The sequence below is a fragment of the Pseudomonas sp. FSL W5-0299 genome, assembly GCF_005930655.1.
GTDB classification, from domain to species: domain Bacteria; phylum Pseudomonadota; class Gammaproteobacteria; order Pseudomonadales; family Pseudomonadaceae; genus Aquipseudomonas; species Aquipseudomonas mandelii.
Genome location: NZ_RXHX01000025.1, coordinates 1 through 97,899 on the forward strand (window position 1 = coordinate 1; position 97,899 = coordinate 97,899).

Sequence of the window (97,899 nt, forward strand, 5' to 3'; positions counted from 1 at the left end):
GAGCTGGAGATCGGAAAGCCCCTTTACGGTGGGATTCAGAGCTTACGTTGGTTTTTGGTTCCATTGCTCCCCAAACCCCGTCAATGCGATTGCACCGGGTGAGATCGAGACGTCGATCCTGTCTGCCGGGACCGAACTGATCGTCGATCAGCAGATCCCCATGCACCGCTTGGGCAAGCCGGAAGAAGTCGCATCCCTGGTGCATTTCCTCTGCACCCGAGGCGCGTCGTACATCAACGGTTCGGAGATTCATGTCAACGGTGGTCAGCACGTCTGAAATAATCTGGAAATCCCGGCCGGAAACTTCCATCATTCGGGCCGGGCATCCGCCGCAGATGAGCGATCAATGAGCAACCCCTACCCTATTCAAACCCTCAATCACTCTTACCTGGGCAGTGGCATCTACGAGTTGCTGCGCGAGGCACTGATCACCGGGCGTTTCCAGCCCGATGACCGCCTGCGCATCCGCGACCTGGCCGAACAACTGGGCACCAGCGTCACACCGGTGCGCGACGCGATCCTGCAACTGGCCAAGGAACAGGCGCTGATCCTCAAGACCCCGCGTGACATCCGCGTACCCATCCTCACCGCCGCGCAATACGGCGAGATCCGCAGCATCCGCCTGGCGCTTGAAGGCCTGGCTGCGGAGACGGCCGCCGCGCTGGTGACCGACAGCGAACTCGCAGACCTGCAAGCCTGCATCGAAAACAACATCGCCGCGATCAACGCCCAGGACTTGCAAGCCGCTCTCAAGTGCAATCAGCAATTTCACTACGCGCTGACCACCATCGCGCGCATGCCGGTGCTGGCGGGTTTGCTCGATAGCCTGTGGATGCGCACCGGCCCACTGATCGCCCGTGCCTATGGCAACTTCAACGAGCGCATGGCCATCGACCATCACTGGGAAGTGCTCGACGCACTCAAGCGCCGCGATGGCGCGGCGGCACGGGCGGCCATCTGCCGTGACATTCTCGATGGCAACGAGAAGATGCTCGAGTACATCGAGATGGCGCAGGCGGACTGATTGGCAGTCAATTCGACTGTTGACGAAACATAGATGACCAGTTAGTTTATTAAAACTTTCTCATCACTGGATGTCTCTGTCATGGCTCGCCCGGTCAACCTCGAAGTCAGATCCCGTTTGCTGTCGATTGGCCGCCAGGTGGTTCACAACCGTGGCTTCAACGGCTGCGGCGTCCAGGACATCACCGCCGCTGCCGAGATTCCCAAGGGCTCTTTCTACAACTACTTCGCCAGCAAGGAAGACTTCGCGGCAGAGATCCTCGAGGAATACTGGACCTCGATCGAAACCCGCCACGGGCCGATCTTCTACGACGCCCGGGTCAAGCCGCTGGAGCGCATCGGCCAGTTCTTCCAGGCCCTGGTGCTCGAGCACGGCGAGCATGAATACAGCCTGGGTTGCCTGATTGGCAACCTGTCCCTGGAAATGTCCAATGGCAGCGAACAAACCCGCAAGCGTCTGGCCGATGTGCTGGCGCGCTGGGAAGGTTTGCTCGCGAGCTGCCTGCGTGAAGCGCAGCAGCGCCGCGAACTCTCTGAAACTCACGACGCCGAAGCGCTGGCCAGTGTCATCGTCGAAGGCTGGGAAGGTGCGGTCATGCGCGGCAAGGTCCTGCGCGACGGTGCACCTCTGCAGCGTTTCGTATCGATGGTCTTGCCTCGGCTATTGGAGTGAGTTTTTTTTCCTCATTAATAAGACGACTGGTCATTTATATAAAGCAACATTCACGTCTCATCCACGCAAGCACCCAAGAGGTAAATCGTCATGAGCCATCTGTACGCCGACCCCGCCGAACCCGCACTGCCTGCCACTGGTTTCAAGCTCGACCTGAGCAAAGCCGCCCTGGTGGTCATCGACCCACAGAACGACTTCCTCAGCCCTGCCGGCGCCAGTTGGGCGGTGTTCGGTGAGAGCATCGTCGAGAACAACACCGTCGAAAACCTGGAAAAACTGTTCAAGGCCTTCAAGGCTCACGACCTGCCCGTGGCCGTGTCGCCACACTATTACTACCCGCACGACCACGACTGGCATTTTGGCGGTCCGCTGGAAAAGGTCATGCACAGCATCTGCATGTTCGATCGCAAGGGACCGAACACCCTGGAAAACTTCGAAGGCTCCGGCGCCGATTTCCTCGAGATCTACAAGCCGTACATTCTCGACGGCGAGACCATCATCGCCTCGCCGCACAAGGTCTACGGCCCGGAAACCAACGACCTGGCGCTGCAATTGCGCAAGAAAGGCGTGTCGCAGATCATCCTCGCCGGCATGGCGGCCAACCTTTGCGTGGAATCACACCTGCGCGAACTGCTCGAACAGGGCTTTGAAATAGTCGTGGTACGCGACGCCACCGCCGGCCCGCGCCTGCCGGATGGCGACGGCTACCTGGCGGCCATCATCAATTACCGCTTCCTCGCCCACGGGCTGTGGACCACCGAAGAGACTATCGCGCAACTGCAACCGGCTTGATCGTGCCCGAGCGGCCGGGCATCGCGCCCCCCCGCTCTTTCTCGAGAACCCCCGATGAAAATCCCCGCCCGTTATGAGCATTTCGTTTTCGGCGTCGTTCAATCCGGCCTGACCTGCGCGGTCGCGGCCGCCATCGCCACCACACCCCATGCGCTCGACCTGGCCTTTGCCGGCCGCTGGTTGAACGCGTGGGCGCTGTCGTGGGTATCGATGTTGCCGGTGGTGGTGCTGGCGGCGCCGATGATTCGGCGCGTGGTGAGGCGGATGACGGTGGGCTGAATGACTTGGCTATGACTCACCCAACACACCGCCATCGCGAGCATGCTCGCTCCTACCGGGGGCTTCGGGGCTGCTCGCGACAGGCGCGCAAGCCCGCACCCGACGCACGAAATACTGTGCCCGTTCGCATTTTCGCAATAAACCACTTTTCATCCGCGCATTTGTAGCCGCTTCGTTCACGGACAAGCCGGTACATTAGACCTCCATGGTCCCGCAGAGCGACCGACAACAAAACCTACAGCTCGCCCAAGAAAATCTGCCAACCATTCGGAGTCTTTCCATGAGCACATTGCGCACTACAGCTTTCCAACTCGCGAGTCTGGCCCTGTTCATCGGTAGCGCCACCCAGGCCATGGCCGAGGACATCACGTTCGTATCCCAGGGCGGTGCTTATCAGGAAGCCCAGAGCAAGGCGATCCTGGAGCCTGCGGCGAAAAAGCTCGGTCTGACGCTCAAACAGGACAGCTCGCCCAAGGCCTACCCGATCATCAAGACCCAGGTCGAGAGCGGCAAGGTCACCTGGGACGTGGTGGACCTGCCCACTGGCGACTGCATCCGTGGCGAAGCCGAAGGGCTGTTCGAGAAGCTCGACCTTGCGCTGATTCCCAATGCCGCGCAAATACCCGACAGCCTCAAGGACGAATACAGCGTCGGCTACATCAGCTACTCCACGGTGCTGGCGTATCGCACGGACGCGTTCAAAGGCGCGGACGTACCCAAGACCTGGGCCGACTTCTGGGACACCAAAAAATACCCGGGCCAGCGCTCCCTACGTAACCTGCCACGTCCAACCCTGGAAATCGCGCTGCTGGCCGATGGCGTGCCGATGGACAAGCTCTATCCGCTGGACGTCGATCGCGCCTTCCGCAAGCTTGAGCAGATCAAGCCCGACATCGCCACCTGGTGGACGTCCGGCGGGCAGTCGGCGCAGCTGATCAGCGACGGCGAAGTGGACATGATCCAGGCCTGGAACGGCCGTATCACCGCCGTACAGGCCGCCGGCGCACCCGTGGCATTCGACTACAACCAGGGTGTGCTGGAAACCAACTCGTTGTGCGTCCTCAAAGGCTCGCCGCACAAGGTGGCCGCCATGAAATTCGTCAACGAGGCCATCGATGCCAAACTGCAAGCGGCGTTGCCGATGATCATCGACTACGGCCCGCTCAACCCCGAAGCCTTCAAGACCGGGGTAATCCCGGCCGAGCGCGAGGCCAAGCTGCCTTCCGCACCCGGCAACATCTCGCGCCAGGCCCTGCTCTCGGCGCAATGGTGGGCCTCCGAAGCCGGGGTCAAGGCCGAAGAACGCTGGTTGTCCTTCGTCCAGAAAAAATAGCCATCGGCCGTTGCTGCGCCGCAGGCCAGAGGCCTCGGCGCAGGACATGCCGTCTGCCCCCGCGATTTCGACATAAAGCGCTTGCGCACCGGTCAATTGCGTCCACTTCATTCGTTGGCATCCCGGTACATTAGGCCTGAGGGTCCCGCAGAGTGACCTGTGCAGACAACTCGCGCTCGCCTCAAGTACCTGCCCACCATTGGGAGTTCTTCACATGACATTACCCGAGCACCGCACCCTGCTGTCCGCCAGGACGACTGCCACCGCCAGCGCTACCCGTCAGTGCTGGATACCCTCCAGCACTGCGCAGTGACGAGAGGTCATCATGTCCAACGCCTATCTCGCCAAATCCATGCCCGACTCCAGCGACCAGCAGCACCAGCCGCCCATGACCAGCGAAGACGCCCTGGCCCGTGAAGAACGCAAGGAGCACACCTCCATGCTGTTGCTGCTCACCCCGGCGCTGGTCATGGTCGTGGTGCTGTTGATCATGCCGCTGTGCTGGCTGGCCTTTCAGTCGGTCCAGACCGAGGAAGGGTTTTCCCTGGCCAACTACATCCGGATTTTCCAGGAAAGCATTTACTGGGACACCTTCGCCCTGACCTTCAAGATCAGTTTCCTGGTGACGATCCTGTCGATCGTCATGGGCTTCCCCATTGCCTACGCCGCTTCGCGCCTGCAGGGTTTCTGGGCCAACCTGATTCTGATCTGCGTGATCCTGCCGTTCTGGACCAGCGTGCTGGTGCGGGCCTATGCCTGGCTGGTGCTCCTGCAACGCCGCGGACTGGTCAATCAGACGCTGATGGACCTTGGCATCATCGACCAACCCCTGACGCTGATGCACAACACCACTGGCACGGTAATCGGCACCCTGCACGTCATGCTGCCCTTTATGGTCCTGCCGCTGTATTCGGTGATGAAAAAAATCCCCCAGGACCTCATGCAAGCGTCCGAGAGCCTTGGCGCCAAACCCTTCTACACCTTCCGCCGGGTCTTCCTGCCGATGGCAGCGCCGGGGGTCATGGCCGGTTCCATCCTGGTGTTCGTCATCTGCCTAGGCTTCTTCATCACCCCGGAACTGCTCGGCGGTGGCCGCACGATCCTGGTGTCGATGCTGGTGCAACGCAACGTCGAGCTCTATCACGCCTGGGGCGCAGCCAGCGCAGTCGGCCTGGTGCTGCTGTTTGTGGTGTTCCTGATCTTCTGGGGCATCAATCGCTTCATCCCCATCGAACGCATCCTGGGAGCGCGCTAAATGAACCTGCTTGCCAACCTGCGTCACCTTCGCCTGTCCCACGTGCTGTTCACGGTGCTGGTCGCGGCGATCCTGCTGTACCTGATCATCCCGGTGCTGATCGTGGTACCCATGTCGTTCTCCGAGGCGCGCTTCCTGCAATTCCCTCCCAAGCAATGGTCCTTCCACTGGTACGAGGCGTTCTTCAACAGCGTGGAGTGGATGTCGGCGGCGCGGGTCAGTCTGATCACGGCATTTTTCACCATGGCCATCAGCCTGCCGATTGGTATGGCGGCCGCCTACGCCATCAACAACTCCAGCCTGAAGGTGGTGCGTACGCTGCAGATCATCCTGCTGCTGCCGATGATGGTGCCCATCATCCTGATCGCCGCCGGCGTGTTCTTCGTTTACGCCCGGGTCGGCCTGATCAGCACGCTGACCGGCCTGGTGCTGGCGCACATCATGCTCGCCTTGCCCTACGTGATCATCGCGCTGCTGGCCGGTCTGCGTAACTTCGACATGTCCCAGGAAATGGTGGCGCGCAGCCTGGGCATGAACCGCTTTCGCGCCTTCATGGCCGTGACCCTGCCGCAGATCAAGCCCAGTGTGGTCTCGGCGACACTGTTCGCCTTCATCACCTCGCTGGATGAAACTGTGGTGGCGCTGTTCATCTCCGGCGGCGACAACCAGACTCTGACCAAGCGCATGTTCACGGCGCTGCGCGACGAGATCGATCCGACCATTGCCGCTATCAGTTCGATCCTGATCCTGGCGTCGCTGATCCTGGTGGTGATTGCCGGTCGCAACAAACAATAACCAACAACGCACTCCCCCTCTGCAAACACACTTGCCCGCCATTGCGGGCAAGTGTGTTTTTGCGTCCTGACCACGCACGCCCATGCCGACGTGCAGCCCAGCACAGCCTGCCGTCACACGGCTTAATTCAGCATCTATCACCCGTGTCCAGGCCCATCTCGGGGGAACCGCAGAATTCGGAAAAAATCGTACGCTAAGCTAACGGTGTTCTCGTGACAGCTCTTTGACTAGGCTTTCTAAGGCCATTCTGATAGCCCTGACTTCCTGAAAAGCCATGGCTAAAATTTGTGCGGCTAAAAGGGATAACCGATGGTAAAGTAAGTTATCCCTGTCGAGATACTGAAAAGCGTTATCCTCGTTTTTCCCAAAACTGTTTTGCCAGTTCGCTCAGAGCGCTAGTTAACTGAGCGACAGATTTCGCACTTTGCAAATTATTCTGCCCGGTCTGTACATTGGTATCAGCAGCATCGCGTATATTGATAATACTGCGGTTTATGTCTTCACTTACTGCTCCCTGCTGCTCGACCGCAGTCGCTATTTGCGCGTTCATGTCGGTAATTTCGTTAACGCGTTGGCCAATTCCATCAAGAGCTGTAGCTGCTTCCTCTGCGTGAGCTACACTCGTGTGCGCTTGCCGACTACTTTGCTCCATGACTGTAACAGCGGATTGCGCTCGCTCTTGTAGAGCGCTGATCATGCTTTGAATATCCGTTGTCGATTGCTGTGTGCGAGCAGCAAGACTGCGAACCTCATCGGCGACAACAGCAAAACCACGCCCCTGCTCACCAGCACGCGCGGCCTCAATTGCTGCGTTGAGTGCCAACAAATTCGTTTGCTCGGCGATTCCTCGTATAACGTCAAGAACTTTTGATATCTCGTTACTTTGACCTTCAAGCTCATGAATAACCTGAGCGGCTTGCCTAATTTCACCTTCAAGGGCAGTGATTGACTGGCTTGTGTGGGCTACCAGACGCTGGCCAGATGCCGTCTCAGTGTCTGCTCTTCCGGCCGCATCTGCAGCATGCTGTGCATTGCTCGCAACCTCTTGAATGCTTGCCGCCATTTGGTTTACTGCCGTTGCTATTTGATCTGTCTCTGCCTGCTGCTCAACTGTAAGTACATTGCTTGACTCAATATCCTTTAGTAGGCCTCGGGTGTGTTCGCTAAGCCGATTTGATGCATCACCTATGCGACCTACTATGGCGCCTGTTTCAGCTTGCATCATTCGTAAAGCAAACTCTATTTGGCCAAACTCATCGGTGCGCCCAGTGTAGAGGGATTGACTTAATGGGTTATTGGAAATATTCCTGGCTCTTTCAACCAGTCTTCCAAGAGGAGAGAGAATAGCCAAAACACTAACAGAGCTTAAGCTTCCTGACATTAAAGTGGGCGGTTACAGGAGCTGAGTGCAACACGGTTATTGAATTGAAGCTGGAGCATCATGCCGCATAGCCATAGCTTCCTGCATCACCTCGTCCATAACCTCGATCGGACACTTGAAGTCGAAGCGCTTACGGGGGCGCATGTTCAGTTGCAGTGCGATGGCATCCAGTTCCTCCTGGCTATGCACCGACAAGTCCGTGCCTTTGGGCAGGTACTGGCGGATCAGGCCATTGATGTTTTCGTTACTGCCGCGCTGCCAAGGGCTGTGCGGGTCGCAGAAGTAAATCGCCACCCCGGTCTGCTGGGTGATTTCAGCATGCCGCGCCATTTCTCGGCCCTGGTCGTAGGTCATGCTCTTGCGCATCGCCAGCGGCATGCCATTGAGCGCTGCACTGAAGCCTTCCATCGCCGAGGTCGCCGTCGCGTCGTTCATCTTCACCAGCATCAGGTAGCCACTGGTGCGCTCCACCAGCGTACCTACAGACGAGGCGTTGGCCTTGCCCTTGATCAGGTCGCCTTCCCAATGCCCTGGCATCAGTCGGTCTTCGATCTCCGGCGGACGTACATGAATACTGACCCTCTCAGGGATCTGACCGCGCCGATCCACGCCGCCAGAGCGCGGCCTGCGCATCGTCTTGCTTTGGCGCAGGCAGATGATCAGCTCTTTACGCAGCTCGCCGACTGGCAAGGCATAGATCGCGTTATAGATCGTCTCGCGACAGACGTAGGCATCTCTGAGGCTGGGAATATTCATGCTGCGCAGCTTGCCGGCAATCTGCTCGGGAGACAAACGCTCACGCAGCATATGCGCCACCAATTCGAAGCGCTCGCTACCCGGCAACAGCTTTTGCTTCGGTCGACACACCTGACGGCGGGCCTGCATCTGCTGCTGGGCCACGCGGGCCGAGTAGCCGCCACAGGCATCTCGATTGCGGCGCAGCTCCCGGCTGATGGTCGAAGGGGATCGGTTGATCAAGCAGGCAATCCCGCGCAGGCTGAAACCTTGGGCATGACCGATTTGAATGGTGGCGCGCTCTTCAACGCTGAGTTCGGAATAAGACATAGGGACAGCACCGTACCGGAAAGGTCAGGTGTTGCACTCAGTTTTCGCCGCCGCCCCCTTATTATCACTGCGAGGTGAATAGCTTTTCTGCCAATTGATTATGCCAATGCGATTCTCTTCGCCGAAGATTTCGTCCATGAGCATGCCAAGTCTAAATAGTTCCCTATGATCAATACAGATAGCCATAACCCCGCCTGGGGTTAGCATCTCACGCATCATCCAGATTCTGGGTGTCATGAAGCGCAACCATTTGCTGTGCTTGGACCCATCATCTTTAGGAACTACATCGCCGAGATCTGGATCGTTTGGATCCTTGTCCCACTTGTCGTTATAGCGGAAGTCCTCGCCGGTGTTGTACGGCGGGTCTGTTACTACAAGATCAACTTGACCACGATATTTATAGAGCGTGACCATCGCAGAAAGGTTTTCACCGTCCCAGATCTCATTCTCTGACTGGGCGGTTTCCTCTCCAAAGGATACTTTCTTGATAATACGATGCAGCTTCGGCTTGACCTGGCGGATGATCTGCCAGGGAGCAGCCCGCCCGGTGTAACTCATAACGATGCCATTCTTGCCAGCATCGGCAAGCGCCGCATCATGCTCCTGCAGCATACGGACCAAGGCGGCCCTCGGCAGTTGTTCGTAATCCATGCTTGCCCCTTGAATTCGTGCGGCGGCACCGAAAAGCTGAAAATTCTAGTACCGCTCGTGGATGCTTCACCATCCCTAGGGTGGCGAGTGTACTTGTGAACGTATTGATTTGGCTGTTAAACCGTTGAAAAAGACGGATCAACTGAGTTCCAAACGGGCTGCGTACTGGCTGGCAGATGCGAATCCGGCGCACGCCGCTCCCTTCTGGGCTCAAGCCCGCGAAGCGGGCATAAAGAACCCGGCCGAGGCCGGGATCCTTATGGGCTTATGGGCCGGCGTATTGGTCTGCCCAGTCCAAAGCCGGTGCCACGGGAGCTTGCACCTCCTGAGGCCAGGTTTTGGAGCCCACTGCAAATCGCCCGTAACCCATTAAAAGATAGCTGGGCATCCGACGAAAAGAGCACCAAGGCACCATTACCCTTGAGCTACAGCGCCGCTACGGGGCACCAGTTTGATTTCAACGCGGCGATTTTGGGCGCGACCCTCGGCGGTGTCGTTGGGGGCAATGGGCGAGCTGGAGCCTGCACCAAAGGTTTGCAGGCGCGAAGGATCGACGCCATTGCTGCGCAAAGAGAAAAAGGGGACTGATTTATGTGCGCCAGGCAAAGCTTGGTCGCCTGGGAATGACGGCGCAAGCCGTCACGAAATGGCGTAAGAAACCCAGCGGGTATGACCCCCGCCCGGTAAAGGTTAGCCACCGACCGGAAGCGAGTCTTGCGTGGTGACCGGGTAACCGGCGCTGCGAAGCGTAGACAGCAGAAAAGGGGATTTATTTTCCCTACTCTAAAACGGCCGCTGTTGGCCGATTGCTGCCTGTCGTGGACGACCGTTTAACTTCAAAGCCTGACTGGATTGCAAACTGCTGACACGCGTAGATTCTGTTTTCGACTCGTTTAATGCCGTCGATGCCAGGCCATAAACAGAGAGGAAACAACCGCTCGAAAATTCGAGCCATAGACTCTAGAGCCAGTGGGTAGTCGGAGTCATGTTCCTGCAACCATCAAATCCAGATTCTGCACCGCCGCTCCAGCGGCTCCCTTCCCAAGATTGTCAAACACCGCAGCCAACAAAACCTGCCCCGTCTCATCATTTTCACACACCACCAATCGCAAACTATCAGTCCCGTTAAGCGCCTGAGGATCAAGGCACGTCAACCCTTTGGCCTCCTGCATCGACATCACCTGTACATGGTCCGCATCGACGTAGTGCTGCATAAGACACGCATGCAACCGCACCGCATCCACGCCCGGCGCCAACAAGCGAAGTTGCAACGGTATGGTCAGCACGATCCCCTGCCGAAAAGCCCCATAAGCCGGCACAAACATCGGCCGCTCCATCAGACCGCTTTGCTGCTGAATCTCCGGAATATGTTTGTGTGCCAGCCCCAGACCATAAACCTGAAACGCGGGCGCCTGTGATGCGCCCTCTCCCTCATGCTCTTGCACGCCAACGCGCCCTTTTCCGGAATAGCCCGACACAGCATGAATGTTCGTCGGATAGTCCCTGGGCAGCAACCCGGCCTCCAGCAATGGGCGCAGCAGCCCTATCGCCCCCGTGGGATAGCAACCGGGATTGCTGACCCGCCGTGCCGTGGCGATGCGTTGGGCCTGCTGCGAGTTCATCTCCGCGAAACCATAGGTCCAGTCTGGATGGGTGCGGTGCGCCGAACTCGCATCGATCACCCGAACGGCGGGGTTTTCGATGCTCGCTACAGCGTCGCGTGCGGCTTGGTCGGGCAAGCAGAGAATCGCGATGTCGCAGGCGTTGATGATTTCGGCGCGACGTTGCGGATCCTTGCGATGTTCGGGGCTGAGCGTGATAAGCCGCAGATCGGTCCGGTCGCGTAGACGTTGATGGATTTGCAACCCGGTGGTGCCTTGGTCGCCGTCGATGAATATAAGAGGACTTGCCATGGAATGCTCTCGGACATAGGAAATCAGGAGTTCCAATCTTCAGTGAGGGGCTAAGATAGGAAAAGTTGAATTTCTAAACGATGAAATTCAGCTTTTCTGAACAAGGAGTGACTCATGCGCGAAATCAGCCTGGACCGTCTGCGCACGTTGGTGGCCATTGCCGACCTGGGTTCGTTTGCCGAGGCGGCCCGTGTGCTGCACCTCGCGCCACCCACGGTCAGTTTGCATATTGCCGACCTGGAGTCGCGGGTTGGCGGAAAGCTGTTGTCGCGCACACGTGGGCGCATTCAGCCTTCGGCGATTGGAGAAACGCTGGTGGAGCGCGCGCGGCGCCTGTTGGCGGATGCGGAGCAGGCGCTTGAGGACGTGGAGCGTCAGGTGCAGGGCTTGGCCGGGCGTGTGCGGCTGGGTGCCTCCACAGGGGCCATCGCACAGTTGATGCCGCAAGCTTTGGAGACGTTGGGCCAACGCCATCCCGCTATCGATGTGCAGGTCGCGGTGCTCACGTCGCAGGAAACTTTGAAGAAGCTTGCCGAGGGCTCTTTGGAGATCGGTCTGGTCGCGCTGCCACAGACCCCGGTGAAGGAATTGCGGATCGAGCCATGGCGGCGGGACCCGGTCATGGCCTTCTTGCCGGCTCGCTGGGAATGCCCGGATGTTGTGACCCCCGGTTGGCTGGCCGCCCAGCCATTAATTCTGAATGACAAAACTACTCGGCTTTCGCGCTTGACCTCGGAGTGGTTCGCCAGTGATGGACGGCAGCCCACGCCGCGTATTCAACTGAACTACAACGATGCGATCAAAAGCCTAGTGGCGGCCGGTTATGGTGCGACGTTGTTGCCGCATGAAGCCTCCACGCCATTGCCCGATACCAGGATCGTCATGCGGCCATTACAGCCCTTATTGTGGCGTCAACTTGGTATTGCCCACCGTGGTGGGGACGTCGAGCGGCCTACGCAACATGTGCTGGATGTGTTGTGGGGGTTGAGTGCGGGCTAGGGCGATGTTGTCAGAGAAAGGACCGCTTTCGACCCGGTCATACGGTGATTGAGGTCCCAGGCGTCAGCTACCGCACCTGAAGCCGTCGTTCATCGCTCCAAAGCCGGTGCCTGTCTCCGTTCGCCCAGGCCAGGGTGTCGTAGTACTTGTGCAGCAGCTCGGTAATGGCGGCGGTGTCGTCGGTCATGGGGTTTCCTTGGGGTTGGCGGTGAGGACTGCCTGGACGCGTGCTTGCAGCGCGGGCAGCACGTCTTGTTGGAACCAGGGGTTGCGCACCAGCCAGCGATTGTTGCGCGGGCTAGGGTGAGGCAGGGGGAACGCTTGCGGCCAGTGCTCGCGCCAGGCTTCGACCACCCGGGTGAGCGGCGTCTTGCCAGTACCGAGGTGGTAGTCCATGGCGTAGCTGCCCAGCACGATGACCAGCGACAGGCGCTCGAAACGCTGCATGAAGGCTTCGCGCCAGGCGGGGGGCGCACTCCGGGCGTAGCGGCAGGTCACCGCTTTTGCCGGTGCCCGGATAACAGAAGCCCATGGGCAGAATGGCGATGCGGGTAGGGTCGTAGAAGGTGTCGCGGTCCACGCCCAGCCAGGCGCGCAGACGCGCGCCGCTGGCGTCGTCGAAGGGCACGCCTGAGGCATGGACCCGGGCCCCCGGTGCTTGGCCGGCGATGAGGATGGGCGCACTCGGGTGAAACTGGAAGACCGGCTGCACGCCGTGTGGCAGATGCGGTGCGCAGCGCGTGCAGGCGCGGACGTCGGTCAGAAAGGCGTCGAGTGTCGGCATGGCGCGCTTCCGGAAAGGGTGGCTCGCGCAGGACGGAGGTGCCATCCTGCGCGAAGCGTAACCCGGCAGCAAGTCAGTGCTGGGTCAGTGTCGGATAGCCCTGGATGAATACGCGGTCGGTCTTGGCCGCCGGCACATGGCAGCCCATGCAGTCGGCTTCGTAGCTGACGGCGACATTCTTGGCGGGGGCGTCGGCCTTGAACAGCGCCCAGCCCCAGCCGTCGCCCCACAAGGGGTTGCTGGCGAAACGGCCTTTGGCGTCCTTGACCATCACGAACCACACGGCCGCATCGGAACCCCAGACCACAGGGTTGCCAGTGGTCATGGCGCTGGTTTCGAGCTTGCGGATCTCTTTCACCAGCGTGGCGCCGTCCAAGAACTTGCCGGTCTTGCGGTAGTGCTCGGCCGAGGCCTTTTCGGTGTACACATCGTGCAAGCCGCGAGAGGCGGATTTTTCGTCCAACACCGCATATGAGCCCAGGTGGACGAAGTTTGTGCGGAAGTCTGTGGGGCGGCTGATGCCGCCCTGGCTGTCCACATAGGGCGAAAAGTCGCCGGCCGTGACGGCCAGTGGCAGGACGAGGGCGCTGGCGAGCAGAGCGCCGGTGAGTGCGATTTTCATCGTGTTCTCCTTATATGCCTATGGAGATCAGACGGCGACCACGGGGAAATCCACCGTGGTGTCGGCGATGTGGTTGGTGTAGTTGGTGAGCGTGTTCAGCGCGACGTTGGCGATCACTTCCAGTATCAGGCCGTCGTCGAGCCCCGCGCGGCGGTAGTTGGCCATGGCGTCGGCCGACACCACGCCGCGTTGCTCGACCAGCGCGCGGGCAAAGCCGGCGATTGCATCGTCAAGTGCGTTGGCCGCCTGGCCGGTGCGGGCCGCGGCGATGGCCTCTGCCGACAGTCCGGCACCTTTGCCGATCAGGGTGTGTGCGCTCAGGCAATACTGGCAGCGATTGGCTTGACCGGCAGCGAGCGCAACGATCTCGCGCTGGGAGGCATTCAGGCGGCCGGTGCCCAGCGTTTCGGACAAGCCGAGGTAGCCATTGAGCGCCGCCGGCGCGTGGGCCAGCGTGGCGAACAGGTTCGGCACCATGCCAAGCTTGGCTTTGACGGCCTTGAGTGTGGCAGCGGTAGCGGCGTCAGCGGTGTCGATGGTCAGGGGGGCGATTTGGGTCATGTCTATCTCCGTAGTGGGTGAGGTGCAAGAGCACGTGGGCATGATCGCCCTTTGTTTGGTACGATATGGCACGTAAAGTATCAAATACGTAACCTATCGTCTTATATGGAGAGTGGAATGGCGGATCGACTGGCCGGCTTGCTCCGGCACTACTCGCTTTCGGCGCGCGTTTTTCACAGCGGCGCCTTCTGTGGGCAGCATCATTACGCGGCGCCGCATGGCTATATCCATCTGGTGCGGCGCGGCCCGATTACGGCGCGTTCGCCCGTGCATGAAGATCTGCTGGTTACCGAGCCGAGCCTGCTGTTTTATCCGCGCGTGGCGTCGCATCGTTTTGTCGCCGCCCCCGGCGATACCGCTGAGCGGTTGTGTGCGGAGGTCGACCTGGGCGCTTCGACGGGCAATCCGTTGGCCATGGCCTTGCCGTCGATGCTGCTGATTCCGTTGGCGGACTTGCCCGGCCTCGGGCCGACGCTAGAGTTGCTGTTTGCCGAAGCCGAGCGCGACCAGTGCGGTCGGCAGGCCGCCATCGACCGCTTGTGCGAGTTGCTACTGATCCAGTTGCTGCGTTATCTGATGGATGGGCGGCTTGGCGCCACCGGACTGCTGGCGGGCCTGGCCGACCCGAAACTCGCGCGCGCCATAACCGCCATGCACGATGCGCCGCAGACCGCGTGGTCGCTCGAGGCGCTGGCGGCGAAGGCGGGCATGTCACGCGCGCGCTTCGCCGCCGCGTTCAAGGACGCGGTGGGCGTCACGCCGGGCGACTATCTGGCCGACTGGCGGATGAACGTCAGTTGCACCCTGCTCAAGCAGGGGCGGCCGGTGGCGGTGGTGGCCGACCGCGTCGGCTACGGCAGCCCGAACGCTCTGGCGCGCGCCTTCCGCGTGCGCATGGGCTGCGCCCCGCGCGACTGGCTGGCGCAGCAGCGCGGTGACGCGGCGCTCAGCGGTTCGTGAGTTTGAGTTCGATTCGCCGGTTCTTGGCGTAGGCGGCGCCGGTGTTGCGCTCGTCGAGCGGGTGAAATTCGCATCACGCCGGAACAACTGGCGGAACTCCAGGTGGCGATCCGTCAACGGCTGGTCAGTCTGTTCGTGCGGCGCGGCCGGCTGGACAAGGCTGAGTCAGTGGCGCAGGTAGCTGGATGACGCTGTCCCGCCCTGAGCCGACGCTCACAGGCGGGGATTTCCAGTGTCGTCATTGTCGGCTATTGGCCGGCAGCAGCCCGTCGTTGCCTGATGGATCCAACCCCTCCGCTGCTATAGTGCAGTCGGCTTCTGACGTTCAGTGCAGCCGTCTTCTGAAAACGACAGGTTGAACGCCAAAGAGGGGGCGGGAGCGCTGCAACCGGAGCAGCGTCAGAGCCTCCAGAATCGCCCACACAACGCGGAAGCTGTCAGTCAGGGGGCAAGCCTACCTTGGCACCAGAAACGCGCCCAGGAGGCCGCAGGGGGCGATTTTGGCCGCTGCAACTGTCCAACCTTGGCCGGGCCTCGCCGGGCCGAGTGGGGCGGCCTTCGACCAGGGCGGGCCGGCGACCGTCCGTCGGGCATGGAGGGGACGATAGAGAAAACGGACAAAATCGTACGCTAAGCGTGCGGCCTGTCAGGTTGAGGCCCTAGAGGTTGCAGGCGAGTCGTCAGAAAATGCTGGAATCGGCCCTATTCTGACACTGCCCAAGGTTCCGGCCTGACGCCCAGTTAGGGCATGCCTCAATCTGACGGCGGCGAACCGCAAGCGTTCAGTTCGGCGCTCGTTTCGGTCGCGTTGCTTGCCCGCGCCTGGAAGCGTTGATAACACTCCAGCCCGCAGAAGCGCTCGACGTACTCCGCACCTTCCGGTGTGAAGGCGGCGTCGAGCGGGATTTCCTTGCAGCACACGCAGCAACTGGTGGCAGTCGGATCATTTGCATTCATGGTGGCACCCCTCCATTGACTGACAAAGGCGGCGAATGCCGCCGCCGGCACTGGCTTGGCGAACAGGAAGCCTTGCCCCGTATCGCACTCCGCTTGCCGCAACAGCGCGAGACTGGTCGGCGTTTCCACGCCCTCGGCCACCACGTCCATTCCCAGCCCGTGCGCAAGCTGAATCACGGTGTGCACGATGGTCCGGTCGCGGTGGTCGTCGGCGAGTCCGGCGACGAAGGACTGGTCGATCTTGAGCTTAGTAATCGGGCAGCACTTCAGGTGTTGCAGACAGGAATACCCCGTCCCGAAGTCATCGGCAGCGAAGCGCACACCGATCTGTCGCAAGGCTTCCAGGGCTGGGAAGATCGCCGGATTGCCGAACGCGACCGATTCGGTCAGCTCAATTTCCAGATACTCGGCAGGCAACTCGGCGTCAGCCAGCACGCCCTTTACCCACCCGTCGAAATCCGGTCCTACCTGGCTCGCCGAAACATTGACGGCGAGCCGGAACGGTTGCCATGCCAGCATCCGCCATTCGCGCATCTGGCGGCAGGCGGTGCCCAGCACCCAAGCGCCGATTTCAGGCATCAAGCCGGACGATTCGACCACGGGCAGGAACTGGCCCGGCGGCAAAAGTCCGAGCTGCGGATGACGCCAGCGCAACAGGGCTTCCGCACCGACAATCTGGTCACTGCGCAAATCGACAATCGGCTGGTAGTGCAGCTCAAACTGCCCGCGCACAACCGCCTGCGCCAATTCGGTCGCCGTCCATCTGGCGGGCAGTGATGTGCTCACGATCTTTCCTTGAAGACCCGCAACAGCCGCGTCACGGACAGGACAAACAAGCCGGTCAGCGTGATGGCTGCAATACCCCAATGCTCCCCGATGAACGCGCCGGCCGTCGTCCCCGCGAGCACCACAGCGAGAATCGGCAAATGGCAGGGACAGGTGAGCACGGCCAACGCGCCCCACAGGTAGCCGGTGAACGGCTTGTGTGTCTCGGTCGGCAAGCGCTCGGGGCTGTTCATGGCAGACTCTCCGCATGCTGTACCAGCTCGGTCGGCATGGTGGCCAACTGCACCTCCAGATCGGCCAATGCTTCGCGCCGACGTTCGACGAACTGGCGCAGCACGGCAAGCTGCGCGGCCGCTTCGTCGCCGTCCGCGGTATCCAACGCCCGGCACAGCCGCGCCAGCGCGTCGAGACCGATACCCGCTTCGAAAGCAGCCCGCACGAAGCACAGCCGTTGCAAGGCCGCATCGTCGAACAGGCCGTAGCCGCCAGGGGTGCACGCCACCGGCCGCAGCAGTCCGCGCAGCAGGTAGTCGCGCACGATGTGCACGCTCACCCCGGCATTAAGGGCCAGCCGGGACACCGTGTAGGCGTTCATCGAACACCTCCTTTTTCTCACCCGGCGCAGCAGGAAAGCTGCTTCACATCCTTGTTAAAGGTCTGCGCCGCGAGCTTCAGTCCCTCGACCATCGTCAGATAGGGGAACAACTGGTCGGCCAGTTCCTGCACGGTCATCCGGTTACGGATGGCGAGTACCGCCGTCTGGATCAGTTCGCCGGCTTCCGGCGCGACCGCCTGTACGCCGATGAGCCGTCCACTACCTTCCTCGATGACCAGCTTGATGAAGCCGCGTGTGTCGAAGTTGGCGAGCGCACGCGGCACGTTGTCCAAGGTCAAGGTGCGACTGTCGGTCTCGATCCCGTCGTGCTGGGCCTCTGCCTCGCTGTAGCCCACGGTGGCGACTTGCGGATCGGTGAACACCACGGCAGGCATGGCGGCAAGGTTAAGCGCCGCGTCACCGCCCGTCATGTTGATCGCCGCACGGGTGCCGGCCGCTGCCGCCACATAGACGAACTGAGGCTGGTCGGTGCAGTCGCCGGCCGCGTAGATGTCCGGCGTGCTGGTCCGCATGCCGACGTCGATGACGATAGCGCCTTGCAGGTTGAGCGCGACACCTGCCGCGTCCAGCGCCAGGCTGCGCGTGTTGGGCGAGCGACCGGTGGCGACCAGCAGTTTGTCGGCGCGCAGCTCGCCGTGCGCCGTGGTGAGCACGAATTCGCCGCCCTCGTGCGCGACCTGGCTGGCCTGGGTGTGCTCCAGCACCTCGATCCCTTCGGCGCGGAACGCCGCCGTGATTGCCTCACCGATGGCCGGGTCTTCGCGGAAGAACAGGGTGCTGCGTGCAAGAATCGTTACTTTGCTGCCCAGTCGGGCGAACGCCTGCGCCAGTTCCAGCGCTACCACCGACGAACCAATCACGGCCAGCCGCTCAGGAATGGTGTCGCTGACCAGTGCTTCGGTGGAAGTCCAGTACGGCGTGTCCTTCAGGCCGGGAATCGGCGGCACGGCCGGACTCGCGCCGGTGGCAATCAGGCAACGGTCGAACGCCAGCACACGTTCGCCACCACCGTTGAGTTGCACGGTCAGGCTGTGCGCGTCCTTGAAACGGGCTTCGCCGTGCAGCACGGAGATGGCGGGATTGTCATCCAGGATGCCTTCGTATTTGGCGTGGCGCAGTTCGTCGACGCGCGCCTGCTGCTGGGCCAGCAACCGCTCGCGCAAGATCGTCGGCGGTGTGGGCGGCATGCCGCCATCGAACGGGCTTTCTCGGCGCAAGTGGGCGATGTGCGCGGCGCGGATCATGATCTTGGACGGCACGCAGCCGACATTGACGCAGGTGCCGCCGATGGTGCCGCGCTCGATCAAGGTGACGTGCGCGCCTTGCTCGACGGCTTTCAGCGCCGCCGCCATCGCCGCGCCACCGCTGCCGATAACGGCAATATGCAATCCGCCACCGTCACCACCAGCCTTGTCGCCGCTACCTAGCCATTCGCGCATCTTTCCGAGCAAGCCACCGCCCACCGGAGGCACGGGCGCGTCGGCGAGCGTGGCCCGATAACCGAGTCCGGCCACGGCGGCAGTCAACGCGTCCGGCGATATGCCGGCCTCGACGGCGAGTTTGGCGCTGCCCTTCGTATAGGAGACATCCGCCGACTGCACGCCGGGAACTTTCTCCAGGGCTTCCTTGACGTGCGTCGCACACGAGTCACAGGTCATGCCGGTGATTTTGAGGGTGGTCATTCATCGTTCCTTTTCTGTGTTGGCCGCTGGCTCACGCAGTCAGTCGTGTTTCGCGGGGAGTTCGCAGCCATCCGGGCCGCAGCGGCGATTTACCGGCGAAACCAAGTCCCAGATCGACACGCCGATCATCAGGGCTAGGCCGGTGTATACGAGGCGTGCTGTCCACCAGTTGCCAAGCAGCCAGACGGTTCCGGCGAACACGATGGCTGGCCCGATCATGCCGAGCAGGCTGCGGTGCCATTGCCGATGACTCAGCCAGCCCAGTGCATTCGCCAGCAAAGCCACGACGGCGAACAGCGGTAACAGCGTGGAGATAAACAACCCTTCGTATTCCTGTAGAAAGCTCAGCCCGATGGCCGCGCCCAAGCTGGCGAGGGCCGGGAAGCAGGCGGCGCAGCCCATCGCTGAAACAACGCTGCCGAGCGCGCCAGCCTTGTCGGCAATGCGTGTGATCATCCCCATGATCGCCCTAGGCTCTGGTTCAGTGGCTCACTGCTTGACGCTGGAGGGATAGCCCGCGTCTCTGGTTGCCTTGGTCAGCTTCTGCACGCTGGTCTTGGCATCATCGAAGGTGACCACCGCTTCGCGTGTCTCGAAGGTCACGTCAACTTTGCTGACGCCTTCGACCTTGGAAATCGCCTTCTTGACGGTAATCGGACAGGCAGAGCAGGTCATGCCCGGTACGGACAGTGTGACGGTCTGGGTAGCGGCCCACACGGGGGCAACAACGGCGGCGAGGGCGAGGGAGGCAAACAGTTTCTTCATGGTGAACTCCGATCAGTAGAAAAATGGCATGACATAGGGAAATCCGAGCGCGACCAGAACCAGCACGGCCACGACCCAGAAAATGAGCTTGTAAGTCGCTCGCACTTGGGGAATCGCGCAGACCTCACCCGGTCTACAGGCTTGCGCAGGGCGGTAGATGCGCCGCCAGGCGAAGAACAAGGCTACCAACGCTGCGCCGATGAAAATCGGGCGATAGGGCTCCAGCACGGTCAGGTTGCCGATCCATGCCCCGCTGAATCCCAAGGCGACCAAGACCAGCGGCCCGAGGCAGCAGGTCGAGGCGAGGATGGCGGCCAGTCCGCCAGCGAAGAGCGCGCCGCGCCCGTTTTGTGGTTCAGACATGCGCTTGTCCTTTCGAATTTGAATTGGATAGCGTAACCTTACTTCCGTACTCATGTACGGAGTCAAGTGATATGGAAAACAATTTGGAGAGCCTGACCATTGGCGCTTTTGCCAAGGCGGCCGGGGTCAACGTGGAGACGATCCGGTTCTATCAGCGCAAGGGCCTGCTGCCGGAACCGGACAAGCCTTACGGCAGCATTCGCCGCTATGGCGCGGCGGATGTGACGCGGGTGCGATTCGTGAAATCGGCCCAGCGGCTGGGCTTCAGCCTGGATGAAATCGCCGAGCTGTTGCGGCTCGATGATGGCACCCACTGCGAGGAAGCCAGCAGCCTGGCCGAGCACAAGCTTCAGGACGTGCGCGAAAAGATGGCCGACCTGGCGCGCATGGAAACCGTGCTGTCTGAACTGGTGTGCGCCTGCCATGCGCGGAAGGGGAATGTTTCCTGCCCGCTGATCGCGTCGCTACAGGGCGGAACAAGCCTGGCAGGGTCGGCTATGCCTTAGCGTGCTTTATTTTCCGTTTTCTGAGACGACCCCTATTTCAAAAACCAGCCATCCATGAAATCCCTTTCCGCGGCAATCATCGAACACAGCAGGCTTCTTCCTGAAGGAGGCATCCTTGCACCAAACGAATTCCTTCACTTGGCTGACCGTGCTTCGGTGGACCAAGCATTCTCTCGATTAGCCAAGGGCGGGGAGTTAATGCGGATTTCACGCGGCCTCTATGTGGCGCCGGTCACCGGGCGCTTCGGCAAACGCGCGCCGGCGACGGAGAAGGTTATCAGTGCGATAGCTTCGAAAAGCCATCAGGTAATCGCGTTAAGCGGTGCCCGCGCAGCGAACCTTCTAGGGCTAACGCAACAGGTGTCGATTAGGGAGGTATTTGTTACCGGCGGACGGCCGAGAACCCTGCAGCTAGGCAAGGCTCAGGTGAGAATCGAGCATGCGCCGCATTGGCAAATCGCCCTCGGAACAACCATTGCTGGCGACGCTGTACGTGCGCTTGCCTGGCTGGGGAAACCCCACGCCCCAGAGGCAGTCGCCAAGCTGCGCACGTGCCTGTCGAGTAACGATTGGCAGATTTTGATATCGCATAGATCAAACCTTCCTCAATGGATGGCTGAAGCGATTGGGCGCGAAGCAGTCTTTGCTGAGCAGGGCTTCTGATGCTCGTTTAAATACAATAATTTAGAGAACGAATGTCCTAATTTTGCCTTATCTCGGCAAGACTCAGTTACGTCCTGAAAAGTCTTTATAAAACATGCGGATAGGAGGGAAGTGAGTGAATTTTCCCTTTATCTCGGCATGACCCCTTCTAGGGCTGACGCAGCAGGTGTCGATTAAGGAAGTATTTATCACCAGCGGACGGCCGAGAACCCTGCAATTAGGCAAAATTCAGGTGAGAATCGAACATGCGCCACAGTGGCAGGTCGCCCTCGGAGCGACCATTGCTGGCGACGCTGTACGTGCACTTGCCTGGTTGGGCAAACCCCACGCCCAAGAGGCAGTCGCGAAGCTGCGCACGTGCCTGTCGAATAGCGATTGGCAGGTCTTGAAATCGCATAGATCCAAGCTTCCTCCATGGATGGCTGAAGCGATTGGGCGCGAAGCAGTCTTTGCTGAGAAGGGATTCTAATATTCGTTTAAATACAATAATTTAGAGAACGAATGTCCTAATTTTTGCCTTATCTCGGCATGACCCCTAAAAGTCTTCAACCGCGCCCTGCTCAAACAGTTCTACGGCATTGCCCACTGGGACATTCCTGCCGACTATCTATGCCCGCCGATCCCCGGCCGCGCAGACTACCTGCACTACATCGCCGACTTGCTCGGGAAAAGTAACGCAGGGGTTATTCCTCGTGGCGCACAGGTGAATGCGCTAGACGTGGGTGTTGGCGCCAATTGTATTTATCCGCTAATTGGCCATCGCGAATACGACTGGCACTTCGTTGGCAGTGATATCGCCAGCAGCGCAATTGCCTCAGCCGGTGCGATTCTCAACGCCAATCCGGGGCTCGTTGAAGCCATCGAGCTACGCCAGCAAAACGACAGCACGCATATTTTTCAGGGCGTTATCCGCGCCGAAGATCGCTTTGATATCACCCTGTGCAACCCGCCGTTTCATGCCTCCGCTGAGGAAGCCACGCAAGGCAGCACCCGCAAATGGCGTAACCTTGGCAAGCTCGACCCCAAACGCAAATTGCCGGTACTCAACTTCGGCGGCCAAGCTGCTGAGCTTTGGTGCAAGGGCGGCGAGGCGGCGTTTGTTAGCCGTTTAATCAGCGAAAGCGCTGAACACGCCCAACAGGTGTTTTGGTTCAGTAGTTTGATCTCCAAAGCCGGCAACCTCGGCGGCGTTTACAGTGCCCTGAACAAAGCTGGCGCATTGGAAGTACGCACCGTTGAAATGGCTCAAGGGCAAAAACAAAGCCGTTTTGTCGCTTGGACATTCCTCACCCCAGAACAGCAACAAGCCTGGCGCCAAGAACGCTGGAGCTAAGCCAGCCCCAGAGTTAGCCACGCGCCAAAGACTCACTGAGCGTAATAACGCAGCATTCACAGAGTCAAAACACGTGTACACAGGCGGCGCGCGTGCGCACCATGGCTGACCGACACTTAGCGAGGCGAACAATATGGATTTTTTACGCACCCCAGATCGACACTTCGAAAACCTTCCCGGCTACGCATTCGAGCCCAACTACCTGATGGTGGATGACAGCGAAGGCGGTGAGTTACGCATGCATTATTTGGATCAAGGTCCAGCCGCTGGCGCAGTGGTTTTATTGCTGCACGGTGAGCCATCGTGGAGCTACTTGTACCGCACAATGATCCCCACACTAGTTGCTGCAGGCCATCGCGTTATTGCCCCAGACCTCATCGGTTTTGGTCGCTCAGACAAACCCAGTAAACGTACCGACTACACCTATCAGCGCCACGTTGACTGGGCGCAATCGCTGCTCGACCAGCTAAAACTGAGTGACGTGACCTTGGTTTGCCAAGACTGGGGCGGCTTGATTGGCTTGCGTTTAGTCGCAGAAAACCCAGCCCTATTTGCTCGCGTGGTTGCCGCCAACACCATGCTCCCAACCGGTGATCACAACCCAGGGGAGGCCTTCAAAAGCTGGCAGCAATACTCACAACAAGTACCAGAGTTCCCCACTGGAGCGATCATCAACCGCGCCACCACCACAGAGCTATCGCAAGCGGTGCTAGACGCCTACGACGCGCCCTTCCCTGACGAAAGCTACAAAGAAGGTGCACGGCAATTTCCCTTGTTGGTGCCCACCACGCCTAACGACCCTGCCGCCGATAAAAACCGCGCAGCATGGGCAGTACTGATGAAGTGGAACAAACCCTTTTTGACCGCGTTCAGTGATTCAGACCCGATCACCAAAGGCGGCGACAAGGTGCTGCAAAAGCTGATACCGGGCACACACGGCCAAGCGCATACCACCATCGTCAATGGCGGGCACTTTCTGCAAGAGGATCAGGGCGAAAAGCTGGCAGAGGTTGTGGTGATGTTTATCGCGGCGAACCCTTGATGTGCCGAGAACTGTACCGAAGACTCAGCGCTTAACGGCAAACTAGCCAGTGCATGCCTCCAGTAATCCTTGCAAAGCATCTGTCTCGATCTCACTCGCCGAGACAGGTGCCTCGCAAAGGACTATACCGCGAAGCGTTTATCCAGCCCGCTGTAGCCCATGCCAATTGCCTTATGCACTTTTAACTGCACCGGGATGCGCTCTTTGAGCGCTTCAACATGACTGATGACGCCGATCATCTTGCCGCTGGCATTCAGGCTGTCGAGTGCATCCAGCGCCACCTCAAGTGTTTCAGCGTCGAGGGTGCCGAAGCCTTCATCGAGGAACAGCGAGTCGATACTGGTTTTGTGGCTGACCAAATCCGACAAAGCCAACGCCAGCGCAAGGCTGACTAAAAAGCTTTCACCACCAGACAAGGTTTTGGTGTCCCGCGCAACATCCGCCTGCCACGTATCGACCACCTCAAGCTCCAGCTCACCCAGAGACTTGCGCGCCAACTGATAGCGTCCATGCAAGCGTTCAAGCTGCTGATTAGCTAAGTAGACCAAGTGATCGAGTGTTAATCCTTGGGCGAACTTGCGAAATTTAGCGCCATCCGCCGAGCCGATCAGGCTGTTGAGTTGCTGCCAAGCATCGTAATTGGATTGTTGCGCACGGATCTGCGCAAACAGGCTTTGTTGGCTCAGGCGCCGCGCATCATCACCTTGCAGTTGTGCACGAATCTCACCTTGGCGCTGGCTCAGGTTGCGCAACTGTGTTGCCAACTGTACAAGCTGTTGCGCCAGCGCCTCATCATCCAGATCGACCAGCACTTTCGACTGCTCAACCGACTGCAATTCAGCAAAGCGCTGCGTGCAATCGTGCGCCAAAGCCTGAGCGGCAGTGGCTGCGTTGTTTAGGCGCTGCTGAAGCTCGCGCAAGCTCGCGCGTTCAGCGTCATCCAATAACGCCGCCATAAACTGCGCCTCATCGGCAAACTGGCTAGCCGCCAAAGCGTTCTGCCAGTCGTTATTTTGCGCGGCTAACTCACGCTGCTCGTGCTCGATACGCACTTGCACCGTTTGCAGTTGCCCCCACAGCTGATCACGCTGCTGTTGCGAAGCCTGCCAACTACGCTGCAATGCTTGTAATTGCTCATGCGGGTTATCAACCGCCGGCAACTCCGCTAACGGCTCTTGCGCTTGCTCAAGCCAGTGCTGCTGCCAGGTTTGTGCGTGCTCGTGCGCCTGTTGCAGTGCATGCGTTTGCGCTTGCAACTGCGTAGCCAAACTCAGGCTTAACGCCTGTTCAGCCTGCCAGCCTTGCCATGCTTGCTGTTGTTCACGCAGCCAATCGGCAGGCGCTACAGGCATGTTCAAACCCAGCACCTGCAAACAGCTACTGAGGCGTTCCAAGCGTTCGGCATGCTTGCTGGTGAGCAACTGCAGTTGGCTAATACTGTCGTGGTGACGCTGTTGCACATGGCTCTGTTTACTGGTCAGCGTATCCAATTGAGCGCTGCATTTACTGTGCTCAAGCTCAGCCGTCATCACCCCATCGGCGGCTTGCTGGGCGACTAACTTGAGTTGGTCGAGCTGGCTCATGCGCAACTGTTGCTGCTGCATGTGCTGCTCGTGGTCGTGTTGTGCGGCCTGCAATGCGCTGGCATCCGCAATTGCCTGCCCGAGCGATTCACAGGCTTGCTGCCAGCGCTGATCCGCCTCAGCCAACCCCTGTCGTGCAGCACTAACTTGCGCTTGAGCCTGGGCTATTTGTGTTTCCACCACAGCCAGGCGCTTGTTCAGCGTCTCGCCTTGTGCCCGCACCGCATCTTGCTCAAGCTGTTTGGCCTGCAAGGCTTGCACAGTTTGCGACGGGTTAAGCGCTTGATACTCGGCAATCGCCGGGTGCTCATGCGAGCCACACAGCGGACAGGCCTCATCGGCTTGTAGGGCGGCGCGGTATTGTTCTAACTGTTGAATACGTTGCTCTTGCTCAAGCAGCTTTTGTTTGTCGGCGATCTGCTGTTTAAGGTCGACAAACTGACTGCGCAGCGCCTCACGCTGCTGATTTAACTGCGCTTGCTCGGCTTGCTGAGCTATCAGTTGCGCCTGCGCTTGAGCCTGCTGATCAACAAACTGCTGACGCTGAGTCAGCAGCATTGCCAAACGCTCCAGCTGACGCCCACGCTCGGTTAATTGCTGAGTTTGCTCACGTAAGGCTGCGTCATTATGGCCGCCAAACAATCCATCCAACTCCGCGCGCGCGGTGTTTGCCGCCAGCTCAGCTTGTTTAAGCTGAGTCGTCGCTGCGTGCAAAACCGTTTGCTGCTGGGGTAACTCAGCTGCTAGCTGAGCCAGTTGGTCATCCAGTTGTTGTTGCTTCTCACGCTCAGCGGCTTGCTCTTGCTCGCTCACCGCCAAGGAGTCGAACTGCTCTTGCCACGCGGCCAGATGCGCACCTAACTGCGCCCGCTGCGGCTGAGTGACGAGCTGCTGCGCAACAGCATCAGCGCGCTGCTGCAAATCCTCTGTAGTCGCACGTTCTGCCTGCAATGTTTGCTGACTGACTTGTTGACCTTGCCACGCCTGCTGACAGATTTGCTCCAGCGCAGCCATGTGCTGCTCACGCAACTGCTGCTCTTGAGCTTGGCTGGCTTGCAACTGATGACTGATGCGCAGTTGCTCGCGGTACAGCGGCTGCAATTGTGTGGCCGGCTCACTGGCCGCCAGCTTGTGCAATTGCGGCTGAGCCTGATTAAGCGCTTGTTGTGCCTGACTCGCTTGCTCCTGCGCTTGCTGCAATTGCGTCTGCGCCTTGGCTTTGGCATCGCGCCACAGCGTCTGTGCATTCAGGCCGCTTTGCTCAGCCGCCAAACGCTGCTCATCCACGCTGACTTGAGCATGCTCAGCGTTAAGTTGCTCACGCTGCTCGTCACTTAACAGCTCAACCCCTTCAGCTTTAGCGCGCAGGTGATCTAGCGCAGTTTTTACCTCACGAGTTTGCTCAAACACCCGCTGAGAAATTTGCCCGTAAATATCAGTGCCGGTCAGTTCTTCAAGCAACTCTGCACGCTGATTCGCATTGGCCTCAAGAAATGCCGCGAAGCCGCCTTGAGCGAGCAACATCGACTTAGTGAAACGCTCAAAATCCAGCCCGGTCAGGCGCTCGGTTTCACGCAGTTTTTCGTTGATTTTGTCAGTAACGATTTTGCCGTCGGCCATCAATGCCAACTCAACCTTGGGCGCCTGCAGTGCCCCATCAGCTTTGTCGCGGGCGCGGCGCTGGCTCCAAAACGCTCGGTACGCCACACCTTTAACTTCAAACTCAACCTCGGCCAAGCACTCAGCCGTGTGCCGCGTCATCAATTCATTGCTCCCCGCAGACACCGTACTCATACGTGGCGTGCGGTGATACAAGGCCAGGCAAATAGCATCAAGCAACGTGGTTTTACCCGCGCCGGTGGGCCCGGTAATCGCGAACAACCCGTTGTCTTTAAATGGCTCGGCAGTGAAATCAATCTTCCACTCGCCCTTGAGTGAGTTCAGATTTTTGAGGCGCAGGCTGAGGATTTTCATACAAAGGTCGCAGGCTGACATGAGCGACTATTCTGGCATTGTCGCGCGCTGCGTGCAGGACATAAGTGCGAGCGTTGAGGCTCGCACTTAATTTCAGTCAGCCACGCTGTACTGCCAAGCCGTTCAGCGTGGGGCAACCGCAACCGCTGGGTTGCGGCTGGTGGCTCACTTAATAAAAGTGGCGCCGCGGGTGTTTACAAATACTGAGTAAATAGAATGGCTGCTGGCCATGAACAGGCGGTTACCTTGAACGCCGCCAAAGCATAGGTTGGCGCAACGTTCCGGCAACGAAATATGGCCAATCGCCTTGCCTTGAGCATTGAACACACGCACACCATCAAGCTCCTCTGGTTTACCCTGTGGCGAGCCATTGCTGCCCCAACCACACCAGAGATTACCGGCCTCATCGCACTTAATGCCATCGAGCGCGCCATACGCAGTCGCCTCGATATGCTTGTTGCGATTACCCAGCGTGCCGTCTTCATTAACCGCGTACGCCCAGACCAAACGATTCGGCTTGGCGCGACCTTCAACGATGTACAGGGTCTTTTCATCTGGCGAGAAACACAGACCATTAGGCCCGGCGAGATCTTCGATCACGCGCGTGACTTTGGGGTTTGGGGAGCAATGGAACCAAAAACCAACGTAAGCTCTGAATCCCACCGTAAAGGGGCTTTCCGATCTCCAGCTCACCCGCCAGGCATTACTCTCTGATCAGTGCCTCGATGATCGGGCAGATCGTTCCGCCGTCTCCCGCATCACATTGCTGCACCAGTTCGCCTAACAGTTGCTGCATGACGACCAAGTCGGCCATCTTCTGCTCGATCAACGCGAGCTTGCGTGCAGCCCGTGCTCGCGTTTCGGCACAGGCGCACGACTCATCCAGCGTCAGCAGTCCACCGACTTCCGAGAGCGTGAAACCCAGCGCCTGAGCCCGCTTGATGAAACGCAGTCGCTTCACCATGTCCACCGGATAGCGCCGATGGCCACCCAAGGGTTTGGCTGGTTCATCCAGCAGCCCGCGTCGCTGGTAGTAGCGGATCGTCTCGACGTTCACCCCGGCGGCGTCTGCCAGCTTGCCAATGGTCAGCTCTGTGGCCATCACTTTCTCCTTGATTCCGTACTTTGGTACGGAGTTTAGAATAGCACCTAGGCAATCAGGCTCAGGAGATGGGAATGGGGATGCAACTCACCGGGAAAGGCTCGCTGGTCGCGAGTTCGCTGACCGCCATCGGTGCGTCGGTGTGCTGTGTCGGGCCACTGGTGCTGTTGGCACTCGGTGTCGGCGGTACGTGGGTGGGCGCTCTGACCATGATGGAGCCACTACGCCCCCTCTTCATCGGGTTGACTCTACTGTTCCTGGGATTGGCATTCCGCAAGCTCTACCTGGTGCCACAGGTTTGTACGCCAGGTACACCCTGCGCCGATCCGCGCACGCTCGTGCGACAGCGACTCGTGTTCTGGATCGTCAGCGTGCTGCTGCTCGGCCTATTGGCCGTGCCGTGGCTCGCCCCGCTGTTCTACTGAAGGAGATTAACCATGCGCAAACTGCTGATCGCCGTGCTTTTCGCCTTGCCCTTCGTGGCGCTGGCGGCTCCCCCGAAAACCGTCACGCTCGACGTGCAGAACATGACGTGCGGACTCTGTCCGATCACGGTCAAGAAGTCGCTGGAGAAGGTGTCCGGCGTGAGTGACGTCCAGGTCAATTTCGACCAGAAGACGGCGACCGTCACCTACGATCCCGATAAGGCCCAGCCCGAGGCACTGACTGAGGCGACCGCGAACGCGGGATACCCCTCCACAGTGCAGAAGTGAGGTCACGATGAGCGCCATTGTCCTTGAGTCCGTGCTGACTTGCCCGCGCTGCGGCTTCGCCAAGCCGGAAACCATGCCCACGGACGCCTGCCAGTTCTATTACGAGTGCAGCAACTGCAAGGCGCTGCTGCGCCCCAACCCAGGGGATTGCTGCGTTTTCTGTTCGTTCGGCTCGGTGAAGTGCCCGCCGATCCAGCAGCAGCTTGGGTGTTGCTCATAGCGTTTAGGGGGATCACAGGTCGTCGTCTGGATTACGCAGTGGCCGCAGCTCGCCGCGCGCAACTTCTTCCGGTACCGCAAAGGAATACCGCCCGAGCATGTTGATGTGCTCGTAGATCAGCGGCGATAGCCGGGCCAAATCCTCTTCCAGCACTGGATAGCCGTGCTGCTTGAGCCGTTCCACGGCCGCCGTCATGTAGAGGGTGTTCCACAGCACGATGATGTTCACCACCAGGCCCAGAGCACCGAGCTGGTCTTCCTGGCCTTCGCGGTAGCGCTGGCGGAGCTCGCCGCGTTTGCCGTGGAACACGGCGCGGGCCAGGCTGTGCCGGCCTTCGCCTCGGTTCAACTGGGTCAGGGTGGCGCGGCGCTTGGACTCGTCGTCGATATAGGTCAACGTGTGCAGAGTCTTTTCGATCCGCCCGAATTCGGCCAGCGCCTGGGCCAGCCGGGTGGGTCTATCTCCCGTTTGCAGCGTGCGCATGATGCCAGTCGCCGGCACCCGGCCGAGTTTGAGCGAGCCGGCCAGGCGCAGCAGGTCGTCCCAGTGCTCGGCGATCAGGTCGAGTTTGACCGACTGGCGGGCCAGCCCGTTGAGCTTGCCGTAGTCCGCGTCCGGGCGCGTGCGCCAGAAGCGGGTACCGCCGACATCGGCCAGCCGCGGACTGAAGTGGTAGCCAAGTAGGCGGAAGAGCCCGAACACCACATCGCTGTAGGCCCCGGTGTCGGTCATGATTTGCGTCGGCTGCAACTCGGTCTGCTGTTCCAGCACGACCGCCAGCAACACCAGGCTGTCGCGCAGCGTGCCGGGCACGGTGATGGCGTTGAGGCCGGAGAATTGGTCGGAAATCAGGTTGTACCAGGTGACACCCCGGCCGGTGCCGAAATACTTCGGATTGGGGCCGGCATGCACGGTGCGCACCGGTACGACGAAGCGCATGCCATCGGCGGAGGCGACCTCGCCGCCACCCCAGACTTGGGCCAGTTCCAGTTGGCTTTGCGCTCCGACCAGGATGGCGTTAGCCGCTGACAGGGTGTCGTCGCGGATATAATTCTGGCTGACCCAGGACAGCCGGTCACGGCGCAGCGCCGGGTTGTCGGTGCGGATCAAGGGCTCCAGGCCGGTGTTGCAGGCCCCGCCCAACAGCACCGCGCAGAGGCTGGTGACCAGGTTGTCGGCGCGTGCATTGCGTTCGGAGACATGGGTGAAGGCCTCGGAAAAGCCAGTGCGGGCGGCGATTTCCAAGAGGATTTCCGGCAGATCGACACGCGGCATCAGGTCAGACACGGCCGCCCGCAGTTGCAGCAACGAGCAGGGCTCGTCCAGCTTGTCCAGCGCCCCGAGCGACAGTTCGGTCTTGCCCTCGGTGTTCTCGCTCAGTTGAATCGCCGGGTTGTCGGGCAGGCGCGCGGCTACTGCCAGCCAGGTTGCATCCAGCTCGACGGACAAGGCGTCCAGGGTGGTTTTGGCGTCGATGGTCAGGCCCAGTGACCGGCAGATGATCGGTCGCGCCGCCAGCCATTCGGCACCGTCGAGCAGGCCAAGGCGCGGGTCGGCATAGCGCCAACTGGGCGAGACGAAGACATCGCGGCGGCGCAGGGCCGTGCGCAGCGCATCGAGCGTGCAGAACACATAGGCACCCATGTCGAGGGAGCCATCTTCGCGGGTGATGTGCTTCTGCCAAGCCTTGGCCACGATCTCCTGCGGCGCGTCATCCTCTGGCTTCCGGCGCGGCAGGTTCAGTTGCAGCCACTCCAGACTAGCCGCCACGCCCTTGCCGGCCGGGCTGAAGCCGAAGCGGATGTGCTTGAGCAGGTCGGGCAGGAAGCGGCGCACGCTGCGGTAGCGCGCTTCCAATGCAAGAAAATAGACGTCATCTACCGGGCGGATCAGCGCGTTGACCTCTTCCAGGGCCTTTTCCAGGGTGGTCCTCGGCAGGTCGTTGAACAGCCGGGCGCGCACGTTGTCATCGCTGATCGAGCTGTCCAGCACGACCTTGCACGCGGCGGCGAGCGTCGCGGCCGACCGATCCAGGTCTTTCAGGCTGCGCATGCGGGCTTTCTTGTCGGCCTTCTCCGCGTTGCTGAACAGGTCGCGCAGCAAGGCCTCCAGGACTTCCAGTGCGTCGTCGTGCGCAGTCGCCTCCAGGCAGAGTGCGAAGGCCACCAGTGTCGCCATCCGCCGCGACGCCGGCAGCCGATTAATCGCGGTGACCTTGGCCGTGTTGGCGAAGCGGGCCAGGGCGGCGATACGGCTGGGAGGGATGTGCGCCGCCGCCGGCAAGGTGATGCCGATGCCGCGCACGTCATCGAGCCGGCGCAGTGCCCGAATCAACGCGGGGCCACTGACCATGACCGGGCCGGAGCGCAATTGATCCAGCCGGGAGCTGCGGTTGCCTTCGGCCACCGTCAGCAAGTCTTGCAGTTGCAATCGCTGTTCCTCAGTCACGCTGCGGCCCAGCGTAAACCAGAGGCGTTCTTCGACCCGACTGCGCAACTGGGCGATAAAGCGCTCTAGTTGAGACACACCAGGCAGGAGGACTTTCTGTGTGAACAGCCACGAGGTGGCTCGCTCAAACAGCACTCCCGGCCGGTCGGTGCCCGTCCAGCAGAGGGCATACAGCCAGCGGCTCAAGCGAAAGCCGATGCCCGGATCGGTGAAATGACGATAGCCAAAGCGGTTCTGAATATCGGTGGCATGTATCCAGCGGCGATGATCGCTATAGCGCTGGAGGCAGTCGGGGTCTGGAATCGCCAGTTGTCGGCAAAGCACCTGCAGGACTTCCACCGGCACGGCGGCGGGCTTGTCCGGCAGAACGCCAACGAAGCGGACGGTGGTCAGCAGAACGGCATAACCCAGACGGTTATGGTTACCCCGCAGCACCTGGATGGCTTCACGGTCTTCATCGCTCAGGTGGAAGTAACGTTCCAGCTCTTCACGGCTGGGCGAATCAACATAGCGGCCAAAACCGTCGCGTTGCTCTTGAGTCAGAAAACCGACCGGCATTGATCACAGCACCTCGACGCAGAACACGGCGGGCGTGACGATCCGCGTGCGTTCGATGTGCCCGCGTTGCAGCAGGCCGGCGCGGCGATCACCGGTTACCAGGTAGTCCGCATCGCCCGCCAAGGCCATGGCCAGCAAAAACGAGTCATCCGGATCATCGGCTTCGACCTCGATGGTCAGGCGCTCCAGTACCACAGCCCGTTGCAGGTTATTGATCATGGCGCCCACCTTGGCGGGCTGTAGGATGGCCTGAAGCTTGGGATAGCGGCTGGCTCGACGAATTTCATCGAGTTGCATCCGCGAGGTCACCACCTCGAAACGCGCCGCCCGCCAGGCACGGTAGATCGCATCGGGCGCGCCATGTGGCGAGATCAGGGCGCTGAACAGGATGTTGGTATCCAACACGACCCGCATCAGCGCTTACGTGCCCAGTCGAGCGCTTCGTCAACCGCGTTGGTCAATTCTGCCTCACTCAGATGGGCGTTAGCGGCCTTGGCCTGCTCAGCGCTCAGCTCCAGGATGTGTGCCCGTACCGCTTCTTCGATGAAGCGCGACAGGTCGCCCTTACGGCCGCCGCCCTGGCTGGCCAGAAACATCCGAAGCGACTGGTCGGTGTCGGCCGAGACGGCGACATTCCAGCGAATGGTATTCATAGCGTTCTCCGCTAATAGGTGTTTGTGTGTTTATACGCCAATCACAAAGGGCGATGCAATGGTTCGACAAAACGAACGTATATGTGACAGGTACGACATGCTGATAGGCTACATGCGGGTATCGAAGGCGGACGGCTCCCAGGCTACCGATTTGCAGCGCGACGCGCTGATTGCCGCCGGGGTCGATCCAGTACATCTTTACGAGGACCAGGCATCCGGCATGCGCGAGGATCGGCCCGGCTTGACGAGCTGCCTGAAGGCGTTGCGAACTGGCGACACACTGGTCGTGTGGAAACTGGATCGGCTCGGACGCGACCTGCGACATCTCATCAACACCGTGCACGACCTGACTGGGCGCGGCATCGGCTTGAAGGTATTAACCGGGCACGGCGCGGCCATCGACACCACGACCGCCGCCGGCAAGCTGGTCTTTGGCATCTTCGCCGCCCTGGCCGAGTTCGAGCGCGAGTTGATCGCGGAGCGCACGATTGCCGGCCTAGCCTCGGCCCGCGCGCGCGGGCGGAAAGGCGGCCGGCCGTTCAAGATGACCGCCGCCAAGCTGCGGCTGGCGATGGCGGCAATGGGTCAGCCAGAGACCAAGGTCGGCGACCTGTGCCAGGAACTTGGCGTCACGCGGCAGACCCTGTATCGGCATGTTTCACCCAAGGGTGAGCTACGTCCAGATGGCGAGAAGCTACTCAGCCGAATTTGATGCCGGCATGAGGCAACGTAGCGACAGCGTGGTTTGTCTCAATGGGAAGCGCTCATGATCGATCTTTGAAGGCCCGCAGCAGTCGTGTCACAGACAGGACGAACAAACCGGTCAGCGTGAGGGCTGCGATACCCCAGTACTCTCCGATGAACGCGCCGGCCGTCGTGCCGGCCAGCACAATGGCGAGAATCGGCAAATGGCAGGGACAGGTGAGCACGGCCAGCGCGCCCCACAGGTAGCCGGTGATCGGTTTGTGCGTCTCGGACGGCAAGCGCTCGGGGCTGTTCATGGCAGACTCTCCGCGTGCTGTGCCGGCTCGGTCGGCATGGTGGCCAACTGCACCTCCAGATCGGCCAACGCTTCGCGCCGACGCTCGACGAACTGGCGCAGAACGGCAAGCTGCGCGGCCGCTTCATCGCCGTCCGCAGCATCCAGCGCCCGGCACAGCCGCGCCAGCGCGTCCAGGCCGATGCCCGCCTCGAAGGCCGCCCGCACGAAGCACAGCCGTTGCAAGGCGGCATCATCGAACAGGCCATAGCCGCCCGGGGTGCACGCCACCGGACGCAGAAATCCGCGCAGCAGGTAGTCGCGCACGATATGCACGCTCACCCCGGCATCAAGGGCCAGCCGGGACACGGTGTAGGCGCTCATTGAAAACCTCCTTTTTTTATCCAGCGCAGCAGGAAAGCTGCTTCACGTCCTTGTTGAAGGTCTGCGCCGCAAGCTTCAACCCCTCGACCATTGTCAGGTAGGGGAACAACTGGTCGGCCAGTTCCTGCACCGTCATGCGGTTGCGGATGGCGAGCACCGCCGTCTGGATCAGTTCGCCCGCTTCCGGGGCCACCGCCTGCACGCCGATGAGCCGTCCGCTACCTTCCTCGATGACCAGCTTGATGAAGCCGCGTGTGTCGAAGTTGGCAAGCGCTCGCGGAACGTTGTCGAGTGTCAGCGTGCGACTGTCGGTCTCGATGCCATCGTGGTGCGCTTCCGCCTCGCTGTAGCCCACGGTGGCGACTTGCGGGTCGGTGAACACCACTGCCGGCATCGCGGTCAGATTGAGGGCTGCGTCGCCGCCGGTCATGTTGATCGCGGCACGGGTGCCGGCGGCCGCTGCCACGTAGACGAACTGCGGCTGGTCGGTGCAGTCGCCGGCCGCGTAGATGTTCGGGTTGCTCGTGCGCATGCCTTGGTCGATAACGATGGCCCCTTGCGCATTGACAGTGACCCCCGCCGCGTCCAGCGCGAGGCTGCGCGTATTCGGTGCCCGACCGGTGGCAACCAGCAACTTGTCAGCGCGCAATTCACCGTGTCCGGTGGTCAGCACGAATTCGCCGTTCACATGGGCGACCTGGCTGGCTTGCGTGTGCTCCAGCACCTCGATGCCCTCGGCGCGGAAAGCGGCTGTCACGGCCTCGCCGATGGCCGGGTCTTCCCGGAAGAACAAGGTGCTGCGTGCCAGGATCGTGACCTGGCTGCCGAGCCGGGCAAAGGCTTGCGCCAGTTCCAACGCCACCACCGACGAACCGATCACGGCCAGGCGTGCGGGAATGGTGTCGCTGACAAGCGCTTCGGTGGAAGTCCAGTAGGGTGACTCTTTCAGGCCCGGAATCGGCGGCACGGCCGGACTGGCACCGGTGGCGACCAGGCAGCGGTCGAACGTTACCTCGCGCTCGCCACCCTCGTTCAAACGGACGACCAGGCTCTGGTCGTCCTTGAAACGCGCTTCACCGTGCAAAACGGTGATGGCTGGATTGCCGTCCAGGATGCCTTCGTATTTGGCGTGCCGCAGTTCATCGACACGGGCCTGCTGCTGGGCCAGCAGTTTGCTGCGGTCAATCGCAGGCACAGTTGCCGCAATACCGCCGTCGAACGGACTTTCCCGGCGCAGATGGGCAATATGGGCAGCGCGGATCATGATCTTGGACGGCACACAGCCGATATTGACGCAGGTGCCGCCGATGGTGCCGCGTTCGATCAGCGTGACCGTCGCGCCTTGCTCGACGGCCTTCAGCGCCGCCGCCATCGCGGCCCCGCCGCTGCCAATGATGGCGATATGCAAACCGGCGCCCTCAAGTGCATCACGGATTTTTGGTTCATCTTTGAAATCACCAACCCGGATCGAGCCTTGATAACCCAATGCGGCGATGGCGGCCAGCAGTTGGTTGTGGCTCACGGCGGTGTCTGCCATGACTTGCGCGCGGCTTTCTGGATAGGACACCACAGCGGCATTCACGCCGGGAATCTTTTCCAAAGCATCTTTGACATGGGTGGCGCAGGATGTGCAGGTCATGCCATTCACGGTGATTTCGGTCATTTTTTTACTCCATTGAATTTCGGGGTGCAGCAGGCATCGGCTTGGCGTTTTCGTTGGATGGCGTAGATGGTCAAGCCGATGAAAATCGCCAGCGCAGGCAGCAGCACATAGTCCAGATAGCCGGTCAGCGCGGACAAGCCGACCACACCGAGCAAAATGACCAGAACAGGGGTGAAGCAACACAGCGCCACGAGGGTTGTGCCAATGATGCTGACCCGCAGCAGTGTCTTCGGGTCTTTCATGATCAGTTCTTGACTGATGATGGGTAGCCCGCATCCTCGGTAGCCTTGGTCAGTTTCTGCACGCTGGTCTTGGCATCATCGAAGGTGACCACCGCTTCGCGCGTCTCGAAGGTCACGTCAACTTTACTGACGCCATCGACCTTGGAAATCGCCTTCTTGACAGTGATCGGACAGGCCGAGCAGGTCATGCCCGGTACGGACAGCGTAACGGTCTGGGTGGCGGCCCACACGGGGGCAACAACGGCAGCGAGGGCAAGGGCGGAAAGCAGCTTTTTCATGGTGAACTCCTGTGATCAATAGAAAAATGGCACGACGTAGGGAAATCCGAGCGCGACCAAAACCAGCACGGCCACGCCCCAGAAAATGAGCTTGTAAGTAGCTCGCACTTGGGGAATCGCGCAAACCTCACCCGGTTTGCAGGCGGCTGACGGCCGGTAGATGCGCCGCCAGGCGAAGAACAACGCCACCAGCGCCACGCCGATAAAGATGGGGCGATAGGGTTCCAACACCGTCAAGTTGCCGATCCAAGCGCCGCTGAACCCCAAGGCGATCAGAACCAGCGGCCCGAGGCAGCAAGCCGAGGCGAGGATGGCGGCCAGCCCGCCAGTGAAGAGCGCGCCGCGCCCGTTTTGAGGTTCAGACATACGTTTGTCCTTTCGAATCTGAATTGGATAGCTTAAGCTTACTTCCGTAGTTATGTACGGAGTCAAGCGATATGGAAAACAATTTGGAGAACCTGACCATTGGCGTTTTCGCCAGGACGGCCGGGGTCAATGTGGAGACCATCCGGTTCTATCAGCGCAAGGGCTTGCTCCCGGAACCGGACAAGCCTTACGGCAGCATTCGCCGCTATGGCGAGACGGATGTAACGCGGGTGCGCTTCGTGAAATCAGCCCAGCGGTTGGGCTTCAGCCTGGATGAGATCGCCGAGCTGCTGCGGCTGGAGGATGGCACCCATTGCGAGGAAGCCAGCAGCCTGGCCGAGCACAAGCTCAAGGACGTGCGCGAGAGGATGGCTGACCTGGCGCGCATGGAGGCCGTGCTGTCTGATTTGGTGTGCGCCTGCCATGCGCGGAAGGGGAACGTTTCCTGCCCGCTGATTGCGTCACTGCAAGGGAAGAAAGAACCGCGCAGTGCGGACGCGGTGTAGCCCGAGGGAACTACGCCTTAGCGTGCTTTATTTTCCGTTTTCTGAGGCGACTCCAACGTCAGAAAAGACCGTGCGGTCGACTTTTGATATTTCGTGCTGTCGCCTTCTGAAAGTGACACGCGCCGCTTCGTCAGAATAGAGTCTGCTTTCCCATTTTTTGACACATGCCCGCGAAGGTTATAGATTTCAGCCTGACAGAAACGGGGTTTGAGGCGCAACGGAACAGAAAGTGCACTTAAGCCGCCTTCAACCAAGGAGACATCGTGCAGGGGCACCGCATCGGCTACGTCCGGGTCAGCAGCTTCGACCAGAACCCGGAACGCCAACTGGAACAGACCCAGGTGAGCAAGGTGTTCACCGACAAGGCATCCGGCAAGGACACCCAGCGCCCCCAGCTCGAAGCGCTGCTGAGCTTCGTCCGCGAGGGCGACACGGTGGTGGTGCACAGCATGGATCGCCTGGCCCGCAACCTCGACGACCTGCGCCGCCTGGTGCAGAAGCTGACCCAGCGCGGCGTGCGAATCGAGTTCTTGAAGGAGGGGCTGGTATTCACCGGCGAGGACTCGCCGATGGCCAACCTGATGCTGTCGGTAATGGGGGCCTTCGCTGAGTTCGAGCGCGCTCTGATCCGTGAGCGGCAGCGCGAGGGTATCGCCCTGGCCAAGCAGCGCGGCGCGTACCGGGGCCGCAAGAAGGCCCTGTCCGACGAGCAGACTGTTACCCTGCGGCAGCGGGCGGCGGCAGGTGAGCCCAAGGCGCAGCTCGCCCGCGAGTTCAACATCAGCCGCGAAACTCTCTACCAGTACCTCCGCACGGACGACTGACACATGCCGCGTCGCTTGATCCTCTCGGCCACGGAGCGGGACACCCTGCTCGCGCTGCCGGAAAGCCAGGATGACCTGATCCGCTACTACACCTTCAACGATTCCGACCTGTCACTGATCCGCCAGCGGCGCGGCGACGCCAACCGTCTGGGCTTTGCGGTGCAACTCTGCCTGCTGCGCTACCCCGGCTATGCGTTGGGCACTGACAGCGAGCTGCCCGAACCGGTCATCCTGTGGGTGGCCAAGCAAGTCCAGACCGATCCGGCGAGTTGGACGAAGTACGGCGAGCGCGATGTGACCCGTCGCGAGCACGCCCAGGAACTGCGCACCTACCTTCAACTGGCCCCGTTCGGCCTGTCCGACTTCCGCGCCCTGGTGCGCGAGCTGACCGAACTGGCCCAGCAGACCGACAAGGGCTTGCTGCTGGCCGGCCAGGCGCTGGAGAGCCTGCGGCAGAAGCGACGCATCCTGCCGGCGTTGAGCGTGATCGACCGGGCTTGCTCGGAGGCCATTGCACGGGCCAATCGGCGGGTCTACCGCGCCCTGGTCGAACCTCTCACCGACTCGCATCGGGCCAAGCTGGACGAGTTGCTTAAGCTCAAGGCCGGCAGCAGCATCACCTGGTTGACCTGGCTGCGCCAGGCACCGCTGAAACCCAACTCCCGCCACATGCTTGAGCACATCGAACGGCTGAAGACATTTCAGCTGGTGGACTTGCCCGAAGGCCTTGGCCGGCACATCCACCAGAACCGCCTGCTCAAGCTGGCCCGCGAGGGTGGGCAGATGACGCCCAAAGACCTTGGCAAGTTCGAGCCGCAGCGACGTTATGCGACCCTGGCCGCCGTGGTACTGGAGAGCACTGCAACCGTGATTGATGAGCTGGTGGATCTGCACGACCGCATCCTGGTCAAGCTGTTCAGCGGCGCGAAACACAAGCATCAGCAGCAGTTCCAGAAGCAGGGCAAGGCGATCAATGACAAAGTGCGCCTGTACTCCAAGATCGGCCAGGCGCTGCTGGAGGCAAAGGAAAGCGGCAGCGATCCCTACGCCGCCATCGAGGCGGTGATTCCCTGGGACGAGTTCACCGAGAGCGTCAGTGAGGCCGAGCTGCTGGCCCGGCCGGAGGGCTTCGACCACCTGCACCTGGTCGGCGAGAACTTCGCCACCCTGCGCCGCTACACGCCGGCCCTGCTGGAGGTACTGGAGCTGCGCGCCGCCCCGGCCGCACAAGGCGTGCTGGCAGCCGTGCAGACCCTGCGCGAGATGAACGCCGACAACCTGCGCAAGGTGCCGGCCGATGCCCCCACCGCCTTCATCAAGCCGCGCTGGAAGCCGCTGGTGATCACCCCGGAAGGCCTCGACCGGCGCTTCTACGAAATCTGCGCGCTGTCCGAGCTGAAGAACGCCCTGCGCTCCGGCGACATCTGGGTCAAGGGCTCGCGGCAGTTCCGCGACTTCGACGACTACCTGTTGCCGGCCGAGAAGTTCGCCGCGCTCAAGCGGGAACAGGCCCTGCCGCTGGCGATCAACCCGAACAGCGACCAGTACCTGGAAGAGCGCTTGCAGCTGCTGGACGAGCAGTTGGCCACTGTCGCCCGCCTGGCCAAGGACAACGAGCTGCCCGATGCCATCCTCACCGAGTCCGGCCTGAAAATCACCCCGCTGGATGCGGCGGTGCCGGATCGGGCGCAGGCGCTGATCGACCAGACCAGTCAGTTACTGCCGCGCATCAAGATCACCGAACTGCTGATGGACGTGGACGATTGGACGGGCTTCAGCCGCCACTTCACCCACTTGAAGAACGGGGCCGAGGCCAAAGACCGGACGTTGCTGCTGTCCGCGATCCTCGGTGATGCAATCAACCTCGGACTGACCAAGATGGCCGAGTCGAGCCCCGGCCTGACCTACGCCAAGCTGTCCTGGCTACAAGCCTGGCATATCCGCGATGAAACCTATTCGGCGGCCTTGGCCGAGCTGGTCAATCACCAGTACCGCCATGCCTTCGCTGCCCATTGGGGCGACGGCACCACCTCATCCTCCGATGGCCAGCGCTTCCGCGCTGGCGGCCGGGGTGAGAGCACCGGGCACGTCAACCCGAAGTACGGCAGCGAGCCAGGACGGCTGTTCTACACCCACATCTCCGACCAATACGCGCCGTTCAGCACACGCGTGGTGAATGTCGGCGTCCGAGATTCCACCTATGTGCTCGACGGCCTGCTGTATCACGAGTCCGACCTGCGGATCGAGGAGCACTACACCGACACGGCCGGTTTCACCGATCACGTCTTCGCCCTGATGCACCTGCTGGGCTTCCGCTTCGCGCCACGCATCCGCGACCTCGGCGAAACCAAACTGTACGTGCCGCAGGGCGTGCAGGCCTACCCGACGCTGCGCCCGCTGATCGGTGGCACCCTGAACATCAAGCACGTGCGCGCTCATTGGGACGACATCCTGCGCCTGGCCAGCTCGATCAAGCAGGGCACCGTTACCGCCTCGCTGATGCTGCGCAAGCTCGGCAGCTATCTGCGTCAGAACGGCCTGGCTGTCGCCCTGCGCGAACTGGGCCGGATCGAACGCACGCTGTTCATCCTGGACTGGCTGCAAAGTGTTGAACTGCGCCGCCGCGTGCATGCCGGCCTGAACAAAGGTGAGGCGCGCAACTCGCTGGCCAGGGCGGTGTTCTTCAACCGCCTTGGGGAAATCAGGGATCGGAGCTTTGAGCAGCAGCGCTACCGGGCCAGCGGCCTCAACCTGGTGACGGCGGCTATCGTGCTGTGGAACACGGTGTACCTGGAACGCGCCACCCAGGGGTTGGTCGAGGCCGGCAAGCCGGTGGACGGCGAGCTGCTGCAATTCCTGTCGCCGCTGGGCTGGGAGCACATCAACCTAACCGGCGATTACGTCTGGCGGCAGAGCCGCAGACTGGAAGACGGGAAGTTTCGGCCCCTACGGATGCCCGGAAAACCTTAGCGTACGATTTTTTCCGAATTCTGCGGGCTCCCCCAGAAGCGCATCCTCGATGCCTGGCAGGCATTTGCCGACGAGCCCGGCTTTGCCCGCGTGGCTACTCTGGATGACCTCGCCGGCAACGGTTTCAACCTGTCCATTCCGCTCTACGTGAAGCGTCAGAGCAGCAGCGCCTCGGCAGGCCAGCAGGCACAGAGCCTGCAGGAAGCCTGGGCAAGCTGGCAGGATAGCGGCCGGGCGTTCTGGCAGCAGATGGACGAACTGGTGGAAACGCTGGACGGGCTGATCGAGCCGGAGAGAACCGATGCGTAGCGCCGTCGAACTGCTGGACGAGCTCAATGCGGTGGACGAGTCCGCGCGTATCGAGGCCAAGCGTGCCAGCGACATCGGCAAGTCGGTCATGGAGACGGTGATCGCCTTCGCCAATGAGCCCGGTCTGGACGGCGGCTACCTGCTGCTGGGCGTGGACTGGGCGGTCAACGACAAGGGCGATACCGTATACCGGCCTGTGGGTTTCCCCGACCCGGACAAGGTTCAGCGCGATCTCGCCAGTCAGTGTGCCAGCATGCTCAACGTCACGCTGCGGCCAGAGATGCAGTTGGAGCAGGTGGAAGGCAAGACGCTGCTGGTGGTGTATGTGCCCGAGGCTGACGTCACTCACAAACCCGTCTACAAAAAAGCCACGGGCCTACCAGGCGGCGCTTACCGCCGCATCGGCTCAAGCGACCAGCGCTGCGTCGATGAAGACCTCTGGGTTGGGGGCTACCTGCGATATCGATGGCTGCGGTGGAGGCGAGGCCGGGCAAAGTCTTGGTGCAGGTTTGGCGGGTGCCTACTCGCTGGGGGATTTTGCTGCTGAGCCGAGCTATCAGGTCAGTTTTTCTCAGCACTATCGGCAGTTGTTGTTGGCTTGCCTCTGATGGTCGGTAAGCAGTTAGCCCCAACTAGGGTGAGGCTGCCCGAAGTCTGACCGAGCCAACACAGGCCAGTCACCAGCCTTTCACCAATTCCGCGCCGAGCGGCCCAATGCGCTCTCGGGGCGTTCAGCTATTCGCGAAAGGCATCTCTTGGCCGATAGCTGGTCCGCTTTGTGCCCAGAGTGTGTAAAAACGCACCGGTAAACCCTTGCTATGATTTCCGAGAATCTCAGCGTATGGGACGCCCATGAAACGGTTTATCCAGGGTGAACACCGAGGTCAAAGCACCTTACTTCCCGAAAGCCTCGACGACTACGTCAGCGATACCAATCCGGTTCGGGTGGTTGACGTTTTCGTCGATGAACTCGACCTAGCCACGCTAGGTTTTGATGGCGTCATTCCAGCCGAAACCGGAAGACCGGCTTACCACCCTTCGATCCTGCTGAAGATCTATATCTACGGCTATCTAAACCGCATTCAATCGAGCCGGCGTCTTGAGCGAGAAGCTCAGCGCAACGTCGAACTCATGTGGTTAACCGGGCGATTGATGCCCGATTTCAAGACCATCGCCAACTTCCGAAAAGATAACAGCAAGGCCATTCGCGGCGTCTGCCGCCAGTTCGTTTTGCTCTGCCAGCAGTTGGGGTTGTTTGGCGAAAACTTGGTTGCCATCGACGGCAGCAAATTCAAGGCAGTGAACAACCGTGACCGCAATTTCACCAGCGCCAAACTGAAGCGGCGTATGGAAGAAATCGAGGCGAGCATCAGCCGTTATTTGGCTGTGCTCGATGCGGCTGATCGACAGATTCCTAGCGCCTCCGCGCCAGACACTGCCAGCCTGGAAGATAAGATTGCCAAGCTAAAAGCGCATATGAAAGAGCTTCAAGGGATCGAAACTCAGCTCAACGATTCCCCTGATAAACAGGTTTCGCTGACCGACCCGGATGCCCGTTCGATGATGACGCGCGGCAGCGGTATCGTCGGCTACAACGTGCAGACGGCTGTCGATACGCAGCACCACCTGATCGTTGCTCACGAGGTCACCAACAGCGGTTCAGACCGCGACCAACTCAGTTCAATGGCGAAGCAGGCTCGTGAAGCCATCGGCGCAGAAACGCTGTCCGTGGTGGCTGACCGAGGCTACTTCAAGGGTGAAGAGATCCTTGCCTGTCACGACGCAAACATCACGGCCTACGTGCCTAAGCCAATGACTTCAAGCGCCAAGGCTGATGGCCGATTCAATAAAGATGCCTTCGTGTATGACCCGACGAAAAACGAATACACCTGCCCGGCGGGAGAGGCACTGATCTGGCGATTCTCCAGCGTTGAGAAAGGCATGAATATGCACTGTTACTGGAGTTCTAAGTGCCAGAGTTGTGCGCTGAAAACCCAGTGCACACCAAGCACAAATCGTCGAGTAAGGCGCTGGGAGCATGAAGCAGTGCTGGAGGAAATGCAGCGCCGGTTGAACCAAGCACCAGAGATGATGCGGGTTCGAAAACGGACTGTTGAGCATCCCTTCGGTACGCTCAAGCAATGGATGGGCGCAACGCACTTCCTGACCCGAAAGCTGAACGGGGTGAGTGCGGAGATGAGCTTGAATGTGCTCGCCTACAACTTGAAACGGGTGATGAAAATCATCGGCACCGAAGGCCTGTTGAAGGCGATGACGGCGTAAAAGCCCCAGCTTTTGCTGCTCCAAGAGGTGCCAAAGCGCTTCATAAACGCTCTGACGCGCTATTGGCGCTGATCGCGGCTATTTGCTTGGGAAACCGCCTCGCCCAGGAACACTGGGCTGAGGCACCCAAGATGCGAAAGTGTTTTTACACACTCTGTGCCACAAGCGGACGTTAAGTCGGTGAGTTATCTGTCTTGGCAAATCGGTTTGGGCCTAAGCCCTCGCTACACAGGAAATGGCGGCAACAACCTGGCCAGCAATAAAAAGCCGCCTTGCGGCGGCTCTATCCCTAAAGCAGTCATGCCCAAACTGGACGGTCAAAGGGAGGATTTCACTAAACAGGCTCTACTTATCGCTCCAGGGTTACCGGGGCCTGCGGGGCAATGTTCACCTTGAGTTCAAAGATGTCCGGCCGGGCATAATGGCCGACGACATCAAAGTCCAAGTTGGCTTGGCTAAGCAGATCCATATTGAGGTCTGCATAGATTTCTGTCTCGCAGTCGAACACCGGCCCTGCCAGTACTTCTCCGAGCGGACTTACAACCATGCTGCCCCCTCGCATCACGTAATCGTCCTCGTTGAACTCCAGGCCGAATGCATCGCGGTGCTGTTGTGGGTATTCACCAAGACGGATTGCCTGGCAGGCTGACAACACATAAACACGCCCTTCAAGAGCAATGTGCACCATGGAGCTGGCCCAGGACGGACGGTCATCTGCTGTCGGGGCGCAGTAGATCTGAACACCCTGGGCATACATGGCCTGGCGTAGTGCTGGCATGTAGTTCTCCCAGCAAATCACGCTCCCCAGGACGCCAAAATCAGTTTCTACAGGCTCGATTGTCGAGCCATCACCGAAGCCCCAAATTAGTCGTTCCTGGCCGGTGGGCATCAGCTTGCGGTGGTAACCGGCAATACCCCGGCCTGGGGCGATGGTGACCGCGGTGCAGTAAAGGGTGCGACCGAAGCGCTCGATTACACCAATCACAGTGGTAACCCCTGTGTGCTCGACACTTTCAGCAAGCAATGCCAGTTCCGGCCCATCCAGCGTCACAGCCCCATCGACATAGCGTTGGTACAGCTCACGCCCGCTGATGCTGCGATTACCCACTACGCTACCGAAAGCTATCCCCTTGGGATATCCGCCAATGAACGCTTCAGGGAATACGGCCAGCCTTGCACCTTGATCTGCTACGCGCCGCAGAATTGTGGAAGCCTTTTCAACGCTGGCTGCAGGATCATAAGGAACAGAGGCGGCCTGGATGACTGCAATTTTGGTCATGAAAAACTCCTGAGGGCAGTAAGAACCTAGAAACGTGTGATGTCGTTGTCGCGGGTTTCCGGCAAGGTCTTCCACAGCACGATGAGGCATGCCAGCGAGACGGCTGCTAGATAGGCGGCAGGGATGTTCGCGTCGCCAGTCTGGCTAATCAGGGCGGCGGCAATGAAGGGGCCTGGGCCTGCGAGTGTCGCCAGGGCCAGGTTGTGACCGAGCGCTGCTCCCGTGGAGCGGATGGACGCTGGAAAGACTTCAACCAGCAGCACCACATCCATCACCGCAGTTACAGCCACAAGTAGTCCCAGAACGATCAATCCTGCGAGGATTGCCACTGGGTTGCCGGTGTTGAGCAGCAGGAAGATTGGATAGGCCAGTACAGAGAGTGCGGCAGCAGCACTGAGCAGCAGCTTGCGTCGCCCGATGCTGTCGCTGAGCCGGCCGATCAGTGGATTGGCAATGACATAGACAACCAGCGCGATGCTGCACAGCCATAGTGCATTGCTTCGTGGTAGCCCAACGGTAGTGACCAGGTGGTTATTGGCGTAGGTGATGAAGTAGTAGAGCGAGACGCCGAACAGCGCTGAGAAGGCGAAAGTAGTGATGAAGGCGCGACGGTGTACAGACTTGCTCGGTGCTTCGAACTGTTGTGAATCGCGTTGACGTACCAGCTCTTCATACACGGGGGTATCACCCAGCTTCCGGCGGATGAAGATGGCGATACCGGTCATCACGATGGAGGCAACGAATGGGATCCGCCAGCCCCAGGACGCCAGTTGCTGGTCATCGAGTGTTGAGGTGAGGCTCGCGGCGGTGAACGTACCAAACAAGAAGGCCAAGCCAGCCGTTCCAGTGATAACGCTGGCTGCCGTCGCGCGGCGGTTGGACGGAGCACTCTCTACGATGTAGATACCTGCGCTAGACCATTCGCCCCCTACCATCATGCCTTGCACGAAACGCATGACGATCAGCAAGACAGGTGCAGCGATACCGATTGCCTCATAGGTGGGCAAAAGTCCGATGATCGTGGTGCACACACCCATACCGAAGACAGTGATGATAAGCACCGCGCGGCGACCGAGGCGGTCACCGATGGGCCCCAGAATCAATGCTCCAAATGGTCGCGATACGAAGCCTACGGCGAACACTGCCAGCGACGACAGCAGCGATACACCTGGGGCGCTAGAGGGGAAGAACAACATACCGATCACGGCAGCGAAGTAGCCGTAGATGGCGAAGTCGAACCACTCCATGAAGTTGCCGATACCCACCGCGATTGCACGCTTGCGAATGTCTGACTGCTCACCCTTGGTATGGATACTGCATGGATTTACTTTTTTATTAATTGCGTCCACGGTGCTCCCCAGCTTTTCTTAGGTGTGTATGGGCAGCAGACTATGAATCCTCTCGGCCGCAGAGCAAACGATTAGAAAATATGAGCCGGATTAGTGTACGTAATATCTCGAGAATTGATCTGAACCTGCTGCTGACGTTCCACTGCCTGATGACCGAGCGCAGTGCCACCCGAGCCTCGGCCATGCTGCATGTGACCCAGGGGGCAGTTAGCTCGGCGTTGCGTCGTTTGCGTGAGCATTTCGGAGATGAGCTCTTTATCCGCACCGCTTCCGGAATGCAGCCAACCCGTAGGGCGATGGAGCTGGCGCCGAAGATCGCCGAGGCCCTTACGTCTATCTCAGGCGTGCTTGGGGCAGAGCCGGATTTCTCCGCACACGACTCGAGCTACATTTTCAACATCGGTCTGTCCGATGATATTGAGGCCTATCTCGCTCCGCGGATCGTTAACGCCGCAGCGGATCAGGGGCTGGGAGTGAGCTTTTCGTTCCATCAGAGCAACAGCTCACTGTGGAAACAGTCGCTACAAGATCCGGACATGGATCTAGTGATTTGCAGCGAGCCGAAAGACTTCAGCAGCGGGTATTCATCCAAGGTGCTGTTTTCCTCGTCATACTCCTGCTTGTACCTGCCTGGCGCAGACAACGCAGGCACACCTATCGGCCTGGAGGAGTACTTCGAGGCAAGCCATGTGCGAGTTTCCTATGACGGCCGCCGCGGCTTTATCGACGACATGTTCGAAGCGGCGGGCTATTCGAGGCGTGTTATAGCCTCATTCACCCACTTCAGTGGCGCGCTCACCACGTTGATCAGCAGCGGCGCGATAGCCACAATTCCCACGTTCGCCGCCGAGAGCTATTCGGCCATGACTCGGCTAAGTATTTGTCCGGCGCCGATTCCGGTTCCATCATTTCGATGCTTCATGGTTTGGGACATTGCCAAGAACAGTAAGCCTCAGCACGAATGGCTGCGGCTATTCATCGGGCAGCTGACACAGAAGCTTGCTTAGACTTGGTCGCAGGTAGCCAGGAGTTACGGGAAAAAGGGGGCGGATTTATTGGAATCATCGACCGCTTCTGACCGATTTGTGCCGGTCGTCAAGGACCGCTTCGGATCACTCTCAACCGGATCGCGGGCCAGCTGATTTGCTAAAAACCCGCGCCAAACTCAACGAAGGATTTCGCATGATCCGTTTTTTTTGGGCTATGTCTGAGTTAACTGTTGCATATCCCTATACCCCAACGCCTCTTTCAAGCAAATCAATGGGTTGAGCTGTGTTTTGTAGCGCTCAAGCAGGCGGCGCCAGCCCAGATAGTTCGTTAGGTACTTGGTGGCCACACCATGAAAAGGAATCATCCAGCTCTTGAGTCGGCTGTCGTAGGCATTCACGTTCTGGATGTGGAAAGCACCATCAACCCGTCGATTCTGGCTCGGGTTAATCGGTCGGTGAGTGATGCCTTCAACCTTGGCGAAATGGGCGTAGACACCTGCGCTGTCAGTACAGAGAATCGCATCCGCGTCTATCAGCGGGCGTAGCCGCTCCCCTATGTGCTGTGCATCCAGCTTTTCCAACTTGAAGTCTGCCTGCTGACCACTGCGATCTCTTACCACCAGCACAGGAATTTGCTCGGCAGACAGTCCGCGTCGTTGGGCGCTGCCACCGCGCCGACGAGGCGGTCGAGGCAGTTCGCGTTGCCCTTTGAAGGACTCCAGGAAGAAGGTTTCATCTGCTTCAACAATGCCTGACGCGTGCTGGGCCTGGTGATCGGCAATCCGAGAAAGAAACCTATGTCGCCACAGGAAAGCTGTGTTTTTGCTGACGCCACAATGGGGTTGTACGCCGGAATCCCAGAAATTTCCGTCAGCCCAGCTCCAGTCCCGCCACGAGCGCATCCAGGTCGATGAACTTGCCGTCAGTCTGGAAGGTGTAATGCCCGTTCAGCAGGATGTGCCGCCAGGCCGCTGGCGACATCTGCGTGATCAACGCCAGCGCCTTGGCATTGCCAGCTGCCTCGTACTTCGTCAGCAGCAGGGACAGGATCGCCGAGTTGTAGAAGATGATCGCGTTGCCGATCAGCCTGGCGCACTGGTTGCTGATCTCGATTTCGATGTCGGTGCGGCCGGTCAATTCCTTCTTCCCACCGACTTGGGCGATGGTCGAGCGTAGCTGGTGATAGGACTCAATGCGGTTCTGCGAGCGGTGAACATTACGCTCCAGTTGCGGGTCGCGCAGGTAGCGCAGTGTGTAGATACTGCGGATGAGCTTGTCGAACTCGAAGATTGCGCGCCGCGTCGGGTTCGGCGCCGTATAGGTGCACAGCTTGCGGATCAGCGTGCCCTGCGTCATTTCCTTCAGGCCCAGTGTGGCGACGATTCGGTCGATGTTCGCCTTCTCACCGACGATGAGTTGCCGGTCGATCTGGCCAGCCGGCCGGATCAGGCATTTCTCGTACAATGCCAGATCATCGGCGCAATACAGCTCCTGCAACTGGTCGTCGAGGTCGGTGAAGCGCGGCTCGAAACGAAGTCCGAACCAGTGCAGGATGGCGAAGTTGGCCTTGTTGATGCTGTGCATGTCGCCGGTGATCGCGCTCGGCACGATGTCCGACGTGTTGCGGTACCAGATGTCGAACACGTGGTGAGCCTCGTACTCGTGTGCGCCTATCAGGTAGCCGTTCAACGGCACGTGATTGCACAGCAGCGTGTAGGCGACGACGCCCTTGCCGCGGCCGAAATATTTGCGCGAGTAGCGCGCCTTCACAGTTGGTCGCTCGACGCCGAATTTCTGCCCATCAACGGCACCGTACAACGAATCGAGGTCGAACGAGTAATGCGGGAAGATCGGCAGTGCGGCGATGGCGTTGCTGATGCAATCGTTGGCCACATGTAGCGTCGCCTGGCGCAGGTACTGCTGGTAGGTACTCTCCAGGACGTGGTACGGGATGTCGCTGGTACGTGCCATAACCTGGTTGCCGTGGTTCATGGCTTGGGCAATGATCACCGCCATCAGACTGTCGGCGTCGGCTACCTTCTTCGCATAGCGTGGCTGCAATGGTGTCAGCGCCGACAGGAACTGGCACTGGCCGTTGACGAAGCGAAACACGTCGGCGACATCGCAGTATGGCAGTTGCTCGTAGAGAGCTTGCTCGCGCGCCTTCTGGTTCTCCCCCTTGGGCTTGCGCCAGGTCAGTCTCTGCGTGTCCTTGTCGTATTCCAGGTGCGTCAGCTTGCCCTGTTTCAGCTCGCGATTGAACGCCACCCATTGCGCACGCAACTCGGTCGCCAGTGCATCGAGCTGGGCACTGACCGGCTGCCGCAGGAAGGGGATGTCCATCTGCGCGAGCACGGCGGCTTTCTCGTCCATCGAAACCAACTCGTCGGACAAATGCCGGTGCTGCAAGCTATCGTCAATGTAGAGCTCGCCCGCCTGGAAGCGTTTCCTGACCTGACGGTAAAGCCAGAATTCGTAACGATCGGCATGCAGGCCTGTCGGCGTGCCTTCGGCATCGAACATCAGCAGGTACGGACGCAAGCGTTTCGGCAGCGTTGCCGCCGGACATTCGTCGAGTGGCCGTTGTGATAGGCGCTGCTGCTTGGCGAACACGCTCTTGGCCCAAGTCAGCGCCGCGAGCCATGGGTTATCGGGGGCCGTGCCGGCGAAGTCGAGCGCGACGTACAGCGGCCGTAGATGGCGTCGAATGCGTTCGGCCAGGCCGTCCACCGCCTGCCAGTGCAGCGCCAGTTTGTTCAGTGGCTTGACGCTCATGCGCTGCGCCGTGTTTTGCAGCAATTCCCTGGACATGATTTTGTAGGCGCGTTGGCGCACCTCGCCGAACGGCGTCGGATCGGCCACGCTGTCGTCCACGTACAGCGACAGCAGGCGGCCAACCTGCGGCGTTTCCTGATGGCGTCGCAGCTGTTCGGCGACAAAGGACTGTTTCGCACCCGTGCGGCTCTCGTCCTCAAGTTTTTTCATGTGGAAGGCCATCGCGTCGACCAGGTTGTCGGTGAGCTGCCGGTAACGTACCCAGGCATAGCACAGCAGGTAGAGCCGGGTCTGCTCCGCCTTCAGGTGGCGCAGGTCATGGACGGTATAGAAGTTCGCCAGGCTCGCGTAGTACAGCAGGTTCTGCTGCGAGATGCCGAGCTTGGGCAGCAGCGCCTTGGCGATCCCGTGCAAGGACTTCAGCGTGGCGCGCTTCTCGCGCTCCCCTGCCATCTGACGCCAGCCGAAATCTTTAGCGTCCTGCTTGAGCGCTGCCAGTTGAGACAGGGTGTCGTCACGCACCAGGAGCTGGCCCAGCGCAGCTTTGGCCGATTCGTCCAACACTTCTGCCAGCAAGCCGCCCAAGCGCCTGCGTTCGGTGGACAGGGCTTCACTGACCAGCTCTTGTAAGGTGGTGTGGCCGGGCCGGATGATTTTGTGCTCGCTGAGCCAAACGATCAGTTCGGCGGCCACGAATCCTGGCATTACGTCGCGCCGCACGATCTGTTCAGCCTGCTGTGCCAGTTGCGGCAGGAAGCTAGCCGCCCACGACCGGTAGCCGAACAGTTCGGCGATCTGACCCCTCTGGCTGTAGTGCTCATGCTTGGTGATCGCCTTGCGTTCGAACGCTTCGCCGTGGAAATAGCGACTCAGCACGAAGGCGCAATCGTCCTCGACCTCATGCCAATCGAAGCGGAAGAAAGCATGCTTGGCCTTGAAGTAGCCGATCTGCAAGACGCAATAGACTTGGGCCTGCAGGCTAGGCCGGCTGCTGGCGAACGCCAGTTCAGATTCGGCCAACGCCAGGTATTCCAGCCGCTGAGCATCGTCGAAGTCCGGTAGGCCGTACAAGGCTTCCTGCTCTGCGTCAGAAAAGACGGTGAGTAGCTTATTCTTGTTGCTCATCGACCGTCCTTCCCGCACCACGCCAACCTGCTCGCGTCAATGTTTCGATCAACGTAGTGCGCTTGACATTGAAGTTGCGGCACACCGCCGCCTTAGACATGCCGCCATCGAGCGCGGCGACGATGGCGTCCAGCTTCTCACCAGTGATCGCCTGCGGCCGGCCGCCGATCCGGCCGCGTTTGCGTGCGGCGGCCAAGCCCGCGACGACGCGCTCCTGAATCAAGGCGCGCTCGTACTGCGCGAGCGCACCGAACACCTGGAACAGGAATTCGCCCGAGGGCGTCGTAGTGTCCAGGTTCTCTGTCAGCGAGCGGAACGCCACCCGCTTGTCCTTGAGCGAAGTCACAATGGCGAGCAGGTGCGACAGCGAGCGACCGAGCCGGTCGAGTTTCCACACCACCAGCACATCGCCGGCTCGAACGAACTCAAGCGCCCGCGCCAAGCCGGCACGGTCATCCTTCGCGCCAGAGGCACGATCCTCAAACAGGTGACGCGGATCGACGCCGGCGGCGAGCAGCGCGTCGCGCTGCAAGTCCGTGCTCTGGCGGTCGGAGTCCGACGACACGCGCATGTAGCCAACCAACATAGGCGGATAACCATCAAAAACAGGTTTCCGCATAATAGTGAATAGCGATAGAGTTTTCCGTACATTTTTGAGGGGGTGTTGCACAGGTAGCACAGCGGCGGCTGACAGCCTGTCGCAAAACAAATGTTTTACGACACCTCCTTGAGGTTGCCGCGTTTACATCATTACCTGAACAGGTATAAAATTCCGTCATGACAAACAAAGAAAAACCGCTCGAATGGATCGCGAGCAGCCACAAGGATTTGATGGCGTTGCCGTCCGACGTGCGTCGCCGTTTCGGTTACGCGCTCTCGTTGGCGCAGATAGGCGATCAGGATGACGCAGCAAAGGTGCTCAAGGGGTTCGGTGGTACCGGCGTGCTGGAGGTCGTCGAAGACGATGCCGGCGGCACCTATCGAGCGGTATACACGGTCAAGTTTGCGGAAGCGGTGTTCGTCCTGCACTGCTTCCAGAAGAAGAGCAAGAGCGGAATCGCCACGCCAAAGGCCGACATGGACATCATCCGCGCTCGGCTGAAGGTGGCCGAGGTATTGGCACAGGAGCTACGAAATGCAAAAACGAATCATTGAAGGCGTCGAGGTTCAGCGCAGCTCGGGCAACGTCTTTGCCGACCTTGGACTGCCTGACGCTGAAAAGCTCAAGATCAAGACCGGCCTGGTGGTCGAGATCAGGAGGGCCATGCGCGCCCTTGGGCTGACTCAACAAGCGGCGGCCAAACGCATGGGCATCCCGCAACCGAAGGTGTCGGGCATGATGCGCGGCGACTTCACCAATCTATCCGAACGCAAGCTGATGGATTGTCTGAATCGCCTCGGCTACGACATCGAAATCAAGGTACGGCCAGCAGCCGAGCCGATCGGGCATCTAACGCTCGCAACCGCTTAATCGGAGCTCTCCTGATGGCAGCCCGCATCACCGACGACGAATGGGACGAACTGACTCCCGAGAATTTCGATACCACGGCACTGCTGCGTGCAGTCGATGCCGTGGACGTGCTGCGCGGCGATTTGAATGACAGCGCAGACGGCGCACCTCCGCAACTGCGCACCGACCTGTTGAAGCTGCATCAACTGGCAATGGCCGCGTTCAACGAGGGATCACGCAGCCGAGTGGCTGAGCTATTTGATCTCGCCGTGGATCTTCAGGATCAGGTTGATCATCTGATGACCTCGCTGGAACAAGTGCAAGAAACCCTGTCCCGGTTGACGGCGCTCTACCCAGAAAGCCTGTCCTGAATGTTCTTGGAGACAACCACATCATGAGCCGCAGCCGCCGCAAAACGCCCATCGTTGGGCACACGACCTGCCGTAGCGAGCGCGAGGACAAGAAACTCTGGCATCAGCGCTGGCGAACCCACGAGCGCACCGCGCTGGCCAGCGCGTCGCCGGAAGCTCTATGCGCCCATCTGCCTCTACTGGAAAACCAGGTCAGCAACGTCTGGTCGATGGGTAAGGATGGCCGCTCCTACTGGCCCATCAAGCGCCAGGCCGCCACGGCGGATCGCATTGCCAACCACAAGGGACGCAATCCGCAAGAGCGCGCCTCCCTGAAAAAGCGTCTGCTGCGCAAGTGGATGAGCAAATGAACCTGTCCACCATCGAGGCGCTGGCTATCGCTTGGGCGCGAATCGCTGAAGAAGCAGAACTCCCAGCCGGCTACGAGGGCACGGCGACGCCAGAGGCGCATCGGGCCTGCGAGGTGATCCAGGAGCGGATTCGAGAGCACGTCGTCGCCACCAATGACATGCGGCTGTTCGGCCTGCTGCACCTGCTTGGGCAGGCGTCGCTGCGCATGGAGCAAGCGCTGTGGCCGGAAGAATATGCGCGGATGACCCGCGAGGTCGAGGAAGCTCTCCGAGAGGCCGACGACCCCAACGCCAAGTCGTACACCCACGAAGAAGTCATGCAGGCGATGCAGGAACGCATCGACCGAGCGCGAGACAAAGCCATGTTGATCGGCTGACGGAAATTTCGGCGGTTCCGGCTGATCCAAGAATCTTGGCGTGACCTTACCTCCGCTCTACCGCTGGGTGCCAGCCTCGGCGCACGCCTAACCACCCAACTCAGAAAGGAAAATAAGTTGGTAAAACGCATTCCCGTATCCGAGCTTCGTCTCGGCATGTACATCCACAAGCTCGCCGGCTCTTGGGTTCGACACCCATTCTGGCGCGGCAGCTTCCTGCTGACCGAGCCTCAGGATCTCTCTGCCATTCGAGAATGTGGCGTCGGGGAGGTCTGGGTCGACTTGGCCAAAAGCCAAGTCGACCCAGAGAGCCCAGAGAGCCCAGAGAGCCCAGAGCCCAGAGCCCAGAGCCCAGAGCCCAGAGCCCAGAGAATTGTCGGAGGAGCAATCTCTGCCGTCTAGTCCACTAAGCAAGAAAAGTGACGGCGCAACCTCAATGGAGAGCGAAATGTGTTATGCACGGAAACTCTGTCTTGCGGCCAAGTCCCAAGTCATGGACATGTTCCAGGAAGCCCGGCTTGGCAAGGCCGTCGACCCAAGCACGACGTTGCCGCTGGTCGGAGAAATCGCTGCCTCGGTGCTGCGCCAACCTCATGCCCTCATCAGCGTCGCACGCATCAAAACGCACGACGATTACACCTACCTGCACTCGGTTGCCGTCTGCGCCCTGATGCTATCGCTGGCCCGGCATCTCGATCTAGACGAGGAGCAAACGCGCCTGGCTGGCATCGGCGGACTGATGCACGACCTAGGCAAGGCCGCGATGCCGCTGGAAGTGCTTAACAAACCAGGCAAGCTCACCGATGCCGAGTTCGCCATCATGAAGCGCCACCCTGTGGAGGGCGCAAAGATGCTGCGCGCAGGCGGGGCCGAGCCCGGGGTGGTGGACATTGCCCTGCACCATCACGAGAAGATCGACGGAACCGGCTACCCGGATCGCTTGGCCGGTGACGCCATTTCACTCCTGGCCCGCATGGGCGCAATCTGCGACGTCTATGATGCCGTGACGTCGGAGCGAGCCTACAAAAAGCCGTGGGACCCGTCCGCGGCGATGCGGCAGATGGCCAAGTGGGAGGGCCATTTCGACAAACGCATCTTCCACGCCTTCGTCAAGGCCGTGGGCATCTACCCCGTCGGCTCCTTGGTTCGCCTGTCCTCTCAGCGTCTGGCCGTTGTCGTTGAGCCGGGAATGGAATCACTGCTGACTCCCAAGGTTCGCGTGTTCTTCTCGCTACGCTCGAGAGAGCCGATCCCGATGCAGACCATCGACCTGGCGGCCACGAGTTGCAAGGACAGTATCACTGGCCCCGAAGACCCGACGCTCTGGAACTTCAAGAACCTCGACGACTTGTGGATGGAATAGCCCCCACAAAACGACGGCCCCGTGAGGGAGCCGTTGAACATCGTCGAGCGATGCCCGTCCAGGGAGGGATGGCCGAGCTCGATTCTCCAGAAGGTAGCTGGTGACACGAGTGTTGAGCCCACCCAACTAGGGTGACGGAAATTTCTGGGGTTCCGGCTTACATCCCCTTATCCGGTCAGTGCTTGCCAGCTTGGGCTACCAGCTCAAGGAGGCAGTGCTCAACGGAAACGATTTCGGCGCTCTTGAGCGACGCAATCGCCTGGTGGTTGTCGCGACCAGCAAAGGGCTTCCTGACCTGTTCGACTTTACCCAGCTTCGGCCGGTTAGGGAGAAAGAGGGAAGCATCAGTGAGGTGCTGGAGGATATCCCGCTCGATTCTGAGCGTTGGAAACCATTCGACTACCTGGCTGCGAAAGAAGCCCGAGACAAGGCGGCAGGCAAAGGGTTCGCCCGGCAACTGCTGACTGGTACCGAAGGGCATTGCGGAACTATCGGTCGGTCATACGCGAAGTGCAGAAGCACTGAACCGTTCCTGGTTCATCCGGTTGATCCGTCGCTTTCACGGTTGTTCACGCCGGTAGAGCATGCGCGGCTGAAGGGAATCCCAGAGGAAATTATCTCTGGACTTCCCGACACCACCGCTCATGAAGTGCTTGGCCAATCGGTGATCTACCCCGTGTTCGAGTCCGTTGGGGTCGAACTGGGTGTGGCGCTGAACGGCGCAGTAAACCCGGATATCGGGCAATTAAGGTCTGCTGGGGTTGTTTCGGTTTGCCAGCAGATTTGTGGTGGTGGGAACTGCGGTACTGGTGCGGTCTGCCAGGAAGGGGTCAACCCAAGCACAGAAATGCCGGCAGTGCTGTTCAGGGCCCCTAACCAGGGGCAAGGGCAGCTGGACCTGGTAGCAGCGTAACCAATAACCCAAGCGGGGAGAAATCCCCGCTTGGGGCTCTCTCCGTTTCAAAAGGAGAGAGCAATGAGCGCAATTCTTGAAGCGGCCCGCATTCAAGGCAGCCAACAGATATGCCGAAAGGCCTGGGTCAGCCGGGGCAGCATGAAGGTCCATCTCTGGGAGCTATCCGAGGGCGGGGTCATCTTGCTGCGTCATGACCAGGGGAAAGGGTTCATTCAGCCGGTACTGCTGGACGAACCGCTAGAGGTGGTCGTTGATCGCTTCCGCAACAAAGTAGGCAATCGGGTGTTCTCACCCAATGGCGCATGAAGAACAACAGGCCGGGTACTCCTATGGAGTCCCGGCCTTTTTGTTTCTAAACAGGCTTGAACAGAGTGATGGTTTTGGTAAAATCGCGCGCACAGAGACTCACATTTCAAAGTGAAGGCCTCTAAAGAATCCCTCCAGCGTAGCGACCGCTGCGCTCAAGAACCTTAGTGTCGAGCATGTGCTCTTCACCAAGCGTCTGAACCATGTATGTGGTCAGACACCCTCACTCTCGTATGAGATTGAGACCCAAAGCCAAGCCGGGCTTCATACGGTCCAAATAGCAGACAAAGAACTCAAAGGCTCGTCCTTCGTGCGCTTATGCCTGCAACAAAACCCGCAGCGGGGAAACTACCCCGCCAGGGTGTTTCTCCGTCTGCACACTTTTGCTAACGGAGAAACACAAAATGAAAGCTCTCATAATCGCTATCGCAGTTGTAGTTGGTGGTATTCAGCTCGGTTTCACCGCGTTCGATGCTGCCGTTGCATCTGCCGAGCAGTCTCAAGTCGCTCAGAGCATCAAAGCGCGTCAAGCACTTTGATCAAATCAACCCCAAGGGGAACTTCCCCTTGGGGTTGTTCTCTTTCGGCGAGGAGACATAAATGCTTTTCAATAATGCAATCGACGCTATTCGTGGCGCTGAATTCTTTGCTGAAAAATCGAAGCTCGCCTACGCAATCTATGCGGCAGACAACGGCTTTACTGTAATACAACTAACTTTAGCCAATGGCTCGGAGTTAGAAATAATTAAACCCTGATGGGAGTTTCCCATCAGGGGCACTTCTATCTATAAATAGGAGTGCGTTATGTTCAAAAGAAAAATATTAGTTTGGTTAAGGGATGCCCTAATCGGTCTCGGCTGCAGTGTTTTAGCAACCGGATTTATCGGAATCATCACACCTGGTACCGCGCCGTTCGCTATCGCGTTCTGCTTGGTAGTCGGTTTGATACTGCCGGTTCTCGGTTTGGTGGTATCCTTTTTCTATGACTGAATCGTCCCGCAAGGAGACAAAAATGGAATCGTCGATTTCTCTCGTGATTGCGATTGGCTCTGTGCTTCTGGCACTGGGCGTCGTAGCTCTCGTCGGGTACCGCATTGCGGATCGCCTCGACAAAAAGCTAAACACTGAAATCAAGCACCATTAACCAGCTCAAGCTGGACGAATAAAGAGCCCTAGCTTAGGCCTGGGCTTGTTGTGGTAGCCCCTCGTGGGTGATCCACCAGAGCTTCCTCAATGAGGCGGCTCCGGGGATCACCCACCAGGAGAGCTGACCATGACTGAAGTACACGCTATTTTTTGCCGCGAACTCGACGAGCTGATGCTGGAGTCTGGCCGCACTATCAAAGTGCCTCCCCAGATCGCTCGCACCGTGAGCCCACGCTTCCTTGACACTCGTTACGTGAGGTCGTGGGCTGTAATGTGCAACCTGATCCCAGCCGGTGGCGAGGTATCGGTCCTGCAGGCAGCCTAATGAGAGCAGCAGACGAAAGCCCCGGCATGCGCCTAGAAACGCGGCCGGGGTTTTTTCGTTTCTGGCCCACGAGTGGCATTGCACTACTCAGCAAAGCGCCGCCGCGCGGCACGAGCCCCAAGCGATGTTTTTCCATACCGCTCTCGAAGCTATCAGGACAGCAGAATTCTTTGCCCTGAAATCTAAGCGGCCCTATGCCGCCTACACCGAGAATGCTGGCTTTGGTGGTCGGGCCAGCAAGACTATTCAGGTCGCATTCCGTCCAGATATAGCGCCACTCGAACCCACCCCGTCCCTACCATTCACTCATCATTGCTTAGAGTGGATGCCATGCGCTTTCTACGAACACCAAGCCTCGCTCGCGCCATCTGCACCGCCCTGGTTGGGCTGCAGATCAACACCCTCGCTTATCCTGCCTACGCAGACTCAGTAGCCAGCAGCCAGGCTGCAGGACGCTCGTTGACGCAGCAATCACTGCAGGCCTTTCCCGTCACGCAGCCCATGACTAGCCTGGAGCAGTTGTATCCGGACATGAATTCAGGGGATACCAATGAATTGCAGTCTGTATTCGGAAAGGACACGAAGATTATTGATGTTGGCACTAAAGCTAACACGCGGCTTCAAACCGAGAACTCGATGGATGGCGAAGCATATCGGGTGCTCACAGATAGTTCAGCTCGCATAAGCCCCGATCTGTCGAAAGACCCCATGTTTAACCAGGCGGATCAGGTCAGAAGCAATGATTACATGGCTGATTTCAAAGAGACCTTTGCTGATTGCTCAAGAACAGAAGTCTTCGAGCAAAAGAAGAAAAAGGCTCATGTTGCCAAGTACAAAACATGCGAACGTCTGACCGATTTGACCGGCTCGTATACGTTTAAGCACGACTATGCAATTGGCATCGTCGAGTATGTTGACGGTCAGCCAAACTTTCAATCATGTGGGACCGGATGTTTATATGTTTGGGTTGGTACAGTTGGTGATAACTACTGGGGTGGCCACTGTAAGATTTACGAAGAGTACACAAGGTTTAAAATTATAAATCCACAGGCTGTGATAAAGGCCGAGATTGAATATGCGAAGTTCGATGACTACTTCGAGATTCATATGGATAACCAATTGGCTTGGTCGCACACGCCTGGAGTATTCCCACCAGAAACAGCTGGTTCATGCGAGCGCGGTACGAGCTGGCAAGTAAATCCTGCGAAAGACGTTACCTCGGCATTCAAAGAGTCAGGGAAGGTCGTGACCTTCAAAACACGCACATCTGTCTCGGGTGGTGGCGAAGGGTACGCAAGAATCAAGATTACTTACGACCCAGCCAAGGCAGTAACAGATAACGGCTGGGGGCCTGAAGAGCACCTTCCGTTTTTCGATCAGGTCAACGATGGCTTCTGTTCCAACGTAAGCGTTACATGCACGGAGAACCCAGACACGGATGGTGACGGTTGCGCGACGGTGAGTGGTGTCACTGTCTGTGAAGACGCATTAAAGCCAAGCCCTCAAAACTCTATCCCGCGCTTTTGTAAAGCTGTCTCGGCGAGCGCTGATTGCTCATTCTACAAGGGGCCGATGAAGTGCTACAAAGACCCCCAAGGGGTTGAGCATTGCCCACAGAACAATGGCGGAAACCTCGATTCTTGTAGCACACTCGAAAATAACAAGAGTTGTGGATTCGTCTCTCAGAAATGTATTAAGGGCGCTGGTGGTAATAATGGCTGCTACGCATACGAGGAGGTATGGGACTGCGGGTATGACACCGAGTACGAAACCATTGTAAATACCGGCGCTACAGTGGACTGTCCAGGTGGTGCCAGGTGCATGGGTAGTGAGTGCTTTGATACATCTAATGTAAAAAGTGGTGACTTCGCTTATGCGGTAGCCATGCTGCAAGTTGCACAGTTCGCTGAACACGACATGGACTGCGGCGGGGACGGCACGGATGTGAACCAAGCAAATGATTGCAAAGTCTTCAAGGGCGATGCAATGGAGTGCAAAAAGGCATTGGGAGGGTATGTCGACTGCTGCGAAGCTCCAGAAAGTGTAAGCATTATTGATTACGTCAACCTGACCATGAATAGCCTTAAAATGGCTAGTTCACTTGAGGCGCTTAACCGAACCGGAAGCCTCTTTTCTCCGGGGTACTGGGCTGCTGGTACGAATGCTGCGATTTCAGGGGCAACGGCTGTTGTCGAAGGCCAGTGGGGCACCGTTGTCGACGCTGCAACTGGTGCATTTAAAAAGACCCTTCAAGGCACAATTGAACAAACCGCTATCAGTAAGCTCCAAACCTGGCTGATGCAGCAAGCATATAACGCTATGGTGGAGATGGGCGCTACGACTGCTGCAAATGCTGTATTTGCTACAGGCTCGAATGGTGCGGTAACTGGTCTATCCGCAAATGCTGCAGCGGTCTTAAACTTTATTGGCTGGGTGTATATGGTCTATGTGATTGTAGACTTGCTCATCAATATTATTTGGGAGTGCGAGCAGAAAGAATTTGAGCTTGGTGCCAAGAAAGAGACACGACAATGTACATTTGTAGGTAGTTACTGTGCCTCAGATTCCGCCTTAGGTTGTGTTGAGAAACGGGAGTCATACTGTTGTTACGGTTCGGTTGTAGGCCGAATTATTCAAGAATCAGCCCACGAACAGTTAGGGTTGAGTTATGGCGAGATTGAAAAGCCAACCTGCGAAGGTCTAACGCCGGATATGTTGTCCAAGATGGACTGGGATAAGGTGGATCTTTCGGAATGGATTGGGATGCTGAATATGGCTGGCCATTTACCAACAGCGAATACGGTTTCGATTGAAGATTTGACGGGCTCTGGAAGCGGGCTCGGTGAGTTCTCAGAGGGTGAAGCCAGAAAGAACACCCTTGATCGAAACCTTGAGCGTCTTGATGGTTTTGACGTAGATGCGGTTAAGAAGAAAGCTGAAGAAAACTTGAGGTAGAACGCAAGTGATAAGAAAAGGCCCCGCATAGCGGGGCCTTTTTTATTTCAGAAAGAATAGTGGTCTTCCCTGTGAAAATACTGCTGGTGGAATATCACCGGTTCTAAGTTTCTGGCCTGGGTAGTAAATATAAAACCAACTTGGAAGGTTTTTGGAAAGAGAGAGCATAGAGCCCCATAGGTCTAGATTACTTTTGTCGGCATCTAAGACCATCTGATCATTACGGATAAAAACGGGTCCAAATGAGCTTCCTTGACCTACAAAGTCAGGGTTTTGCTTAACTGCATCGGTGAATGGAATAGGCTTGTCAGCGAGGCTGTCGCCTAACGACGCATACGAAAATCCATGCGCGTAGGGATACTTCCCGGTCTGCATTTTCACCGCTGACAGCTGGCCCGGATACGTTTTGATTCTTGCCTTCTCAAGTTCTTGCATGGCAATACTTGCTGCTTGCTCTGGCGTACTGGCCAACTCCACTGGCACCCATGCGGCGATCTGTGTTGTACCCGCTGGATCTGCGTTCCCGCTGATTAAGAATAAACCTGAGCTGATAGCGAACGCAGATGCGCCTGCGCTCGCAGACGATGGAGCAACTGAACCAGCGAGCGCCATACCCATGTCCGCTATGGTGTTCAGATTCCCGCTAGGAACTGAGGATGCAGCAATATCCTTGAAAGCAATAATACCGAAACCGTCAATCAGGATTGTCTGTGCCTCTGACCACTGACTTCTCGGCGGTAGCTCCGCCATCATTTTCGAGACTAATTGCTTGCGGTTTTCAAGAACCTTCTCGCTTGGGCCGTTAGTAGCGCAACCGGCCATAAGCAGCATAGCTGTAACGGCAGCCACTGTTCTTGCTGCATAGTTAATGTTCACCTAAAGCCTCCTTCGCCTTTTCGGCCTCAATTCGTAAGTAAATTTCTTCTCGGTATACCTTCACATCATTTGGAGCGGAAATGGCAAGTTTGACTTGCCCGCCTCCGATTGAAGTAACTGTGACCTTGATGTCATCACTAATCTGAATGGATTCACCAGTAGACCGACTAATGTGGAGTGACATTATGATTTCCTTCACGCCGTTTGTGCGGAAGATTGGTTGTACTTCTGGTCGTTGCGGATCATCTGCTCATCCCTTGGGCACCCTGATTTATTCAGGAACTCATCGAGCTGGCGAAACGAGGTGAGGCGGGGGGTGGTGGTCATGGCTGCATCTCCCTGATGCGTTGTGTGATGGTTCTAGTTGACCATCGCTGCCAAGAAACCCAAGAAGTGCCTACCGGGTCGGCGGCCCAACCAGGGAAGGCGGGACCGGCCCGAGTCGATCCACAAGATCCGGCAGGGTGCCGGTGATAGGTGACAGGTTAAACACCAGTCGTCCTTGATATACCACGGCGAAGTTTTCACCCTCGGTTCGGGTCAGTGCAGCTTCGTTGACGATCAAGGCCGTGGCCACGTCCCGCCAAGAATTGGCGCTGCGAATGGCCCTGAACATTTCGTCCAGGGCCTTGGCAGGTTGAATGGGCTGCCTGGCTGCACGAGGGCGGGTAGCCAATGCTGCAGGAGCCCATTGCATTAGCCGGCCTCCGCTTCTGCAGCAGCGGGCTTCGACTCGCTTTCCTGGCTGGGGGCTTCGGTTCGCATCTTCACCAACTGTTCGATGGCTTCCATGAACGCTTGTGGCGGCTGAGCACCTTTGACCAGCAGGCGGTTGCCGGTCTGGTTGTCGATCACGAATGTAGCCGGCGTACCTGTGACGCCCAGCTTGATGCCTTTCTCGATCTGCTTTTCAACGAGGGGCTTGTACTTGCCGCTGGCCAGGCACTCGGTAAAGGCTTTCTCCTCGGTACCGACCAGGCGTGCAAGCAGGGTGATGTCTTCTACTCCTTGACCGTTCATTTGGCTCATCTCGAACCACTTTCCAGTGAACGCCCAGAACGCCTGGTTACCGGCGATTTCGCCTACGCATTCAGCTGCCTCTGCGCCTTTGGTGGCCATAGGGTCATGAAACTGCAGCGGGAAGTGCTGCCACTCCCAGTTGATCTTGCCCCCTGCTTGGTCGACAAGGGTTTTGGGGGTTTCATGCAGGCGGCGGCAGAACCCACATTCCAGGTCGCTGAACTCGACGAGGGAGAATTCAGCCTGTGGGCTACCGAAGATGTGGCGACCGTCGATGCTGGCGGTGTGCGCGTTGGCCCAAGGCTTGAGATTGTCTGCCACTTGCGAGGAGATTTTATCCGCCTCGATCTTGGCCAGTGCCTCGGTGACGGCTGCCGGCAGTCGCTCGGTAACTGCTTTATCGACGCTTTCGCTGATCATGTATTTGGTGATTTTGCTGCCGATATGGACAGAAACCCCGACCGCGATGGCGGAAAAGACCAGGCCGAGCCCAAGTACGGTAACCAGCGGTGTGCCTTTGGTATTCGACATTTTGAGTCCTTACTTAACTGAGTATGGTTTGGGCTGCAGGTGCAGCGGGATATCTTTCGGGGTTCCGTTGACCAGGATCAGCCACTCCTCGTAGGAGAGGCGCTGGCTACCGGCGCACAGCTTCTTTCGCACCTTGAGGTATTCGTCGACAGGCGCGTTAGCCTCGGCGCGGGCCAATGCAATGCCCCCGGTCGTGCTCAGGGTGCTGATCGGCGCGGCGAAGACTTGTGCGGATTCAGAGCTGTTGCAGTTGCTGGCGAGGATGCCCTGTGGCACTGCGATGGTCGCTGGAGCGGCAGTGGGCTGCTTGGGCTGAAGTTCGGGGTACAGCTTGCCGTACCGGTTACTGATCTGGTCTTCTGAAGACAGTACATGCTGGTAAGTTGGCTTGCGGAGAGCTGCACCGCCACGTCCTTCGTGACCCCAGCTGGTGTGGTGCTCACGCATATCTGGGGCGAATTCTGTGAATTCCAGCTCGATGCCGGTGAACTCGGCTTTCTCGGGTTCTGTCGGCTTGCTGGAGCAGCCGGCAAGCGTGGCCAGGGTAATGGCCAACGCGAGTGGGGCATACGTTCGGATCATGTCGCGTCCTCGATTGGGGTTGGCTTCATTTTCCGGGTATGGCGGTTCGCGTTGTGGCCATAACTGGACGGATTCCGTCCAGATTGAGCTGCGCGCAAATTTGCGAGGTTCGCAGGTGTTGAACTGGTTCGTCGGCTAGTGCAGACTTTCCTTGCGCTCACCGAGCGCTAAGAAAGCCCTCTCTTGTGCAGGGTTACCCTCCGGGCAAATCGCCCACCGCGCTGAACCAGCGCCATTCAAGAATTCTCGTACTCAATCAGTCGGCATGTGCCTACTGATTTAGTCCTGTAGCTCGTCTACGGGGTCGGCTTGTTGGCCGTCTCATAAATACAACTAAGCAACATCAAAAAATATAACCCTATGGGGCTGCTACTTTGCCCCCTAGGGGAAAGTGCCGCCCCAAATATCTTCGTATGGAGAATTATTATGGCTCGCGGTATCAACAAAGTAATTCTGATCGGCACTTGTGGCCAAGATCCGGAAGTCCGTTACACAGGCAATGGTGGCGCGGTCGCAAACGTCAGTCTTGCAACCTCCGAAAGTTGGAAAGATTCAACTGGTGCAAAGCAAGAAAAAACCGAGTGGCACAAAGTTGTCTTCTTCGGGAAGATTGCAGAAATCGTAGGTGATTATGTCCGCAAGGGCAGTACTATCTACATTGAAGGCAAACTTCAAACCCGTGAATGGGAGAAGGACGGCATTAAGCGCTACTCCACGGAAGTGGTGGTTGATCAGCGCGGAACCCTCCAACTCCTGGGCGGCAAGCAGGGCGAGCAAGGTGCTTCACGGCCTAGCCAAGCTCCGCGCAACAGTAACAATCAAAACCAGCGTCCGGCTCAACCAGCTCAGGATAATAACCCGAGCTATGACAGCTTCGATGACGACATCCCGTTCGCGCCGATTAGCAAACTGCTACTGCAGATCATCTAATAGCGCATATCAACGGCAAATAAAACGCACCTTCGGGTGCGTTTTTTATTGAAGAAAGGAAAAAAGAATGAGCATCTTTCAAAACGCTGTTGCAATCATTGCTAAGCAAGAAAGCAAGTTCATGGAGTTGGTCAAGGCTGCGAATACCGATGTCGTTTTCAAGCAAGAGATGCTGTACGCCTCTCAAGCGATGATGAATAACGACTATCTGTGCAACACCGCGATCAATAACCCGCTAAGCCTGCGCAATGCGTTTTCTCAGGTGGCCGCTTGCGGCCTGACACTCAATCCCGCTCGGGGTCTGTGCTACCTGGTACCGCGTGACGGGCAGGTGATCTTGGATGTGTCCTACAAGGGCATGATCAAGACCGCCGTAAACGATGGTGCAATCCGCGATTGCATCGTCGAGCTGGTCTACTCGAACGACAAGTTCGTCTACAAGGGCAAGCGTCACAGCCCGGTTCATGAGTTCGACCCCTTCGATTTGAAGGAGCAGCGCGGAGAGTTTCGCGGTGTGTATGTCGAGGTCACCCTACCGGACGGTCGTGTGCATGTGGAGGCAGTTACCGCTGTCGACATCTACAAGGCGCGTGATGCAAGCGATCTGTGGAAGCGCAAGAAGAAGGGCCCTTGGCTCGACTTCGAGGATTCCATGCGGAAGAAATCTGGCATCAAAATCGCCAAGAAATACTGGCCTCAGGTCGGTGAAAAGCTGGACTCGGTTATCCATTACCTCAACACAGACGCAGGTGAGGGCTTTGTCTCTCAGGATGTTCCTGTATCTGTTGTCGAGCGCTACATGGGTCAGGTTGAACAGGTAGAACCTGCTGAACCGCTGCCAACGTCCAACGAAACTGTTCCTGATGTAGCTCCGGTAGCGGTTGCCGAACAGGCTGCTGCTCTCCAATCCCAGCCAACACCCGAAAGCGAAGCGCAAGCGCCGCTGCAGGGTACGGTTGAGACTGCTGCTGAGGTTGCTGAATCGGCTCTGCCGAAAAGGACCCTCAACAAGGTCGAGGAACTGGTCAAACGTGCCCGCAACAGCGGGGCTTGGAAAGCTGCTCACGAGTACATCGCCTCATGGCCGGTGGATGCCCGTGATTACGCGACCAAGAAGCTCAAGGCGGCTGAATATCAGCTCGCTGCTTCCGGGGAGTAATTCCCGTGAAGCACCTGACTCTTACCGGCCTTTGGGCTGGTCGTCCGTTCTGTGGCGTAAGTCGAGTCCAGGCGGCGGCATCTGGGGAGGAGTTTTTCCACCCCAATGCTCGCCTGCTGGAGCAGCCGCTCTACAGAGCAAAAATCTGCCCGGCCTGTTTATCCCTCTGGGATAACCCCGAGCAATCAACCCAACCCGAACCGGGGCATTCCCTGGTAGGGAAAGCCTTCGGCTAACAAAGAGGACAACGACATGGCCGATCTCATCGTGCTGATTCTGACCCTGCTGTTCTAATCCAACAGCGTCAAAAACCACCCTGACGGGGCAACTGCCCCTCAGGGGTTTGTTGCCTGCGTCTTTCTGAAAAGGAAAACGATATGGCAACTGCAACCCAAGGCATCAGCGTTCGACTGGTAAACGATCCATCCCCGGAAAGCCCGCGCATGTGGGACAACCTGGGCACGATGGTTTGTGCTCATCGCCGCTACAACTTGGGCGATGAATCCGGCCGCAGTGATGCGCTGTCCATCATTCGTGAGCACTTGCCTGACAAGCAGCTGCGAGAGATGGATTTCGACGAAAGCCATGTGCCTGACATCGAACGAGCGCTGGAGGTGACAGGTCAAGTGGTGATGCTGCCGCTCTACCTTTACCAGCACAGCGGCATGGCCATGAAGACTTCGCCATTCAGCTGTCAGTGGGACAGTGGAAAGGTGGGGTTCATCTTCGTCAGCAAGGCGAAGTTGACCCAAGAGTACGGCTGGAAGCGGATTACCGCTGATCGCCGCAACAAGATCCATACGTTGCTGGAAGGGGAGGTCGAGGATTACGACACCTACCTGCGCGGCGATGTGTGGGGCTTTGAAGTGGTACAGGAAAGCCAAGTGGTGGATTCGTGCTGGGGTTTCTTCGGCTCAGATCCATTGACTAACGGGGTGCTTGGTCACCTCTCCGGCCCAGCCAGGGAACTGGTTGAGTCCGGTCGCTTTGAGCGGGCCTACGCCTAATCCATCAAAAACCCTGTGGGGCATATCCCCACAGGGGATTGCTCTTTTTCAGGGACGAAAAGGAGAAATGAAAATGCGTACTTACATCCTGGCGATGTTCAACAAGCAGACCAAAAAGTACACCCGCTATCAGTGCCAAGCCTTCACATTCAAGGAGGCTGTAGCCAAAGCCCAACAAGCCCTCGACGGCTTTCCTGGGCTGGTCGACAACGGCAAGGGGGTGGGAAATGCGTCCCTCCACGCTTGATGGTCTGCGCAAGCAGCTTTCGGATTGGCGGGAGCAACAAGCGGAGGGGGGGCCTTTGGCCTTCTTTGCGCAGGAAGTCATCGACGGTTTGGAGGAAAAATTATCCCTCCTGCTTTCACTGATCGACGCCTTTCAGGTGAGCCCTATGGGCTTCACCCTCAAAGACCCGTCGCAAGACTCGTGGGGGATCATTCTCCCCGATGCCTCGCAGCCGGGGCGGTACCGCTGGCAGGGTTTTCGTGCAGATGGCTTTACTGGCCACTGCACGTTTGACACCCCTGAGCTGTGCCTGGGCGACATGGTGGATTTCGGTCTGAAGGTTCCCGATCAAGGGGCTTTGGATCGCAATGCCACCACCCAGACATGGCAGCGGGGCATGGAGATGCTGGCTGTTGTTCAAGCCTGCAACTCAGGCCTTATCAGCTGGGACGAAAGCTGCCGCAGGCGCGAGGAAATTTCCTCGCGCTATCAGCAGGCCGCGTAACCGCAAAATCAAAACTTAAACCCCAAGGGGCACAACTGCCCCTCTGGGGTTTTTGTGCCTTTCGGGCCATCGCTTGGGTTTTCGGACCCGCGTGATGGACTACCAGAAAGGAGAAAATGATGCTGAAACTGAACCGTTGCGTGGCTCGATACCACGAGGCTGTAGCTGCACGTCAGGTGCTGGCTGCATCTGAATTCGCAAAGCAGTGCTCCACGAAAGTGTACCTGTCGCGATTTCAAGCCTACTTGGATCTGAGCAACTATCCCCAGTCTGAGCTACTGGTCGACCTCTCCGAGGAAGACAAAGCAGCGCTCAAGGTATGGGGGCGGGACTACCAGCAGCAGCTGGACAGCTACCGTGCGAAATGTGTCGAGTTGGATCGGGAACGCCACGAGGCGCTGTGTGCAGGCCTCAAGGTGTTGGGTGAGATTGCCGGCAAGGCATTCCACCAAACATCAGGCCCGCTCGACGGTCGCATCAACGCGCTTCTGGCGCGAGCTGACCGACTGCGTAAAGAACTGCTCGATGGCATTGGGTATGTGTGCGTGTGGGACGATAAAAGCCAGTTCGCTGGCCCGTTCTTCAAGCACTCTGGCCTCAACCGCCGCTCGATGCAGGAAGACATGAAAGCTGCCACGGAAGTCCGCCAAGGGCTTCGCAGTGTCAGCGCCGCCGATTACGCCCGTCTGGGTTTCGTTGGGGAGGTGTGCGATGAAAGTCGTTGATCTCGAACAGCGTACCGATGACTGGCAGGTGTGGCGTCGCGACGGCGTAAGTGCTACCAGTTGCGCAATTATCATGGGTGCAAACCCTGATAAAACGAAGCTGCAGCTCTGGCGTGAGCTGGTTGGCCTGGATACTCCTCCAGACCTGTCGGTTATCCCGCAAGTGCGCCGTGGCAAGAAATTCGAGCCGATTGCACTGCAAGCGTTTGAAGACAAGTACGGCCAGCTTGGTTTACCGATCTGCGCTGAGTCAGACGAATACCCGTTCATTCGGGCATCGTTTGACGGGCTGCTTGCGGATGGTTCGCCGGTCGAGATCAAGAACCTCGCCGAAACGAACCATCTTCAGGTGCTGGAACTGCGGGAGAAAAGTCCTGCGTACCAGCTCTACAGGTGGCAAGTGATGCACCAGATGATCGTTTGCGGCGCGCAGCGAGGCTACCTGTGGTTCTGGTCGCCGAAGCATGAGCCGCTGTGTCTGGTCGTTGATCGTGACGACATCCTGTTCCACCGTATTGTCGATGACGAGCGATCGTTCTGGCAGATGGTGGAGGAGGGCACGCCTCCAGCAGCAGACCCCATGCGGGACAATCTGCCGATGGAGATGTGTGATGAGCAAGCCTGGAAGGAGTTGGCAGAGAAGCGCAGGAAAATCGAGGTGGATATCCTCGCTGCCAAAGCGCGACTCAAGGAGCTGAATGACATCAGCTCTGACCTGGAATCCCAGCTCAAGGGGATGATGGGCCAATACCTGCGGGCAGATGCCTATGGCGTTCGCATCACGCAGTATGCTGTTGATGGTGGTACCGACTGGCAAGCGCTTGCACTGGACGCGATGGGGGACAACATCCCTGCCGCGCTCTTGGACAAGCACCAGAAAGAAGGCCGGGTTTCGACTCGGGTGACCGTAGATACCAACTTCCAAGAGCAAGTAAATAAGCCAAAGCCGATGCCGCGAGTGCGCAAGCCGGCCAAGGCGGATCAGGAGCCCCTGCCAATGGCAGCCGGATTCTGGTTCTAAGTACCCTAAACCCGGCTTCGGCCGGGTTTTTTTATTCTGGAAGGAAACCGTCCTGATAAAGACCCAATCGGAGGACCTGGGCCTCCATCATCTGCGGCAGTTATTCGGAAGAGATCCGCCATGCCTGTCGCATTACTCAAACGCCTATTCGGCCTGGGCGCGTCCAATGCAAAACTCAAATCGCAGTACCCTCACCCAGCCGAGGAACTGCTTCCTGCGCATCTGATAAGAGACTTGCGCGAGGGTACATGGCGTCAGCTGAAATACCCGCCATTCCAGGAAGGCTTCCCGGCACGCAAAAGCGGCCGCGACCTCATGATGGTTCTGCACCCTGAGCTTGTTACCCGCCTGCGAGCCAGCCTGGGCCTATCGGACACCGACTTCGACCGCCTGGTTGAGCCGATCCTGATCAATTTCGCAGAGCTGGTGCATCTGCTGCCGGCTTCGGAGAAGCACCACCATAGCGGGCCAGGTGGCCTTATTCGCCACTGCCTTGAGGTAGCCAACTATGCCCTTGATGGCTGCCTGACAACTTCCTTCGATTCAACCGAAACGCCCTCGCGCAAGAGTGCGCGCAGCCTTCGCTGGCGAGTTGCCGGCCTGGCTGCGGGTCTGCTGCATGACGCTGGTAAAGCGCTGACGGACATGAGGGTTGTCGACTTTAAAGGCGACCTTACCTGGACCTATGCCGAGGGCACCATCGTTGAGTGGGCCACGAAGCATGACATTCATCGCTACTTCATCTACTGGAACGATAACCGGCACGAGAACCACATTCCTGAGTCCGCTGCCCTAACGACCAAGGTTATTCCGCCCTACGTCGAGGCCTGGCTCTCCGAGTTTGGTCGCGACATCTACACCGACATGCTCAAAGCAGTGCAGGGCATTCCGTCTCGCTCAAAGCTATCCGAACTGGTTAAACGAGCTGATCAGGCTTCCGTCGAACTAGATGTAAAGCGCGGCTCAAGGAACAACGAAACTGGCGTACCCGTTGGGCGGATGGTGAGCGACTGCATGCTGCGGCTTCTGGAAAGAGGCGACTGGAAAGTTAATACGCATGGTGCCCGAGTATGGGTTGCCAAGGATGGCGTCTACATCGCTTGGAACTCTGGGGCAGAGGATATCGTGAATACCCTTGTCTCCGATGGCGTAGTTGCGATACCACGCTCTCCCGACACTTTGATCGGCATCCTTGCAGATCACGACATCGCCGAGCGGACAGACGAAGGCGATCTTTACTGGCTGGTTTCCCCGCACTTGCTCCGCAAGAACGGGCGCGGGCCTGCCCTGAAGTGCCTCAAGCTCTCGAACCCCAAGATCCTGTTTCCCCTGTCAGCTGTTCCTGAGCCGGTTTCAATCAGCCTGGGCCGCGAGGGTGACCAGGTTGACCTGGTGGTTGCCGGCGAAGTGACAACTCAGGTTGAGTTGGGCCACGCGGATGCTGATCAGCTGGCTCCAGAAGCAGCTGAAGGCAAGGGCGGGAGCAAGCCAGCGAAATCCAAGGAAAATAAATCCGCCGCACCTGCACCACCTGTATCGGCTAACCCCTCGGTGCCTTCGCTCGTCATCAAGCCCAGCGTTGACGAGGACGATCAGGACAGCCAGCAAGAGCCCACTCAAGAGGAGCAGGACCAGGAACCGGGGCCGGAGGAGCTGGACCGTGACGCGAGCATCGAGTCCATGCTCATGGCGCTCAACCCGCTGGCGGTGCAGATCGAGCATGTCGAGGCCTCAGCCGCGTCAGAGCAATCCAATGCGGAGCCAATAGCTGCTGAAGAACCCCCGCGACCGTCTACCGGCAAAGTCTCCCTGATGGACCTCCTGGGCAGTGAGCCGGGCGAGCCATCAAGGCCTTCGCCTAAACGCGCAAGCTCACTCAGCGCCATCATGGCAGCCGACACACTGAATGAGCCCAACATCGAAGCCGATGAGGCCTTGGTGCAACCAGCTGATGGTGAGCAGTTACTTGCCTCTCCTGCCGACGAGATAGTTGAAGAGCCACTTGTACTGCCGGTTGAAGTGCTGGAGAAGCTGGATCAGGAAGAAATTATCCGCCTGAAAGCGCAACCAACTATGGCGCGCAAACTCTTGGCTGCCTGCGCCGAACGGGAGCACTTGCGTGTCGTCCACAGCAAGGTCTTCATCCCCTTTGAAGAGTTCAGCCAGTTCACACCGTCCGAGGTAGACCATTTACGCAATGCGGACTGGATCTGGCAGGACTTCACCGCTGAGAACGACGAAGGCGTTATCCGCCTGCTCAACAAGAGACCGGGATTCGTCCTATGTCCTGACCTGAGTCTCATCGTTTCCAAGCTGACAGATGATTTCTCGGCCGTAGACCACATCAGCCTGATCCCAGAAACCGAGCTTGATTCCTGGCAGGAATTTGTCAGCCAAGCCCTAAAGGTTGCAGCCAGGGAAACCATCGGCAGCGTCGAGACGTTCGCCCTGACGTTCAACCAGTTCGACGACATTGCTGCTCGCTGTGGAATTAACCCCGCTGACGCCGAGCGAGCCCTGTTTGCCCTGCGCGACACCCTACGCAACGTGCGCCGCAGGCGCTTCTATATCCGTGCCAATCGCGAGGAGTACACGAAGAAATGAGCGAGTGGAACTACACCAGCTACTGGCGACCCAACTTTGAGGCAGCTGAGATCGCAGGCTGGGGCGCGGCCATGATGGCGAGCACCGCCGTCCACGTTGCTGCCGATATGCCCACGATGCCCTACCTGATCACCCTCGGTGTTCAGGCAGGCTTTGCCCTAGCAGCACTGCCACGGGCGCTTCGAGTCCACCGTGCTAAGGCTAGCCTCGAAGGTGCCAAGCAGACCTTTACCAACCTTAATGCTTTGCTCAAGCATTACGAGCTGGAGCCAGATAGCTTCTACTACGGCGAGGCGTTCTCCTGGCAGCAAAAGCATGGCCAGTTCGCCTTCGAGCTTCTGTCCAAGGACATTTCCACCATCATCGGCAAGAAGGGCAAGCGCAACGCTGAGGTGAAGGGAACTAAGTGGATTCATGGCATCGGAATGGCCGAAGAGGAGCCGTGCTACCGCCCCGCCGATCAGCGGTCTATCCATACCCTGATTTGTGGCACAACGGGTGCCGGCAAGACCCGCCTTTTCGATCTGTTGATAGCCCAATGTATCGCCCGTGGTGAGGCGGTAATCGTAATCGACCCGAAGGGCGACCAGGGCCTGGCCGAAACCTGCCGCAAAACCTGCGAACACATCGGCAAGCCCCATCGATTCGCCTACTTCCACCCGGCCCACCCGGAAAAATCTGTCCGGCTTTCCTTGACCAAGAACTACGGTCGCGCCACGGAAATTGCATCGCGCGTCGCTGTCCTGATGAAAAGCGAGGCTGGCGATCCCTTCCAGGCCTTCGCACAGATGGCCCTGAACAACGTGATACAGGCCATGCTGATCTGCGACATCCTCCCGACCCTGGTTGGGTTGCGCCGCACCCTGGAAGGCGACATACCGGGGCTGACCATCAACGTGGTCAAGGCCTATGGCCGGCAGGTTTTCGGTAGCGACTTTGATGGCATGTGTGACAGCGCAATTGCTGTAGCCAAAGCCAAGGATGCTGAATCCAAGGCGAAGGTATTGCGTAAGCTCTACTACAGCAATGTGGCCGTGGTTCAACCGAACACCGACCTCGAAGGGCTGCTGACCATGCTTGAGCACGAGCGTAGCCACTTCTCGAAAATGATCGCCGGCCTGCTGCCGATTTTGGTCCAGCTGACTGCTGGTGAGATGGGGCCTTTGCTTTCGCCAACGCTCGATGTCGAAGATCCGCGCCGCATGGCCGACCTGAACTCTGTAATCAGCGGCGAGCAGGTGCTGTACCTGGGCCTAGACTCGCTCTCTGACCCTATGGTCGGCTCAACCATCGGCTCTCTGGCGCTGGCTGACCTCGCCTCTACTGCCGGTGAGATTTACAACCACAAAGTCCCGAAGCCGGTGAACGTCTTTGTCGACGAGGCCGCTGAAGTGCTCAACGATCAGATGATCCAGCTGCTGAACAAGGGGCGTGGTGCTGGCATCAACCTCTATGTCGCCACCCAGACAATCGCCGACTTCAAGGCGCGAATGGGCGACGAGTCCAAAGCACTGCAGGTGCTCGCCAACGCCAACCACATCATCGCCCTGCGGGTTCTGGATACCGATACCCAAGAATTCATCGGTAACAAGATCCCCATGACTCGCTACAAGTACGTCATGCGTACCCAAGGTAATTCCAGTTCTGAGGGGGGAATCGTCCACGGCGGCAACATCGGCGAGCGCCTGATGGAAGAGGAGGGGGAGAAGTTTCCTATCGCCCTACTGGGTGAGCTTCCTGACCTCGAATTCCTTGCTGTTTTCGCGGGTGGCGACCTCCGCAAAGGGCGCCTCCCCATCCTGCAATTCAAGACTGCTGCATAGTCGGAGCCTCTATGTCCGTACCAATTACTCGTGAAATCAAACTGATCATGAACCTCGACGACCAGACCGCGAGCCTGCTTCGCACGCTCGATCTGGAGTGGGGTTGTGCCTGCCGGTTCCTCAAGCGTGTCGTGGAGGCTGGATACGATACGGCCACGATTGGCGCAGCTCTTACTGACGTGCTGCCTAGCTACAAGCGCATGTGCCGAGAGGGGGTCTCTGACTATGACCGCCTCCAGTCAGTACTCGACCATATCTATCAGATCCTCAAGCGCACAGGTAACGCCCCAACACCTGAGCAGACGGCAACCTGGTGCAAAGAGGCGCTAATCCCAGCTGAAGTATCGGAGAGGTTGATTCATGGCTGACACGATTGAGGAAAAATGGCCCAAAGGATTCGTGGGCTCGATCATATTTCTTTGCGTGCTGATACTCATGCTCGCCACGGTTGCGCCGAATAATCTCATCGACAAGGTAATGCAGAAGGAAAGAGAGTGGTCGGTCGCGATGCTCTCGACTTCGGACATGGAGACGATCATCGGACAGACCAACAAGCTGTACACCTTGCTGGTTATCGACTCGGGGCTGAAGTCAGAGGCAGCTCAAATGTTCCTGGCCCGTGGGGAGTCATCCGTCGACGCATTCGAGGAGAAAGTAGGCTGGTGGTTTACCTACCTGGAGGATAGAGGCGCAGCACTGCAGAAAATCATCTACCAGATCGTCTACCGGGTTGTGCTGGCAATCCATTGGCTCCCCTTCATGCTGGTGACGCTTGTACCTTCGGTTTTCTCGGGATGGATGCGTTGGTGTGCAAAACGATACGGCTTTGACTATGCGTCTCAGGTGGTGAACAACCATGCCGTGGTGTTCATCGTCTGGGGGCTCATCGCGGTACCAGTCAGCCTGTTACTACCGCTCCCATTGCCGCCACTTGTGGTGGCCACTGGGCTAATCGCGTTGATGCCGATAATCATCAGCCTGCTTATCAGTAACCTTCCTAAGCGCCTCTAATCTGGACGGGAGCCGTCCTGAAATGGCGACACAGGGTCTGTCCAGCCTCAGACAATGGCGGCACCGAACATACGGATTGCCGCCAATGTCTGACAAACCCATCCTTCCTACGCTGCTCATTACTGCCCTTGCAACAGCTGTGGGCGTCGGGGCGTTTTTTCACTTCAACACTGTCACCCAGTACCAGGCAGATATCGACTCCCTGAACGAACAACTTGGTGAAGCCAAGCAGGCGGTCGAAAACGCCAAGTTCATGGATGAGATGATCGGTGACCTCACCATTGTCGAACCCCAACCAGGAGAACCGGGCGGGGCTCCCGATAACTGGATCTTCGGGGCGCGCACCGCTCGATTCACGTTGATTGAGATGTCGGATACGGAGTGCCCGTACTGCCGCGAGCATTTCCCATTCGTCAAAGAGTTGGTCGAAACGTCTGGTGGCCACATAAACGCGGCACTGATGCACGTTCCCGCTCATGGCGAGCCATCTCGTAATCAGGCTATTGCTATCGAGTGCGCGGGGGAGCTGGGCGGCTCTGATGCGGCCTGGAAGTATGCAGGCCTTGTCTTCGAGAAAACTCAGTCCAACGGCAAGGGTGTTGCGCAGTCTCTCGCCTCGCTAGCGACCGAGATCGGCCTAAACAGCAAGGCCTTTTCGGCCTGCCTCGACTCTCCGGATGTGGTCGATAAGGTCAGAACCGACCTTGAGCAAGCTGTGAAACTCGGCGTCCAGCAAACCCCGTCGACCCTTGTCCTAGACAACGAAACCGGCAACTCGATGGTGCTCCAAGGATCGAGCGCCAACCGCGACACGATCCTGCAAACCATGTCCCAACTCGCCAAATCAAAGGAGGTCGCACAGTGAGCGAACCAGTCCGCATCCCGGCCCATATCGACGAGCCGCCGCACGTCCTGTTCTGGCGACTCGATGAAGTTCTGCCCATTGGCATCGGCCTGGTGGCTGGGATCTGGCTGGCCCAGCTGATCATCTGCTCGATGCTCGGCATCGTGCTGGCCCGATTCTACCGGCGCTTCTGCGACAACAGGCCTGACGGCTTTCTGCTGCACGCCATCTACTGGTACATGGGCGCAATCTCGATGAAAGCCCCGCGCACCATGCCCAATTCCTACGAAAGAGAGTTCATCTGATGCTTCTGAAAAGTATGAGCCAGTCATTCGATGGCATGCGTGGGGAGAACAAATTCCTGCGTATTGCCATTGTCGCCCTGATCGTAAGCAATCTTTTCGTGTCGTGCTCGGCAATCAACAAAGACGAGATTGTCACCGTTGTGCCGCCCACCATGACGGAGAAATCCTGGGTCAGCAAAACCGACTCATCAGCCGAGTATGTGGACGCTTGGGCCATGTACATTGCAATGCTATTGGGCAACGTCTCCCCGGAGAATGCGGGCGTTGTAAAAGAGGCCATTGGCCCAATCCTCGCTCCTGCGATCTATCAGCAGGTGATGGAGGTCCTGGACAAGCAGATTCATTCGATCCGGCAAGACCGCGTTTCTCTCAGTTTTGAGCCGCAAAAGGTGCTGCGTGACATCGAGAATAAAAACAAATTCTTTGTCACTGGCCGCTCAGTGACCCAAGGTCCAACGGGCGATAAGCGTCGAACCAACCGTACCTATGAGTTCGAGCTGGTGATCCGCGACTACAAGCCGGTGCTGAGCTGGATCAGCACGAATGTAGGCGATCCGCGTACTCAAGACGTAGTAGAGCGCGAGGCCGCCAAAGAGCAGAAAATGCGCGAGCGCGAGGAGCGGCTGAACAAAGGCTGAACCTTGAAAGCCCCGGATAATCGGGGCTTTTTTCTGCCTGCAATCTGGAAGGAATCCGTCCAGATATAGCCACATTTGAAGTGCCCGCCTTCGCAAAATGACCTCCATCAGTGAACTGAGGTCATTCCATGTCCCCCATATCCGCACACACGCTTTTTGCTCCAGCAGCCCTTGCACTTGCTATGGGCTTTTCCTCCATGCTCATGGCCAATGAGCAGGTCCAAGTTCCTGGTCTGAACATGCCTGTGGCAGCGAGCCAGGTAAGAGCTGCCGTACCTGCGCCGAAACCCGAAGCTGTGAACGAGCAACCTGAGAAAGCTGAAGCAGAGCGCAAACCCCGCCTTGTCCAGATCACACCAGGAAGTTCTGATATCCCGGCTGTACCAGCGAGCGTAGTGCGTCAGCAGCAGGCTCCTGCTGTGCCAGTGGAGACCCGCCAGGACGTTATTGTGTCGTCGGGTACCAACACGCTGATTCCGATCAGCAAGGGCCAGATCAACCGTGTGGTAACGCCCTTTGAAGACCCTCAGATCCAGACTGTAAGCGACGCCGAAATCTCCACCAGCGGCAACGTAATCTACGTCACTACCAATGCCGAACAGCCTGTGACCATGTTCGTTACTCCGAGTGACGACGAGTCGGTGGCCATCTCACTGACGCTGCTACCGCAGGCAATTCCGCCAATCCAGGCCAACCTGATTTTTGCTCAGACCGTACCTGGCGGCCAGGTCACTACCTCAGGCGCTGCATTTGCTTCCCCGTCTACCGCGTACAGCGGCCAGGCAAAGAAGTGGGAGCGCAGTCAGCCATATATGGAAACCCTTCGCGAACTGATGCGCGAGCTGGCCTTGGGCAAGCTGCCAAAGGGCTACAGCTTCGGCAACCTGATCTCCGGCGATGGCATCCCGGCCTGCATACAACCGGGGGTTGCATTCGACTTCAGCAAGTCGCAGCTGATCCTGGGCCATGACTTCCGCGTGTATGTGGCTGTTGCTGAAAACAACTCTGCTCGAACTGTTGAGTTCGATCACGGTGCCTGCACCCATCCAAACCGTGCAGCCGTCAGCAGCTGGCCACGCGAGATTCTGGAACCTGGTGACAAGACCGAGGTGTTCATCATCACCCGCATTCCGGCTGAAGTACCGGATAGCTCCAGCCGCCCAAGCCTGCTGTAAGGAAGCCGCCTGATGAATCAGATCCAGAAATCAATCTCCAACCTCTCGCCCAAGGCGAAAAGGATGTTGGCCATTGGTGGCACAGTCGCAGGGGTCAGCCTTGTACTCGGCCTTGCCATGAGCGCCGCAGGGCCTGAGGAAAAGACCCGCAAGGCGACTAAGCCTCCAGTAAACGCGGTACTGACCGACGAAGATCCGCGTGCGCTTGGCATGGACTCCGTTGTCAGCCAGCTCAAGGCACTGCAGACCCAACAAACCCGGCTTGAGCGGGTACTCGGCCAGCGGGAAAAGGACAAGAACGTCGAGGAGGCCCAGGAGAAAATCACCAGCCTGGAAGACCAGGTGAAGATGATGGAGCAAGAGCTAGCCCGCCTTGCTCGCGAGGACAAGAAAGACAGCAAAGCTGAAGAAGACCAGGCTGCTGAAGGCCAAAGCAACTCGCCGATTCCGCAGCGTGTACCTCAAGCTGTTGTGCCAAGGGCTACTGCTTCCACTGACCAGCTGGCAGATGTCTACGCCAACCAGCCACCACCGCCGCCAGAAGACCCCAAAGCGCGTAGCAGCGAGAAGAAGGAAGGCCCGAAAATCCGCACCATCCGCAAAGAAGAAAAGGTGGATGAGAACGAGAAGAAGGGCGAGATGAGTGTGACCCTGCCGTCTGGTTCGATTCTCTCTGGCGTGCTGGTCACGGGCATGGACGCGCCAACTGGCAAGCAGGCGCAAAAGGACCCATTCCCGAGTTTGATCCGTATCAAGGCTGAGGCGATTCTCCCGAACCGATTTCGCGCTGATTTCCGCGAGTGCTTCTTGATTGCTGCTGGTTGGGGCGATCTCAGTTCAGAGCGCGCTTACATGCGTGCTGAGCGCCTTTCGTGCGTTCGCAATGACGGATCGGTGCTTGAGTCTTCGCTCGATGCCTACGCCTCAGGTGAGGATGGTAAGGCTGGTATTCGCGGCCGACTGGTCAGCAAGCAAGGTCAGATTCTAGCGCGCTCTCTCATGGCTGGGTTCATGCAGGGTGTTGCCGGGGCATTCGACGTTCGGCAAGTACCCTCGATCAATATCACCCGTGGCGGTGAAGCAGATCAAGACATCCAATCGCCTGTTTATGAGCAAGCCTTCGACCAAAACGCACTACAAGCTGCAGGTGTAAGCGGTGTGGGTAGCGCTTTGGAGCGCATTGCCGACTTTTACCTAGAAATGGCTGAGAACATTTTCCCAGTAATCGAAATCGATGCCATGCGTGAAGTTGACTTCATCGTGAAGAAAGGCATGACAGTTAAATTCAACGAAACCACATTGCAAGCCACCACTGTTAATTGAGGAATCCAGATATGTACGCACGTCTTATTGCAACTGCCATGATTTTCTCAGCAATGACTGGCTGCACAAGCATTATGAACATTGGCGAGCCAGAGTATGCCTGTAAGGGTATGCCGAATGGTGCAACCTGTATGTCTGCAAAAGATGTTTACTCCGCAACAGAAGGCGAAAACTACAAATCGCAGCTTAAGAAAGAGCAAGAAGGAGCTGAAGCTGAAGCAAAAGGCGCAAAGCCTACCGAGCAGGTAACTCGTGTGCTGTACCCGGAGGGAGCCGATAACGCTCCGATCCCCATGCGCGCTCGCAACCCTCTTCCAATCCGGACTCAAGCCGTTGTCATGCGAATTGCCGTTGATCCGTGGGAAGACGAGAACGGTGACCTAAACATCCCTGGATTTATTTACACCGAAATTGAACCGCGCCGCTGGGAGATTGGTGCGAGACAACCAAATGCTGCTCCTACCCTCAGGCCGCTAAGTGTAACCGCGCAATAGCAGGTTTTATAAACTGAATAATCACTCAAATGTCTAGCATGCGAAGCTGCCATATATTGGCAGCTTCTTGGTTTGCGTGATGGAGAAATGCGGCTTGTTTCTTTTGAAGTTCTAGTTGAGAAGTTTAGAACCTTACGATTATTACTTACGTTACATTAGTCGTGGAGCTGCTATGCAAGCGATGTCTTACAGAAAAATTCAGCATAAATGCGTGTCGATGGTCGGCAGCTTGATCTTTAAAACTGCTGCGGCCGTTCTGGCGATGGCATTGCCAGGTTTAGCAATTGCGACGGGCTCACTCACCTCCAGTACAAACGTGACTGCCCATCCAGGCCAGGTAGTTACGTTGAAAGGGGTATACGCGAAGAAGACAGCGGGCTGCCTTAAGGTCGTCGGGGGCTTGTACGACCCTGCTGGACTGTTACGGCTCCAGTTCCCAGATCTAACTCAGGGGCCGGTTAACCGGCCTGCCAATTATGATAACAACGTCCCATATCTTAAGATTCTTGACTTGGCAACGCCTTGTGCTGCATTAACTGAATGGGAGGCTGAGTTCAAAGTCCCTTACGATGCATATCCAGGGACCACCAAAACTGTCCCGATCGTTTTCAATGAATATAACGCAAGTTTTGCTGAGCTTATTACAAATACATCAAACTCGCTCACCTTAACTATCCCTGCTGCGTATTCAATTCCTCCAGAAGCAATTGGAAAGACTGAAACAGCGTCATACGGCACGACAAAAGCTATTGCTCTGTCGTATATGCCGGCCAGCGCAAACGCAACCGCATACAAAATTAAATCTTTACCGGAGAAGGGTACGGTATTCATCTCAGGTGGAACGGCTAATTACACGCCTGCTCCTGGATTTTATGGGGCGGATAAATTTACATACTCGGCAGTTAACGCCTTTGGCGAGTCGACTCCGGCCGATGTGTATGTAACGGTTACGCCACCTTCATTAGATAACAGCTACCATCACATTTCATTTACTGGTAAAGATTTTGGTAAGACCGTCATCAACGGCTCGATTGATGAAAGTGTTGAAATGATCCATTCGCTTACTTCTCCTTGGGGTGCGGCCTGTACTTCAGGAGCAATTGTTGCGTGGAATGAACCATACTTAGATATTGGGTATGCTGTTTCAATCAATGGTGGCGCTTATCAGGCTGGCTCCTTTTACGTGGGTGGGTGCTCATATTTGCGAGACCACACATCCTTGATACAACTTAGTTCAGTAGCAACATATAACTTTACTACTGGGGTGTCTGTTCCAGGTCTGAAAATTGGCGACGTAATGCAGATTCGCCCCTATAAGAAAGCCTGGCGCTCTGCAAATTTTGGTGGAAATGGTGGCGGCACTATTTACGAGCTGATGAGCCCGCAAGTTCTGACAATTAATATTGTCCCGAAAAAGCCGAGAAACTCGGTTCCAGTCCTTAGTAATGGGGTTATTAACGGCGTTGAGGACCAAATCGGCTCTACATCCGTTGTGGTGACTGACGCTGACGTTGGCGACACCCATAGTTTTAGCCTGACGGCACCTCTTAGCCCGACAATTGGCACAGTTTCCTTCATTGGCAAAACAATGAGTTTCACTCCGGCTCCTGACTGGAGTGGATCGGCTGTAATCAAGTTCAAGGCAACAGACTCGAAGTCCGCCGAGTCGAATGAGGCGAGCGTGACTGTCACCTACACCCCGGTGAATGATGCGCCTACTGCCGTCACGAAGACGATCAGCACCGACGAAGACACAGCCGGTTCTGTTGCATTGGCTGTGGTTGATCCGGACATCCCGTACGGCGATACCCATAGCTACGAAATAGTGGTCGCTCCTGATAAAGGTACGGCTGTTATCACTGGATCTTCGTTGACCTATACGCCATCGGCGAACTGGAATGGCAGTACCAGCCTGACCTACAGAGTGCGGGATTCGGCGGGGGTATGGTCTGCACCTGCTTTGGTGACTATCAACGTCGCGCCGGTGAACGACTCCCCGATTGCCCAGACCAAGGCTTTCTCAACACCTGAGGACACGGCCGGAACTGTGACGCTCTCGGGCACCGATATTGACTCGCCAACACCAAGCACCTTCCAGATTGTCACGGCACCGAACGCAGCCCACGGCACCGCCACGATCAGCGGGAGCACCTTGACGTTCACACCATCCGCTAACTGGAACGGCAGCACTTCGCTTACCTACCGCGCTCAGGACAGCAGCGGGGCATGGTCGGTACCTGTAACAGTGAGTATCACCGTCACCCCGGTGAACGACCTTCCGGAAGTAAGCAACCGCACCATCTCAACAGACGAGGACATCACGGCTACCCTGACGTTGACAGTCAGTGACGTGGATTTGTCGTTTGAAGGGGACAGCCACACCTGGGAGATTGTGACAGCCCCGAACGCTGCTCATGGCTCAGCGTCGATCAGCGGTAGCACCTTGACGTTCACCCCAGTTGCCAACTGGAATGGAATGACCACGCTGACGTATCGCGCAAAGGACTCCAAGGGTGCCTACTCGGCTCCAATGACCGTGACGATTACTGTAATTTCGGTGAATGATGTTCCGGTAGCTGCTGACTTTGACCTTACAACTCCCGAAGAGACAGCAATCACAATATCCCGGCCTGGAACTGATATTGAGGACAACGATTCACTTCAGCTTGTAGTTTCTGGCTCAGTCACTAATGGCACGCTGAAAATCAATGGACCCAATGTCGAATTCACACCAGCCCTGGACTACAACGGAACATCTGTTATCAAGTTCAAGGTCATTGATACCGAAGGTGCGTGGTCGAACGAAGGCACTATCACGATCAATGTGACCGCCGTAAATGATGTGCCTACTCACACTGGCGCAACTATTAGCGCAAACGAAGGGCAACCGAGCGAACCAACCGCACCTTGGGTGACTGATGTCGATACCCCCTATGGGGATCTGCACACCTTCAGCATCGAGTCGCAGCCTGCAAACGGCACCGTAGCGCTCGTTGATGGCAAACTCATTTACACCCCGGCCGCACAATTTCATGGTGAGGATACTTTCACTATTCGCGCAACAGACGGCGAAGGTGAAAGCGTTGTTGGCACTGCGCTGGTGACAGTGAACAAATTCAACTTTGCCCCGACAGATATTATTCCTGGAGACATTTCCTTCTACGAAGGCATCGGCGTCACAGCTGTGATTACAGTTGTAGATCCAAACAACTGGGGCTCACACAACCTCGATGTAGTAACGCAACCTGGTCATGGCGATGTCACGATCAGCGGTAATGAGCTGACGTTCAAGACTGACGGCAGTACCGAGACAGCGGTAAAGCTCCGAGCAACCGATCAGGATGGACAAGCCACAGAGAAAACTATCGCCCTGAAAGTGCGTCCTGCTTCTGAGTTCTTTGATGGCCGGCAGGTGATCGAGACTGGGGTGACAAGCGCATTCCCAGCTGTCCGCAAGCAGATGAAAACTACGCAGGGCAATTTCGCCCTCCAGTTCACTGATGAGCCAGTGATCTCTGCTCTTGGCAAAGACCTTGTGGCCTACGTCACGCCCGACTCAGTGGTGGGCGTCAGCCTTGAGTCGCGCGAGCTAGCCCAGAGCCAGGGCATGCGACTTGTTCCATCCGTTCATAGCGAGACCGTCATCGAAGCGGCTATCGGCGGCCTTGATGTCGGGGTTGATGGGGAGGCAACGATCCTTCTGAGCCGTTCAGACCGCTTAGGCCCAGTCTATTCAGTTAAGGCCCACGCCTGGGCTGTTGAAGGCGGTCTGGAAGCTGACAACTGGACGATCAAGCAAGCGGCTGGACGAACCAAGGTAAACTTCTCACCTACTAACTCGGCATGCTCGATCAAAACCGGGGAATCCGCTGCACGACAGTCGAACACTCTTACCGACCCAACCTGCTGGATTCAGTGGACGCAGACGCCTGATGAATGGCGGAACCTCAGTGATTCTGCGACCCTGCGCTTGGAAGGTTCTGCAAGGTCTGTTGGGCAACAGCCGGTAAAGGCAACTGTCTATGTTTTTGACGAGGAGGGTGGTCGTCACGAACTGGTGAGTTTCACCCGCGATCTGAATGTCGAGCCCTTGGCAGGCCAGCTAACATTCGGGCTGCAACCGGCACCTGCAGAAGCGTACCAGGGCGTCGAGAACCTGAGCCTCTTGGTCAAGCATACTGGTGGGCCTGCTTGCGAACTGACCGTCAACCCAACTAAGGCCAAAAACGCTTCCAACCAGTGGCAGAATAAATCCGTGTGCCTTATTCAGTGGACACATCTGCCTGGCGGCCTAACGCAAGCCGGTAACTGGGACTATCCGCAAACTACAGGCGGAATTGACACCCTAGGCGAGCAGACTATCAACTGGGAGGCATCGATCTTCACCCCCAGCGGCGAGCAAGTTTCCATTGGCCACGGCGCGCACACGATCAACGTAGTTGAGCCACCGCTCATTACAGTAGACCTGCCAACCACGAATCAGATCGGGGATAAGCTCTACGCGGTTTCCTCCGAAGGCGGCTTTGTGGGGAACGCGACGGTCGTTGGCCTGTCCTCAGATATTCGCGTGCGTGTCGAGGTTGATGGCGTCGAGACAGAAAACCAGGTGGTGCCAAGCTACGGCCGCACACAGCGTATAAACCGCCAAATCCACGGTAAGAAGGCTTCTCTGTGGAGTCAGACTCCCTATGAGATCGAGGCGAGCTATACCAAGCTGCCTAGCCACAAGACAGCCGAAGTTGTTGAGTTGCTGGCAGTACCGGATGCGGCAATTCTGCCCATGATCCTCAACGATGAGCGCAGCATGCTCGATACCGAGTTACTGCCAGTCGAAGTGGCCATCAAGAACACACGGTATCCAGAAGACCCGTACTCGCTTGCTAGCATGGGTGACTGGGATGTGCGCCTGTACAGCATCCTGCCCAACGGCACGCGCGAGTTGATGTCTGACTGGGAGCCTGTAGATGGTAGCGGTATTGCGCGATTCGACCTGGGAGTAGGTTCGCTGACCAACCAGGCAATCAGGCTTTACGCGGAGGCCCGTGTTCGTTCGCCGGTACCAGAGTATGAGTCGATCCGCAGCTCGCCTTCTCCATTGATCATTTCGATTCTCAACGGCGATCCGCTGCTCGGGCATGTGCAGGCTCTACGAGTGATTGGTCCCGCTCCGTTGCGCAGCACCTTCTATGCAATGACTGACTCCCGCTTGGAAGCTCGCGACCTTGGAGGTGTGAGATGGGAAATGAGCGTGGACGAGGGCGCAACTTGGCAGACGATCGACAACACCGGCAAGATGCCACAACGCCTGACCAAGGTTTTCGAGAAGGGCCGTTACCTCCTACGGGCGGAGATGACAAACCGCAACAGCGGGGCCAAGTCTCTGACTCCAGAGATCGAAGTCATCGCCTTTTTGATTCCTCAGGCGCGCATCAAGGGCCCGGCCAACGTATTCATCAACGACACAGGTAATTTCACCCTGACAAACGTCGACGGCACTGCACTCGATACCACAAACCTTGTGATTGAGTGGTCTGAAGACCGGGGTAAAACCTGGGCAGCTGGCTCAGAAACCTACCAGTTGACCCGCGACAAATCTGTTCGGGTCTACCTGCAGGCTCGACTGAAGTATGCCGACTCCCCTGATGACAAGCGGGTATACAAGAACTTGCGCGCTGGGGTGGCTTTCCGCCCGGTTAGGCCGCCACGAGTGCAGATCATCGGGCCGCGCCGTCCTGAAGTTGGTGCTGAGGCAACCTGGACCGCGAACATGATGATGCCGTATCCGAAAATGGATCTGACAATGGACGGCTTTTTCATTCTCCCAGACGGCACCGAGACCAACCTAAAGGAAGTGAAGTACACCCCGACAACCGAAGACTTCTTGGACGAAGGCCGCACCATCGGCTTCAAAGCCTGGATTAACGGATACGAGGACAAGGGCGGTATGGGCTTGACCGAGTACCGGCTCATCTTTTGGTCATACGATTGGCCAGAATGGCAGTTCGTGAACAAGATGACTGCTAGGTATGCGCCGGCCGATCTGACCATGCAGGTTCGCTCTATGGGCACCTTCCGGGAGTTTGAAGGGCTGCAGATGGAGTGGGAAATACCGCCCTACGATGAAGTTGCCATTATCAAGGATGACTACGAGCCAACCCGAATCCTGAAGATAAACGAACCCGGTAATTTCCAGTTCGGCGTCCACATCACGGACAGTCGCGGGAACTACTCATTTATTGAGCAGGAACTTGAGTTCTTGGAGCCCCTTCCCTGGTTGGTTCAGTTGAGCTGGAGTGGTGATAATGAGTTCAACCGTGCGCCGCTTGGCGTGTTGCTGCGGCCTTCAATCAGCGGTGGCCACCCCAAAGACAGGATTGAGACACGGACATACTCAATGAATGGTGATTCGTTGCCATCATCTGGCGACTACGGGAGAGCAACGCTCAACGCGGGTCTGCATACGGCGCGACTCGATATCACCACGAGCATGGGTTACTCGGCATTCGGCACGGTGGATATCGGCGTTGAGCAAAACCAGCCGCCGAGCTGCGCGATCAACGTCATTGAGGGAAGTTCATCGTGGCTCGCTAAAGCGACCTGTACCGACCAGGATGGACGAATGGACCGCCACCTGTGGTTTGTCGATGGTGTTCAACAGGGGCTTGGTTCAAGCTCGATCTCTGTACCGAAGTGGCGATACCCCAACGGGTTGCCGATCATCACAGTGGTTGGGGTCGACAACTCCGGGGCTGAATCACTGCCGGTAGCCAACCAGTAGAACCAGTTAGGGCCGCGAAAGCGGCCCTAGTTGTTAATCTGGATCGAAACCGCCCGAATTCCAAGACATATGCCCCAGTCCTCTGTGGAAAATATCCCAGGAGCGCAGGCCCTGCGTATTTTCCGGAGAGAGTTACAAATGCTCAAAGCCCAAGAGAAAAACCTGAAACTCATCGCGGCTGTTGCCCTGATGACCCTGGCCGGTGCAGCAGTGGCTGGTACTGGCGGCGATACCTTTGACTCGGTGTGGATCACCCTGACCGACTGGATGCAGGGCACCCTCGGCCGAATCCTGATCGGCCTGATGGTGCTGACTGGTATCGGTGCTGGCGTACTGCGCCAATCGCTGATGCCGTTCGTTACCGGCGTAGGCGGTGGCGTTGGCCTCTACGCTTCCCCCGATGTCATCGAGTCAATCATGACCGCCACGGTGCCGGCTGGCATTGCTGCGGTACATGCTATGCAGGCTATCCCTGTGGGCATGTAAGCCAACCACCTCAAAGGCCCCGCTATCTGGATGGAAACCGTCCAGATAAAGGGGCCTTTTTTTTGTCCTGCCTTTTACCCTGACGGCATCATTCATAGAGGCCGTCCCATGACCTTCAAACACACTCTGCTGTTCGCCGCTGTCCTCTGCAGTCATTTCATTTCCGCATCGCACGCCGCCGATCCTAAAGCGTCCCTGCAACAACCTACGATCTACGAAAACAAGGACGTAGTGATGTTGCCTGCATCGGCGATGCTGGCAATCAATAAGAACGGGAAGTTCGCGATCATCAGCGATACCGGCCGATTCATCATTCAAGGCACCGTCTATGACGTGTGGCAGCAGAAAGAGCTGACCACAATTGAGGATGCTCGATTTGCGGCCAACTATGTACCCGTAGACAAGACCGACCTCGGTTTTGAAGACCTTGCACCTATCAGCATTGGCACGGGTGACAAGGCCATCACGATGTTCTCTGACCCGGCCTGCTCCTTCTGCAAGGAAATCATGGATGAGGCCCGCCAATCGTTGCCGGAAGGCTATCGCTTGGACGTGCTCATGCTGCCGATTCTTGGTCCACAAAGCATGACCCGTACCCGCGAGATCCACTGCGCCAAGGATCAAGCAGAGGCCTGGAAGGTTGCGGTAACCGGGGACATGAAAACCCCACTCGCGCAAAAAGATGAGCGTGACTGCTCGATGGAGATTGTCGGCAAGCGCCGACTGACCGCGCAGTTCCTTGGTGCCCGCAACGTCCCTTTCCTAATCCGTGATGACGGCCTGACCCGCCAGGGCAAGCCAGACCAGGGCCTGCGTGCCTGGATCGAACAGAACCGTAACCGTTAAGAGGTCAACCATGCTCTCAAACCTTCTGGCCAACATCCCCCGGCTTTCCAAGATGATCAATGGCCTGGCATATGACCCCGACAAACACCTGTTCCAGCTCGAAGGGAACCGGATTGGATTTGCCTTCGTCTGCTCTCCGCTTTCAGGATCGTCCGGCGACGAGGGCGCACGCCTCAAAGCAGGCCTGACCGTTGACTGGCCAGAGAAAACGATCATCCAGTTCAGCCTGATCTGCACCGAAAACATCAACCATATGAAGACGGGCTTCACTCGCCTGCGCAAAGCATTCAATGAGTCCGGTCGCTCAGAAGCCAGCCCCGAAACCCAAGCCCTACTGAACCGGGTAACCGAAGCACGCGCCGAATACTTTAGCGAGCGTACCTTGCGGCCGGTGGACTCGATCTCCGGCGTCAAAATCCGTGAGCAAAATCTCGTCATTTCGGTGACGCTTCCTATCAAAGATTACCTGCCCACCGATAGTGAAGCTGCCCGAGCACGCGAGCTGGCAGATGGGCTGAAGACATCCCTGGAAAGCTGCAACCTCGGCCCGGTGCCGATGACCAACGACAGCTACAAAGAAATTTTCTCCTCGGTCCTCAACCAAGGCCCGTCAGCATCGTGGCGCGAAGACCCCTACATGAAGGCGGAAACCGATAAGCCACTCAATGAGCAGATCCTCGATTTCAACCGAAGTCTCGATGTGGAAAAAGACCACATTCGTATCGGCGAAGACTGCTATGCCAAAACCCTTTCGGTGAAGCGTTTTCCGGATGTCATGTGGCAAGGCGACGCCAGTCAGTACCTGGCGGATATCCTCTCCCAGCGTGGCGGTATTCGTGGCAACTGCATCATCAGCATGACGCTCTATTTCCCGCCTCAGCTCGAACGCAAAGACAAGCTGTCGAAGGCCCGGCAGTGGGCGATAAACCAGAGCTTTGGCCCGATGGTCCATTTCGTGCCCATCCTGCGCAAGCGCAAGGAGAACTACGACATTTTGTTCGAGGATCTGGACAAGGGGTTGCCTAACATTCAGGCCAACATGACCTTGGTGATTTTCGGCCAATCCAAGGAGGATCTGATTCAGGCCGCGTCCAACGCCAAGTCTCACTTCAGCACCCTGTCCTTCACCTTCATGGAGGACAAGTTCGTCGTGCTGCCGGTGTTCATCAACGCGCTTCCGATGTGTACCGATCCGGACGTAATCAAGGAGCTGTTCCGCTACAAGACTATGAGCCTGACTCAAGCCCTACCGATCTTGCCGATCTATGGCGATTGGAAGGGCACGGGTACGCATGTTGCGCCGTTCATCTCCCGCAACGGCCAGCCGATCAGCCTGCACCTCTACGATTCGGACACGAACTACAACTGCACCATCGCTGCTCAGTCCGGCTCCGGTAAGTCCTTCCTGACCAACTACCTGATTAGCTCTTACCTGAGCATCGGGGCGAAGTGCTGGGTAATCGACGTGGGGCTGTCTTACCTGAAGCTGTGCGAGGCCTACAACGGCGACTTTGCACGCTTCGACCAGCAGTCCCAAATCTGTTTAAACCCGTTCGAGTTGATTCAGGACTACAGCGAGGAGGAAGACGTACTGGTCGGTCTGCTATCCGCAATGGCTGCACCGACTGTGCCGCTGGACGACTTCCAGACTGCCGGCCTGAAAAAACACCTGACAACCGTCTGGGAGGAAAAGGGCAAGTCGATGATCGTCGACGACATTGCATCGTCGTTGCTCGGTGACGGGGACCAGCGCGTACAGGACATTGGCCATCAGCTGTTCGCCTTCACCTCCAAGGGTCAATATGGCCGGTTCTTCAACGGTAAGAACAACCTGAACTTCAAAAACCCCTTCACCGTGCTGGAACTCGAAGAGCTGAAAGGTCGCCAGCACCTGCAACAGGTTGTGCTCCTGCAGCTGATCTACCAGATTCAGCAGGATATGTACCTCGGGGAGCGTGACCGCCCGAAAATCGTAATCATCGACGAAGCCTGGTCGCTGCTGGCTCAGGGCAACGTGGGTGAATTCATTGAGCACGGCTACCGGCGCTTCCGTAAGTACGGCGGTGCAGCCATCGTGATTACTCAGGGCGTCAACGACCTCTATACCAACCGCGTGGGCCAGGCCATCGCCGAAAACTCGGCCTTCACCCTGCTGCTGGGCCAGAAGCCAGAGGCTATCAACGCCATCCAGGAGAACAAACGTCTGCCGCTGGGCGAGGGGGGCTACCGCATCCTGAAGACTGTTCGCTCCTACAAAGGGCACTACTCCGAAATCTTCATGATGACGCCACGCGGTACCGGCATTGCGCGCCTGACCGTAGACCCGTATTCCATGCTGCTCTACTCGACCGCACCTGAAGACGTGCAGGCTATCCGCAACTACACAGTCCTGGGCATGCCGCAGGAGAAGGCCATCCTTCAAGTGCTCAAGGATCGTGGCGTAGTCCACGATCACTCGTCGATGGAGGGGGCTGCTTAATGGCTCTGCGCAATCCGCTCTCCATCCAGAGCGCGATAGCCAGAGCCGAGGCTGAGGTGACCCGCCAACGGGCTCCTCGCCGGCTGACGGCCAAGTTCCTGGTGACGGCGGCGGTTCTGTCCGCAGTTGTTGCCGGTTCGGTTGTCGCGCTAACCAGCCGGTTCTCCCTTGCCATCGCCACACAAGAAAGCCTGTGTCTTCCTCCTTACCGGGTATGGGTCATCGACAAGACTGATCGAGAGCCGGTTCGAGGGGATATTTTCGCATTCAAGTCCAAGGGGCTTTCACCCCTTTTCGTCGACGGCACCACGGTGGTGAAAGTGCTAAAGGGAATGCCAGGTGATTCCGTCGCTGTCGGACTGAGCGAAACACGCATCAACAACCAAGTCGTTGCCCACGGGCTCGATGTGGCCGCTCAGCAGGGCATTGATCCAGCCCGATACGTCCGGGACACGACCATTGCTCCTGACCGTTTCTGGTTCTTCGGCGAGACAGCGGACTCCTTCGATTCCCGCTACTGGGGCTCTGCAGGCTACGAACAGATCATGGGGAAGGCATACCCGATATGGTGAAAACAGCACTCGCCAGCGCCCTTGCGCTGGCTTTGGCATTACCGGCTATGGCTCAGCAAGAACTGGGTATCAAGAAGCTCGATATCGACTCAATTGCACCCGAGGTACTGGAGCAGGCCAAGCAAATCAGCTTGCAGGGCAGGGCGGCAACTGATGCCCTGCAGCAGACCGAGGACATGACCTGGGTTAAGTCCCTCGCTGAAAACATTGTTGTCCAGGAGGCCCAGCGCCGAATGGAAGCCGACCAGCCCAAGGCTGATCAGGTTGGAGAAGCCCAGCAGACCAAGCCAGAGAAAAAACATCCGCTGGGAGATGGCCACCGCACCCTCATCTTCGTGTCGTTCTCGATGGGCGACCAGGCGATCATGGATCTGATGAGCCTATACGATGGCCAGGCAGCGACGGGTATTGTCTTTCGAGGCATCCCGAATGGTGTATCGATGGCTGATGCCGTCACCCGCATGCACCGAATGACTCAGGAAACGCAAAGCACGGTGAGCGTGCTGCTCGATCCGCTGGCGTTTCAGCGGCATGGCATCAGCCTGGTGCCGGCCGTGGCAATAGAAACCCCCGAGGACAAGCTCGTGGCCAAGGTCACCGGGATCAGCTCCGTCGAGTATCTTCAAGACGCGATTGCCGAGGGGAAGAAAGGCGACCTTGGCATCATCGGTCAGCCCGTCGATATCTCCGAGCCAGACTTGATGACCGTAGCCCAGCAGCGCCTGGAAGAACTGGACTATGACGCCATGAAGAAGCGGGCCATCAGCCGCTTCTGGGACGTGCATACCGGCCATTACCTGCCCGCTGCTACCGAGCCAGCCCGTCGCCGCGTGGACGCTTCTGTTCTCATCCCGCAGGACATCCTGGACAGTGAAGGCAAGGTCGTGACTCCTGCCGGCAGAATAAATCCCCTGGCCATGCGACGTTTCGACCAGAAGCTCGTGGTGATCGACCCTACCAAAGCTTGGCAGGTAGATCTGGCCAAGCGCGAGAAGGCTTCTGCGCCGCTGGGAGTGACGGTATCCATCATGGCAACCCAGATACCCAGCACCTCTGGTTGGGAACTGTTCAACGCCACTCAGGACTCGATGGACGCTCCTCTGTTCTTGCTTCAACCGGACATGGCGTCGCGCTTTGGCATTGAGCGTGTTCCCTCAGTGGTAACGGCAGACGACACTCACTTCATCGTTACCGAGCACACCGAGGCTAGCGTGCAGGAGGTTGCCCATGCGAATCCGTAATGTTCTGCTGATGCTTTGCGGGGCTGTGCTGTGCGGGCTGCTGACCCAACCAGGAAGGGCGCTCGCCGCCGACCCCCTTTGCGAGGACTCAGGTCTACTAGGCCCGAAACTATTCACTGATATTTGCTGGACATGCCTGTTCCCCATTCGAGTTGCTGGTGTCCAGATTACTCCCGGTTCTGCACCGGCCAAGGCCAGCAAGAAGACGTACTGCATCTGCGAGGAAGGTTCGTCTGGCATCTACAAGCCGGGCATAGTCACAGCGATGTGGGAGCCGGCGCGAATAGTTGAAACAGTCAAAAAACCTGGCTGTTCACCGACCTTGGGTGGTGTAACTCTGCCTATGGGCAGCAAGCGCAGCTACGGCCGATTGAACCAGGACAACCACTCGCTGACGGGCCAGCATGACGGTTCGTTTTACCACACCCATCTCTATGCGTTTCCGTTGCTGCAGATCCTCGATCTCTACACGCCGACTAAGTGCAACCCGGACGGATACCTCGATTTGGACATCATCATGTTCACCGAGATTGACCCTACCTGGAACAATCCAGGATTGGCGTTCTTCCAGCATCCCGAGTCTGCCGCTGTAGCAAACCCTGCGGCTCACCTGGCATGCGCTGCTGAGTCCGCCCTGGTGACTGCACGGAAAGAGCCGCTTGAATCGCTATGGTGGTGTACTGGAACCTGGGGGAGCATCTACCCGCTCGCAGGCCATACGCGCAGCCAGGACTTCAATCGAACAACCGGGCTGATCACTGCCAGGCTTCTATCTCAGCAGCATCGCCGAGGATTGGCTCGCAGGACGATGGGGGACGAGAACCTGTGCCGCGCATCTATCTACCCATCTATCCCAAAGAGCCAATACAAGCTCACGCAGTTCTGGCCTAAAAGCCAGACTCAGCGGGGTATGTGGTTCGGAGAACCACCGCAGACTTGGGAAGGCGGGCCAGGTCGACACATTCCCGGCACCGGAAATGACGCCATGTACATGATCTGGCGCTGGACAGATTGCTGCTCAAAGCTCTAACCCTACCAATGGAGAGCCGCCGAGAGGCGGCTTCGCTTTATGACCGAATTCCTTTGGACATACACGCCAGCCGTAATCGCCATGTTCGTGCTGGCAGCTATAGCTCACACCAGACTGCTTGAGTTTCCGTACTACAGGGGATGGTGGGGCGAGTACAAGGTCAACTTCATGCTTCGCCTCTGCTTGAGTGGCGAGTATCGGGTCTTTGCCAACGCGATCTATCGCGGGCAGCACAGCGACGAGTCGACGCAAGTCGATCATATAGTCGTCAGCCGATATGGAATTTGGGTGCTGGAAACCAAGTGTTTCAAGGGCCGGATTGTCGTTGACCCCTTAAAGCCCGAAACCTGGCTTCAAATAGTAGGCCGCCGCAAGTACAGCATTCGCAACCCGCTATTCCAGAACCACGCCCACGTTCGATCAATAGGCCGCTTGCTGGGCGTACATGGGCAGAAGATCCATAGCTATGCCGTGATGGCTGGCACAGCCACCTTCGATGGGGGGCTGCCGGAGAGGGTGTATGGAATCTGGGGGGCTGTGCGCAAGATTCAGAGCCATCGAGCCCCGGTGTTTAGCCGTGGCCATGTTGGCTCGATCTGTAGTGCTCTTGAACGCAAGCGAATCAAGGGGGGGTATTTTGCCGCTCAACGCCATGTGGAGCGGCTGAGAAAAAAGCACGAGGCCATCAGCCCGGCAGGGCGTAGATCCAGTGACCCAGCCATATCCCGAGAGGGATGCCGACCACAAACGACACCACAACGCAAATGACCTCCTGAACGCCCCAAAAGGGGCGTTTCATTTGGTAGCTACTCGGCAAATCTATGTCGTCTAGATCATGAGGGAAAAAACCCTCGTCTGACTTTTCCAAACCACGCTGAAGTTGCTGCCCTCTCTGCATAGCTCTCAGCCCTACTTCAAGCGGAGGAAGATCCATCATCAGCATGCCAGTCGCGGCCTGAGAGCCATCGCGATTTCTACCTGGTGTCGAGGCCGCTGGAACTCTCACTTGACTAGGTTTCCTTGCTGTGTTCGTTGTACTCACGGCAACCTCCAGATAAACGAACGCCCCTAAAGTAGGGGCGTTGTTGCTGAGTGATGATTAGGCGGCGTCGGCCGACTCGGCTTGCTCAGTCACTTCGCGAGCCTGCGCCTCGGCGGCGACCTCTGCCTCAACCTTCGCGATCTCCTGCTGAACTTCAGCCGCCTCGCTCGATGCGTAGGCTTTTTCACGAGCTGCCATGCCATTGCTGATCAGGCTCTTGAGGCACTTGCCAACGGCTTTCACCTTGCGGTCGCGGAACTCGTCAGCCTCTGCGCTATCGAGCTTTCCGTGCAACCAAGCGGTATCGATCAGGACAATCAGCCGGTCAAAGTCATTCAGCAGCGTGGAAACACGCATGATCTCTGGGCTGGTGATGCGGAACTGGCGAACCAGCGGGTTGCTGTAGGTCACTTCCGAGCCGATCTTCTCGGCCTTCATGAAGTGCTCCATGCGCTGAATCTCACCGCTGATTTCAGCCTGCATGTTGTCGATCAGAGTGGTAACCGCTGAGGCCACCGCTTTGTGGTTAAAGGCCTTGTTGTTCTTCGCCAGCTTGCGAGCCATCACGTCGATGATGAACAGGCTGGTGGTCAGGTTGTCGAAGATGTTGCCGCCGAATCGCTTGGCCTGCTCGGTGTTGAGGGTCAAGGTGCCGGCGAGCGACGGGGTGGAGTATTTAAACTTGCGGGGGGTTGGTTGCTTCTCGGCCATGATGCCTGCTCCTGTGGTTGGTGGCAGAAGGCATTGCAACAAAGCCCGGCCTGTCTTTGGGCGCTTATTCGGGCGGTATCCATCCAGATTAACGAGGTCGTGTTGTTGCCGGTTGACGGGCTGCAAAGCCCTACGCAAAATGGCTTCATTCATCGGTACGCCGATCAAGCCCCTTGGGGCAAACAAGTAACCTCGTGTCAGCATGTGCTGATACTGGTCGCCATAACTGTGTATGCAGTTAGGCAATGCTCGGTTGAGCACATCAACCACACCATGCCTGCGCTAGCAGAGCATCAATAACAAAGGAGGCTTCGCGCCTCCTTTTTGTTTGTCAAAAACCCTGACGGGGCTACTCCCGTTTGGGGGTTCTCCGTCATTAAAAATTGATGGAGAACGAAAATGGCCGCGAAAAGCCTCAAAGCAAAAGTGCTGTTCAGCTGGGGGATGTTGGTTGCTCTGCTCTGTGGGATTTACTTCCCTCAGTTCATCAAAGCCACCATGCCCTACATGCTCTGTGTAGCTGTAGCCTGCGCAATACTCTACCTCCCCGAGTACGTATCACAGCTGACCGGCTGGTTCAAGCGTCAACTCCCACAAGCAACTGCCGTACAGGCTGTAAAAATCACCGAGGGCTGTGTCAAAGCAACCTGGTGTGATCGCGTCGACTACGAGAACTTCCAGTTCCCGGCCTACAGTCGCCGTGAGGAGTGTCTGTGATGGTTACCGTCAATCTCGATACTCCAACCTATCTCCGCGCTCGTGATGGCCTGGCCGTGCTTTCTGCACGGCTTGTTCATCTGCTCCCGGAAGTCATCAAAAACGAAAGCCAGCAGCTGGAACCTGTTCAGATCAACCGTCTGTTCAACTCCTCTGCTCGCAAGGGCATTCAGCAACTGATTCCTGATGAGCTGCCAGACGCCAACATCAAGGGGGAATTTATCCCTCTCAATGAGGTAGAGGCCGATAACTTCAGCTCCCCAAATATTGAGGAGCTGGATCAGCAGGTTGAGGAAGCTCAAAGCGATGCAACTGAACTGTCCTTCCACGGACAGAAAGGAAAAACCGTCACTGGCGTTTACGCCGGCTCCGGCTATCACCACTACCGATTCAACAGGAAGAACGGGAAATCTTTCTTTCTGCGTATCGGCAAACACCTGATCTGGGGTATCGAACTGGGCGCAGCATTGCGTCGTAGCGGTGCCCAGAAAGGTCAAACGATCACTGTCGAGTTCCAGGGCAAAACGCCCATCAAGGTTCTCAAGCAAGTGAACGTGGATGGTGTACTCCAGGATGACTGGGTGGATACCTACCGCAACTCCTGGGATATCCGGGTGAACCAATAACCAAGCCAGCGCCCTACGGGGCGCTTTTCATTAACCGTGACACTGAGGTGACTTATGTACGCGCCGAACAAAAGCGATGTGCTCGAAGAAGCCAAGGGCCGGTGGCTTGGCATCTACGAAAAACTGGCCCCGGAGCTAGTAGAAGCTCAACGCAAACCTGGTAAAGCCTTCCCATGCCCTGTGCATGGTGGGCTGGATGGGTTTCGGGTCTTCCGTAAAACAGCCGGCACAACTGGCGGTGGGGTATGTCAAACCTGCGGTTTCAAGCCTGATGGTCTGGCTCTCCTCACCTGGGTGCGCAACTGGCGCTTCCACGAAGCACTCCAGGAAGTTGGCACTCTGCTTGGTGTAAAAGACCCAGAAGGCCGTGACAGCATTGCAGGAAAAGCCCGGCAGGTTGTCCCTCGCCAGGTGAAGCAGGAGAACAAGCAACCCAGCAATGAGTGGCTTCGAGAGACGATGCGCAAGGTATGGAAAGGGTCTGTACCCTTGACTCATCCAAGCGCAGAGCCAGCTCGGCTCTACCTGCGTTCAAGAGGAATCCTCGCCTGGGATCGTCCAGGCCTGGAAGCAACAGTTAGATTCCATCCCGCCTTGTCCGCAAAGGTCGAGAAGGGAAGAGCCGACTTCCCAGCCATTGTCGCCATCATTTCCGATATGGAAGGCGCAGCGGTTGTGTTGCATCGGATCTTTCTGACTGCAAAAGGTGAGAAAGCGCCGCTTGAAAGCTCCAAGATGATGTTCCCCATTCCGTCCGACCGCTCCGTGGTTGGTGGCGGTATTCGGACCTCCCAACCGGGAGAAGTGGTGGATGTCTGCGAAGGGCTGGAAACAGCGTTGGCGATTGAAACAGCGATGGGCCTCCCGGTCTGGCCGCTGGTCAATGCCTACTATCTCGAAAACTTCTGTCCGCCGCCCGCTGTAAAGGCAGTCCGAATCTGGGCTGACCTCGATAGCAAAGGCAGGGGCCAAGAAGCTGCAAAGAACCTGAAACAACGCCTCTGGGCTATGGTGTTGGCGCTGATGGAAAATTGACCCACCCTGCCGATTGAAATTTGACCCAGGGCGGATTGCTGATTTTGTTACCAGCAACTGTGGATAAGTCTACCAGCGCAGCTGCTGTTGCCCCCACTCCTTCGCTAGCCCAGTTCAGTTGTTTAAGACCTGCCACACGCAGCCATGTAGCAGGCCGTCGTCGCCATGAAATCAGAACGGCTCATCGTCCTCCGGTTCCTGGCCGCCCTTACGCTTTCGCTCCCGTGATTTGATCTTGGCCTGGGCCGCCAAGCTACTGTGTTGCAGGCGATAGGACTCGTTACCGGTTTCGACGATGTGGCAGTGGTGGGTCAGCCGATCCAGCAGGGCGGTGGTCATCTTGGCGTCGCCGAACACGCTCGACCATTCGGCGAAGCTCAGGTTGGTGGTGATCACCACGCTGGTGTGTTCGTACAGCTTGGATAGCAGGTGAAACAGCAACGCACCGCCGGCCTGGCTGAAGGGCAGATAACCCAGTTCGTCGAGGATGACCAGATCCATGCGCAGCAGAGCTTGGGCGATCCGCCCGGCTTTGCCGTCGTGCTTTTCGCGCTCCAGCAGATTGACCAGATCGACCGTGGAGTAGAAGCGCACGCGCTTACCGTGC

Annotated in this window: 103 protein-coding genes and 6 pseudogenes; 68 read left to right on the forward strand and 41 right to left on the reverse strand. The window is 58.1% G+C overall.

From position 1 onward, the window contains the following. The 8 genes from FHL16_RS24050 to FHL16_RS24085 form a co-directional block, all read left to right on the forward strand. On the forward strand, window positions 1-277 hold a 277-nt coding region (locus FHL16_RS24050), incomplete at its 5' end, for an SDR family oxidoreductase (RefSeq protein WP_238706189.1). A 69-nt stretch (window positions 278-346) separates the two neighbouring features. Beyond that, window positions 347-1,024 carry a GntR family transcriptional regulator gene (locus tag FHL16_RS24055; protein WP_016487046.1) on the forward strand — a complete coding sequence of 226 codons (678 nt, stop codon included), beginning with the start codon at window positions 347-349 and terminating at the stop codon, window positions 1,022-1,024. Window positions 1,025-1,105: 81 nt separating this feature from the next. Next, window positions 1,106-1,696, forward strand: coding sequence for a TetR/AcrR family transcriptional regulator (locus FHL16_RS24060; RefSeq protein ID WP_003465041.1), 591 nt, complete (start codon window positions 1,106-1,108; stop codon window positions 1,694-1,696). A gap of 90 nt (window positions 1,697-1,786) precedes the next feature. Further along, window positions 1,787-2,488 (forward strand): cysteine hydrolase family protein, encoded by a 702-nt coding sequence (locus FHL16_RS24065; RefSeq protein WP_003465039.1) that lies wholly within the window; start codon window positions 1,787-1,789, stop codon window positions 2,486-2,488. A gap of 54 nt (window positions 2,489-2,542) precedes the next feature. Next, window positions 2,543-2,767 (forward strand): DUF2798 domain-containing protein, encoded by a 225-nt coding sequence (locus FHL16_RS24070; RefSeq protein WP_003465037.1) that lies wholly within the window; start codon window positions 2,543-2,545, stop codon window positions 2,765-2,767. A gap of 280 nt (window positions 2,768-3,047) precedes the next feature. After that, window positions 3,048-4,100 carry an ABC transporter substrate-binding protein gene (locus FHL16_RS24075; protein ID WP_003465034.1) on the forward strand — a complete coding sequence of 351 codons (1,053 nt, stop codon included), beginning with the start codon at window positions 3,048-3,050 and terminating at the stop codon, window positions 4,098-4,100. 325 nt (window positions 4,101-4,425) lie between these two features. Then, entirely contained in the window at window positions 4,426-5,355 is a 930-nt protein-coding gene (locus FHL16_RS24080) for an ABC transporter permease (RefSeq protein WP_003465031.1), read from the forward strand. Beyond that, window positions 5,356-6,150, forward strand: a complete 795-nt coding sequence (locus FHL16_RS24085; RefSeq protein ID WP_003465028.1) for an ABC transporter permease — start codon at window positions 5,356-5,358, stop codon at window positions 6,148-6,150. It begins immediately after the preceding gene. A 349-nt stretch (window positions 6,151-6,499) separates the two neighbouring features. On the opposite strand, the gene FHL16_RS24090 is transcribed toward FHL16_RS24085, so the two are convergent. The 5 genes and pseudogenes from FHL16_RS24090 to argC all read right to left on the reverse strand — a co-directional run bounded on the left by FHL16_RS24090 (window position 6,500) and on the right by argC (window position 11,160). Then, on the reverse strand, window positions 6,500-7,531 hold the full coding sequence (locus tag FHL16_RS24090) for a methyl-accepting chemotaxis protein (protein WP_073454648.1): 1,032 nt from the start codon (window positions 7,529-7,531) through the stop codon (window positions 6,500-6,502). 36 nt (window positions 7,532-7,567) lie between these two features. Continuing rightward, the gene (locus tag FHL16_RS24095) at window positions 7,568-8,596 is read right to left on the reverse strand and encodes an IS30 family transposase (protein WP_003465026.1); all 1,029 of its coding nucleotides are present in this window, start codon (window positions 8,594-8,596) and stop codon (window positions 7,568-7,570) included. Between the two features lie 24 nt (window positions 8,597-8,620). Further along, window positions 8,621-9,247, reverse strand: coding sequence for a DNA methyltransferase (locus tag FHL16_RS24100; protein ID WP_003465024.1), 627 nt, complete (start codon window positions 9,245-9,247; stop codon window positions 8,621-8,623). A 414-nt stretch (window positions 9,248-9,661) separates the two neighbouring features. Next, window positions 9,662-9,817, reverse strand: a pseudogene (locus FHL16_RS34540) (OmpA family protein); the annotation flags it as partial. 413 nt (window positions 9,818-10,230) lie between these two features. Next, on the reverse strand, window positions 10,231-11,160 hold the full coding sequence (argC, locus tag FHL16_RS24110) for an N-acetyl-gamma-glutamyl-phosphate reductase (protein WP_003465021.1): 930 nt from the start codon (window positions 11,158-11,160) through the stop codon (window positions 10,231-10,233). A gap of 114 nt (window positions 11,161-11,274) precedes the next feature. On the opposite strand from argC, the gene FHL16_RS24115 reads away from it, so the two are divergent. Further along, the gene (locus tag FHL16_RS24115) at window positions 11,275-12,159 is read left to right on the forward strand and encodes a LysR family transcriptional regulator (protein WP_003465017.1); all 885 of its coding nucleotides are present in this window, start codon (window positions 11,275-11,277) and stop codon (window positions 12,157-12,159) included. Between the two features lie 183 nt (window positions 12,160-12,342). Here the strand turns inward: FHL16_RS24115 and FHL16_RS34265 are convergent, their stop codons facing one another. From FHL16_RS34265 to FHL16_RS24135, 4 genes and pseudogenes are all read right to left on the reverse strand, one after another. Continuing rightward, on the reverse strand, window positions 12,343-12,606 hold the full coding sequence (locus tag FHL16_RS34265) for a uracil-DNA glycosylase family protein (protein WP_003830781.1): 264 nt from the start codon (window positions 12,604-12,606) through the stop codon (window positions 12,343-12,345). Window positions 12,607-12,667: 61 nt separating this feature from the next. Beyond that, window positions 12,668-12,988: pseudogene (locus FHL16_RS35105) on the reverse strand (uracil-DNA glycosylase family protein); the annotation flags it as partial. A gap of 28 nt (window positions 12,989-13,016) precedes the next feature. After that, window positions 13,017-13,565, reverse strand: coding sequence for a cytochrome P460 family protein (locus FHL16_RS24130; protein WP_003465000.1), 549 nt, complete (start codon window positions 13,563-13,565; stop codon window positions 13,017-13,019). Window positions 13,566-13,592: 27 nt separating this feature from the next. After that, on the reverse strand, window positions 13,593-14,126 hold the full coding sequence (locus tag FHL16_RS24135) for a carboxymuconolactone decarboxylase family protein (protein WP_020309197.1): 534 nt from the start codon (window positions 14,124-14,126) through the stop codon (window positions 13,593-13,595). Between the two features lie 117 nt (window positions 14,127-14,243). Here FHL16_RS24135 and FHL16_RS24140 point away from each other — a divergent pair, with 117 nt between their 5' ends. Then, window positions 14,244-15,086 carry a helix-turn-helix transcriptional regulator gene (locus FHL16_RS24140; RefSeq protein ID WP_003464996.1) on the forward strand — a complete coding sequence of 281 codons (843 nt, stop codon included), beginning with the start codon at window positions 14,244-14,246 and terminating at the stop codon, window positions 15,084-15,086. 753 nt (window positions 15,087-15,839) lie between these two features. On the opposite strand, the gene FHL16_RS24145 is transcribed toward FHL16_RS24140, so the two are convergent. The 7 genes from FHL16_RS24145 to merT (FHL16_RS24175) are packed head-to-tail and all read right to left on the reverse strand — an operon-like array spanning window position 15,840 to window position 20,255. Next, entirely contained in the window at window positions 15,840-16,829 is a 990-nt protein-coding gene (locus FHL16_RS24145; RefSeq protein WP_024552207.1) for a DUF3330 domain-containing protein, read from the reverse strand. Continuing rightward, the gene (gene merE / locus FHL16_RS24150; protein WP_021138754.1) at window positions 16,826-17,062 is read right to left on the reverse strand and encodes a broad-spectrum mercury transporter MerE; all 237 of its coding nucleotides are present in this window, start codon (window positions 17,060-17,062) and stop codon (window positions 16,826-16,828) included. Before merE (FHL16_RS24150) ends, FHL16_RS24145 begins: the two co-directional genes overlap by 4 nt. Then, complete coding sequence (merD, locus tag FHL16_RS24155) at window positions 17,059-17,424, reverse strand: mercury resistance co-regulator MerD (RefSeq protein WP_021138753.1); 366 nt, start codon at window positions 17,422-17,424, stop codon at window positions 17,059-17,061. Before merD (FHL16_RS24155) ends, merE (FHL16_RS24150) begins: the two co-directional genes overlap by 4 nt. Window positions 17,425-17,441: 17 nt before the next feature. After that, on the reverse strand, window positions 17,442-19,127 hold the full coding sequence (gene merA, locus FHL16_RS24160) for a mercury(II) reductase (RefSeq protein WP_024552206.1): 1,686 nt from the start codon (window positions 19,125-19,127) through the stop codon (window positions 17,442-17,444). A 39-nt stretch (window positions 19,128-19,166) separates the two neighbouring features. Then, window positions 19,167-19,589, reverse strand: coding sequence for an organomercurial transporter MerC (gene merC / locus FHL16_RS24165; protein ID WP_024552205.1), 423 nt, complete (start codon window positions 19,587-19,589; stop codon window positions 19,167-19,169). A gap of 27 nt (window positions 19,590-19,616) precedes the next feature. Then, window positions 19,617-19,892 carry a mercury resistance system periplasmic binding protein MerP gene (gene merP / locus FHL16_RS24170; protein WP_045735837.1) on the reverse strand — a complete coding sequence of 92 codons (276 nt, stop codon included), beginning with the start codon at window positions 19,890-19,892 and terminating at the stop codon, window positions 19,617-19,619. A 12-nt stretch (window positions 19,893-19,904) separates the two neighbouring features. Continuing rightward, complete coding sequence (gene merT / locus FHL16_RS24175; RefSeq protein WP_024552203.1) at window positions 19,905-20,255, reverse strand: mercuric ion transporter MerT; 351 nt, start codon at window positions 20,253-20,255, stop codon at window positions 19,905-19,907. Window positions 20,256-20,326: 71 nt separating this feature from the next. Here merT (FHL16_RS24175) and merR (FHL16_RS24180) point away from each other — a divergent pair, with 71 nt between their 5' ends. The 5 genes and pseudogenes from merR (FHL16_RS24180) to FHL16_RS24195 all read left to right on the forward strand — a co-directional run bounded on the left by merR (FHL16_RS24180) (window position 20,327) and on the right by FHL16_RS24195 (window position 23,799). Then, entirely contained in the window at window positions 20,327-20,761 is a 435-nt protein-coding gene (gene merR, locus FHL16_RS24180; protein WP_024552202.1) for an Hg(II)-responsive transcriptional regulator, read from the forward strand. Window positions 20,762-20,815: 54 nt separating this feature from the next. Continuing rightward, window positions 20,816-21,424: a DUF6088 family protein gene (locus FHL16_RS24185; protein WP_045735839.1), complete on the forward strand. Its 609-nt coding sequence runs from the start codon at window positions 20,816-20,818 to the stop codon at window positions 21,422-21,424. A 154-nt stretch (window positions 21,425-21,578) separates the two neighbouring features. Beyond that, window positions 21,579-21,893, forward strand: a complete 315-nt coding sequence (locus tag FHL16_RS35110) for a hypothetical protein (RefSeq protein WP_224490795.1) — start codon at window positions 21,579-21,581, stop codon at window positions 21,891-21,893. Window positions 21,894-21,959: 66 nt separating this feature from the next. Further along, window positions 21,960-22,757 (forward strand): annotated as a pseudogene (gene rlmF / locus FHL16_RS24190) (23S rRNA (adenine(1618)-N(6))-methyltransferase RlmF); the annotation flags it as partial. A gap of 133 nt (window positions 22,758-22,890) precedes the next feature. Next, window positions 22,891-23,799, forward strand: a complete 909-nt coding sequence (locus FHL16_RS24195) for a haloalkane dehalogenase (protein WP_045735840.1) — start codon at window positions 22,891-22,893, stop codon at window positions 23,797-23,799. Between the two features lie 122 nt (window positions 23,800-23,921). Here the strand turns inward: FHL16_RS24195 and FHL16_RS24200 are convergent, their stop codons facing one another. The 3 genes and pseudogenes from FHL16_RS24200 to merR (FHL16_RS24210) all read right to left on the reverse strand — a co-directional run bounded on the left by FHL16_RS24200 (window position 23,922) and on the right by merR (FHL16_RS24210) (window position 28,458). Further along, complete coding sequence (locus tag FHL16_RS24200) at window positions 23,922-27,356, reverse strand: SbcC/MukB-like Walker B domain-containing protein (protein WP_077749512.1); 3,435 nt, start codon at window positions 27,354-27,356, stop codon at window positions 23,922-23,924. Between the two features lie 165 nt (window positions 27,357-27,521). Continuing rightward, window positions 27,522-28,070: pseudogene (locus tag FHL16_RS24205) on the reverse strand (SMP-30/gluconolactonase/LRE family protein); the annotation flags it as partial. Further along, window positions 28,060-28,458 (reverse strand): Hg(II)-responsive transcriptional regulator, encoded by a 399-nt coding sequence (gene merR / locus FHL16_RS24210; protein ID WP_003089120.1) that lies wholly within the window; start codon window positions 28,456-28,458, stop codon window positions 28,060-28,062. The pseudogene FHL16_RS24205 and the gene merR (FHL16_RS24210), both read right to left, overlap by 11 nt. 74 nt (window positions 28,459-28,532) lie before the next feature. On the opposite strand from merR (FHL16_RS24210), the gene FHL16_RS24215 reads away from it, so the two are divergent. The 3 genes from FHL16_RS24215 to FHL16_RS24225 are packed head-to-tail and all read left to right on the forward strand — an operon-like array spanning window position 28,533 to window position 29,391. Beyond that, a complete protein-coding gene (locus tag FHL16_RS24215; protein WP_003089115.1) occupies window positions 28,533-28,883 on the forward strand; it encodes a mercuric transporter MerT family protein in 351 nt (116 codons plus the stop codon). A 12-nt stretch (window positions 28,884-28,895) separates the two neighbouring features. Beyond that, window positions 28,896-29,171 (forward strand): mercury resistance system periplasmic binding protein MerP, encoded by a 276-nt coding sequence (gene merP, locus FHL16_RS24220; protein ID WP_003150552.1) that lies wholly within the window; start codon window positions 28,896-28,898, stop codon window positions 29,169-29,171. Window positions 29,172-29,178: 7 nt separating this feature from the next. Beyond that, window positions 29,179-29,391, forward strand: coding sequence for a GDCCVxC domain-containing (seleno)protein (locus tag FHL16_RS24225; protein ID WP_003089113.1), 213 nt, complete (start codon window positions 29,179-29,181; stop codon window positions 29,389-29,391). Window positions 29,392-29,403: 12 nt separating this feature from the next. Here FHL16_RS24225 and FHL16_RS24230 read toward each other — a convergent pair whose 3' ends face one another. Genes FHL16_RS24230 through FHL16_RS24240 form a run of 3 tightly spaced genes read right to left on the reverse strand, consistent with a single transcriptional unit; the run spans window position 29,404 to window position 33,050 of the window. Then, the gene (locus FHL16_RS24230; protein WP_003299771.1) at window positions 29,404-32,397 is read right to left on the reverse strand and encodes a Tn3 family transposase; all 2,994 of its coding nucleotides are present in this window, start codon (window positions 32,395-32,397) and stop codon (window positions 29,404-29,406) included. A gap of 3 nt (window positions 32,398-32,400) precedes the next feature. Then, on the reverse strand, window positions 32,401-32,811 hold the full coding sequence (locus tag FHL16_RS24235; protein ID WP_003150546.1) for a putative toxin-antitoxin system toxin component, PIN family: 411 nt from the start codon (window positions 32,809-32,811) through the stop codon (window positions 32,401-32,403). After that, the gene (locus FHL16_RS24240; protein WP_003089107.1) at window positions 32,811-33,050 is read right to left on the reverse strand and encodes a ribbon-helix-helix domain-containing protein; all 240 of its coding nucleotides are present in this window, start codon (window positions 33,048-33,050) and stop codon (window positions 32,811-32,813) included. The genes FHL16_RS24235 and FHL16_RS24240 overlap by 1 nt, the downstream gene beginning before the upstream one ends. A gap of 97 nt (window positions 33,051-33,147) precedes the next feature. Here FHL16_RS24240 and FHL16_RS24245 point away from each other — a divergent pair, with 97 nt between their 5' ends. Beyond that, complete coding sequence (locus tag FHL16_RS24245) at window positions 33,148-33,762, forward strand: recombinase family protein (protein ID WP_000904941.1); 615 nt, start codon at window positions 33,148-33,150, stop codon at window positions 33,760-33,762. Between the two features lie 52 nt (window positions 33,763-33,814). Here FHL16_RS24245 and merE (FHL16_RS24250) read toward each other — a convergent pair whose 3' ends face one another. The 6 genes from merE (FHL16_RS24250) to merT (FHL16_RS24275) are packed head-to-tail and all read right to left on the reverse strand — an operon-like array spanning window position 33,815 to window position 36,962. Then, entirely contained in the window at window positions 33,815-34,051 is a 237-nt protein-coding gene (merE, locus tag FHL16_RS24250; RefSeq protein WP_001087809.1) for a broad-spectrum mercury transporter MerE, read from the reverse strand. After that, complete coding sequence (merD, locus tag FHL16_RS24255) at window positions 34,048-34,413, reverse strand: mercury resistance co-regulator MerD (RefSeq protein ID WP_010466447.1); 366 nt, start codon at window positions 34,411-34,413, stop codon at window positions 34,048-34,050. Before merD (FHL16_RS24255) ends, merE (FHL16_RS24250) begins: the two co-directional genes overlap by 4 nt. A gap of 16 nt (window positions 34,414-34,429) precedes the next feature. Next, window positions 34,430-36,076: a mercury(II) reductase gene (merA, locus tag FHL16_RS24260; protein ID WP_000136268.1), complete on the reverse strand. Its 1,647-nt coding sequence runs from the start codon at window positions 36,074-36,076 to the stop codon at window positions 34,430-34,432. Further along, entirely contained in the window at window positions 36,073-36,318 is a 246-nt protein-coding gene (gene merF, locus FHL16_RS24265) for a mercury resistance system transport protein MerF (RefSeq protein ID WP_000654684.1), read from the reverse strand. Before merF ends, merA (FHL16_RS24260) begins: the two co-directional genes overlap by 4 nt. 2 nt (window positions 36,319-36,320) lie before the next feature. Next, the gene (gene merP / locus FHL16_RS24270) at window positions 36,321-36,596 is read right to left on the reverse strand and encodes a mercury resistance system periplasmic binding protein MerP (RefSeq protein ID WP_000735441.1); all 276 of its coding nucleotides are present in this window, start codon (window positions 36,594-36,596) and stop codon (window positions 36,321-36,323) included. 15 nt (window positions 36,597-36,611) lie between these two features. Continuing rightward, on the reverse strand, window positions 36,612-36,962 hold the full coding sequence (gene merT / locus FHL16_RS24275; protein ID WP_001294667.1) for a mercuric ion transporter MerT: 351 nt from the start codon (window positions 36,960-36,962) through the stop codon (window positions 36,612-36,614). Window positions 36,963-37,033: 71 nt separating this feature from the next. On the opposite strand from merT (FHL16_RS24275), the gene merR (FHL16_RS24280) reads away from it, so the two are divergent. The 6 genes from merR (FHL16_RS24280) (at window position 37,034) to FHL16_RS24310 (ending at window position 43,854) form a co-directional block, all read left to right on the forward strand. Next, window positions 37,034-37,468 carry an Hg(II)-responsive transcriptional regulator gene (gene merR / locus FHL16_RS24280; protein ID WP_000429838.1) on the forward strand — a complete coding sequence of 145 codons (435 nt, stop codon included), beginning with the start codon at window positions 37,034-37,036 and terminating at the stop codon, window positions 37,466-37,468. 263 nt (window positions 37,469-37,731) lie between these two features. Next, complete coding sequence (locus tag FHL16_RS24290; RefSeq protein WP_033958617.1) at window positions 37,732-38,292, forward strand: recombinase family protein; 561 nt, start codon at window positions 37,732-37,734, stop codon at window positions 38,290-38,292. Window positions 38,293-38,295: 3 nt separating this feature from the next. Beyond that, the gene (locus tag FHL16_RS24295) at window positions 38,296-41,262 is read left to right on the forward strand and encodes a Tn3-like element TnAs1 family transposase (protein ID WP_077749513.1); all 2,967 of its coding nucleotides are present in this window, start codon (window positions 38,296-38,298) and stop codon (window positions 41,260-41,262) included. A gap of 42 nt (window positions 41,263-41,304) precedes the next feature. Beyond that, the gene (locus tag FHL16_RS24300) at window positions 41,305-41,571 is read left to right on the forward strand and encodes an N-6 DNA methylase (protein WP_256578016.1); all 267 of its coding nucleotides are present in this window, start codon (window positions 41,305-41,307) and stop codon (window positions 41,569-41,571) included. Continuing rightward, on the forward strand, window positions 41,564-42,118 hold the full coding sequence (locus tag FHL16_RS24305) for an AlbA family DNA-binding domain-containing protein (RefSeq protein ID WP_202979496.1): 555 nt from the start codon (window positions 41,564-41,566) through the stop codon (window positions 42,116-42,118). The genes FHL16_RS24300 and FHL16_RS24305 overlap by 8 nt, the downstream gene beginning before the upstream one ends. 305 nt (window positions 42,119-42,423) lie before the next feature. Next, the gene (locus FHL16_RS24310) at window positions 42,424-43,854 is read left to right on the forward strand and encodes an IS1182 family transposase (RefSeq protein WP_077566290.1); all 1,431 of its coding nucleotides are present in this window, start codon (window positions 42,424-42,426) and stop codon (window positions 43,852-43,854) included. Between the two features lie 349 nt (window positions 43,855-44,203). On the opposite strand, the gene FHL16_RS24315 is transcribed toward FHL16_RS24310, so the two are convergent. Both FHL16_RS24315 and FHL16_RS24320 read right to left on the reverse strand, forming a co-directional pair. After that, window positions 44,204-45,133: a carbon-nitrogen hydrolase family protein gene (locus tag FHL16_RS24315; protein ID WP_003464945.1), complete on the reverse strand. Its 930-nt coding sequence runs from the start codon at window positions 45,131-45,133 to the stop codon at window positions 44,204-44,206. Window positions 45,134-45,159: 26 nt separating this feature from the next. Next, complete coding sequence (locus tag FHL16_RS24320; protein ID WP_077749515.1) at window positions 45,160-46,482, reverse strand: MFS transporter; 1,323 nt, start codon at window positions 46,480-46,482, stop codon at window positions 45,160-45,162. A gap of 80 nt (window positions 46,483-46,562) precedes the next feature. Here FHL16_RS24320 and FHL16_RS24325 point away from each other — a divergent pair, with 80 nt between their 5' ends. After that, a complete protein-coding gene (locus FHL16_RS24325; protein WP_003464940.1) occupies window positions 46,563-47,489 on the forward strand; it encodes a LysR family transcriptional regulator in 927 nt (308 codons plus the stop codon). A 194-nt stretch (window positions 47,490-47,683) separates the two neighbouring features. On the opposite strand, the pseudogene FHL16_RS24330 reads toward FHL16_RS24325, so the two are convergent. The 3 genes and pseudogenes from FHL16_RS24330 to FHL16_RS24340 form a co-directional block, all read right to left on the reverse strand. Beyond that, a pseudogene (locus tag FHL16_RS24330) lies at window positions 47,684-48,310 on the reverse strand (IS1595-like element ISAchd1 family transposase); the annotation flags it as partial. Between the two features lie 31 nt (window positions 48,311-48,341). Continuing rightward, window positions 48,342-51,371 (reverse strand): Tn3 family transposase, encoded by a 3,030-nt coding sequence (locus FHL16_RS24335; protein WP_024015041.1) that lies wholly within the window; start codon window positions 51,369-51,371, stop codon window positions 48,342-48,344. Further along, on the reverse strand, window positions 51,355-51,957 hold the full coding sequence (locus tag FHL16_RS24340) for a recombinase family protein (RefSeq protein WP_010465829.1): 603 nt from the start codon (window positions 51,955-51,957) through the stop codon (window positions 51,355-51,357). Before FHL16_RS24340 ends, FHL16_RS24335 begins: the two co-directional genes overlap by 17 nt. A 191-nt stretch (window positions 51,958-52,148) precedes the next feature. Here FHL16_RS24340 and FHL16_RS24345 point away from each other — a divergent pair, with 191 nt between their 5' ends. The 13 genes from FHL16_RS24345 to traN all read left to right on the forward strand — a co-directional run bounded on the left by FHL16_RS24345 (window position 52,149) and on the right by traN (window position 60,930). Continuing rightward, window positions 52,149-52,526: a type II toxin-antitoxin system RelE/ParE family toxin gene (locus FHL16_RS24345; RefSeq protein WP_042933781.1), complete on the forward strand. Its 378-nt coding sequence runs from the start codon at window positions 52,149-52,151 to the stop codon at window positions 52,524-52,526. Beyond that, window positions 52,507-52,842, forward strand: coding sequence for a helix-turn-helix domain-containing protein (locus tag FHL16_RS24350; RefSeq protein WP_001172026.1), 336 nt, complete (start codon window positions 52,507-52,509; stop codon window positions 52,840-52,842). The genes FHL16_RS24345 and FHL16_RS24350 overlap by 20 nt, the downstream gene beginning before the upstream one ends. Before the next feature lie 14 nt (window positions 52,843-52,856). Further along, a complete protein-coding gene (locus FHL16_RS24355; protein ID WP_000741275.1) occupies window positions 52,857-53,192 on the forward strand; it encodes a hypothetical protein in 336 nt (111 codons plus the stop codon). A 23-nt stretch (window positions 53,193-53,215) separates the two neighbouring features. After that, complete coding sequence (locus FHL16_RS24360; protein ID WP_000091614.1) at window positions 53,216-53,542, forward strand: hypothetical protein; 327 nt, start codon at window positions 53,216-53,218, stop codon at window positions 53,540-53,542. After that, on the forward strand, window positions 53,539-53,919 hold the full coding sequence (locus FHL16_RS24365; RefSeq protein WP_001054412.1) for a hypothetical protein: 381 nt from the start codon (window positions 53,539-53,541) through the stop codon (window positions 53,917-53,919). Before FHL16_RS24360 ends, FHL16_RS24365 begins: the two co-directional genes overlap by 4 nt. A gap of 156 nt (window positions 53,920-54,075) precedes the next feature. Next, a complete protein-coding gene (locus tag FHL16_RS24370; RefSeq protein ID WP_232859924.1) occupies window positions 54,076-54,321 on the forward strand; it encodes a DUF3391 domain-containing protein in 246 nt (81 codons plus the stop codon). 91 nt (window positions 54,322-54,412) lie between these two features. Next, the gene (locus FHL16_RS24375) at window positions 54,413-55,282 is read left to right on the forward strand and encodes an HD-GYP domain-containing protein (RefSeq protein ID WP_223198360.1); all 870 of its coding nucleotides are present in this window, start codon (window positions 54,413-54,415) and stop codon (window positions 55,280-55,282) included. A gap of 178 nt (window positions 55,283-55,460) precedes the next feature. Next, on the forward strand, window positions 55,461-56,195 hold the full coding sequence (locus FHL16_RS24380) for a DNA cytosine methyltransferase (RefSeq protein WP_371917162.1): 735 nt from the start codon (window positions 55,461-55,463) through the stop codon (window positions 56,193-56,195). A gap of 63 nt (window positions 56,196-56,258) precedes the next feature. Then, window positions 56,259-56,504: a hypothetical protein gene (locus tag FHL16_RS24385; protein WP_069900592.1), complete on the forward strand. Its 246-nt coding sequence runs from the start codon at window positions 56,259-56,261 to the stop codon at window positions 56,502-56,504. 404 nt (window positions 56,505-56,908) lie between these two features. Then, the gene (locus FHL16_RS34745; RefSeq protein WP_256547031.1) at window positions 56,909-57,043 is read left to right on the forward strand and encodes a hypothetical protein; all 135 of its coding nucleotides are present in this window, start codon (window positions 56,909-56,911) and stop codon (window positions 57,041-57,043) included. A gap of 61 nt (window positions 57,044-57,104) precedes the next feature. Beyond that, window positions 57,105-57,260, forward strand: a complete 156-nt coding sequence (locus FHL16_RS34110; protein ID WP_170827765.1) for a hypothetical protein — start codon at window positions 57,105-57,107, stop codon at window positions 57,258-57,260. A gap of 256 nt (window positions 57,261-57,516) precedes the next feature. Continuing rightward, window positions 57,517-57,648 (forward strand): hypothetical protein, encoded by a 132-nt coding sequence (locus FHL16_RS34750; protein ID WP_256547030.1) that lies wholly within the window; start codon window positions 57,517-57,519, stop codon window positions 57,646-57,648. A gap of 657 nt (window positions 57,649-58,305) precedes the next feature. Beyond that, on the forward strand, window positions 58,306-60,930 hold the full coding sequence (gene traN, locus FHL16_RS24395) for a conjugal transfer mating pair stabilization protein TraN (protein ID WP_077749518.1): 2,625 nt from the start codon (window positions 58,306-58,308) through the stop codon (window positions 60,928-60,930). A gap of 42 nt (window positions 60,931-60,972) precedes the next feature. Here traN and FHL16_RS24400 read toward each other — a convergent pair whose 3' ends face one another. From FHL16_RS24400 to FHL16_RS24420, 6 genes are all read right to left on the reverse strand, one after another. After that, window positions 60,973-61,806 carry a hypothetical protein gene (locus tag FHL16_RS24400; RefSeq protein WP_077749519.1) on the reverse strand — a complete coding sequence of 278 codons (834 nt, stop codon included), beginning with the start codon at window positions 61,804-61,806 and terminating at the stop codon, window positions 60,973-60,975. Beyond that, window positions 61,796-61,990 (reverse strand): carbon storage regulator CsrA, encoded by a 195-nt coding sequence (gene csrA / locus FHL16_RS24405; RefSeq protein ID WP_069900587.1) that lies wholly within the window; start codon window positions 61,988-61,990, stop codon window positions 61,796-61,798. The genes FHL16_RS24400 and csrA overlap by 11 nt, the downstream gene beginning before the upstream one ends. A gap of 11 nt (window positions 61,991-62,001) precedes the next feature. Further along, the gene (locus FHL16_RS34755; RefSeq protein ID WP_256547029.1) at window positions 62,002-62,133 is read right to left on the reverse strand and encodes a hypothetical protein; all 132 of its coding nucleotides are present in this window, start codon (window positions 62,131-62,133) and stop codon (window positions 62,002-62,004) included. A 70-nt stretch (window positions 62,134-62,203) separates the two neighbouring features. Beyond that, window positions 62,204-62,503 carry a hypothetical protein gene (locus tag FHL16_RS24410; RefSeq protein WP_069900586.1) on the reverse strand — a complete coding sequence of 100 codons (300 nt, stop codon included), beginning with the start codon at window positions 62,501-62,503 and terminating at the stop codon, window positions 62,204-62,206. Further along, complete coding sequence (locus FHL16_RS24415) at window positions 62,503-63,357, reverse strand: DsbA family protein (protein ID WP_069900585.1); 855 nt, start codon at window positions 63,355-63,357, stop codon at window positions 62,503-62,505. The genes FHL16_RS24410 and FHL16_RS24415 overlap by 1 nt, the downstream gene beginning before the upstream one ends. A 9-nt stretch (window positions 63,358-63,366) precedes the next feature. Continuing rightward, complete coding sequence (locus FHL16_RS24420) at window positions 63,367-63,939, reverse strand: hypothetical protein (protein WP_077749520.1); 573 nt, start codon at window positions 63,937-63,939, stop codon at window positions 63,367-63,369. Between the two features lie 426 nt (window positions 63,940-64,365). Between FHL16_RS24420 and ssb the strand changes: the two genes are divergently transcribed. The 26 genes from ssb to FHL16_RS24545 all read left to right on the forward strand — a co-directional run bounded on the left by ssb (window position 64,366) and on the right by FHL16_RS24545 (window position 93,929). After that, window positions 64,366-64,869: a single-stranded DNA-binding protein gene (gene ssb / locus FHL16_RS24425; RefSeq protein ID WP_077749521.1), complete on the forward strand. Its 504-nt coding sequence runs from the start codon at window positions 64,366-64,368 to the stop codon at window positions 64,867-64,869. Window positions 64,870-64,936: 67 nt separating this feature from the next. Then, complete coding sequence (locus tag FHL16_RS24430; protein WP_077749522.1) at window positions 64,937-66,028, forward strand: recombinase RecT; 1,092 nt, start codon at window positions 64,937-64,939, stop codon at window positions 66,026-66,028. A gap of 5 nt (window positions 66,029-66,033) precedes the next feature. After that, on the forward strand, window positions 66,034-66,264 hold the full coding sequence (locus FHL16_RS24435; RefSeq protein WP_138739072.1) for a hypothetical protein: 231 nt from the start codon (window positions 66,034-66,036) through the stop codon (window positions 66,262-66,264). A gap of 141 nt (window positions 66,265-66,405) precedes the next feature. Then, window positions 66,406-67,035, forward strand: a complete 630-nt coding sequence (locus FHL16_RS24440) for a hypothetical protein (protein ID WP_077749523.1) — start codon at window positions 66,406-66,408, stop codon at window positions 67,033-67,035. 73 nt (window positions 67,036-67,108) lie between these two features. Next, window positions 67,109-67,282: a hypothetical protein gene (locus FHL16_RS34115; RefSeq protein WP_158080552.1), complete on the forward strand. Its 174-nt coding sequence runs from the start codon at window positions 67,109-67,111 to the stop codon at window positions 67,280-67,282. Beyond that, window positions 67,263-67,766 (forward strand): hypothetical protein, encoded by a 504-nt coding sequence (locus tag FHL16_RS24445; protein WP_077749524.1) that lies wholly within the window; start codon window positions 67,263-67,265, stop codon window positions 67,764-67,766. The genes FHL16_RS34115 and FHL16_RS24445 overlap by 20 nt, the downstream gene beginning before the upstream one ends. Window positions 67,767-67,885: 119 nt before the next feature. Beyond that, the gene (locus FHL16_RS24450) at window positions 67,886-68,491 is read left to right on the forward strand and encodes a hypothetical protein (RefSeq protein WP_077749525.1); all 606 of its coding nucleotides are present in this window, start codon (window positions 67,886-67,888) and stop codon (window positions 68,489-68,491) included. Then, complete coding sequence (locus FHL16_RS24455) at window positions 68,478-69,512, forward strand: lambda-exonuclease family protein (protein WP_077749526.1); 1,035 nt, start codon at window positions 68,478-68,480, stop codon at window positions 69,510-69,512. The genes FHL16_RS24450 and FHL16_RS24455 overlap by 14 nt, the downstream gene beginning before the upstream one ends. Window positions 69,513-69,632: 120 nt before the next feature. After that, a complete protein-coding gene (gene mobH, locus FHL16_RS24460; protein WP_077749527.1) occupies window positions 69,633-72,116 on the forward strand; it encodes a MobH family relaxase in 2,484 nt (827 codons plus the stop codon). Next, window positions 72,113-73,939: a conjugative transfer system coupling protein TraD gene (traD, locus tag FHL16_RS24465; protein ID WP_077749528.1), complete on the forward strand. Its 1,827-nt coding sequence runs from the start codon at window positions 72,113-72,115 to the stop codon at window positions 73,937-73,939. Before mobH ends, traD begins: the two co-directional genes overlap by 4 nt. 11 nt (window positions 73,940-73,950) lie before the next feature. Beyond that, window positions 73,951-74,307 carry a hypothetical protein gene (locus FHL16_RS24470; protein ID WP_069900575.1) on the forward strand — a complete coding sequence of 119 codons (357 nt, stop codon included), beginning with the start codon at window positions 73,951-73,953 and terminating at the stop codon, window positions 74,305-74,307. Continuing rightward, window positions 74,300-74,950: a DUF4400 domain-containing protein gene (locus FHL16_RS24475; RefSeq protein ID WP_069900574.1), complete on the forward strand. Its 651-nt coding sequence runs from the start codon at window positions 74,300-74,302 to the stop codon at window positions 74,948-74,950. Before FHL16_RS24470 ends, FHL16_RS24475 begins: the two co-directional genes overlap by 8 nt. 85 nt (window positions 74,951-75,035) lie before the next feature. Next, complete coding sequence (locus tag FHL16_RS24480) at window positions 75,036-75,815, forward strand: DsbA family protein (protein WP_077749529.1); 780 nt, start codon at window positions 75,036-75,038, stop codon at window positions 75,813-75,815. Next, window positions 75,812-76,099, forward strand: a complete 288-nt coding sequence (traL, locus tag FHL16_RS24485) for a type IV conjugative transfer system protein TraL (RefSeq protein ID WP_069900572.1) — start codon at window positions 75,812-75,814, stop codon at window positions 76,097-76,099. The genes FHL16_RS24480 and traL overlap by 4 nt, the downstream gene beginning before the upstream one ends. After that, a complete protein-coding gene (locus FHL16_RS24490; protein WP_069900571.1) occupies window positions 76,099-76,737 on the forward strand; it encodes a TraE/TraK family type IV conjugative transfer system protein in 639 nt (212 codons plus the stop codon). The genes traL and FHL16_RS24490 overlap by 1 nt, the downstream gene beginning before the upstream one ends. 128 nt (window positions 76,738-76,865) lie before the next feature. Then, the gene (locus tag FHL16_RS24495; RefSeq protein ID WP_077749530.1) at window positions 76,866-77,912 is read left to right on the forward strand and encodes a TraK domain-containing protein; all 1,047 of its coding nucleotides are present in this window, start codon (window positions 76,866-76,868) and stop codon (window positions 77,910-77,912) included. Window positions 77,913-77,924: 12 nt separating this feature from the next. After that, window positions 77,925-79,235 carry a TrbI/VirB10 family protein gene (locus tag FHL16_RS24500; protein ID WP_077749531.1) on the forward strand — a complete coding sequence of 437 codons (1,311 nt, stop codon included), beginning with the start codon at window positions 77,925-77,927 and terminating at the stop codon, window positions 79,233-79,235. 11 nt (window positions 79,236-79,246) lie between these two features. After that, window positions 79,247-79,729 carry a type IV conjugative transfer system lipoprotein TraV gene (gene traV, locus FHL16_RS24505; RefSeq protein WP_075723281.1) on the forward strand — a complete coding sequence of 161 codons (483 nt, stop codon included), beginning with the start codon at window positions 79,247-79,249 and terminating at the stop codon, window positions 79,727-79,729. A gap of 172 nt (window positions 79,730-79,901) precedes the next feature. Continuing rightward, the gene (locus FHL16_RS24510) at window positions 79,902-86,507 is read left to right on the forward strand and encodes a tandem-95 repeat protein (protein WP_077749532.1); all 6,606 of its coding nucleotides are present in this window, start codon (window positions 79,902-79,904) and stop codon (window positions 86,505-86,507) included. A 138-nt stretch (window positions 86,508-86,645) separates the two neighbouring features. Beyond that, on the forward strand, window positions 86,646-86,993 hold the full coding sequence (gene traA / locus FHL16_RS24515; RefSeq protein ID WP_077749533.1) for a TraA family conjugative transfer protein: 348 nt from the start codon (window positions 86,646-86,648) through the stop codon (window positions 86,991-86,993). Between the two features lie 108 nt (window positions 86,994-87,101). Then, entirely contained in the window at window positions 87,102-87,839 is a 738-nt protein-coding gene (locus FHL16_RS24520) for a DsbC family protein (RefSeq protein ID WP_077749534.1), read from the forward strand. 52 nt (window positions 87,840-87,891) lie between these two features. Next, entirely contained in the window at window positions 87,892-90,318 is a 2,427-nt protein-coding gene (gene traC / locus FHL16_RS24525; protein WP_446730764.1) for a type IV secretion system protein TraC, read from the forward strand. Continuing rightward, window positions 90,318-90,890, forward strand: a complete 573-nt coding sequence (locus tag FHL16_RS24530) for a S26 family signal peptidase (RefSeq protein ID WP_077749535.1) — start codon at window positions 90,318-90,320, stop codon at window positions 90,888-90,890. The genes traC and FHL16_RS24530 overlap by 1 nt, the downstream gene beginning before the upstream one ends. Then, entirely contained in the window at window positions 90,884-92,131 is a 1,248-nt protein-coding gene (locus FHL16_RS24535) for a TrbC family F-type conjugative pilus assembly protein (RefSeq protein WP_077749536.1), read from the forward strand. Before FHL16_RS24530 ends, FHL16_RS24535 begins: the two co-directional genes overlap by 7 nt. Further along, window positions 92,118-93,161, forward strand: a complete 1,044-nt coding sequence (locus FHL16_RS24540; protein WP_077749537.1) for a TraU family protein — start codon at window positions 92,118-92,120, stop codon at window positions 93,159-93,161. Before FHL16_RS24535 ends, FHL16_RS24540 begins: the two co-directional genes overlap by 14 nt. A gap of 39 nt (window positions 93,162-93,200) precedes the next feature. Beyond that, window positions 93,201-93,929, forward strand: coding sequence for a nuclease-related domain-containing protein (locus tag FHL16_RS24545; protein ID WP_077749538.1), 729 nt, complete (start codon window positions 93,201-93,203; stop codon window positions 93,927-93,929). A 331-nt stretch (window positions 93,930-94,260) separates the two neighbouring features. On the opposite strand, the gene FHL16_RS24550 is transcribed toward FHL16_RS24545, so the two are convergent. Continuing rightward, complete coding sequence (locus FHL16_RS24550; RefSeq protein ID WP_069900562.1) at window positions 94,261-94,914, reverse strand: AcaB family transcriptional regulator; 654 nt, start codon at window positions 94,912-94,914, stop codon at window positions 94,261-94,263. Between the two features lie 399 nt (window positions 94,915-95,313). Here FHL16_RS24550 and FHL16_RS24555 point away from each other — a divergent pair, with 399 nt between their 5' ends. Genes FHL16_RS24555 through FHL16_RS24565 form a run of 3 tightly spaced genes read left to right on the forward strand, consistent with a single transcriptional unit; the run spans window position 95,314 to window position 97,292 of the window. Then, on the forward strand, window positions 95,314-95,631 hold the full coding sequence (locus FHL16_RS24555) for a hypothetical protein (RefSeq protein ID WP_077749539.1): 318 nt from the start codon (window positions 95,314-95,316) through the stop codon (window positions 95,629-95,631). After that, window positions 95,631-96,257 carry a hypothetical protein gene (locus FHL16_RS24560; RefSeq protein ID WP_069900560.1) on the forward strand — a complete coding sequence of 209 codons (627 nt, stop codon included), beginning with the start codon at window positions 95,631-95,633 and terminating at the stop codon, window positions 96,255-96,257. Before FHL16_RS24555 ends, FHL16_RS24560 begins: the two co-directional genes overlap by 1 nt. A 54-nt stretch (window positions 96,258-96,311) precedes the next feature. After that, window positions 96,312-97,292, forward strand: a complete 981-nt coding sequence (locus FHL16_RS24565) for a DUF7146 domain-containing protein (RefSeq protein ID WP_077749540.1) — start codon at window positions 96,312-96,314, stop codon at window positions 97,290-97,292. A gap of 171 nt (window positions 97,293-97,463) precedes the next feature. Here FHL16_RS24565 and istB read toward each other — a convergent pair. After that, a pseudogene (istB, locus tag FHL16_RS24570) lies at window positions 97,464-97,899 on the reverse strand (IS21-like element ISPst3 family helper ATPase IstB); the annotation flags it as partial.

What these genes read in the sequence shown, in the direction of transcription:
- FHL16_RS24470 (WP_069900575.1), top strand. Translation starts at nt 73,951, where the DNA reads ATGTCCGTACCAATTACTCGTGAAATCAAACTGATCATGAACCTCGAC.
- FHL16_RS24495 (WP_077749530.1), top strand. Translation starts at nt 76,866, where the DNA reads ATGTCCCCCATATCCGCACACACGCTTTTTGCTCCAGCAGCCCTTGCA.
- FHL16_RS24520 (WP_077749534.1), top strand. Translation starts at nt 87,102, where the DNA reads ATGACCTTCAAACACACTCTGCTGTTCGCCGCTGTCCTCTGCAGTCAT.
- FHL16_RS24340 (WP_010465829.1), bottom strand. Translation starts at nt 51,957, where the DNA reads ATGTTGGTTGGCTACATGCGCGTGTCGTCGGACTCCGACCGCCAGAGC.
- FHL16_RS24055 (WP_016487046.1), top strand. Translation starts at nt 347, where the DNA reads ATGAGCAACCCCTACCCTATTCAAACCCTCAATCACTCTTACCTGGGC.
- FHL16_RS24375 (WP_223198360.1), top strand. Translation starts at nt 54,413, where the DNA reads ATGGACATGTTCCAGGAAGCCCGGCTTGGCAAGGCCGTCGACCCAAGC.
- FHL16_RS24200 (WP_077749512.1), bottom strand. Translation starts at nt 27,356, where the DNA reads ATGAAAATCCTCAGCCTGCGCCTCAAAAATCTGAACTCACTCAAGGGC.
- merT (WP_024552203.1), bottom strand. Translation starts at nt 20,255, where the DNA reads ATGTCTGAACCACAAAACGGGCGCGGCGCGCTCTTCGCTGGCGGACTG.
- FHL16_RS24420 (WP_077749520.1), bottom strand. Translation starts at nt 63,939, where the DNA reads ATGATCCGAACGTATGCCCCACTCGCGTTGGCCATTACCCTGGCCACG.
- FHL16_RS24530 (WP_077749535.1), top strand. Translation starts at nt 90,318, where the DNA reads ATGGCTCTGCGCAATCCGCTCTCCATCCAGAGCGCGATAGCCAGAGCC.
- FHL16_RS34755 (WP_256547029.1), bottom strand. Translation starts at nt 62,133, where the DNA reads ATGACCACCACCCCCCGCCTCACCTCGTTTCGCCAGCTCGATGAGTTC.
- FHL16_RS24095 (WP_003465026.1), bottom strand. Translation starts at nt 8,596, where the DNA reads ATGTCTTATTCCGAACTCAGCGTTGAAGAGCGCGCCACCATTCAAATC.
- merR (WP_003089120.1), bottom strand. Translation starts at nt 28,458, where the DNA reads ATGGCCACAGAGCTGACCATTGGCAAGCTGGCAGACGCCGCCGGGGTG.
- FHL16_RS24550 (WP_069900562.1), bottom strand. Translation starts at nt 94,914, where the DNA reads ATGGCCGAGAAGCAACCAACCCCCCGCAAGTTTAAATACTCCACCCCG.
- FHL16_RS24215 (WP_003089115.1), top strand. Translation starts at nt 28,533, where the DNA reads ATGGGGATGCAACTCACCGGGAAAGGCTCGCTGGTCGCGAGTTCGCTG.
- FHL16_RS24315 (WP_003464945.1), bottom strand. Translation starts at nt 45,133, where the DNA reads ATGACCAAAATTGCAGTCATCCAGGCCGCCTCTGTTCCTTATGATCCT.
- FHL16_RS24100 (WP_003465024.1), bottom strand. Translation starts at nt 9,247, where the DNA reads ATGGATTACGAACAACTGCCGAGGGCCGCCTTGGTCCGTATGCTGCAG.
- FHL16_RS24065 (WP_003465039.1), top strand. Translation starts at nt 1,787, where the DNA reads ATGAGCCATCTGTACGCCGACCCCGCCGAACCCGCACTGCCTGCCACT.
- FHL16_RS34750 (WP_256547030.1), top strand. Translation starts at nt 57,517, where the DNA reads ATGGAATCGTCGATTTCTCTCGTGATTGCGATTGGCTCTGTGCTTCTG.
- FHL16_RS24555 (WP_077749539.1), top strand. Translation starts at nt 95,314, where the DNA reads ATGGCCGCGAAAAGCCTCAAAGCAAAAGTGCTGTTCAGCTGGGGGATG.
- FHL16_RS24195 (WP_045735840.1), top strand. Translation starts at nt 22,891, where the DNA reads ATGGATTTTTTACGCACCCCAGATCGACACTTCGAAAACCTTCCCGGC.
- traA (WP_077749533.1), top strand. Translation starts at nt 86,646, where the DNA reads ATGCTCAAAGCCCAAGAGAAAAACCTGAAACTCATCGCGGCTGTTGCC.
- FHL16_RS24450 (WP_077749525.1), top strand. Translation starts at nt 67,886, where the DNA reads ATGCTGAAACTGAACCGTTGCGTGGCTCGATACCACGAGGCTGTAGCT.
- FHL16_RS24500 (WP_077749531.1), top strand. Translation starts at nt 77,925, where the DNA reads ATGAATCAGATCCAGAAATCAATCTCCAACCTCTCGCCCAAGGCGAAA.
- FHL16_RS24295 (WP_077749513.1), top strand. Translation starts at nt 38,296, where the DNA reads ATGCCGCGTCGCTTGATCCTCTCGGCCACGGAGCGGGACACCCTGCTC.
- FHL16_RS24350 (WP_001172026.1), top strand. Translation starts at nt 52,507, where the DNA reads ATGCAAAAACGAATCATTGAAGGCGTCGAGGTTCAGCGCAGCTCGGGC.
- merT (WP_001294667.1), bottom strand. Translation starts at nt 36,962, where the DNA reads ATGTCTGAACCTCAAAACGGGCGCGGCGCGCTCTTCACTGGCGGGCTG.
- FHL16_RS24135 (WP_020309197.1), bottom strand. Translation starts at nt 14,126, where the DNA reads ATGACCCAAATCGCCCCCCTGACCATCGACACCGCTGACGCCGCTACC.
- FHL16_RS24140 (WP_003464996.1), top strand. Translation starts at nt 14,244, where the DNA reads ATGGCGGATCGACTGGCCGGCTTGCTCCGGCACTACTCGCTTTCGGCG.
- FHL16_RS24560 (WP_069900560.1), top strand. Translation starts at nt 95,631, where the DNA reads ATGGTTACCGTCAATCTCGATACTCCAACCTATCTCCGCGCTCGTGAT.
- FHL16_RS24545 (WP_077749538.1), top strand. Translation starts at nt 93,201, where the DNA reads ATGACCGAATTCCTTTGGACATACACGCCAGCCGTAATCGCCATGTTC.
- FHL16_RS24345 (WP_042933781.1), top strand. Translation starts at nt 52,149, where the DNA reads ATGACAAACAAAGAAAAACCGCTCGAATGGATCGCGAGCAGCCACAAG.
- csrA (WP_069900587.1), bottom strand. Translation starts at nt 61,990, where the DNA reads ATGTCACTCCACATTAGTCGGTCTACTGGTGAATCCATTCAGATTAGT.
- FHL16_RS24540 (WP_077749537.1), top strand. Translation starts at nt 92,118, where the DNA reads ATGCGAATCCGTAATGTTCTGCTGATGCTTTGCGGGGCTGTGCTGTGC.
- merC (WP_024552205.1), bottom strand. Translation starts at nt 19,589, where the DNA reads ATGGGGATGATCACACGCATTGCCGACAAGGCTGGCGCGCTCGGCAGC.
- merD (WP_010466447.1), bottom strand. Translation starts at nt 34,413, where the DNA reads ATGAGCGCCTACACCGTGTCCCGGCTGGCCCTTGATGCCGGGGTGAGC.
- merP (WP_045735837.1), bottom strand. Translation starts at nt 19,892, where the DNA reads ATGAAGAAACTGTTTGCCTCCCTCGCCCTCGCCGCCGTTGTTGCCCCC.
- merA (WP_000136268.1), bottom strand. Translation starts at nt 36,076, where the DNA reads ATGACCGAAATCACCGTGAATGGCATGACCTGCACATCCTGCGCCACC.
- FHL16_RS24325 (WP_003464940.1), top strand. Translation starts at nt 46,563, where the DNA reads ATGAGCCGGATTAGTGTACGTAATATCTCGAGAATTGATCTGAACCTG.
- argC (WP_003465021.1), bottom strand. Translation starts at nt 11,160, where the DNA reads ATGGCAAGTCCTCTTATATTCATCGACGGCGACCAAGGCACCACCGGG.
- merE (WP_021138754.1), bottom strand. Translation starts at nt 17,062, where the DNA reads ATGAACAGCCCCGAGCGCTTGCCGACCGAGACACACAAGCCGTTCACC.
- FHL16_RS24335 (WP_024015041.1), bottom strand. Translation starts at nt 51,371, where the DNA reads ATGAGCAACAAGAATAAGCTACTCACCGTCTTTTCTGACGCAGAGCAG.
- FHL16_RS34745 (WP_256547031.1), top strand. Translation starts at nt 56,909, where the DNA reads ATGAAAGCTCTCATAATCGCTATCGCAGTTGTAGTTGGTGGTATTCAG.
- merD (WP_021138753.1), bottom strand. Translation starts at nt 17,424, where the DNA reads ATGAACGCCTACACGGTGTCCCGGCTGGCCCTTAATGCCGGGGTGAGC.
- FHL16_RS24245 (WP_000904941.1), top strand. Translation starts at nt 33,148, where the DNA reads ATGCTGATAGGCTACATGCGGGTATCGAAGGCGGACGGCTCCCAGGCT.
- FHL16_RS24115 (WP_003465017.1), top strand. Translation starts at nt 11,275, where the DNA reads ATGCGCGAAATCAGCCTGGACCGTCTGCGCACGTTGGTGGCCATTGCC.
- FHL16_RS34115 (WP_158080552.1), top strand. Translation starts at nt 67,109, where the DNA reads ATGCGTACTTACATCCTGGCGATGTTCAACAAGCAGACCAAAAAGTAC.
- FHL16_RS24490 (WP_069900571.1), top strand. Translation starts at nt 76,099, where the DNA reads ATGCTTCTGAAAAGTATGAGCCAGTCATTCGATGGCATGCGTGGGGAG.
- FHL16_RS24385 (WP_069900592.1), top strand. Translation starts at nt 56,259, where the DNA reads ATGAGCGCAATTCTTGAAGCGGCCCGCATTCAAGGCAGCCAACAGATA.
- merE (WP_001087809.1), bottom strand. Translation starts at nt 34,051, where the DNA reads ATGAACAGCCCCGAGCGCTTGCCGTCCGAGACGCACAAACCGATCACC.
- FHL16_RS34110 (WP_170827765.1), top strand. Translation starts at nt 57,105, where the DNA reads ATGCTTTTCAATAATGCAATCGACGCTATTCGTGGCGCTGAATTCTTT.
- FHL16_RS24305 (WP_202979496.1), top strand. Translation starts at nt 41,564, where the DNA reads ATGCGTAGCGCCGTCGAACTGCTGGACGAGCTCAATGCGGTGGACGAG.
- FHL16_RS24075 (WP_003465034.1), top strand. Translation starts at nt 3,048, where the DNA reads ATGAGCACATTGCGCACTACAGCTTTCCAACTCGCGAGTCTGGCCCTG.
- FHL16_RS24130 (WP_003465000.1), bottom strand. Translation starts at nt 13,565, where the DNA reads ATGAAAATCGCACTCACCGGCGCTCTGCTCGCCAGCGCCCTCGTCCTG.
- merR (WP_000429838.1), top strand. Translation starts at nt 37,034, where the DNA reads ATGGAAAACAATTTGGAGAACCTGACCATTGGCGTTTTCGCCAGGACG.
- FHL16_RS24360 (WP_000091614.1), top strand. Translation starts at nt 53,216, where the DNA reads ATGAGCCGCAGCCGCCGCAAAACGCCCATCGTTGGGCACACGACCTGC.
- FHL16_RS24230 (WP_003299771.1), bottom strand. Translation starts at nt 32,397, where the DNA reads ATGCCGGTCGGTTTTCTGACTCAAGAGCAACGCGACGGTTTTGGCCGC.
- traD (WP_077749528.1), top strand. Translation starts at nt 72,113, where the DNA reads ATGAGCGAGTGGAACTACACCAGCTACTGGCGACCCAACTTTGAGGCA.
- merP (WP_003150552.1), top strand. Translation starts at nt 28,896, where the DNA reads ATGCGCAAACTGCTGATCGCCGTGCTTTTCGCCTTGCCCTTCGTGGCG.
- FHL16_RS24365 (WP_001054412.1), top strand. Translation starts at nt 53,539, where the DNA reads ATGAACCTGTCCACCATCGAGGCGCTGGCTATCGCTTGGGCGCGAATC.
- mobH (WP_077749527.1), top strand. Translation starts at nt 69,633, where the DNA reads ATGCCTGTCGCATTACTCAAACGCCTATTCGGCCTGGGCGCGTCCAAT.
- FHL16_RS24510 (WP_077749532.1), top strand. Translation starts at nt 79,902, where the DNA reads ATGCAAGCGATGTCTTACAGAAAAATTCAGCATAAATGCGTGTCGATG.
- FHL16_RS24430 (WP_077749522.1), top strand. Translation starts at nt 64,937, where the DNA reads ATGAGCATCTTTCAAAACGCTGTTGCAATCATTGCTAAGCAAGAAAGC.
- traC (WP_446730764.1), top strand. Translation starts at nt 87,892, where the DNA reads ATGATCAATGGCCTGGCATATGACCCCGACAAACACCTGTTCCAGCTC.
- FHL16_RS24235 (WP_003150546.1), bottom strand. Translation starts at nt 32,811, where the DNA reads ATGCGGGTCGTGTTGGATACCAACATCCTGTTCAGCGCCCTGATCTCG.
- FHL16_RS24310 (WP_077566290.1), top strand. Translation starts at nt 42,424, where the DNA reads ATGAAACGGTTTATCCAGGGTGAACACCGAGGTCAAAGCACCTTACTT.
- FHL16_RS34265 (WP_003830781.1), bottom strand. Translation starts at nt 12,606, where the DNA reads ATGCAGCGTTTCGAGCGCCTGTCGCTGGTCATCGTGCTGGGCAGCTAC.
- FHL16_RS24455 (WP_077749526.1), top strand. Translation starts at nt 68,478, where the DNA reads ATGAAAGTCGTTGATCTCGAACAGCGTACCGATGACTGGCAGGTGTGG.
- FHL16_RS24480 (WP_077749529.1), top strand. Translation starts at nt 75,036, where the DNA reads ATGTCTGACAAACCCATCCTTCCTACGCTGCTCATTACTGCCCTTGCA.
- FHL16_RS24240 (WP_003089107.1), bottom strand. Translation starts at nt 33,050, where the DNA reads ATGAATACCATTCGCTGGAATGTCGCCGTCTCGGCCGACACCGACCAG.
- FHL16_RS24535 (WP_077749536.1), top strand. Translation starts at nt 90,884, where the DNA reads ATGGTGAAAACAGCACTCGCCAGCGCCCTTGCGCTGGCTTTGGCATTA.
- FHL16_RS24440 (WP_077749523.1), top strand. Translation starts at nt 66,406, where the DNA reads ATGGCAACTGCAACCCAAGGCATCAGCGTTCGACTGGTAAACGATCCA.
- merP (WP_000735441.1), bottom strand. Translation starts at nt 36,596, where the DNA reads ATGAAAAAGCTGCTTTCCGCCCTTGCCCTCGCTGCCGTTGTTGCCCCC.
- FHL16_RS24070 (WP_003465037.1), top strand. Translation starts at nt 2,543, where the DNA reads ATGAAAATCCCCGCCCGTTATGAGCATTTCGTTTTCGGCGTCGTTCAA.
- FHL16_RS24475 (WP_069900574.1), top strand. Translation starts at nt 74,300, where the DNA reads ATGGCTGACACGATTGAGGAAAAATGGCCCAAAGGATTCGTGGGCTCG.
- FHL16_RS24085 (WP_003465028.1), top strand. Translation starts at nt 5,356, where the DNA reads ATGAACCTGCTTGCCAACCTGCGTCACCTTCGCCTGTCCCACGTGCTG.
- FHL16_RS24090 (WP_073454648.1), bottom strand. Translation starts at nt 7,531, where the DNA reads ATGTCAGGAAGCTTAAGCTCTGTTAGTGTTTTGGCTATTCTCTCTCCT.
- FHL16_RS24185 (WP_045735839.1), top strand. Translation starts at nt 20,816, where the DNA reads ATGAAATCCCTTTCCGCGGCAATCATCGAACACAGCAGGCTTCTTCCT.
- FHL16_RS24080 (WP_003465031.1), top strand. Translation starts at nt 4,426, where the DNA reads ATGTCCAACGCCTATCTCGCCAAATCCATGCCCGACTCCAGCGACCAG.
- merR (WP_024552202.1), top strand. Translation starts at nt 20,327, where the DNA reads ATGGAAAACAATTTGGAGAGCCTGACCATTGGCGCTTTTGCCAAGGCG.
- FHL16_RS24060 (WP_003465041.1), top strand. Translation starts at nt 1,106, where the DNA reads ATGGCTCGCCCGGTCAACCTCGAAGTCAGATCCCGTTTGCTGTCGATT.
- FHL16_RS24355 (WP_000741275.1), top strand. Translation starts at nt 52,857, where the DNA reads ATGGCAGCCCGCATCACCGACGACGAATGGGACGAACTGACTCCCGAG.
- traV (WP_075723281.1), top strand. Translation starts at nt 79,247, where the DNA reads ATGTACGCACGTCTTATTGCAACTGCCATGATTTTCTCAGCAATGACT.
- FHL16_RS24410 (WP_069900586.1), bottom strand. Translation starts at nt 62,503, where the DNA reads ATGCAATGGGCTCCTGCAGCATTGGCTACCCGCCCTCGTGCAGCCAGG.
- FHL16_RS24225 (WP_003089113.1), top strand. Translation starts at nt 29,179, where the DNA reads ATGAGCGCCATTGTCCTTGAGTCCGTGCTGACTTGCCCGCGCTGCGGC.
- FHL16_RS24445 (WP_077749524.1), top strand. Translation starts at nt 67,263, where the DNA reads ATGCGTCCCTCCACGCTTGATGGTCTGCGCAAGCAGCTTTCGGATTGG.
- merF (WP_000654684.1), bottom strand. Translation starts at nt 36,318, where the DNA reads ATGAAAGACCCGAAGACACTGCTGCGGGTCAGCATCATTGGCACAACC.
- FHL16_RS24415 (WP_069900585.1), bottom strand. Translation starts at nt 63,357, where the DNA reads ATGTCGAATACCAAAGGCACACCGCTGGTTACCGTACTTGGGCTCGGC.
- FHL16_RS24565 (WP_077749540.1), top strand. Translation starts at nt 96,312, where the DNA reads ATGTACGCGCCGAACAAAAGCGATGTGCTCGAAGAAGCCAAGGGCCGG.
- ssb (WP_077749521.1), top strand. Translation starts at nt 64,366, where the DNA reads ATGGCTCGCGGTATCAACAAAGTAATTCTGATCGGCACTTGTGGCCAA.
- traN (WP_077749518.1), top strand. Translation starts at nt 58,306, where the DNA reads ATGCGCTTTCTACGAACACCAAGCCTCGCTCGCGCCATCTGCACCGCC.
- merA (WP_024552206.1), bottom strand. Translation starts at nt 19,127, where the DNA reads ATGACCACCCTCAAAATCACCGGCATGACCTGTGACTCGTGTGCGACG.
- FHL16_RS24370 (WP_232859924.1), top strand. Translation starts at nt 54,076, where the DNA reads ATGTACATCCACAAGCTCGCCGGCTCTTGGGTTCGACACCCATTCTGG.